The sequence below is a fragment of the Oceanobacter kriegii DSM 6294 genome, from assembly GCF_000422845.1.
Lineage (GTDB): Bacteria > Pseudomonadota > Gammaproteobacteria > Pseudomonadales > Oceanobacteraceae > Oceanobacter > Oceanobacter kriegii.
Genome location: NZ_KE383933.1, coordinates 123,271 through 216,083, shown reverse-complemented (window position 1 = coordinate 216,083; position 92,813 = coordinate 123,271). Strand labels below are relative to the sequence as shown.

The window sequence follows — 92,813 nt, the reverse complement described above, 5'->3', positions numbered from 1 at the left end:
GACCGTGGCAGTGAATATGGCGCTGAGGCAGTGCAAAAATTGCTTGGGAGTCACGGAATGATTGCGAGCATGAACCGACCGGGAAAGTGTACTGACAATGGCGCTATGGAGTCTTTCTTCCACAGCCTGAAAGCAGAAAAGTTAACCGGCAATATTTGGAAAACATACTCAGGGTTAAAATCGGCGCTCAAACAGTATATTGATCGCTTCTACAACAGAACTCGTCTGCACTCTGGCTTGGGATACATGAGTCCGTTAGAGTACGAGGCGATAAATGGATAACTGCAATGTGTCCGGAAAAGCGGGTGAGGATCAACATTATTCCGCGGCGTTTCAGGTGTGCTATACGATACGCTGGACACCCAAAACACTGCTACCAAATTCCAGTTACTGCTAGCGTTAAACCCAAAGCCTCTCTGCAATCACCCCATGATTTCAGAGAGGCTGCCTTTCAATGATTAACCATTCCAAAATTCTTCAACACATATCCAACGTCATCACCAACCGTTTTTCTCCCTCTGGCACTTGTGGTGAGCGGTGGACGATGCCTTTGCCTTCGTTGTCGATCCAGCGTTCGCCTTTTAGTAAGCAAACGTCGCCGCTGTTGGTTTGAAATATAACGTCGGTGGACGGGTATAAACCACCGGCAAAATCCTGGCTTGGGCCGGGGCCGAGTTTGCTGCGGTCGACGTCGCGGTTATCCAGAAATTCACTGGCGGGGCCGGTGTAGGTGGTGACTAGTCGGCACGGCACCTTGTCGACGTGAAAACGCGGGCACATGGCGCGGTCGAGGGCGGTTAGGCGCAGGCCAACCGCGTCGAGTTCAAACAGACAGGTGTACATATCGACCAGCGCCTGAATATCGCGGTATAGCTCGGGGGCCAGTGGGCCGAGTTCGTTTTGCAAGCGCTCGATGCAGTTATCCACCGTCACTTCGCGCGATAGCTTGAGGGTTGGCTGGCTGCTTAGCAGGGCCGCAACTTCCGCGTGAATGGCACCCGGCAGCGGGCGCTGCCAGATGGCCAGATTCACTGCCGGGTTGTAGATGTCGGCCAGCACGTCGCTGGCCGGACTTGAGCTGATGGACTTTGTGGCTGGCAGATGGGCGTTCATTAATGCAGCAATCCCCTCTGAACCTGGCTGGTTAACTCCCATGTTTATGCTCCCGCTTGCCAGGCTGGAAATGGGTCTTCCAGCGTTTGCCAGAATTCCTTGCCTTGCAGCAGTTCGTCGTCGTTCAGCAGACACTCATCGAGGGCGCTGGTGATCTTTTGCTGATCCAGCCCCTGACCGATAAACACCAGCTCCTGACGCATATCACCGAAGGGTTCTTGCCACATTTCCTTGATGGATTGCAGGTATTCCTCGTCGGTGGGCCAGCGTTCTTGCGGGATGGCTTTCCAGAACATGCCAGCAAAGCCGTAGCGGGCGATGCCGCCTGCCTGACTCCATTGACCGGCAAATTCAGGGCGCGATGCCAGCCAGAAATAGCCTTTTGAGCGGATCAGTTTGCCGTGGCTCTTTGTGTTATGCAGAAAGTCGTAGAAACGCGCCGGATGGAATGGCTTGCGGGCGCGGTAGGCGAAGCTGCCGATGCCGTATTCCTCGGTTTCCGGAATGTGTTCGCCTCGCAGTTCTTTTAGCCAGCCGGGGGCTGCGGCGGCGCGGTCGAAGTCGAAACGGCCGGTATTCAGAATTTCGTTGGCGGCTACGGCACCTTCCTTGATCGGAATGACCTTGGCTTCCGGGTTCAGGGTTTTGAGGATCGACTGCAAGCGTTGCAGGTCTTGAGGCTCGGCCAAATCGGTTTTGCTGATCAGGATGACATCCGAAAACTCGACCTGATCAATCAGCAAGTCAGCGACGCTGCGTTCATCTTCTTCGCCCAGGGATTCGCCGGTTTCCTGAAGGTATTTGGCTTCGTCGTAGTCCTTGAGGAAATTCACGCCGTCGACCACGGTGACCATGGTGTCGAGCTTGGCGACTTGAGACAGCGACTCGCCGTTTTCGTCTTCGAAGGTGAAGGTTTCGGCTACTGGCAATGGCTCTGAAATGCCGGTGGACTCAATCACCAGATAGTCAAAACGGCCTTCACGGGCCAGCCGCGAAACTTCAATCAGCAGGTCTTCACGGAGGGTGCAGCAGATGCAGCCGTTGCTCATTTCAACCAGCTTTTCTTCGGCGCGGTTGAGCTCCACTTCTTGCTGAATGGTCGCGCCGTCGATATTGATTTCGCTCATGTCGTTTACGATCACGGCGATTTTCAGGCCATCGCGGTTATTCAGCAGGTGGCTCAGTACGGTGGTTTTGCCCGCGCCCAAAAAACCGGACAGGACGGTGACAGGGAGGCGGTGTGTTAAAGCATTCATGGCGATGTCCATCAAAAGCGTTCAGGTTCGGGTTGCGGTTCTGATTTTTATTAAATGTTATGACATAACAAAATAATCAAAGGAGCACGCAAAAACAAGCTATGAAAGACGTTCTGGAGTGGTTGGAATACTGAGTTTTGTTTATTGAGACGGTTGAGAGGACGTCGATCAATGAAGGATCAATGAAGGAAGAGGGAGACTGAAGGCAGCGCTGGTGAATTGAAGTGCGCCGCTAAACCCGCGACGCTTTTTCCAGGATTTCAGGCTGGCTGTGGGCCAGTTTGTCGTTCAGGTAGCGCAGGCGGCGGCTGATTTCCCGCAGCATGTTCATCTGAATCAGGGTGAACTGTTCAAGGTCGAACTGGTACAGCTCGTAGAGTGCGGAGGCGGGCAGCTCAAGGGCGTCGCATTCGGTAACGGCTTTGACCGATGCGCCGCGCGGGTTCATATCCACGATGGCCATTTCGCCAAAGCTGTCGCCACACACCAGGCTGCGCAAGGTGCGCATTTCCGAGCCACATTGTTTGGTCACTTCGGCGTAGCCGCGTTCCATGATGAACAACGAGCTGGCGGGGTCGCCTTCGTGGAAGAAGTAGTCGTCGGACTTGAGGTGAATTTGTACACAACGCTGTTCCAGAAACGCAATGGCTTCCGTGGAAAGTGCGCCGAATATCGGCATGTCCTTGAGCAGTTCGATCCGGCTCGGGCTGGTGCAATGACGTTGCTCGCCCTCGACGTTTGACAGCATGCGGGTATCTCGAATGGGTCTAACTGATTATGGTAATACCAGCTACGCCAAAATGGGAATAGTACGAAGGGTTTTGTCAGCCTCTGATAGATAGTCAGTTGATAAGTATCACAAGAAGCATAAAAAGCGTTTTGGCAGAGGGGAAGGAAGCTGCCCTGTGGTGGCCGCAGTGAATAAATCGAGCGCCATTAAAAAAACGGCTAGAAAAAAGCCCGCAGATTCAGAATCGGCAGGCTTTGCAGTTGGTGCTATCCGTTAGCACAGACGCTAGGCGTTAACAGCCCCAAGCGCTATCAGGCACCCAGACGGGCGTATTGCTCGGTCTCATCCTTGCGCTCTGGAATCAGGTCATCCAGTTCTTCTGGCGCTTCGGTCACCTTGTGACGGGAGTTGATGCCCAGACGCTTGAACAGCTCGACGTCCTTGTTGGCCGCCGGGTTTGGCGTGGTCAGCAGGCATTCGCCGTAGAAGATGGAGTTGGCACCGGCAAAGAAACACATGGACTGCATTTCATCGGTCATTTCTTCACGACCGGCACTCAGGCGCACGTGGGATTTCGGCATCAGGATGCGAGCCACGGCAATGGCACGAACGAAGTCGAGCGGATCTACGTCGTCTTCTTTTTCCAGTGGCGTACCAGATACTTTTACCAACTGGTTGATTGGCACAGAGTCCGGGTGCTGTGGCAGGTTGGCCAGCTGGCGCAGCAAGCCTGCGCGGTCACGCTGGCTTTCGCCCATGCCCAGAATACCGCCAGAGCATACTTTCATACCGGCTTTACGCACGTTATCCAGAGTGTCCAGACGGTCGCTGTAGGTACGGGTGGTGATGATCTCGCCGTAGTATTCCGGCGAGGTATCGAGGTTGTGGTTGTAGTAATCCAGACCAGCATCCGCCAGACGTTCGGCTTTGCTGGCGTCGAGCATGCCGAGGGTCATGCAGGTTTCCAGACCCAGCTCTTTGACGCCGCGCACCATGGCTTCAACGTATGGCATGTCTTTTTCACGCGGGGAGCGCCAGGCGGCACCCATGCAGAAACGGTCAGAGCCAGCGGCCTTTGCGGCTTTGGCTTTTTCGATAACGGCCTGAACTTCCATCAGACGTTCTTTTTCAAGGCCGGTGTCGTAACGGGCGCTTTGCGGGCAGTAGGCGCAGTCTTCCGGGCAGGCACCGGTTTTGATCGACAGCAGGGTGCTGACCTGTACCTGATTCGGGTCGAAGTACTGGCGGTGAATGGTCTGCGCTTCAAACAGCAGATCGTTCATTGGCTTGTTCAGCAGTGCCTGTACTTCATCCAGTGTCCAGTCGTGACGAATGTTGCGGTCCAATTGACTGACTGTGCTTGCCGCGCTCGACATGGCAAAACCCCGTTATCCTGATTCTTTGATGCGGAAGATAGTGGCCAGCCTGGCTGCCAAGCGCAATTTGCTCTGGGGATGAATGCTGACTTCTGGTTGTTTCTTGACCAGCTTGATTCCAAAACCTGCTAAATCAGATGAATTTTTGCCCCGATTGAAAACATGGTGGGCAAGCCGTTGATGTTGCTGTGTGCGTCTGTAAGACGGGCGGCCATTGCCAAAGCGTCGGGCGCTGGCAGGCGTAGCCAAAGGCACACAGGCTGGCGAATACCGCCACGGCTGCTAAAACTAAAGAATGGTCACGCTGTTGTGGCCGTTATGATCAGGGTCGCTGGATGAATAATCGTCGTTACAGTCGGGTGCCGTTTTTGCGCCGGGCACAGATAGAAACTCGCGGTCAGACCTTTGAGGTGCAGTGCATGGACCTCAGTCTGCGCGGTGTGCTGCTGGTTCGCCCCGCGGAGGAGCAGTGGTCGCTGGAACAGCACATTCGCTTTACGTTAACGCTGGGCGAGCGCGAGCAAATTGTGATGGACTGTTCTGTGGCGCACATCGACGACGATGTGGTCGGCTGTGCCTGTGATTCGCTGGCGTTGGAAAGCATGATTACCTTACGGCGGGTGCTGGAGTTGAATTCTGCCGACCCATCGCAGATTCAGCGCGAACTGGCTGAATTGATTCGGGAAGAACGTCTGCATCAGGCCTCCTGATACCGTTTGTCGGTCTGGTCGCGCAACAGTGTGTGCGGCCAGATAGCGCCAGGCCGGTTGGGCCGGAACTGACTCACGGGTATATTAAGGGCTTCATCATCACAGAGACGCCCTATGTTCACGCCCAAACTGGATGACGCTCCCTTTTCTTATGGTGTTGGTAAAGCCGTGTGTGTAGGCCGCAACTACGCCGCCCATGCCGCCGAGTTAAACAACCCGATTCCTGAGCAACCTCTGCTATTTATCAAACCCGCCGATGCCGTTGTGCCTTTGCAGGACACGGTGGAGATTCCGTCGGATCAGGGGGCTGTGCATTACGAACTGGAAATCGCCCTGTTGATTGGCGAGCGCATCAGAAAGGCTACGCCGGAGCAGGCGCTGGCGGCGGTCGCCGGTGTCGGCGTGGCGCTGGATCTGACCTTGCGTGAGGTGCAGTCGGGTCTGAAAGCCAAGGCCCATCCGTGGGAACGCGCCAAGGCCTTCGACGGCAGTTGTCCGGTGTCCGATTTTGTCGCCGCCAGCCGGGTACAGGACTGGGCGAATCTGGGGCTGTCGTTGGATATTAACGAGCAGTCGCGTCAGGACGGCAACAGCGCCAATATGCTGTTTCCGATTCCGCAACTGCTGGCAGAAATGAGTCACTGCTTCAGCCTGAACCCGGGCGATATCGTGCTGACAGGCACCCCGGAAGGGGTTGGCCAATTGCAGGACGGTGACCGTTTGAAGGCTTGCCTGAATCGGGACTGGGTGGTCAGCCAGGCCACTGTGAAAACGCTTTGAGGAGACACCATGTCGTCATGTGATGCCCCGGGATTGATCTCGCTGGCAGATGCCCTGCAACGGATTCTGGCCGATATTGAGCCGGTAAACGACACGCTCGACGTGCCCCTGTACCAGGCCGATGGCAAGGTGCTGGCGCAACGTATCGAAAGCCCCATCGACCTGCCTCCGGCGGACAACTCCGCCATGGACGGCTATGCGGTGCGGGTTGAAGACCTGACCGAATTTGATCGTCTGACGGTGAATCAGCGTATTCTGGCGGGCGATGCCACAACCCAACCGCTGAACGCCGGTGAATGCGCACGGATTATGACCGGCGCCATGATCCCGCCAGGTGCCAACACGGTCATCATGCAGGAAGACGCAGAAGTGGCCGACGACGGCAGTGTGCGTTTTATTGCCGCGGTGAATGAAGGTGCCAACGTTCGTCGTCAGGGAGAGGAAATCGCCAGCGGTGAAACCGTACTCGACGAAGGCCGCTTGCTGCGCGCTGCTGACATCGGCTTGCTGGCCAGTCTGGGCGTGGCAACGGTTACGGTAAAACGGCCGTTAAAAGTAGCCGTGATGGCTACCGGTAGCGAACTGGTGCCACCGGGACAGCCGCTGCAAAGTGGTCAGATTTACGAATCCAACAGTCAGGTGCTGTGTGCGCTGCTGCATCGCATGGGTTGCGACGTGATCCCGATGGGGATTATTCCGGATGATCCACAGGCGCTGCGGGATGCCTACCAGCAAGCGGATACCCAGGCCGACCTGGTGATCGCTTCTGGTGGTGTATCGGTGGGCGAAGCTGATTTCAGCAAACAGATTCTGGATGAAATGGGCGAAGTAGGCCTTTGGAAACTGGCCCTGAAACCGGGCAAACCCTTTGCGTTCGGACGCTTGCCCAACAGCCTGTTCACCGGCTTGCCGGGTAACCCGGTTTCAACCGTGGTGACCTTCGACCAGCTGGTGGTGCCGGTCTTGCGTCAGTTGGCCGGTGTCAGCGGCGATCGTGGCCGGGTGCAGCTGAAAGCACGCATTACCCGCTCGATGAAACGCCGCCCGGGACGATTGGAATTCCAACGCGCTGTGGTGGCCACCAATGACGACGGCCATCTGGAAGTGACGCCGTTGGGACGTCAGGGCTCGGCCTTGTTAAGCACCATGTCGCGGGCCAATGCCTATTTGGTGGTCGACGCTGATGTTGCCGGGTTTGAAGAAGGCGATATGGTGAAAGTCGAGCTGTTTGATGGCCTGCTGAGCTGATCAGCGCGCTTGTATTCAATTAGGTCCGACAAAGGCGCGAAGCGGCTGCCATCGGACATGTTTGGGGCGTCGCATTGTCGGATGGCGCAAGCTTATCCGACCTACAGGACAGTTGTAGGAGGTAGCTTGCTGCCGATGGCTTATGTTTATCGAGAGCAAGCTCTCTCCCACAATATTGGTCAGACCCCAGACCCCAGACACAAAAAAAGCGGATGGCAAAACCATCCGCTTTTTTATTGGCCGCTGGGCAGCCATCAGGCCACCCGACGTTAACCGGTAGCTTACGCGATGTTGGCGTTAGCGAATTCCCAGTTAACCAGTGCCCAGAAACCTTTCAGGTAGTCTGGACGTACGTTGCGGTAGTCGATGTAGTAGGCGTGTTCCCACAGGTCAACGGTCAGTACTGGCGTCAGGCCTTCTTCAGTCAGCGGAGTGCCGGCGTTGGAGGTGTTAACGATGTCCAGGGAACCGTCGGCTTTCTTAACCAGCCAGGTCCAGGAAGAACCGAAGTTGTTCACAGCCATGTCGTTGAACTTGGCCTGGAACTCTTCGAAAGAACCGAAGGAAGCGTTGATGGCGTCAGCAATAGCGCCAGTTGGAGCGCCGCCACCGTTTGGAGACAGGCTGTTCCAGAAGAAGGTGTGGTTCCAGATTTGAGCAGCGTTGTTGAATACGCCACCGGAAGAAGACTTGATGATGTCTTCCAGGGACTTGCCTTCAAATTCGGTACCAGGAACCAGGCCGTTCAGCTTGGTTACGTAGGTGTTGTGGTGCTTACCGTGGTGGAATTCCAGAGTTTCCTGGGACATGTGTGGTTCCAGGGCATTTTTCTCGTACGGCAGTGCTGGCAGTTCAAAAGCCATGTGACGTCTCCATTTATCAAGCTAGTGGTTGTCGGCCTTTTATGAGGGCCGTTGCGTTATTTTTCAAGAGATCGTAGCAGTCGCCGCAAGCGGATGATGTCGTCTCTTGTTTTATCTCATTGAATCATAACACCGGCTGTGGTTTCGCTGCGATAGTCATGCGCTATGGTCAGAAACTGAGTGTCGCTGATGGAACAGTGTGACGGCACAGGCGGAAGTCGGGTAACAGGACAGGGAACGCAAAAGCAAACCGGGAATCTGAAACAGACGTTGTCCGGTGTGCAGAGTTTTTCAGAGGGTCCCTGAGTATTTCAGGCGCTTGTCTGTATACTCGACCGGATAAGCAGTTGATTTATCCCAACCGGTATTTCCATGGACAATGCAAAAGACCCGATCGTTCCGAACATGACGCCTTCCCAGGACGACATTGAAATCCGTCAGCGTCAAATGAAGTCCCGTCGCTCCGCGTCTGCCCCCAAAGCTCCCAAGCAGCCCAACAACAAACCGACGGCCGAGGCCAGCACAGGTTCCGGTGGCGGCAAGGGCATGGCGGTCGTCGCAACGCTGGTGGCGCTACTGGCGGTCGGCGGTTGTGGTTATCTGTATCTGCAAAGCCAGCAACTGCAACAGCAACTGACCGATGCCAATGCGGTGTTGGCCGAGCAGAAGAAAAGCATCGATACCCTGAATGAGCGACTGTCGACCACCGGCGAGAGCGCCAGTCTGTCGCTGGATGCCCTCAAGGTGCTGATCAAGGAGCACGACTCCGAGATCCGCAAGCTGTGGGATGTGTCGAACAAGCGTAACAAGAAGAACATCGCTGCCAACACTACCGGTGTGGCCAACAACAAGAACGCCATTGCAGCGGTGAAAAAAGACACCACAACACTGGAAAGCGGTCTGAAAACCCAGCAAACCGCATTGGCCGACCAGAAACTGGTGTTGGATCAGCAGCAGCTGGATGTGTCGGCCCTGACCGACCGGGTGTCGTCCACCGAAGCCTCGGTGCTGTCGTTGCCGGAATCTGAACTGCGCATCGCCCAGAACACCGAATCGCTGGAAATGAACAGCAAGGCGATGGCAACCATGAAGAAACAGCTGGCCAGCAAGGATCAGGAGATCGATTCCCTGACCAAGCGCCTGAAAATGCTCGAAGAGCGGGTTAACACGCTGTATGCACCGGCGAGCGCAACTGCGACGCCATAAAGGCTGAATGAATGCGTGCCTCGTGCAGCGCTTTTAACCCCTTCCGAACCCGTCAGCGGCCGTCCAATTCAGGCCGCTGATTGGCTTTGCCTACCAAAGCCCTACACGCAATACATTTCCGCCGTCGTGCCCTTGGGGTACAATCCTGCTCCGTTCGCGTCAGCCTCAGACTGACGCAGTTCCCTTGGTCGGATTCAACCGGTCCGGCCCCGGGGCATAAGAATTCCATGCTGTTGAACAATAAAACGTCGAACAGCCGCGAAAAAAGCCGCTTGCTGGCATACAAAGAGCACAGAGAGAGAACTCGCCATGACAACCGTGATCAAGCAAGAAGATCTGATCGAGAGCGTTGCTGACGCCCTGCAGTACATTTCCTACTACCACCCGAAAGACTTCATTGACGCGGTACACGAAGCTTACCAGCGCGAAGAATCCAAGGCGGCCAAGGACGCCATGGCGCAGATTCTGATCAACTCCCGCATGTGTGCCATGGGCAAGCGCCCACTGTGTCAGGACACCGGTATCGTGACCGTATTCCTGACCATTGGTATGGACGTGAAGTTCGAAGGCGATATGTCCGTTGAAGACATGGCTAACGAAGGCGTTCGTCGTGCTTACCTGCACCCGGACAACGTGCTGCGTGCTTCTGTGTTGGCTGATCCGGATGGCAAGCGTGCCAACACCAAGGACAACACCCCAGCCGTTATTCACATGAAACTGGTTCCGGGTAACACCGTTGACGTTCATGTGGCAGCCAAGGGTGGTGGTTCTGAAGCCAAGTCCAAGTTCGCCATGCTGAACCCGTCTGACGACGTGGTTGAGTGGGTACTGAAGCAGATCCCTACCATGGGTGCTGGCTGGTGTCCGCCGGGCATGCTGGGTATTGGTATCGGTGGTACTGCCGAGAAAGCCATGCAGATTGCCAAGGAAGCCCTGCTGGACCCAATCAACATCCACGAATTGCAGGAAAAAGGTGCGGAAACCCGTTCCGAAGAACTGCGTCTGGAGCTGTACGAGAAAGTGAACAAGCTGGGCATTGGTGCTCAGGGTTTGGGTGGTCTGACCACCGTGCTGGACGTGAAGGTTGCGGATTACCCGACTCATGCCGCTAACAAGCCGGTTGCCATCATCCCGAACTGTGCTGCGACCCGTCACACTCACTTTGTACTGGACGGTTCTGGCCCAGCCAAGCTGGAAGCGCCGAGCCTGGAAGACTGGCCGGAAATCAGCTGGGAAGTGGGCGATAGCGTACGTCGCGTGAACCTGGATACCGTAACTCCGGAAGACGTTAAAGACTGGAAAACCGGCGAAACCATCCTGCTGTCCGGCAAGATGCTGACTGGCCGTGACGCCGCTCACAAGCGCATCGTCGATATGCTGGCCAAGGGCGAAGAGCTGCCTGTGGATCTGAAAGGTCGCTTTATCTACTACGTAGGCCCGGTTGATCCGGTACGTGACGAAGTCGTTGGCCCTGCTGGCCCAACCACTGCGACCCGTATGGACAAGTTCACCCGCACCGTGATCGAAGAAACCGGCCTGCTGGGCATGATCGGTAAATCCGAGCGTGGTCCTGCGGCGATCGAAGCCATTAAAGACAACGAAGCCGTTTACCTGATGGCTGTGGGTGGTGCTGCTTACCTGGTATCCCAGGCCATTAAAGACTCCAAGGTTCTGGCCTTTGCCGACCTGGGTATGGAAGCCATCTACGAGTTCGACGTGGTTGATATGCCGGTAACCGTTGCGGTAGACACCAAAGGTGAATCCGTACACATCACTGGCCCAATCGAGTGGTCTGCCCGTATTGCGGCGAAAGAAGTGAAGTAAGGGATTGAATCGTCAGCGGTTGGCCAGTGGCTAACCGGCTGGTCTATCCTGAAACCGGTGCTGGTAACAGTACCGGTTTTTTTATGGCTGCTGTTTGGACGTGTGTTTTCTGGCTTGTTGTTTTATGGCCATTTAAAAACGACCTGTGCCAAATACTTGAATAATCGAGCAATGATGATTCTCATTCAAACGGGGCTGATTGAACGAAAGGTCAGCTTTGAAAATGGCAGGAACGCCGTGGCTTCAAGGGTTGGTGGGGTGAGCTGGTGATAAATGACTCACAATCGGCATAAATGGTTGAATAGTCCAGTATTTACAAAACTTGACAGTGGTCATCAGTCTGACTTTTTTACGCCACATAAGATAACTCAACCTGTCACTTTTGACGTCTAAGGTCGCGCTCTCCAAAAAAAACCATACTTCTGATGAGAGAGAGTGATATGGAATTCAAGAAAAACCAACTGCTGCAAGCCATGCTGGTTGCAGCGCTGGCAACCGGTCTGGCCGCTTGTGGTTCAGACGGTGATGACGGTGCCCAAGGCGCTCAGGGTGAACAAGGCCAGGCCGGTAACGATGGTTCTGATGGTCAGGACCTGACGGCCAAAGACACCACCACCGCAACCTACGGTACCGAGCTGACCTTTGTGGGCGTGCCTGCACCACAAACCGACGCCGACAAGCGCGCGATTTTCGCATCCAACGCGACTATTAATGGCGAAACCTTCGGTGGCTCTTTCAACCTGCTGGCGCGCTCCGGAACCGATTACAACGGCGTGACCTTCGGTCAGCTGGTGGATGAAAACGGCACCGTACTGCAAGAAGAAGACGGCAGCATTCGTGTTACCGACTCCAACGAACACACCTCCTTGCTGCCTGTAGGCGACAAGCTGTTCTCTGTATCGCAGATGGAATCCCGTCCGGGTGCCATGTTCCTGATGGAACTGAACCAGAACGAAACCAACGGCGAACTGACCGTCAAGAACATGAGCCAGATCGACCAGTCCAGCGTTAACGGCGGTTGGGTTCACTGCGCGGCTTCTGTAACCCCATGGACCACCCACCTGGCTTCCGAAGAATACGAGCCAGATGCTCGTGAGCTGGTCACCGCAACCGACGCAGCGGCTGACAGCTACTCGGCTGGCATGCTGGATTACTACACCGTCGAGAACCAGTGGAACCCGTACTACTACGGCTGGAACATCGAAATCGAAGTGAACGAAGACAGCTCCACCGAACTGACCAAGCACTACGCCATGGCGCGTCTGGCGTTCGAACTGTCGTACGTGATGCCAGATTCCAAAACCGTTTACATGACCGACGATGGGACCAACGTGGGTCTGTACATGTTTGTGGCTGACGAAGCGGGCGACCTCAGCGCCGGTACCACCTATGTGGCCAAGTTCGACCAGCAGTCGGCAGAAGGTCTGGGTGAATTCAACCTGAGCTGGATCAGCCTGGGTCACGCCACTAACGACGACGTTAAAACCTACGTCGACAATGGCACCACCTTTGCTGATATCTTCGATGCGGTTGATCCGGTTGAAGGCGTTTGTGCCGATGGTTACACCTCCATCAGCGCCAATGGCGTTGGCCAGGAATGTCTGGCGGTGAAAGAGGGCATGGAAGTCGCGGCTTCCCGTCTGGAAACCCGTCGCTACGCAGCCATGCTGGGCGGTACCACCGAACTGCGTAAGGAAGAAGGTATCACCTTCGACGAGACTCGCGGCAAGCTGTATCTGGCCATTTCTGAAGTAGCCCGTGGCATGGAAGACTTTGCCAAGAACGGCTCCGCTTCCAACTCCTACGACCTGGGCGGCAACAACGACATCCGTCTGGCCAGCCACAATTCCTGTGGCGGTGTTTACCAGCTGGACGTGGCTGCTAATGCCGACATGGGTTCCGACTACGTTGCCAGCAACATGAGCGGTCTGATTGCCGGTCGCCCGGTCAGTGCAGACGACCCACAGGTTGACGGTTTTGAAGTCAGTGTTAACGCCTGTCACATCGACGGCATTGCCTCTCCGGACAACGTCACCTACATGTCTGGCTACGACTACCTGATCGTGGGTGAAGACACCGGCTCCGGCCACCAGAACGACGTGATCTGGGCTTACGACTTCGACTCTGAAGAGCTGACCCGTATCCAGACCACCCCGTACGGTTCTGAAACCACCTCTCCGTACTGGTACCCGAACATCAACGGCTGGTCCTACATGATGTCTGTGGTACAGCACCCTTACGGTGAATCCGATACCGACAAGGACACCGGCGCAGGCGAAGCACGTGCCTACACCGGCTACATCGGTCCTTTCCCTGGCATTGCTGCCGAGTAAGTCCGAAGGAAGCACGACCACCGGCAGTCTTTGCCGGTGGTTTTCCCTCATCGAATTACCCAGCTCAGACAGAGAAGAGTAGCCGGAATGACAACACACAAGACCCTTTGGACCGCAGTGGCGGCAGCGAGTCTGATCGCCTCTGCCCATCACAGCCTGGCGGCCACCAACATTGCCAGTACCGCCCCCACAGACACCGCTTCAGCGCACTCGGTGCCAGCAGTGGGCAGCTTTGCCGCAGACATCAGCGATAACACCTTTGCCTATATTCCACCGCAATGTTTCACCGACCCGGTGGATACAGACGGTTCGGTAAAGAACCCGTGCTACGCCTGTCACACCATGAGCAAAACCCCGAATTTCTTTAACGATATTGATGTTCAGCTGGCCTACGCCTTCCCGGAAAACGCCACCACCAACCGCTGGTTGAACATGTTCGCCGACCGCTCGGAGTTCATCGAAAAAACCTCCGATGCCTCGATGCTGAACTACGTTCGGGAAGACAACTACTTTGACGAAAAAGGCCGTATTCAACTGGCCGAGACCTTGGCCAAGCCGCCCCAGCAGTGGGACCGCAACAGCAATGGCCAATGGGATGGTTACACCCCGGATGTGTGGTTCAACTTCGACAGTGAAGGCTTCGACCGCACACCTGCAGGGGATTACAGCGGCTGGCGGGTGTTTGCCTATTACCCGTTCGAAGGCACCTTTTTCCCCACCAACGGCTCCACGGATGATGTGATGATCCGTTTGGCACCGGCGTTCCAGCAAACCGAAGAGGGCAAATTCGACCTGACCACCTACAAGGTGAACCTCGCCATCGTCGAAGCCATGGTGAAGGCAGAAAGCATTGCCATCAGCGCCGTCGACGAAAACCGCTTTGGGGTCGATCTCGACAAGGACGGCAAACTGGGTGAGGCCCGTCAGGTAACCTACGACTGGGCACCGCTGGAAAAACGCTTTATGAGCTACGTTGGCCTTGCTCGCCAGCAACTGCAACAAGGCGACGTTCACCTTGCCAAGGGCCTGTACCCGGAAGGCACTGAGTTTGTGCATTCGGTGCGTTACCTCGATGTCCAGGACGGCCAGGTCACCATGGCCAAACGCATGAAAGAACTGCGTTACAGCCAGAAGCAATCCTGGCGCAACTACTACAAGCTGCGTCAGATCGTGAACAAGGAAATCAAGGAGCGCCACGACTTCCCGGATCGTCAGAAAACCGTATTTGGCAATATGGAAGAAGGCATGGTGGCGCAGTACGGCTGGCGTTATCAGGGCTTTATTGAAGACGCCGAGGGCGCACTGCGACCTCAAAACTACGAAGAAACCCTGTTCTGCATGGGCTGTCACGGCAACATTGGCGCCCAGACCGACACCACCTTGTCGTTTGCCCGTAAGTTCGGTGCCGACAGCCACAAACAAGGCTGGTATCACTGGATGGAGAAAAGCCTGCAAGGGGTTGCCGACCCGAAACGGGAAGACGGCACTGGCCAATACGCCTACTACTTGCAGAACAACCCGACCGGCAACGAATACCGCACCAACATGGAGGTCTACAACAAGTTCTTCAATCAGGACGGTAGCCCCAAGGAAGCGGCGTTTGCCAAACTGGAAAACGACATCAGCTATTTGCTGATGCCAAGCCCGCAACGGGCCATGCAGTTGAACAAGGCCTACAAGGCGGTGGTTGAAGAGCAGAGCTTCAAGCTTGGCCGCGACGCCATTCTTGACCCACATAACAACGTTCACGACGCGGTTGAAATGGATCAGGAAACCGGTATCCAGCAGGATCTGACCCGCTATTAAACCCTCGCAGGAACAAACTCCCGGCGGCTGAGTGTTTTGGTTGCCGGGTTTAGAGAAGCCTGTTTTAAAACGCCGCCGGAAGCATTTCCGGCGGCGTTTTTGTTTTCAGGGGCAGAGGATGGCAGGAAGAAAACAGAAAAAGTAATTACATAACAATAACTTGCGTGATCGGATAAAAGTTCGCAGATGTAAAGTGGAACAGATCGTTGCATTAAAAACCCCAATTCAGCAATAAAGCGGGTTTAACTATCAAATGATAATAGTTGTCATCTTTTTGCAAGGTCGATGTCATTGAAGTGAACCGGAACTGTCATTTTTGCTGACTAGCGTGCCCTCGTTACCAAAAAAGAGGCGCCTCCGGGCACCCCACTAAAATCACGAGGGACTCCTATGAAACTGCTCCGCGCAAAGTTGTCGCTGGCCATCGCTCTGTCGATGTCGGCGGCCGCCCATGCCGCTGTTGTCAGCACCGACCAAAGCGAAAACGCCTGGTACGCTGACGCCCAAACCCGCCTGCAAGCCAAAATCAGCGCTGCCAACGCCGCCGCTGGCACATCGGCCAAAAACGTTATCCTGTTTGTTGGCGATGGCATGGGCATTTCCACGCTGACGGCTTCCCGTATTCTGCAAGGCCAGCGAGAGGGCAACCCGGGCGAGGAAGGCTATCTGTCGTTCGAGGAATTTCCGCACACCGCACTGGTAAAAACCTACAACGTCGATGCGCAAACGCCGGATTCCGCAGGCACCATGACGGCGATGATGTCCGGTCTGAAGACCGACGTGGGCGTGATTGGCGTGGACGAAGACATTGTTCGCAGCGACTGCTCAACCGTGGCCGGTAACGAAGTGGTCACCGCGCTGGAGCTGGCCGAAATCAAGGGCTTGTCGACTGGCGTGGTATCTACCGCCCGTATCACACACGCAACCCCGGCAGCGACCTATGCGCACGCCGCCGACCGCAACTGGGAAGATTATTCCGACATGCCGGAAGCCGCCCAGGGCACTTGCGAGGACATCGCCTCCCAGCTGGTGAATCTGGAAGCCAATCTGGAAGCTCGTTACGAAGGCGTTGACGTAGACGGCATTGAAGTCGCCTTTGGCGGCGGTCGTCGTCACTTCCTGCCAAAAGAAGCGGCCTACAACTCCGCCGATGCTGTCAGCACCATCGAAGGTGACCGCACCGACGGCCGCGACCTGACCGCTGAATGGCAAGCCCAATACCCGAACGGCAACTACATCATCGACCAGGCCGGTTTTGATGCGCTGGATACCGACAGTGCCGAACGTGTGTTAGGTCTGTTCAACGAATCCCACATGCAATACGAAGCTGACCGTGGCAACGACATTGCCGGTGAGCCATCGATTGCCGAGATGACCAGCAAAGCCATTGAGGTGCTGGACAACAACGACAAGGGTTTCTTCCTGATGGTGGAATCCGGCCGTATTGACCACGCCCACCACGCGGGCAACGCCGCCGGTGCTCTGAACGAAACCATCGCCTTTGCCGAAGCCGTGCAAGCCGCTGTTGATGCCACCGACCCAAGCGAAACCCTGATTCTGGTGACTGCTGACCACAGCCACGTATTCACCATTGCCGGTTATCCAAAGCGTGGTAACCCGATTCTGGGCAAAGTGGTTTCCGTGGGTTCTGAAGAAGCCGCCAGCGCTGCCGACGGCATGCCGTACACCACGGTTGGCTACATGAACGGTTTGGGCTACCAGGACCTGGGTGCAGAAACCAACTCCGACGCCATCTACAGCTACGACGCCAATGCCGGTCGTATGGATATCTCTGCGGTAGACACCACCACTGCCGGTTACCACCAGGAAGCACTGATTCCACTGGGCTCGGAAACCCATGCCGGTGAAGACATCACCCTGCACGCCAAAGGTCCGGGTAGCCAGCTGGCTCGCGGTGAAGTTGAGCAGAGCGTGGTATTCCACATCATCAGCCGTGCGCTGGGTCTGGTAAGCGAATAAGGAGATCGGAACAATGACATTCAACAAGCTTTTCCTGGCCGTAATGGCTGGCTCCGTGCTGATGACCGGTTGCGGCTCCGACGGTGATAACGGCACCGCAGGCAGCAATGGCACTGACGGTAGCAATGGCGCTGATGGCAGCAACAGCCTGATCGTGCAAACTGCGCTGGAGGCTGGCGACAGCAACTGCAGCAATGGCGGTGTGCAAATCGACTCTGGCCTCGACAGCAATGCCGATGGCGTCCTGTCTGACGCCGAAATCACCGCCACCCAATACGTCTGTAATGCTGGCCGTGGCGACCTGACCAACGGCGAATTGGCCACCACACTGACTAACGACTGGTACATTCAGTCGGCTGCCAAGCTGGATTCTACCGAAGCCGCGTTGGCCGCCATTCAGAACGCCCGCGGCGCTGCCAAAAACGTGATCCTGTTTGTCGGCGATGGCATGGGCATGTCGACCATCACAGCCTCGCGCATTCTGGAAGGTCAGAACCAAGGCGGCCTGGGTGAAGAAAACACCTTGAGCTTTGGTGCTTTCCCGTTCACCGGTTTGTCCAAAACCTACAACGTGGACGCCCAGACCCCTGACTCGGCGGGCACCATGACTGCCATGATGTCCGGTGTGAAAACCGATGTTGGCGTTATTGGTGTGGACGAAGACATTGTCCGTGGCGACTGTTCCACCGTTGCGGGTAACGAGTTGGTTACCGCATTGGAACTGGCCGAGCTGGCAGGCAAGTCGACCGGCATTATTTCCACCGCCCGTATTACCCACGCCACACCGGCAGCCACCTATGCCAAGTCGGCAGACCGCAACTGGGAAGACTATTCCGACCAGCCAGCGGATGCCCAGGGCGTGTGTGAAGACATCGCTTCCCAGCTGGTGAATTTTGAAGCCAACCTCGAAAGCCGCTTCAGCGGTTACGACGTTGATGGCATCGAAGTGGTCTTTGGCGGTGGCCGTCGTCACTTCCTGCGCAAGGACGCTGCCGACAACACCGTTGACGCCGTATCCAGCACCGAAGGTGACCGTACCGATGGTCGCAACCTGGTGAATGAATGGGCCACGGCCTACAGCAACGGTGTCGTGACCTTTGGTACTGAGGCAACCGCCGCTGCGGGCAATACCCCGGCGGGCACCGACTTTGATGCCATTGATACCGAAACCACCGAACGGGTGTTGGGTTTGTTCAACGAATCCCACATGCAGTACGAGGCCGACCGTGGCAACGACCTGCTGGGCGAGCCATCCCTGAGTGACATGACCAACAAGGCGATTGGCATTCTGGACAACAACGACGACGGCTTCTTCCTGATGGTGGAATCCGGTCGTATCGACCACGCTCACCATGCTGGCAACGCCTTTGGCGCCTTGAACGACACCATCGAGCTGTCTAACGCCGTTCAGGCCGCGGTTGACGCCACGGACGCCGAAGACACCCTGATCATCGTAACGGCTGACCACGGCCATGTGTTCACCATTGCCGGTTATCCAAAACGCGGTAACCCGATTCTGGGCAAAGTGGTTGCTGTGGGTTCTGACGAAGCATCCACAGCGTCCGACGGACTGCCGTACACCACCGTGGGTTACATGAACGGCATTGGCTTTATGGATCTGGGTGACGAGACCGACTCCGACCAGAGCTACTCCAATACCGGTACATCAGGCCGCGTGGACCTGACCGAGGTCGACACCACCGCGCCGGGTTTCCATCAGGAAGCTCTGGTTCCGCTCAGCTCTGAAACCCACTCCGGTGAAGACGTTGGCATCTACGCCAGCGGTCCGGGTGCTCACCTGGTGTCTGGCACCAACGAGCAAAGCATCATCTTCCACGTGATGGAACATGCTGCCGATCTGACCGGTCTGGCGGACGCCGTCGCCGCTGACTGATCGAGCCCCAACAGCGTTCTGCGTCGCCGCATGTTAAGGCTGCGCAGACCGCTGCGTTATGAGCTGTTTGCTGGCTGATGTTATGGCCATCGAGAATCTGGAGAACCACATGAACAACACTATCACCAAACGCCTGACCGCATTGATGGCACTGACGGCGGCGGCATCGTCTGGCTGGGCTGCCAGCGCTGAGCAGTGCGCGGCCAACGCCCAGGAACTGGGTGCCCGTTATCAGATCGTGACGGAAGTTCACCACGACGAACACGACGGAAGACACGTGCATGACGAGCAGCATGAGCACGATGTTATTTCACGCACCAATGTGCTGGAACTCTGGCGTCATCAGGGACTGGTCGCGCATGTACACCCGCAGGATCAGGTGGCTGAAATCTGGAACCGCGTCAGTGACGGTCGGGTGCGTCCAATTCGATACTTCGACAACGATCAGCGGGCCATTGAATACGCGCCGGAAGACGTGAACCGTGGCAAAGGCGATCACGACTGGCAAGGCAAAAACCAGCTGTTCACCGATGCCTACCTGGCCAATCTGACGCTTGTTAGTGAGCAGGGCAGTGGTTGCGAACGCACCATCACCTACCAGCAGAACGACGCTTCAGGCTCAACCACGCTGGTGTGGATGCCTGCGATGAACCTGCCAAAATCTTTCGAAAACCAGTCCGGCCAACGCACCACGCGCTGGCAGCTGACCTCGATGCAGCACGATCATGCTGATATCGAACAGGTGTTTGATGTTCGTGAGGGGTATTTGTCGACGGATTACGCCGACATTGGCGATAACGAAACCGACCCGTTTTTCCGCAAGCTGATCAACCTCGGCTTTGTGAGCCACGGATCATCCGGTTTCTACAACGCCGAAGGTGAAGACATTGGCGGCGGCCACGGCCACCACCATTAAGGTTGTGCCGCAAGTAACGGCGGTAAAAGCGATATAAAGCGAAAGCACAGCGCGGTCGGCCGCCGCGGCTGTGCTTATCAGAGTCCTTGTTAGCGCGTTTATTCAGGCGCTGATTCGGCCGCTGCTTCAATCCGATAGCACGGCACGTAGTTGCCGGTGATCTTCATCCGACCATGGGCAACCATGCTGCTCAACAGCTGATCCATTTCCTGCATGATTTGCGGGTCACCGTTCAGCAGGTAAGGCCCTTTCTGTTTCACCCGTTCAATCCCCTCAGCCTTGACGTTACCGGCGACAATGCCGGAAAACGCCCGGCGCAGGTCCGCGGCCAGTTCGTGCTTGGGTGCAGACAATGACAGGTTCAGCGCCGCCATGGACTCATGGGTAGGGTCGAACGGCTGCTGGAAATCAGCGTCGATGTGCAACGACCAGTTGTAGAAGTAGGCATCGTCACCCTGCTGGCGATGGGCTTTAACGCGGGCCACACCGGCTTTCATGGTTTTGGCGACCCGAGCCGGATCATCAATGATGAGCTCATAACGGCGACAGGCGTCGTTGCCAAGCGTCATGCCAATAAAGCGGTCGATGGCGCGCAGGTAATCTTCGGTTTCCTTCGGGCCGGTAATCACCACCGGGTACGGAATGTCCTGGTTGTCCGGGTGGGACAGAATGCCGAGCAGGTACAGCAGCTCTTCGGCAGTGCCCGGGCCACCCGGGAAAATCACAATGCCGTGGGCCATGCGCACGAAGGCTTCCAGACGTTTTTCAATATCGGGCAGGATCACCAGCTCGTTAACGATCGGGTTGGGGGCTTCGGTGGCAATGATGCCGGGCTCGGTAATACCCACATAACGGCCGTCCTGTTTGTGCTGCTTGGCATGGCCAATCATGGCGCCTTTCATTGGGCCTTTCATCGCGCCCGGGCCGCAACCGGTGCCAACGTCCAGACCGCGCAAGCCCAGTTGGTAACCAACTTCCTTGGTGTATTCGTATTCGTTGCGGGGAATCGAGTGACCACCCCAGCACACCACCAGATTGGGCAGTCGTTCAGGTTTCAGCACATCGGCATTGCGCAGCAAATGGAAAATGGCGTTGGTAATGTCGTCGCTGTTGTCCAGATTGAAGCGGTGCGCCTTGATGATGGAGTCGCGGGCGTAGAGCACATCGCGCAGCACCGAGAACAGCTGCTCGCGCACTCCGCGAATGATTTCGTCGTCGACAAACGCGCTGGCAGGTGGGTTGACCAGTTTCAGTACCAGGCCGCGATCTTCCTGTTCAAACTGAACATCAAACTGCTGGTATTCCTTTTCAATTTCAACATAGCTGTCTTGCATGCTGCCGGCGCTCAGCACCGCATAGCAGCAACGGCGTACCAGATCGTGGGCTTCGCTGCTGACATCACGCAGTTGCTGAATTTCGTAGCGGGACAGTACCCGCATGTGGGTTTTCGGGTGAATCAGTTCGTATTGCTTCATAAAACATCCTCTCTGTTGCAGCCGTCAGGCCCTGTCCATGTCCGTCGGACGATGTAAAACCCGCAATTCCATACCAAGTGCTGACATGGCCGGGCGATGACGGTGTTACGTGAACCGCACTCCAATGCTTTCAGTTTAGTGGACCCTTGGAGGGATCACACGATCAATGTAACGGGTGTAAGAGCGGTTTGTCTCTTTGACGTCAGGTTGTCAGATCAAGTTCGATTTGTCCGGCAACCGCACGCAGTAAATCGGATCGGCAAATAATGCCAGCCAGTTGTTCGTCGTGAACGACGGGCAAACAGCCCCAGCCATGTTCAACCATCAGTTCAATCACCCCACTCAGCGGTGTGTCCGGTTCCACACAATAGACCGGGCGACTGGCCAGTGGCAGCACCGGAGTTTGCTCAAGCTCTGCAGCCGTCAGGCTAACGGCGCTGTCGAGCAAATCTCGCATGGACAACAACGCCTGAATCCGCTGATCACTCAGCAGTGGCAGGTAACGGAATCGGTGCTGGCTGAACAGCTGCCAGGCTTGCAGAAGTGTGGCGTCTACCGCCAGTGATACCACGCCGCTGGTCATGATGTCGGCGGCGGTGAGTGTCATCGGTTTGGGCAGGGCATCTTCAACATGCTGGTATTGCTCGATGCCAGCGTTATGGCCCGGGGATGGTTGGGAAACAGAGCGGGGCAGGTGGTCCTGTGGCTGCTCGGTTTGTGACGTGTGGGCCTGTGAAGCGTGGGTCTGTAGATCGTGGGCCTGATCATCTGGCAACGAAAATTCAGCGTGTTCTCCCAACGCGCCCGTATGACTGGCGGCCTGCGCCCGGCTGATGCGACGTCTGGGGCTGTGCTCGGGTGTCGCAATCCGCTGCCCCATATCAAAAACGATCAAACTCATCTGAGTCACCCTGCATCTCTGATTTGCCAACTGCTGTTATGCCACAGGCGTTGCATCTGCGGAACAATCTGCTGATGTGGCGGCCGTGCCCGGCAGGCTTCATATGGTGGTTTTTGTACTACCCTGTGTAATGGCGTGTGAAGGAAATCACAGTTCTCTGGACAGAAAATCAACGTGTGTCGAGCAGGCCGATGTTTTGTTAACAAAATGTAACAAAAGCAGCGCAGTAATCGGTGGGTTTCATACTTTCAGGGGATTAGGATGCAACCTTATGCAGATTATATTTCTTTCAATGCTGCGAATATGGACGCTTCAAACCTATTAACAGCAAAAATAACAACAAACAGACAGGTAGCATTATGGTGAACAAGAAGATTCTTGGACTGGCAATTGCGGCTGCCAGCCTGGGACTGGCTGGTTGTAATATCAGCAGCACCAGCGGTAACAGTGACGTAAACCAAGCCCCGATTGACACTGGTGCAGCAGACGCAACGCCAAGTCAGGTCGCTTCCATTTTCTCCGCTGGTAACAGCGACGTTCCCGTTAACAGCGACCTGTTGTTTGCTCAAGCGTCGGCAACCGACGGTACGGCTGAAACAGACGACACCACGCCGCCTGTCACCACCGCCATCAGCAAGTTGACGGGTTTCTCTACTACGGCTTCTTTCTACTTGCCGTTTAACGGTGCCCTGGACGCGGATTCTGTGGTGGCTGGTCAGACGGTTTTCCTGATCGAGCTGAAAAGCAATGAAGACGACAGCAGCATCGACTCGCTTGACGTCAGCACCATTGTTGCCGCCAACCCGACCAACCCGTTTGCAGAAGGCGCCGATCAGCTGACCGCAGCAGACTACGCTGCCAGTTATGTTGAGCTGGAAGACGGTTCTCACGCCATTCAGGTGACGCCACTAAAGCCGCTGGATGAAAAAACCAAGTACATCGTTGCGGTAACCAGTGGTGTGACCGATACCGCTGGTGTTTCTGTTGCGCCTTCGGCGGAATACGATTTGTTGGCCGGTGATCTGGAATTGCCTTCCGATGCTCTGGCACCGGTGCGTACCGCTATTCAGGCCTGGGAAGGTCTGGCAGGTGCTTTCCTGACCGCCGCCAGTGGTGGTGCTCTGAGCCAAGACAACGTGATCTTCACTCAGGCCTTTACCACAGACGGCAGCCTGGGGTCGCTGAAGTCTTACGCGGCCCCGGCATTGTTTGTGGCGGATAATCTGTCATTGGCTGCAGCGGAAGCTCTGACCGATCAATTTGCCGGCGGTCAGCTCGAAGACATTGTGGCTCGTTCAGTTGCTGTCCGGGGTGCGGGCGGAGATCCAACCAATCCAGCGCAGCTTGCAGCCGTGGACGATACCACCATTGCCTATGTGAAATCGCTGGACGCTTATCCCGGCTACGTATACGGAGCCATTGCTTCTGCCGATATCGGCAGTTTGTTGGGTTCTGATGCAGAAATTTCGTTGGAGGACCTCAGCTATGCGCCGGCTCCTCGCGATGTCGGCCTGGTTGATGGTGCAACGGTTGATGGTGTGATCTATCAGGCGTTGGGTGCGACTACCGGGGCTTCTCCAGCCACGCTGGGTACGGGCACCAGTACCACAACCCGTTATTACCAAGGCAAGATTGCGCTGCCAAACTTCCTCGACTTGCCTGAGTTGACCACCGAATACACCGCCACTGGTATTTCTGCGGCAATGGCGGCGGATGCCGATTGGTCAGCCAATGCCAATGTCGGCGCTGTGCTGGACTCTGCTTTGGGTAACGCAGCAGGCACCACGCCACCGACGGACGCCGATGGCTCTACCAACGTCACCTGGCGTTATCCGTTCCCGGCCGCTTCTGAAGAAAGCAGCGGCATGAACCAGGCACCACTGTTGGTGACGGTGCCGGATAGCACAGCGTGTGGTGGCGCTACCGAAGTGCCAGTGGTGATCTACGTTCACGGCATTACAGGCAGCCGCGCTAACAGCGTTGCGTATTCTGCCGCGTTGGCAGACCAGTGTGTGGCCACGGTCGCCATTGACTTGCCGGTTCACGGTATTGCGCCGATCACGTCAGATTCCAACGGTAACACAGTCGATAACAGCACCATCCGTTTCAGCATGGATGCCAGTCAGGCTTCCTACACCGGCTCTCCATGGGCGGCAGCGATTGCGCTTTCCGGCGGTGCTTCTGCGGCCACCGGTGCGGCCGAGCGCCACGGCAACATCTGGCAGGACAGCAACGGTATCCGTTGGGAAATGGACTTTGATGGCACGGTTGAAACGGAAGGTACGGACGGTGACGTTGCCGCTGGCACGTCGGGTTCTACCTTTATTAACCTGTCCAACTTTACCCGTACGCGCGACAACGTGCGTCAGGCCGTGGCTGATCTGCTGAATGTGAACGCCAGCCTTGGCAACATCAGCGATGCGGTTGCAGCCCAGCCTACCGGCGTTGGCTTCGATCTGGATCGCGTTTACCTGGCGGGTCACTCCCTGGGTGCGATTGTCGCAACGACTTATGCTGCGGTGAACAACGACGCTGCTGTTTTGGCGGCCAACGACAACCTGTCTGAATTGCAGGGTGTGATTCTGGCCAACGGTGGTGCCCACCTGACCAAGCTGCTGGATAACTCACCGGCCTTTGGTCCGACCATTTCCGGCGCGTTGGCCGCATCCGGTATTGCCGTAGGTACGTCCAACTACGAAAAATACATGTATGTCTTCCAGTCTGCGGTGGATGTGATCGACCCGGCCAACGCGGCAGCAACATTGGCGGCCACCGATACTCCAGTGCTGCTGTTCAACATGGTGGGTGGTAATGCACTGCCAACGGATGCATCCGGTATTTCCCTGCCAGATGGCTTCAAACTGGCTGGCATGTTCCCGGCGGATCATACGGTGCCGAACTTCGACTACTTCTACGACAATGACACCAACCCTTATGCGGCCTATGCACCTGCTTTGGGTCTGACCAGTGGTCTGGCAGGCTACCGTGCGCCGATGGCGGGTACCGATGGTCTGGCCGCGTTGCTGGGTCTGGAAACCGTTGATGCCTCGACAGACACCACCAGCTTGTCGACGCCGCTGCGTGCCCAAACCCGCTTTGCCACTGGCACTCATGCAACCTTTGCCAACGCGGACAGCCTGACGGCCTTTGCCGAAATGGTTACCGAGTCGGTTCTGATGATTAACGGTGCCTTTGGTACGGTTAATACTTCAGTACTTGAATCCAACTAAGCCTTTGCGGAGAAGAACAATATGAAAAGCAAAGCGATGAATATCGTCTTCAAAAAAGCCCCGCTGGCGTTGGCTGTAACGGCGGTGACCATGGCATCCGCTAACGCCCTGGAATTTGAACTGGCCGGTGCCGATGTGCGCATCGACAACACCATCAGTGCGGGTGTTGGCTGGCGTACCCAAGACCCGGGTGCTTACCAGATCATGCCTGCCAACGGCACGGCGACGGGTAACGGCGGCTCCGGCTCCTCGTACAACTACGATGATGGAACCCTGAACTACAACAAGGGCGACATGTACACCCGCACCATCAAGTGGAGCGGTGACCTCGACATCAGTTACGAAAACTACGGCGGTTTCTTCCGTGCCCGTGCTTTCTATGACGATGCCATCATGAACGGCGATCCGCAGTTCAAGGAATACAGTGACGAGACCAAAGACGCTGCGGGCAGCGGTTGGGATTTGCTGGACGCCTACGTCTGGGCCGATTTCGAAATTGGTTACACCCCGGTGCTGGTACGTGCCGGTCGTCAGGTTCTGAGCTGGGGTGAAAGCACCTTTATTCAGGGCGGTGTGAACAGCATTAACCCGGTTGATGCTTCGGCATTCCGTAAGCCGGGTGCCGAGCTGAAAGAAGCACTGCTGCCGGTCAACATGCTGTACACCTCCGTAGGCCTGACGCCAGATCTGTCGTTTGAAGCCTTCTATCAACTGCAGTGGGAAAAGACCCGTACCGACGCTTGCGGAACCTTCTTCTCTACCGCTGACTTTGTTGCCGACGGCTGTGGCCCGGTAATCCTGGCCGGTGTTGCTGACGAGCGTGACATCATTGAATTCCGTGATAACGAAATTGCCAATGGTGTTGCCATGACCGACCGGGTTGCTCCGGTTGCCGAACGCATGAAAGACGATACACCGGATAACCAGGGCCAGTACGGTCTGGCCTTCCGCTGGTATTCCGAAGCACTGGGTGACACCGAATTCGGTGCCTACTACATGAACATTCACAGCCGTCTGCCGTACATCAACGGTGTGGTGGTGAATTACGAAGAACATGCGGCTTACAACGCCAATGCGACCTATCAGAGCAAATACCCGATGTATCAGATTTCCTATCCGGAAGATCTGAAGATCATGGGGCTGAGCTTTGCCACGGCAACCGAAAGCGGTGCATCGGTTTCCGGTGAACTGAGCTACAAGCCGGATATGCCGTTGCAGTGGAACGCGTTCGAGCTGCTGCTGGCAGGTAACGCGGCGCCATACAGCCGTATGTACCAGCGTCGTCTGGAAGAAGTGGGTGGCGATCCAACTGCACTGAGCGGTGAGCTGGCCAAAGGCTACGATGAGTACGATATGTGGCAGTTCCAGACCACTTACATCACCATCTTCGACCGCGTGTTCGGTGCAGACCGTATGGCGCTGGTGGGTGAGGCCGGTGTGGCTTACATTCCAGACCTGCCATCCACCGACGACGCCCGTTATGGCCGTTCCGGTGCCTGGGGTATCGGTAACAACGACGGCGTGTTCGGCGACACCAACTACTGTACTGCGGATACCACACCAACCGGTGCTGATAATTCCGGCCAAAACGCCCATTTGGCGAACTGTACCGACGATGGTTATGTCACAAAGTGGTCCGGTGGTATTCGCCTGCGTGCGGCACTGGATTACAACAACGCCTTTGCAGGGGTGAACATCACACCGATTCTGTCACTGGCCTACGACAAGGGTAATGGTCCTGAGCCGGGCGCTCAGTTCATTAACAACCGTCTGACCACCGGCGGTACCTTGCGCTTTGTATACATGAACCAGACGTCCATCGACCTGAGCTACACCAACTATACTGGTGGCGAATACAACCAGATGAAAGATCGCGACAATATCACCCTGTCTGCGAAGTACTCTTTCTGATTGGCTCAGGCGACCTAGTGAGGATATAAGAATGTTGAAAACATCGATTCGAACCCTGAGTGGCGCCTTGCTGCTGTCCCTGATGGGGACCGCAGCGCATGCAGCCGTATCGACCGCTGAAGCTGCCAAGCTGGGCGGTGAATTGACCCCGGTGGGCGCGCAGAAAGCCGCTGCTGGCGATATTCCGGCCTGGAACGGTGGTCTGCAAACCCCGCCAGCAGGCTATAAAGAAGGCGGCAAGCTGGTGGACCCGTTTGCCGACGAAACACCGCTGTTTGTGATCACTGCTGAAAACTACATGCAGTACGCCGACAAGCTGTCCGAAGGCCAAAAGGCGATGTTCAAGAAGTACCCGGATACCTACCGTATGCCGGTGTACCCAACCCATCGTACTGCGGCGTACCCGCAGGCCATCTACGATGCCAGCATTGAAAACGCCAGCAAAACCGAGCTGGTAGACGGCGGTAACGGCCTCAAGAACTACGTGATGGGCACGCCATTCCCGATTCCACAAAATGGTCTCGAAGCCATCTGGAACCATATCGTTCGTTACCGTGGTGGTAGCGTTGAGCGTACTGTGGGTCAGGTAACACCGCAGGCCAACGGCGACTACACGCTGGTGCAGTTCGGTGAGGAATTTACCTTCCGTGAAGAACTGACCGACTACGAGCCGGGCAAAGACGACAACGTGCTGTTCTACTTCAAGCAGGATGTACTGTCGCCAGCGCGTCTGGCCGGTAACGTACTGCTGGTGCACGAAACCCTGGATCAGGTGAAAGAACCGCGTAAGGCGTGGATCTACAACGCCGGCTCTCGTAAGGTTCGTCGCGCACCGACCATTGCCTACGATTCTCCGGGAACGGCCTCCGACGGTATGCGTACCTCGGATAACTTCGACCTCTACAACGGTGCACCTGATCGCTACGACTGGAAACTGGTGGGCAAGCAGGAAATGTACATTCCGTACAACGCCTACAAGCTGGAATCCGGCGACCTGAAGTACGATGACATCGTCAAGGCAGGTCACATCAATCAGGATCATGCCCGCTATGAACTGCACCGGGTATGGAAAGTGGAAGCCACTCTGAAAGACGGCAACCGCCATATTTACGCCAAGCGTACCTTCTACCTGGATGAAGATACCTGGCAAGCCGGCATCATCGACCATTACGACGGTCGTGGTGTGTTGTGGCGTGTGGCTGAAGGTCACGAGGTGAGCTACTACCAGGCCAACGTGCCGTGGACCGGTCTTGAAGTGCTGTACGATCTGACCTCTGGTCGTTACCTGGCGCTGGGTCTGGATAACGAGGAAGACGGTACCTACAAGTTTGGTATCGAGCGTTCTTCCCGTGACTACACCACCTCGGCATTGCGTCGCTCAGGTCGTCGTTAACAGGCGTTGTCTAAAACGCCGTTGAAAGTCGACGTTAAACGTCGACTTTCAGACACAAAAAAACCGGCTAACTTGCCGGTTTTTTTGTGTCCGGATTTTGCACCTTGCAGGGCTGTCGAATAAGACGGGCCAGCAAGACGTCAGCCAGGAATAGGCTTGGCTGGCTGTTACAGGTGGACCAGCAAGCTCGCCAGATACTGGTTGGAAGCATCCTTGTTAACAAACTCCCCACGCACTTCCAGACGGTCGCTGATGTCGTAGCCAACACCAAAGCCGGTCAGCAGGCCATCGTCATCACCAAAGTCGAGGCCGACGCGGCCAATCAGTGACAGGTTGGGATCGACTTCCGGCAGTTCTTTTTCACCCACCATGGCGACCCAGACACCGGTGATGTCTTCGTTGGTGTTGTCGAAGTCATCGGTTTGGCTGAAGCCCAGCTCCACCTTGGTCGACAGACCACCGGAATACTGCCCCAGCTGGTAGCCACCAAAACCCTGAATACCCGTTGCATCAATGCTGTCGCCGCCATCAAACGGGGAGTCGATGGTGTTGTAGCTGAAGCTGCCGCCCAGATACAAACGGTCGGTGTGGTCATCGGCCAGGGCGGTAGCAGATGCCGCTGTCATGGCGGCGGCGATCAGGGTCTTATTCAACGTGGATGCCATAAATGACGAGTCCTGTATTACTGAATGTCCTTATGTGTCAGCCAAACAGGGCCAAAGGTTCCTCATAAAGTGCCGCAACCTGTTCACGCAGGGTCAGCAAATGCTCTGACCAGAAGCGGTGTCCTTCAAACCACGGGAAGGCAATCGGGAAGGCCGGGTCGTCCCAACGCTGGCTCAACCAGGCCGCGTATTTCATTACCCGCAAGGTGCGCAGGGCTTCGACCAGACGCAGCTCGTGGTAGGGGAATGGACGGAACATTTCATAGCCCTGACGAATGGCCTCCAGCTGTTCCAGTTGCTCTTCGCGAGAGCCGCTCAGTAGCATCCAGATGTCTTGCATCGCAGGCCCTTGCAGGCAGTCGTCGAAGTCGACCAGCCACAGTTGCTCGTCGCGCAGCAGCAGGTTGCCGGTGTGCAAATCGCCGTGCAGGCGAATGGAGCGGAAATCGCAGCCATCAAACTGCTGTTGCACCAGCGTTTGCAGTTGTGGCCAGAGGCTTTCGTACACCGCGCGGTAGTCTTCCGGCATCATGCCGGAGTTCAGCACGGTTTCCGCAGCCCAACGAATATCGTCAGCTCCGGCAATGCGAGGGCGATGCTGAAACTCCTGCCAGCCACCGACCTGATGAATACGCGCCAGCCAGCGGCCCAGTAGCTCCAGATCTTGTTTGGATGACAGTTCCGGCGCATGGCCACCACGGCGGGGAAACAGGGTGAACATAAATTCCTTGTGATCAAACAGGCTGCGCTCGTCGAACGTCAGCGGTGCGACCACGGGAATGTCCTCTTGCTGCAACTCCAGCATGAACTGATGCTCTTCCAGAATGCTCTCGCGCGACCAACGGCCGGGGCGGTAAAACTTCGCAATCACCGGGTTATCGTCTTCGATGCCGACCTGGTACACCCTATTTTCGTAACTGTTGAGGGGAAATACGCGAGCGTCGGTGTAGAGGCCCAATGCCTCCACGGCGTCCATAACGTCTTCCTGGGACAATCGGGAATAAGGGTGGCTATCTGTGGTCATGAGGTTCTCCGCAATAATGGCCGGATTATGCCTGACAAGCACGCGGCTGGCTTGCTTTGATCATTCCCGGCGTGTGCGCACAAACCAACCGGGAGGTGGGGTTCGGGCCAGCGTCCAGACGCCGACAATGGCAGCGCCCTGTTGCTTCAGCAGTTGCGCCAGCCCATCGGCCGTGGCACCGGTGGTCATCACATCGTCGACGATCATGACATGCTGGCCTGCCAGGGGCTGGCTGCTGGCGGATTCGACGTTGGTCAGGCGGTAACTGCTGCGGATGTTGCCGAGTCGTTCGACGCGATTCAGGCCTCGTTGGCCATGGCCAGGGAGTCGTTCCAAACGCTGCTTGTCGACGGTCAGTTGGTGAACCCGGGCGAGCTCGTCGGCCAGCACTCCGGCCGGGTCAAAGCCACGCTGCCAGCGACGCCAGCGGTTGGAAGGCACCGGAATCAGGCGATCAACAGCCCTTAACTGTGCTGGTGGGTAACGGGCCATCCAGCGTGCCAGCTTTAGCATCCATTGGCTGTTGTGCTTGTCCTTGGCTTGCTGAACCCAGTGCATGACGGGACCGGCGTAGAGCGCGGTGTGATGGCTGTAATCAAACGCAGGAGACTGTTGTTGGCAGGGACGGCAGCGCCAGAAGCCGTTCAATGGTGTCGCTTGTTGCAGGTTGATTTCGCCGCACTGGCTGCAGCTGGATTGCGCTGCCGGTGCGGCTTGCAACAACCAGCGTTCGCAGTCGTTGCAGATAAATCCGGCACAGCCTTGCAGCGACGATAAACAGATTTCGCACAGTGCGAAGGCATTCAAACTCGGTGGGTTACTACCGCCGCTGCTGTTGGCAGCCGGATTCAACTGGCCGTTGGACTGAAAAACGGTCGCTCGTGTTTGTTGCCAGCGCTGTCTGACGCTGTTTAAAAAACTTGAGGGGGCCATAAGTACATCCTTGTACAAATCTGACTGACTATCTGAACTCAGCTTACATTTTGTACAGGGCTGTTACCAAACTCTGTGGTTGTTTTTTGAACAAAGCGTAGTGTTGATTCAGAACACATGCATTTATTCACCCGTTCAACACAGGAGCACGCCATGAATATTGGTTCTACCAGCGGCTCGGTAATGACCAACGGCTATTCCCAGGCCAGCCAGGCATTTGGCCAGGCCGACAACAAGCTGACGGTCGCCGCGCAACAAGTGGCAGATTCGACGACGCAGAGGCCCGTTGACGAAACCTCATCCATTTCCGAAGCGGTTGTGGACATGCAAGAGGGAAAGCAACTGGTGGGCGCAGCCGGGAAGCTAATCGAAGCTCAGAATACTCAGCTGGGCAGTTTGCTGGATACCCAAGCCTGACGTCTCCTGACGAGACGACCGACTCCGCCCGGGATCAAGAATCCCTGCAGAAAATGCTGGAGGAGCTCCAGCAACAACAACGTGTGGATCAGTATCGCCAACAGCGCGAAGATGAACTGAGGGAAGCGGCCGACCTGTCGTCGGCTTCCTTAAGCAGTTCCTCTGGCGCTGCCTTCGCGGCTGAATCCGGCACGGCAACTCTGCTGCCTGCAAATACCACTTCCGGTATTGCGGGTGCAGGTGCTGACGCGTTGTCATCACCTTCGGTGGTTGGTCTTGGCTCGGCCAGCATGAATTTAGATGCTGACATAGACATGGACACCGACACACAGTCCGCGGCTCCCGAGCTGCCCTTGAGCCAAATGGAACAAGCGGCAATGGACGGTCGGGTTTTTATCGTTGATGCGGCCGAAGCCTTTGGACTGAACAGCGATGCTGCGAATGACGCCGCCAATGATGCTATCGCCGAGGCCCGTTCAAGTGACGAAGGCCAATCTGATTCCAGAGCGGAACAAGAACGAGCAGAGCAACAAGACAAACCAACCGCAGCTGAACGCTTTGCCGAAACCAACGCCCGGCTGCGTCAGGCCACCGAAACCCTGTTGCAGGTAAGCCAGCTGGGCGGCCCTGTGAACATCGAAGCCTTGCTCGACGAACACGTGTAAGACACATCTGCCACTGTCATCGTCCCTGATGATCCTCTGAAGCATCCCGACACAATTTTGCTACGCAATATTTCTCGCCGCCGCGTGCCCGGGTGGATATTCTGATTCAAACACTTGTCTGACTTTCGCACAGCAAACGCTTGACTTCGCCATGAAGCGAACGTATGTTTCAAACACTTGTTTGAAATTATCAAATGGTTAAGATGGTCTTCTGCTAACGACCATCAGATATAAAAACAAACAGCTACACTGATAACTGAATTTGAGTCGGAACTCCCAAACCGGCCAAACAACGAGTAAGGCGACGAGGTAAACGAGATGCCAGATTACAAAGCTCCCCTGCGTGAAATTAAATTCGTAATGGATGAACTGCTGGATATGCCGTCGCACTACGCCAGCATTCCAGCCTATGCGGAAACCGCAACGCCGGAAATGGTTGATGCCATCATTGCTGAAGGTGCCCGTTTTTGTGAGCAGGAGTTGGCGCCACTGAACCGTGTTGGCGACACCGAAGGTTGTGTGCGTAATGAAGAAGACGGCTCGGTGAAAACCCCGACAGGCTTCAAGGAAGCCTACGCCAAATTCGTTGAAGGCGGTTGGCCTTCGCTGGCCCACGAAGAAGAGTGGGGCGGTCAGGGCCTGCCGGAGTCCCTCGGTATTGTTATTTCCGAAATGGTTGGTTCTTCCAACTGGTCATGGGGCATGTACCCGGGTCTGTCTCACGGTGCGATGAACACCATCGACCTGCACGGCACCCAGGAACAGAAAGAAACCTACCTGACCAAACTGGTATCCGGTGAGTGGACCGGCACCATGTGTCTGACCGAGCCGCACTGTGGCTCCGACCTGGGTATTCTGAAAACCAAGGCTGAGCCAAACGCCGACGGCAGCTACAGCATTACCGGTACCAAAATCTTTATTTCCGCGGGTGAACACGACATGGCCGAGAACATCGTCCATATCGTACTGGCGCGTCTGCCGGGTGCTCCGGAAGGCACCAAGGGTATTTCCCTGTTCATCGTACCAAAGCAGCTGCCAAACGAAGATGGCACGCCGGGCGACCGTAACGCCGTGAGCTGTGGCTCGCTGGAACACAAGATGGGTATCCACGGTAACGCCACCTGTGTGATGAACTTCGACGGTGCCAAAGGCTGGCTGATTGGCCCTGAGAACAAGGGTCTGAACTGCATGTTCACCTTTATGAACACCGCTCGTATCGGTACAGCACTGCAAGGTTCCTCTGCGATGGAAGCTTCCTTCCAGGGCGCACTGGCTTACGCCAAAGAACGTCTGGCCATGCGTTCCCTGACTGGTCCGAAAGCACCGGAAAAAGCCGCTGACCCGATCATCGTTCACCCGGACGTACGTCGTATGCTGCTGACCCAGAAAGCGCTGAACGAGGCCAGCCGTGCGCTGGTGTACTTCGCTTCCCAGCAGAACGACATCGTCAAGAAAGCAGAAACCGAAGACGAGCGTAAAGAAGCTGAAGAACTGCTGAGCTTCCTGACGCCAATTGCCAAAGCCTTCCTGACCGAAGCGGGCTGCGAAGCCACCAACCTGGGTATGCAGGTATACGGCGGTCACGGCTTTATTGCCGAGTGGGGTATGGAACAGCTGGTGCGTGATACTCGTATCGCCACCATCTACGAAGGCACCACCGGTATTCAGGCCCTTGACCTGTTGGGTCGTAAGGTGCTGATGACCCAGGGCGCCAGCCTGCGTCGTTTCACCAAGATCGTTCACAAGTTCTGCAAAGCAGGTGGTTCCAGCAAGCAGGTGACCAAGCTGCAAAAAGCACTGGCAGAAGTGAACAAAGAGTGGGGCGACCTGACCATGAAAATTGGTATGGGCGCGATGAAAAACCGCGACGAAGTGGGTGCCGCTGCAGTGGATTACCTGATGTACTCCGGTTACATCGTACTGGGTTACTTCTGGGCACGTATGGCCGAAGTCGCGCAGCAGAAACTGGATGCGGGTACCACGGAAGAAGCCTACTACAAGGCCAAGCTGCAAACGGCTCAGTTCTACTTCGACCGTATCCTGCCGCGCACCAAGGCCCATGCGGTTGCCATGACCGCCGGCTCTGCCAGCCTGATGTCCCTGCAAGAAGACGACTTTGCTTTCCTGTAAGCAGGTCTTCCTGTAAGGCATCGCAGCTTTTATTTATGTGCTACATCAAAGCCGCTCACCCGAGCGGCTTTTTTGTGGCTGCCTGTCCGAGTGACTCATGCTAAACAGATACTTGCTACGGCGTCCGATGGCAGCCGCTTCGCGTCTTTATCGAACCTACAAAACTCCACCGTTACGTAGGTCGGATAAGCTTGCGCCATCCGACAAAACCATTGCAACGAGGCCCATCCGATGGCAGCCGCTGCGCGTCTTCATAGGACCTACAATACTCAACCGTTATGCATGTCGGATAAGCTTGCGCCATCCGACAAAACGGCTGGGCACAAAAAAGCCAGCGCAAGGCTGGCTTTCAAGTTGGTGAGTTAACGCGCCTGTTCAGGCGGTGTGGGCGGTTGGCCCGGAGCGGCGCTTGCTGTCGACGCGACGCTCGTGGATTTTGCGAATCTTGCGCTGGGCCTTGTCGAAGGCATTGCGCACGGCAAAATACATATCCTCATGCTCTGGGCTGTCGTGACTGTCGTGGGTAATTGCCACGGTCTCGCCGGGTAAACCGACTTCCAGAGATACATGCGCCAATCGGCCTTTGTAACTGTGGTTGTGTGGCATGGCGACGACGGCGCGAATGCCGGTGATGTCGTCATAGGTGGAGGTGAGTTTGTCGGCTTTTTCGCGAATGGTGTTCTCAATCGCATCTGAATGTTCGATGTCACGAAAACTGATTGCCAGACCTTTCATAAACGCTCCTTAGTAACAAGCATAAGGCGATGCCGGATATTCGGCGGTGGGTGACGGCGTGTTGACCTGTCGCCCGCGGTTTATTTGCTGGCATACGAATGGCCGGGCCTTGTTGACGATGGCCTCAGTCTTTACCGCATGCCCTGTTCGGATTGCGTCCTCCTCTTTGGTAGCCAAAGTTGTAGAGTGTAAAAACCTTAAAAATCATAGGCTTGATAGCTAAATTCTGTTTTTGCCAAAGCCTGATTTTGTGATCATTCGGAAGTCGGTTTGTTCCGTGACTTCACCTTCAGATTACATCAAGTTGTCATCACGTCAATCGTCTGGTTGTCATATTTGTGTGAATAAACGAGCCAAATTGATGTGGGTTTGTGGCTCAGCCAAATGAAATGTGGCTTTGTTCATAAGTCTGTTGACTAGAGTGTTTCAAGCTACGGCGCGGGTTGGATGCGTGTTAGTCTGGCGGTTCATTGACAGGAATTCAGGTCATGCAGGTATATCCAGTCAAGGTCGTTTTTTTTGATCTCGACGACTCTTTGATCAACAAGGATGCTAACAGCCTCTGGATCAAGTGGCGGGTTCGCCGCGAACGCTGGGCGCTGGTTGAAGCCACGCTGGCTCTGGCGTCGTTGTACCGTGCCTACAAGAAAGGCCGGGTGACCCACTGGCGCTTGTCGCACTATTACAAAACCCGCGCTCGCGGCATGGCTCTGACCGATTACCAACAGCGGGTGGACGAGTTTTTTCTGGAGCGCGGCCATCTGCATATCTATCCCCAGGCGGCTTCCTTGCTGTATGGCTACCAGCGTCAAGGTATTGAGCCTGTGATGATTACCGGTGCCGACGAGTACGTTGCCCGGGCCTACGCCGACGCGCTGGGCATTCAACACGTCATCAGTAACTGTTTGCGGGTGGTGGATAACAAAATCACCGGTTTGCAGCGACCGCTGTGTTATGGCAATGGCAAGGTGGGGCTGGCGCGAGCGTTTCTGCGCGAGCGCGGCCTTCGCTTCAGTGATGCTGCCTTCTACACGGATAGCCATGCTGATTTGCCGTTACTGGAACGGGTTGGCCAGCCGGTGGTGCTGAATCCTAACAAGCGGCTGCGTGAGGCCGCGGAGCTGAACGGTTGGCCATCGCTGGACTGGCGTAACTGAACCGCCTTTTGTTGGGCTGGCCGCTGTGCCAGAAACGGCTTGCTTGCTGGCTTGCCGTGCTTCGGTCATCTGTTATGATGCAGGTCTTGTCAAAATAATTATCCGGGAGCTCGTGGTGTTTTACCCACTCAACTGCCCTCTGCAAAAAGGTCAACTGCTCGTCCGTCGATGGTGGTAAACGCATCGCCTATCTGCCCGCGTGGGCATCTCTAATTGCGTTTACAATTTCTATCAGGTTCCTACCCATATGACACTGCAAGAATTTAACTCACTGGTTGAGCAGGGCTATAACCGTATTCCTGTTGCACGCCAGGTGTTGGCTGATATCGACACGCCTCTGAGCACTTACCTGAAACTGGCCAATGCGCCGTATTCCTACCTGTTTGAGTCTGTCCAGGGCGGCGAAAAGTGGGGCCGTTATTCGATCATTGGCTTGCCTGCCCGCGAAGTGATCAAGGTCTCAGGCCATCGTGTGACGCGCCTTGAAAACGGCCAAATCGTCAGCGAGCTGGACGTAAAAGACCCGCTGGAATACGTCTCCGAATTGCAGCAAAGCTACAAGGTGCCCGACCTCGAAGGTCTGCCACGTTTCCAGGGCGGTCTGGTGGGCTACTTTGGTTACGACACCGTGCGTTACATCGAGCCGCGCTTGATGAAAACCTGCCCGCCGGATGAAATCGGCACGCCGGACATCCTGCTGATGGTGTCTGAAGAAGTGGTGGTGTTCGATAACCTCAGCGGCAAGCTCAACCTGATTGTGCTGGCCGACCCACAGCAGGACGACGCGTACAACAAGGCCCAGCAACGTCTGGAGCAGCTGCGCGAAACCCTGCGGACGCCATATTCCGGCCCAATTGGTCAGCCTTTGGCGGAATCCCGTACCGTGGCTGAAGAAGATTTCCAGTCGGTGTACGGCGCGGATGAGTTCAAGTCGGCGGTGGAATCGGTCAAGGAATACGTGCTGTCCGGCGATATCATGCAGTGTGTGCTGTCGCAGCGCATGCAGGTGCCATTCAGTGGTGATCCGGTCAATATCTACCGTGCCCTGCGCACCCTGAATCCGTCTCCTTACATGTACTGCCTGCACCTCGATGACTTCCACGTGGTGGGTTCTTCGCCGGAAATTCTGGCGCGTCTGGAAGACGGCGAAGTCACCGTGCGTCCGATTGCCGGTACCCGCAAGCGTGGCGATACCCCGGAAAAAGACAAGGCGCTGGAAGAAGAGCTGCTGGCCGATCCGAAAGAAATCGCCGAACACCTGATGCTGATTGACCTTGGCCGTAACGACGTCGGCCGGGTGGCGCAAACCGGCGAGGTGAACCTCACCGAACAGATGGTGGTCGAGCGTTACAGCCACGTGATGCACATTGTGTCCAACGTCACGGGTCAGGTGAAAGAAGGTATTACTGCCATGGATGTACTGCGTGCAGTGCATCCTGCCGGTACCTTGAGCGGTGCTCCAAAAATCCGCGCGATGGAAATCATCGACGAGTTTGAACACACCAAGCGTGGCGTTTACGGCGGTGCCGTGGGTTACCTGAGCTGGAACGGCAATATGGATACTGCCATCGCCATTCGTACTGCGGTGATCAAGGACGGTGTGTTGAACATTCAGGCCGGTGCCGGTCTGGTGGCCGATTCGGTGCCTGAGATGGAATGGCAGGAAACCCTGAACAAGGGTCGTGCGATGTTCAGAGCCGTGGCTCTGGCCGAAGCCGGACTGGATCAGTGATCCGTCAGTTTTCCGAATAGCCGTTCAACCGAATTTTAGCGCGGCCGCACAGGCTGGCCGCGATGGAGCACAACATGCTGGTAATGATTGATAACTACGACTCTTTTACCTACAACGTCGTACAGTATTTTGCGGAACTGGGTGCCGATGTGCGGGTGTTTCGCAATGACGAAATCACCATTGAAGATATCGAAGCCATGAACCCGGACCATCTGGTGATTTCACCGGGGCCATGCACGCCGAACGAAGCCGGTATCTCGATGGAGGCCATTCGTTACTTCGCCGGCAAATTGCCGATTCTGGGCATCTGTCTGGGCCACCAGTCCATTGGTCAGGTGTTTGGCGGTGACATCGTTCGCGCCGGGCAAGTGATGCACGGCAAGCTGTCGGCCATTCACCACAGCGACAAGGGCGTGTTTGCCGGGCTGACCAATCCGTATCAGGCCACCCGTTACCATTCGCTGGTGATCGACAAGGACACCATTCCGGACTGTCTGGAAATTACCGCCTGGACGGAAAACGAAGACGGCTCGATGGAAGAAATCATGGGCGTACGTCACAAGGAACTGCCGATTGAAGGTGTGCAGTTCCACCCGGAATCAATTCTTACCCAACACGGCCACGATTTGCTGAATAACTTTCTGCAAATGCGACTGGATTGAACAGGAGACCAAAATGGAAATTCGTGAAGCCTTGTCCAAAGTGGTCGAGCGTGAAAACCTGACCACCGAAGAAATGATCGAGGTGATGAACCAGATCATGACCGGCCAGGCCGATCCTGCCCAGGTGGGCGGCTTTCTGGTTGCCCTGCGCATGAAAGGCGAAACCATCGACGAAATCGTCGGTGCCGTGAAAGTCATGCGCGAACTGGCCAGTGGAGTTGAAGTACACCCGCTGCACGCCGTCGACATCGTCGGTACTGGCGGTGACGGTGCTAACATGTTCAACGTCTCCACCGCGTCTTCCTTTGTGGTGGCGGCGGCCGGTGGCAAGGTGGCCAAACACGGTAACCGTGGTGTGTCTTCCAAATCCGGCAGTGCCGATTTGCTGGAAGCAGCGGGTGTGAACCTGCAACTGAACAGCGAACAGGTTGCCCGTTGCATCGAAGAGCTGGGTGTCGGCTTTATGTTTGCGCCAATGCACCACAGCGCCATGAAGCACGCCATTGGTGTGCGCAAGTCGCTGGGCATGCGCACCGTGTTCAACATTCTTGGCCCAATGACCAACCCGGCAGGTGTGCCGAATCAGGTGATTGGTGTGTACTCAAAAGACCTGATCAAGCCGATTGCGGAAACCCTGCAACGTCTGAACGCTGGCCATGTGCTGGTGGTGCATTCCGACGAAGGACTGGATGAAATCAGCCTCGCGGGTCCAACCCACGCCTGCGAACTCTACATGGGCGAGCTGCGTGAGCTGACCATCACCCCGGAAGACCTCGGCATTGAGCGTCAGAGCCTGGAAGGTCTGAGTGTTGATGGCGCCGAGCAAAGCCTGGAGCTGATCCGTGACGCACTCGGCAAACGCAAAACCCCGGCGGGTGAAAAAGCCGCCGACATGCTGGCGCTGAACGCCGGTGCGGCGATCTACGTTGCCGGTTTGGCGATGAACCTGAAAGACGGTGTCAGCATGGCGCAGGACGCGATTTATTCGGGTCTGGCACTGGAAAAAATGAAAGAACTGGCGAGCTTCTCTGAATACCTCGCTGAAGACGCGCAAAGCTGATAGCCAGCAAGGTAACTGACAGTGAACAACGATACGCCAACCATTCTGAAAAAAATCCTGCTGACCAAGCAGGAAGAAATTGCTTTGCGCAGCAAAAGCCTGCCATTGAACGAGCTGAAGGCTCAGGCGCTGGATATGGACCCGGACGCGCTGCGTGGTTTTCACGCGGCGATGAAAGCCAAGGTCGACGCTGGCTTGCCAGCGGTGATTGCTGAAATCAAAAAAGCCTCGCCATCAAAAGGCGTGATCCGCGAGAACTTTGTCCCGGGTCAAATCGCCGAGTCTTATGAGAAAGGCGGTGCGGCCTGTTTGTCGGTGCTGACCGATGCCGAGTACTTTCAGGGCCATGAGGACTACCTGAAAGAAGCCCGTGCAGCCTGCTCTCTGCCGGTAATCCGCAAGGATTTTCTGGTCGACCCTTATCAGATTTACGAAGCCCGTCAGATCGGTGCTGACTGTGTGCTGCTTATTGTATCGGCGTTGTCCGACATGCAGTTGCAAGATCTTGAAGGCCTGGCGCTGGAGCTGGGTCTGGATGTGCTGGTCGAAGTGCACGACGCCAAGGAAATGGAGTCCGCACTGAAGCTGCAAACGCCATTGCTGGGCATTAACAACCGCAACCTGCATACCTTCGACGTGACCCTGCAAACCACCTACGGCTTGCTGGATATGGTGCCTCAGGGCAAATTGCTGGTCACTGAAAGCGGTATCTTTGGCCGCGACGAAGTGGCTGAAATGCGTCAGCACAACGTTCACGGTTTCCTGGTGGGTGAAGCCTTTATGCGTGCTGAAGAGCCGGGCGAAGAGTTGCAGAAGCTGTTCTTCTGAATGGATTGAAAGAGCCGTTTGAAAAGCGGCCCTGAAGCCCGGTCCGAAAACGAAAAAAGCGCTGACATGTCAGCGCTTTTTTGTATCTGCTCGATGAGCATCGGCGGTATGAAGGCAGGGATTAACGAGTGCCGTAAACCACCATGGTTTTGCCTTTCACAGACACCAGTCCACCGTCTTCCAGATCTTTCAGAACCCGGCCAACCATTTCGCGGGAACAACCCACAATGCGGCCAATTTCCTGACGGGTAATCTTGATCTGCATACCGTCCGGGTGGGTCATGGCATCCGGCTGCTTGCTCAGCTCCAGCAAAGTGCGGGCGACGCGGCCAGTCACGTCCATAAACACCAGGTCACCGGCTTTGCGGGTGGTGTGGCTCAGGCGATTGGCCATTTGACGGAACAGCTTGAACATCAGTGACGGGTTCAGTTTGACCATTTCCTCGAACTTGGCATAGCTGATTTCAGCCACTTCACATTCGGTTTTGGCTTTCACCCAGGCGGTGCGTGGTGACTGTTCTTCTTCAAACAGGCCCATTTCACCGAAGAAATCCCCCGGGTTCAGGTAGGCCATGATCATATCGCGGCCGTCTTCATCTTCGATGATGACACTGACCGATCCTTTGACCAGGTAATAAAGAGTGTTGCTTTCCTCGCCAGCGTAAATCAGCGTACTACGTGCAGGGTAACGACGACGGTGACATTGGCTCAGGAAGTCTTCCAGGTAAGGGTCCTTTTGCGGCGGTTTAACCAGGCTCATATCGGGCTTCCAATCCATTTGCGAAATGATGAAACAATCAAGCTTAAGAAGCGCTTCAGTATCTCACTCTATCGCTCGTTCTGTTAGCGATTTTGCTTCAGGCGGTGACGCCTGTCACAAACAATCGGTGCAGTTTGTTAAGTAGCAGCTTGAAACCATATCTGTAACTGTGGCTGCGATTCAAGCGCCTGTTCCGACTGCGTCAGTCATGACCGGTTCCCTGTCATTGCCAAAACAGCACAATTTTTTGCAATCACCATGGCCCAAAAAGCCGGGCCGCAGCCACGTTGGAGAGGGACCTTTGTTTTAACTGACTTCCTTCTATGTGATACCCTCCGCAACCTTGAATCGCCATGCGTTGTGGCGATGGTGACTGGTCGGGAAGGACATATGAAAGCAGAAATCAAATGGGTAGATGGTGCCATGTTCCTGGGCGAATCCGGCAGCGGTCATTCCGTTGTCATGGATGGACCGGAAGATCACGGCGGTCGCAACATGGGCGTACGTCCGATGGAAATGTTGCTGCTGGGTCTGGGCGGCTGCACCAGCTTTGATGTGATGAGTATTCTGACCAAGCAACGTCAGCAGGTGACCGACTGTGTGGCCTCCATCGAAGCAGAACGCGCTGACAGCGTACCGTCGGTATTCACCAAAATTCATGTTCACTTCAAGGTGAAAGGCAAGGACCTGAAAGCCGCTAGCGTCGAGCGTGCGGTGAAGCTGTCGGCCGAAAAATACTGCTCAGCGTCCATCATGCTGGAGCAAGCGGGCGTGGAAATTACCCACAGCCATGAAGTGATCGAAGACTGACAGATCGACGACATCTGATCGACACAAGTTGCCGGGGCTGCCTGGCAACCGTTTGAAACCTGACTCCACCGCTTTGCGGGGTAATTGAGGACACTCTATTGAACAACAAGTTGCGCCTTCACGGCTTCAACAACCTGACCAAATCCCTGAGCTTCAACATCTACGATATTTGCTATACGCAAAACGAGAAAGAACGTCAGGAGTACATCAAATACATCGACGAATTATATAATGCAGACCGTCTGACCCAGATTCTTGGGGATGTAGTGGATATTATCGGTGCCAACATTCTGAATGTGGCCCGTCAGGATTATGAACCGGAAGGCGCAAGCGTAACGATTCTGATCGCAGAACACGAAGTACCACCCAGCGAAGACCTGATGGAAGAAAAGCCAGGCCCGCTGCGTGATTCTGTGGTGGGACACCTGGACAAGAGCCACGTTACGGTTCACACCTACCCTGAAAGCCACCCACACGGCGGTATCAGTACGTTCCGTGCCGATATCGACGTGTCGACCTGTGGTCTGATTTCACCGCTGAAAGCGCTGAACTACCTGATTCACTCGTTCGACTCCGATATCGTGACCGTCGATTACCGCGTGCGTGGTTTTACCCGCGATGTGGACGGCGTGAAGCACTACATTGATCACGACATCAACTCGATCCAGAACTACCTGACCGAAGATACCCAGAACGCCTATCAGATGATCGACGTGAACGTGTATCAGGAAAACACCTTCCACACCAAGATGCTGTTGAAGGACTTCGAGCTGGACAACTACCTGTTTGGCGAAGCGGCACAAAACCTGTCAGCCGAAGAGCGTACGGAAATTGAAGGCAAGCTGCGTCGTGAGATGCTGGAAATCTTCTACTCCCGCAACATGCCAGAGTAAGTGCTTCCAGGTAAGTGAGTAGGTAAGTAATTAAAGAACGGCAGCCTTTGGGCTGTCGTTTTTGTTTCTGGCCTGGGTTTCGGTAGGGCTGGCAAATTAATACTGCCAGCCGCCATTAAGGCTCCAGTGCCAGCCGGGGTTGGCGTCAACGGTGAAATTGGCTTCGTCAGACTGGTAACGCTCACCGCGCTGATAGGTAAACTTCAACGCGCTGTACCAACCGCGTTCCTGGCCCCAGTGCAAGTGCCCCTGAAAGCGGCCGGTGCGGGAGGTATGAATGCTGACTTCGCCGTCGTCACCGTTGGCAATTTGCCGTGACTGCCCCTGATGTTGCCAGCTGACGCCAGCGTTCAGGCGACGGTTAAACCAGTGCGATAACGACAGCTTCCATTGGCTGTCGGGAGTCTGGCTGATACGGGAGCGGTTGCTGCCATTGATCTCGCTGTCGTGCTGGACTTCGGTCTTGAACAGGCTGCCTGATAGCGCCAGCGTAAAGGGCACACCGAACACTTCCGGGCGGCTTTCATAGCTGGCCGAAATCGCTCGTATTACCGTCGGTTGGTCACTGTTATTGGGCGTGATGGTGGTCATGTCGGTGTTGTTTTGGCTGCTGCGTTCAAACTCGTAGTACAGCGCTCGACTGATCAAACGCTGACTGACTGCGAGGGTAAAACCATAGTGGTGAGCGGGTTGGTCTGGCTGAAAGCGGCGGCGGTACTCAATGCGGCTTTGGGTGGTGATTTCGTCGTCCAGATCCGGATTGCCGAGCCAGGTGGTGCTGCCCGAGCCACGCACCTGATGCTCAATGCGGTCGACCGCCGGAATCGGCTTGACGGATTGGCCGATCGACAGGGCAATGCTCTCGCGATCATCCAGTTGATATTCCAGCGTGCTGTTCGGCAGCCAGGCGGTGCCGGTGGCAATGTCGCTGTCGCTGCCACTCTGGTTTTGCTGTTTCAGCTCGTAGCTGTCGACACGCAAGCCAACCGTCAGGCGGGTATCCGGGGTGACCTGCCAGTGGTCGGCCAGATGGCCTGATAGGCGGTTTTCCAGCAGTGACAAGGATTGCACCTGACTGTCCGGTTGTTGCGGGTTGGACAGTCGTGACGACATCTTGCGAATCAGCCAGGAAGCACTGCCGGACCAGCGGTGCTCATCCCAGGTTTCACGAATACGCCATTCCAGTTTGTATCTGTGCTGGCGATTGCTGTCGTCAAAAAAGTCGGAGTTCACGTCTTCGGTAGTTTGCTGGCCCGACAGCATCAGCCGACTTTTGATGGTGTCCCAGTTGATGCTGGTTTGCAGATTCCACAGCAGCATGGCGTTGTGACTGTCGTAGTCACTGGCACCGAGGTCTGGCTCGTGGACGTTGAACCGCAGTGACAGCGGCAGGGCGTTTTGCTGAAACTGACGGCGGCCCTGCAAGTACAGCAGGTTGGCTGCCCAGCTGGCGCGGGCGTTGCGCATGCCCCGATAACCGGCGCGCAGAAACAGGTCCTGTTGTTCCCGTTGCTGTTGCCAGCGGCGACGGCTGTTATCGGTAAAGTAACCACTGACGGTGTCGCTGAGCTGGGTTTTTGAGGCCGATAGTTGCCAGTGTTCGTCGGCACCGCGGGCCAGATGCAGGGAGCCACTGTGATTGCTGCGCTGGTCGCTGGTGGCCGGTAACCAACCCACGTCCAGTTGCTGGCGTTGAGATTGTTTCAGAATGACGTTGATGGTGGCCGCAGCGCCGCCGCCAAAGTCGCTGTCGTAACCTGGGTTACGACGTACTTCAATGGCTTGTACTTCGCTGGAGGGAATGCGGTCGAGCAGCCGATGCAGGCTGTTGGCGCTGGACTGCACCGTGATGCCGTTAATCTCAACTTGTTGGTAATCGGAATTCAGGCCGTCGATCAGCAGGTCGTCGGTGGCCAGTGCTGTTTTGACCCGTCCGGCGCCGGCAATGCGAGTCAGCATGTCCATGGCGGTATCAGGGTGGCTGGTTTCAAACCAGCTGGCCTGATACAGGCGCTCGGCAGCCTGTGCCGCTGTGCTGCCAAAGATAATCAGCAGCAGTGCGGTAAGCCGAGGTAGCCGAGAGCAGGTGAGCCCACTTGAACGGAAGGCGGCAGTGGTCGGCGTAACATCCATAGGGCCTTCCTTAAACAGCGGAGCCAGATAGTGGTAATGAAGCTAATTAGCGGCGATGAGTTGGGTCAGCGGCGCAGACGAATAACCTTGAAACCACGGCCGCTGGCCATTTCCTCTATTTGGGAAAAGTGCCCCTTGGCCAACTCTTCGTAAGGCAGGTGACGGTTGGCCACCAACCAGACTTCGCCGTTCACGGTCAGGTGATCACGGGCCTGACGGAACAGGGTTTCAACAATGGTGTAATCCGTTTCCTTGCCGCTGTGGAACGGCGGATTGGATAAAATATAGTTGAAACGACCGCTGATGTCGGCCAAGCCGTCGCTTGGCACGATGCTCACTTCCAGTCCCTTGCGGGCGCTGTTCAGTGCCGCGCTGCGTAGTGCCATGGCGTCGACGTCCGACAGGGTCATGGTGGTTTTGTCGTTCACGGTGGTCAAACCGATGATGCCGCTGCCACAGCCAAGATCCAGTGCATTGCCATGCAGTGGTGGCAGGGTTTCCAGCAACAATTCGGTGCCAGCGTCGAGGCTGCCCTGGCTGAAGACGCCGGGCAACGACAGGAAAGAATCGTCTTTATAGGGGGTCGGTTTGGCCAGTCGCAACCAGTTGAAGCTGCCTTCCTGTGGTTTCAGCAGGGCTGACCACAGCGAACAGCGACGGGCGCTGTCCTGTTTTTCGCAGTCGGCCAGTGATTTCAATGCGTTGTTGATGCTCTTGCCGCCGGCGTCATTGGCACCAACGATCCAGAGTTCAGGCAGGTAGCGGTGGTCCGGTGTTTTGGCCAGTTGCTCAACCAGAGCTTGTGCCAATACCTTGGATTTTGGCCACAGCAGAATCACCCGTTCGGTGTTGTCCGGCAGCTCGTTGTCCGGTACCCCAAAGCTGACTTTGTCCTCGCCCAGTTGGCGTTTGGCATTCTGGTAGGTGGTCCAGTTCCAGCTTTGCAGGCTGACACCGGTGTCGCGAGCCAGTTGCACCCAGTCCGGGTCGAGGTTGGCTTCAGCGCTGATGACCAGCGTGCGGTCGGTGTGTAAATCTTCGTGGCGGCACAGTAGTTGATACGGGGCCTGGCTCATGCCGTCATTCCTTCAATAATATCGCGAACCGTGAGGGCCGCATTTTGTAAATCGTCCGACATCAGCGGAATCAAACCGGCCTCTTTCAGGCGCGGGTGGGCGTCCATGGCAGCGCCAATCACAAACACCGGCATGCCAGTTTCGATGGCGACCTTACGGTATTGCTGCACGTGGTTGCTGTCAGGCATGCGTTCAACCTGCAGCACCATCACCGGCCACTGCTTGCATTCCTTGATCAGCTGAATGATTTGCTCGGCGGTGGTGAGGTGGGACAAATGGGTAATGCCCAGACCAAATTGACGCACCAGCAAGGCCACAAACAGCAGATCGATTTCCGAATCGCGGGTGCAGTTGGCGATCAATACCCGGGTATCTGCGGGTTGGCTGTTATCCGACAGACGCCACGCCAGTCGCGAATACAGAAACGACTCGTACAGGCTGATGCGGGCAGGGCCAAGAGAATGGGTGGACTGCTCGCGCAGTTGCTGGGCAAAGGGGATAAACAGAAACCGCAGCGCCATTTCGACCGGGAAGAACTGGCACACTTCGTCGAAGGTTTTCGCCAGTGCTCGCTCATCAAACTGTTGGCAGGCGTTGGCCAGTTGCTCACGGTACACCTGCCACTGCGATGGCTTGCTGACGCCAGTGCCGGAGTCGGGCAGGGTTTCGCCGTTGGCGACCATGGCCTGAGCCTGGGAAATAGGAATACCGCGGTTCAGCAAAGAGACAATCTGCTTGATCAGCTTGATGTCCTGCTCGGTGTAGAGGCGGTGGCCTTTGGCGGTGCGTTTGGGTTCGATCAATCCATAGCGACGCTCCCAAGCGCGCAGTGTGATTGCATTGATGCCGGTTTCGGATGCTACGACGCGGATCGGGTAATAAGCCGCAGTCGACTCGGAACTACTGCCAGTCATGATAGGGCGCTCGTGCTTGGCAAGCGGGACAGGTGCTTGCGGACGTGGAAAAGATCAAACAAGGTAAACAACCAATATACAAGGTTGTACAGATTCTATTCGTTGCTACCGCTAATGTAAAAACCCGCCGCGACTTTGGCGCGTCAATACTTGACCCGACGCGCCATGCTGATTACTTTTCCAGCATCATACGCGGAGATATTTCATGTTTGACCAGCCAACAGACCCGCAGGGCCCGATCAACCTCGATCTGCTTAAAAAAGCCGTCGACGCTTCCAACGATGGCATTGTCATTGCGGAACAGGAAGGTGAAGACAACATCCTGATCTATGTGAACAAGGCATTTGAGCGGCTTACCGGCTACAGCGCGGATGAAATTCTCTATCAGGACTGCCGTTTCCTGCAGGCCGGTGATCGTGAGCAGCAGGGTATTGAAGAGATTCGTCAGGCCATCAAGGAAGGCAAATCGGCGCGGGTGACCCTGCGCAATTACCGCAAGGATGGCTCGATGTTCTGGAACGAATTGAGTTTGTCACCTGTGTACAGCGAAGATGAACAGTTGATGTATTACATTGGTGTACAAAAAGATGTATCGGAATTTGTCGAGCTGAAACGTCAGTTCGAGGCGCTGCAGGCCAAGCAAAACTGACCGCTACAAAGCTGACAGCCACAAAAAAGCCGGGGTAACCCGGCTTTTTTGTGCGTGCTGTTTGAACAACCGTCGCTTAGCCCTTGTAGGCAGCGGCAGATTCTTCGATCAGCTTGCGAGCGTCGTCGGCATTGCCCCAGTCGCGGACTTTAACCCACTTGCCAGCTTCCAGATCCTTGTAGTTCTCGAAGAAGTGAGCAATCTGGTCACGCAGCAGTTGAGGAACATCGTTGATGTCCTGAACGTCGTCGTAGATCTTGGTCAGCTTGGTGTGAGGAACGGCCAGCAGCTTGACGTCTTCGCCACCCTCGTCTTCCATATTAAGAACACCGACTGGACGAGCACGGATCACGGAGCCCGGCTGTACTGGGTAAGGAGTCACAACCAGCACGTCCAGAGGGTCGCCATCACCCGCCAGAGTATCGTTGATGTAGCCGTAGTTGGCTGGGTAGAACATCGGGGTTGCCATAAAACGGTCAACCATCAGGCAGTCCATGTCCTTGTCAATTTCGTACTTGATCGGCGCATGGTTAGCAGGAATTTCAATTACCACGTAAACGTCGTTTGGAAGGTCTTTGCCTGCGGACACTGAGTTGTAGCTCATGTTGTTTTCCCTTGGTCAGTGTTTGGTTTGGGCCGGATTATAGCCGCCTGATACTTGTTCTGTCAGGCCTACATCAGTATAAAGCCGTTAGTAGAACCCGTTGACACTCTTGACAGAGGGCAGCGGGAAAAAGAGCAGCGAATTACAAAACAACCTATGAAATTTTTGGCGAGTTCAATTTTGCTTTGCGCCAGTCTGGCGGGAGCAAATCAGGTTATAGCTGATGAACTGGACGAGATGCTGCTCACGGACGAGTTAGGTGAAGAAGGAATTTTCGAGGATCACGAATTGCCGGTGGTACTGACCGCCACGCGATTACGTCAACCTCGGGCAGAAGTACCAGCCAGTGTAACCATTATTGAGGCACAACAGATCGAGGCGTGGGGTGTCCGTACCCTGCCGGATTTGATGCGGTTTGTGCCTGGCATGTTCATTGGTCATGGCGATGACGAAAACAACGCGTCGGTGGCGTATCACGCAGGGGCTCCCAGCGTGTCGCGGCGCTTGCAGGTGCTGGTGGATGGTCGCTCGGTTTACCGGGCAGCGATTGCCTCGGTGACCTGGAACGACATCCCGGTGGCGTTGGAAGACATTCAGCGTATCGAAGTGACCCGCGGCCCCAGTTCAGCAACCTATGGCTCGAACTCCTTCCAGGGCGTGATCAACATCATCACCAAACACCCGGGCGATTCTCTGGGAACCCAGTTGCGTTATCGCAATGGCAACAACGGTGTCGATGATGGCTATCTGAGTCATTCCTGGCTTGCCGGTGGCGCCGCCTGGCGGGTGACTGGGCAAGTATCCGCCAGCGATGGCTTCGACGGTTCTGACCGCAACAGCCACAGTGACCAGTACCGCGATGGCGTGCGCCATGGCTTTATGTCGCTGGCGCGTAACCAGACCTTCGACAGCGGTTGGGTTCTGCAGACCCAGGCGTCCTACAAGGCCGGTCACACCGATATTCGTCAGAACGACCTCTATACCTCAGCCCCGGATGTGGATTCCCGTCAGGGCATGGTGCTGGCGAAGTTGTCGAAAGACTTTGACGTCGACCATTCCGCCTATGTGCGTGGCTACTGGCAGCGCGAAGTGCGGGAGAGTTCGGCAACGGTGAATCCGTATACGCTGATGATCGATCCGGCGCTGTTCGATTTGTACCGTTACAACAACACTCTGGCGGACGGTTTTGTGTATGAACTGCAAAACCTGATTGGCGAAGTCTATGCCGGTACGGTGGCGGCTTCCGACGCGCAAAGTGAGCTGATGCAGCGCTTGATGGGTTATGGTCTGGACACAACAGGCATGGGCTACATTGGCCAGATTCTGGCCAATACCGGTGGTGACTTGTCACTACTGACCCAGCGCACTGAAGGCACCATTGAGAACACCAGCCGTGACGAGCGTTTTGATATCGAAATTCAGGACACCCGCCGCTGGACCGAGTCCCTGCGGACCGTGATGGGCCTGAACCTGCGCCGCGATCAGGTGTATTCCCGCACCTACTTTGACGGCACGGTGAAAAACGATACCTATCGCTTGTTCGGTAATCTGGAATACTGGCTGCTGGACGACCTGCTGCTGAACGCTGGTGGCACCTGGGAGAAGGAAGACGCCAACGACAGCGTGTTCTCACCGCGTATCGGCCTGAATTACCTGATTACCCCGCAGCAGAGTGTGCGTCTGATTCATTCGCGCGCGACCCGCTCGCCGGACCTGCTGGAACAGAACCCGAACTTCCAGATTGACGTTACCGGGTTGAACGACAATTACCTCTATGCCGATGAAGGAACCTTCTATCTGCATCAATGGCCGGGCGCACGGGATCTTGATCACGAACGCATCACCAGCCTGGAATTGGGGTATTATGGTCGCTTCAATGAGCCGGGCATCGAACTGGATGTGAAGATTTTCCGCGAGCATATGGAGAATTTGATCACAGATCCGATCAATATCCAGACGCTGGAGTTGAACGCCAACACCCACATGGACATCGAAGGTGTTGAGATGCAACTCAATTGGGAAGCGACGGCGAAAGACTGGTTGTGGTTAACGGCTGCCTACATCAATGTGGATGTGGAAGGCGAGGACACCATTGAGCCGGATGGCGATGTATACCGCTCTTACCTGACGGATACCCGCCTGAGTGCCCAGAACAGCCTGGTTGCAAGCTGGAGTCACCGTGAAGAAAACTGGAGCCTGACCGGTTCCTACTTCTGGTATGACGCTTACAACCAGTATGCCAAGAGCAAGGACAACAGCTATCGTCGTGCCGAAGTGAACTTCAAGGTGTTTGATCGGATTGGTAAATACCAACCGTCACTCGGGTTCTTCGTGCATCATGTGATTGATAGCAACCCGCTGATCTACAGTAATCAGAGGTACAATACCAGTAACCTGTTCTACGTTCAGGCTGGTATCAATTTCTAACAGGAAGACAGATTGCATGGATGCAAGGTGTTTCAGTGACGAAAACAGGAGGAGTTGGACCACAGCGCTGCTGAGCCTGGCGTTGCTGTTGGTATTCAACGTCTCCTGCGCCCTTGAACTGGCATTTGTCAGCCACAAGAAGGCCGATTCTGTATCCCGTCTGGCGGCCAATACCGCCGAGCTGGCCAACGCCCAGGCAACGGTGGTGTTGACCAGCAGCCCTCGCTTTGAAGACCGTGTGCAGCAAGCCGATGTGGTGGTGCTGGTCGGCCAGCAAGCACTGACGGCCCGTGACCGTATTCCGGCCAATATCCCGACTCTGGCGGTGCTGATACCGGCTCAGCAAGTCCCTGCACTGGCACTGCAAAGCGCCATCTATCTGGAACCCCCATTTTCACGTCAAATCGCACTGGCGCAGTCCCTGATCGGTGATGATCAGCCGTTGGGCGTACTGGCGACCAATCAGCAGTCGCTGCTGACATTGTGCGACTGCGAAGACAGTCTGGACAGCAAGCGTCTTCAGGCCTATTACCTCGACGACTACGACAGTCTGAATCGTGCTTTGGTCGACCTGTTGCAAAGCAGTCAGGCGCTGATCGGTATTTACGATACGACCCTCTACAGCGCTGCCAATATCAAGAACATCCTGATTACCGCCTATCGCCAGAGTCGCCCTCTGATTGGCCCTTCGAGCGCCTATATCCGGGCCGGTGCGCTGGCGTCGACCTACAGTGACCTTGGCGACACCGCCCGCCGGTTGGCTGAGCTGGTAACGGCCGGGCAACAGGGCGATTGGCCTGCGGCGGGATACAACCCGTATTTCAAGGTGCGTTATAACGAGCAGGTTGCTCGCTCGTTGAACCTGATTCTGCCGGATGCAGAGCAGCTGGCCGAGACCCTGCGGCAACAGGAGCAACCATGATTTCGGTGCGCCGTTGGCCGATCCGGATGCGTGTGCTGTTGGTAGGCACCGTACCTGTGTTGGTGGCGGCGTTGCTGATTACCAGTTATCACATGTTCAAGCGCTGGGAAGAAATGCAGCGCGAAACCCGGGTGCTGACGGAAATCGCACTGGAAAACCTCGCCGCCTCGGCGGAATACCCGCTGTTCTCTGGCAATTACGCCATGTTGGAGCCTGTGGTCGGCAGTGTATTGAAGCAGCCGGCGATTGCCTCGGTTGAGATTCGTAACCTCGACGACGAGCGGGTGTTCTATCGCCAGATTGACCGTTATGCCGAAATCCCTCTCGCTGATATGCGCTTTGTTGAGCAACCGATCACCCAGGAAATCCCGGCGTTTGATGCCTTTAACGACATGGGTGAAGGCGACATGCTGCTGGAAACCATTGGTCGGGTGCGGCTGGAAATTACCGATACGTTCAACCTTCAGCGCCAGGACGCCATTCTGATTCAGTCGCTGATGACAGGCATTGGGGTGATTCTGGTATCCATGATGGTCGCCGGTGCAATCTCCACCACCATGATTCCACCGCTGGAAAAACTGACGTCGTTTATTCGCTTGCTGGCCAATGGCAAGACCGACGGCAGCATTGATGTTGATAACGGTGCAGAAATTGGTGAGCTGCAACTCAGTGCCAACCGTTTGGCGGAGTCGTTGGAAAGCGCCCGCCAAAACCAGAGTCGCTACACCGCCCAGCTGCGTTCGGAAAAGCTCAAGACCGAACAGGCGCTGCGAGCCAAAAGTGAATTTTTGTCCATGATCAGCCACGAAGTGAGAACCCCGCTGAATGGCATTAGCGGGGCCTTGCAGCTGATTCGCCAGGACGTATCACAGTCCGAATTCGACGAGTATCGAAGCATGGCAGCGAAGTCGCTGGCGGGTTTGTCGCAAATTCTGGAAGACATCCTGATCGTCGTTGATACCGACAAAATCAATATGCCGATTGCGTTCGAAGCGCATTGTTTGCCGCAAGAGCTTGATCAGCTGATGGAAGAGTTTCGCCACAAAGCGATGGAGAAAGAGCTCTCTTTTGTGGTCGAATTTGACCCGCAACTGTGTCAGCAATCGCTGCTGATGGACCCCTCCCTGATTCGTCAGGCGCTGCGGCACCTGATTGATAATGCCGTTAAATTCACTGACGACGGCTATGTGCTGATCAAGTTTTCGTTGTACCCGCAGTTGGAGCATCACTGGCTGGTGGTGGATATCATCGACAGCGGCATTGGTATTCCTGCCGATCAACGCCATAAGGTAACCCAGGCGTTTGCCCAGGTATCGTCGTCGTTCAACCGCCAGTACGACGGTATGGGGCTGGGGCTGACCATTTCCCATCATATTTGCCATGTACTGGGGGGCGGCATTCAGTTGAATGACAACCACGGTCAGGGCACTCACGTGGTGGTGAATCTGCCGCTTAAACTGGCAGGAGAACAAGAGACCGAGCATTCAGGCCATGCATCTGAGCAGCGTGGGCGGATTCTGGTGGTGGAAGACAATCAGGTGAACCTGAAGGTGGCTCAGAAGATGCTGAATCGGGTCTGCCCCGATGCCGACATCACCATTGCCGAAAGTGGTGAGCGTTGCTTGCAGTTGATCGAAGCGCACACCTTTGATCTGATCCTGATGGATTGCCAAATGCCGGGCCTGGATGGCTTTGAAACCACCGAAGCGTTACGTCAACGGGGAATCAGCTGTCCGATTATTGCCTGTACCGCCAACAGTTCCGATGAAGTTAGGCAGCGCTGTCTGGCGGTGGGGATGGACGACTTCATCAGCAAACCGGTGTCGCTGGCGCAAATGCAAAAGATGGTGTCTCGCTGGAATGCCTGTGGCGAGCAGGAAATCGTCTCCTGACGGAAAACAGGTCGTCTGAAACGCAAAAAGCCAGCATCAGTGCCCGGATGCTGGCTTTTTTGTACTGAATTTACCGTCCTGAATCAGGCGTGGTATTTCTCAGCGGCAGCGACTTCGTTGGCCGAACCCATCACCACGGAAACCCGCTGGTGAATGCCTTCCGGCTGAATGTCCATGATGGATTCAAACGCCGTGCTGCATTTGCCGCCAGCCTGTTCCATCAGCATGCTCATCGGGTTGGCTTCGTACATCAGACGCAGCTTGCCCGGCTTGGACGGATCGCGGTTGTCGAATGGGTACATGAAAATACCGCCTCGGGTCAGGATGCGGTGAATCTCAGCCACCATCGCTGCAACCCAGCGCATGTTGTAGCGTTTGCCCAGTGGGCCTTCTTCGCCTTGCAGCAGATCCGCCACGTAGTTTTGCATGCTCTCCAGCCAGAAGCGCTGGTTGGACATGTTGATGGCGAATTCCTTGGTGTCCGGAGATACCTGGATGTTCTCTTTCATCAGCAGGTATTCGCCCTGACGGCTATCCAGCGTGAACGAATAAACGCCGTTACCGGTCGTCAGCATCATGATGGTGGATGGGCCATACAGCACGTAACCGGCCGCCACTTGTTCACGGCCGCATTGCAGGTAGGCTTGCTCGTCGCCACCGGATTTGTCGGCTGGTGCTTTCAGAATGGAGAAAATGGTGCCAACCGACACGTTGATGTCGATGTTGGAAGAGCCATCCAACGGGTCGAACAGCACCAGGAACTTGCCGTTGTCGTTGCAGGCAACCGGGTCCGGTTCTTCTTCGCTGGCGATGCCTTTCACGCTTGGCATGGCGGCGAGGGCGTCTTTCAGCAAATCGTTGGCGATGACGTCCAGCTTCTTCTGGCATTCGCCCTGAACATTTTCCTGTTCGGCGCTGCCCAGAATGCCCGCCAGATCACCCAGCGTCAGCTGATGTGCAATGTCCTTGCAGGTGACACCCAGTTGATCAATAACATCAACCAGCTCCATGTCGTTACAGTGCTGCTGTAAAAAGCTCCTTAGTCTAAGCATTATGTGCTCGCCCTCGATTTGGTCAGATTCGGTAAGTGGGACCCTTTGAATAACTCCGCACAGCTTTGCACGAGTCCTGCAGTTTGCCATTGGCTCTCTACAATCCCGCGGCGGATATCGCGAAATGGCTTTTTCAAGTCAGGGCGCGCCCTACGGGGATGGCAGGGCCTTGCTGACTCTGTGTCGCTGATTTTTGACTTGACCCGCCAGGCCTGCAAATCAGCTTCGTGATTCAGCGTCGCCCTGTCATCCAAAGCCAGCACCGAGTTATTCAGAGGGTCCCGGGGCCGGATAGTACCGGATTGGGGGGCGGATTTCAGTGGAATTGTTGCGTGACAGTCTGCATGACAGGGGTAGGGTTCGCAGGTTATAGGCGATAAACTATCCGCTTTGGGGCGTTAACAGCCCAGCGATGAGACGGAATATGAAGCTACATTTTCTTGGTATTTGCGGCACGTTTATGGGCTCGCTGGCACAGCTGGCCAAGGCTCTGGGGCATCAGGTGTCGGGCAGTGACCAAGGGGTTTACCCGCCAATGAGCGACCAGCTGAGTGCGGCCGGAATTGAACTGATCAGCGGCTTTGATCCCGCTGACATTCCTGCCGATGTCGAGCTGGTGGTGATTGGCAATGCCATGTCCCGCGGCAACCCGTCGGTGGAGTATGTGCTGGAGCGCAATCTGCCTTATTGCTCAGGGCCGCAGTGGCTGCGCGACCATGTGCTGGGTGAACGCTGGGTGTGCGCGGTTGCCGGTACTCATGGAAAAACCTCGACCTCTTCCATGCTGGCCTGGATTCTCGATTACGCCGGTATGGCACCGGGATTCCTGATTGGCGGTGTACCGGGTAACTTTGATGTGTCGGCACGACTTGGCGAGACGCCATTTTTTGTGATCGAAGCGGACGAGTACGACACTGCCTTCTTCGACAAGCGTTCCAAGTTCGTTCATTACAAACCGCGTACGCTGGTGCTCAACAATCTTGAATTTGACCACGCTGATATCTTCGCCGATCTGGCCGCCATCGAAACCCAGTTTCATCATCTGGTGCGACTGGTTCCGGCATCCGGCAAGATCATTTACCCGCAATCAGAAACCGCACTGACGCGCGTATTGGAGCGTGGCTGCTGGTCCGACAGCGAAGCCTTTGGCGATAGCAGCCAGCTACATGGCAAGCCGCTGCAAGCCGATGGCAGTGCCTTTGAGCTGTGTTTGGGGAGCGAGACCAAAGCAACGGTGAATTGGGGCCTTACCGGACAGCACAACATCAACAACGCCTGTGCAGCGGTCTTGGCGGCGCACCATGTTGGCGTATCGATTTCGACGGCGGCCGAAGCGCTGGCGCAATTCCGTTTGCCGAAGCGACGCATGGAAGCCCTGCATCGGGATGCCTGCCAGATCGAAGTGTTTGATGACTTCGCCCATCACCCGACCGCAATTGAAACCACGTTGGCCGGCGCGCGCGCGGGGCTGGCCGAGGGGCAGCGTTTGATCGCCGTGCTGGAGCCGCGCTCTAACACCATGAAAATGGGCGTCCACAAGGATTCGCTGGTGGCCTCTGCGGCCGCGGCGGATCAAACCCTGTGGCTGGAAGCACCGAATCTGGGTTGGACCATCGAGCCGCAGCTGGACGACTCTGGCCGCTGCTACCACGATGCTGAAACGATCTATCAGGCGTTACAGGCGCTGGTTCACCCGGGTGATCGGGTGGTGTTTATGTCGAACGGCGGCTTTAGCGGTTTGCCTCATCGCTTTGCTGATTGGGTAAATGGCAACTGGGTAAACGAAGGAGCACAGCGGTGATGACAACCCCCAACCCGGCAGAACGTATTTGTGTGGCGGTGACCGGTGCTTCAGGTACACCCTATGCGCTGCGCCTGATTGAAGTGCTGGTGGCCGCAGGGCGTCCGGTGGATGTGATTTTCTCCAAAGCGGCCTTGCTGGTGACCGCCACCGAAACCGATCTGACCTTGCCGGGCAAACCCCAAGGGCAGCTACTGGCTCTGCAGCAGTACCTCAAGCTCGAAGCCGACTCCACTATGATTCGGGTGTTTGGCCGCGACGACTGGATGGCTCCCTGGGCATCCGGTTCTGGCCAGCCAGGGCCGCTGGTCATTTGTCCGTGCAGCACCGGTACTCTCTCGGCGATTGCGGTGGGTGCCAGCGACAACCTGATCGAACGGGCGGCCGATGTGGCTCTGAAGGAAGATCGCAAGATGATTCTGGTGCCGCGCGAAAGTCCGTATTCGGAAATTCACCTGAATAACATGCTATCGCTCAAACGCATGGGCGCGGTCATTATTCCGGCCAGTCCGGGGTTTTATAATCGGCCACAGTCCTTGCAGGACATCATCGATTTTGTGGTGGCGCGCATTCTTAACCAGCTGGGTGTACCGCAATCATTAATGCCCAAATGGGGCGAACCGGATTCAACAGGAGAGCAGCAGGGTGAGTGATCAATCAAGCAAGCAGCCAGAACGCCCGGATACCGCGCGTGCCACGGGCATCGGTTTTATTGCCGGTGTGGTGATCGCAGTGCTGGCAATGGAATATTACGGCTTCGTCAATCACCCGTCCAAAGCCGACAAGGCACTGATCGATGAATTCCAGCTGTTGTCGCTGGACCCGGGCTACAACGTCAAGGTATCGCCGAAAAGCTCCGGTAAGGAATCGTTCTGTGTCGATGGCTACCTGTTGCTGCGACCGACCAACGGCGTTGCGGTGGCGGGCATTCTGGTGGATGGCAAGAACCGCCCGGTTGAATGTGAGATTGGCTTCGTCCCGTCAGATACCAATCGGCTGCCACAAAACTGAGCTACGTGGCTCACAATTGGCAAAGAAAAGGCAGCCTTGCTGGAGAACATCCGGATTGCTGCCTAAACTGATTTCATCAGTGAATTTACCGGTTGTGGTTCATATGTCCCTCAAATGCGTTTTTTGTAAGCAGCCCGTGTTTGGCGTCGGTGGTGTCACCGTTCCGTCGATGGGCCCTGCACATAAAAATTGCTATGAAGCCTACCGAACCATGCGCCGTACCTTCCGCTCCATCGACATCACCGAACTGACGGACAACGAACTCTCCGATCTCAAGGACCTGGTGTTGGCCGAAGAAAATGACCGACGGCGAAAATCGGCCCCGGATAACGACGACGACATCGAGCTGTTCTGATCGCCTTATCACTATCGGATATTGCAGCGCGATGCCGTAAACTAGGCGTTTTCGATTGTGGAAGCCCGCTATGGTTCTTGCAGCAGGATCATCCGATCTGATTAACACCGTCTGGGACGATCAACTGGCATCTGGCACCGACGTGACTGCGGCGGAGCTGGTGAATGGTACGGTTCTGGTGATTGGCCGTGATGCCATTGCCCTGTACCGCCAGAAAGACCAGCTCTCTGATGCTCTGGGTAACGGCCTGATTCGCCTGCAACCTTTCCCGGAAGGACTGCGCATTGAAGGCGACTTTCCGTTGATACGCGAAACCCGGGCAGGCTATGTTGGACTGGCGGACGAACAGGTATTGCTGATTGGCCTTAATGATGTTCGTATGTTTGCCAACAAAGCCGATGCGTTACGCAACGCCAACGAACAGCTTCGCATGTCGCTGCAACACTGATCACCTGACGAGACTTTTTCTGTGAATTCGTTTTACAGCTATGTAATTGGTGCCGACCGTCCGATTGGCCAACACCTGATCAAGGCGCTGGCAGCGGAGAATTACCTCTACAAGGGACTGGCGATTGAGAGCCAGGAGCGGGTCACCCTGCAATCCAGCGGTCAGCCGTTCTTCATTATCACCCCTTCACTGTTTGCTGCCGCCGACCTCAATGAGCTGGAAAACTGGCTGGAACTGGCTGAAGACAACGACGCCGCGGTGGTGTTTGTATCCTCTACGGCGGTGTACCCCTACGAGAAAGACGGTCGTATCAGCGAAGCAACCGAGGTGTTCAGCGAGCAGGCGATTGCCAAAGGTTTGCTGGCTGCCGAAGCCCGGGTACGACAGACCCGTCGGCATCTGATCCTGCGCGTTGGCCAGCAGTTTTCAGTCAGCAGCGGCGACTTTGCCCACGCCTTGCTGACGCAGTTACGCCAGGATCAGTCGTTGTCGCTGGACGATCAACTGCCATTCAGCCCAACCCCGGAAGACGACATTGCCAGTGTGCTGTTGGCGATGCTGAAGCAGGCGGATTGCTCGGACGATTTGTGGGGCACCTATCACTTCAATGGTGTTGAGCCAGTGACGTCGTACGCTTTTGCTGAGGCGCTGCTGTCTGAAGCCAGCCAGTATGAGGACTTCACCGAAGTGCGTCTGGAAATTGTTGCAGAAGAGGGTGTTCGACCGGCCTTGATGACGGCCAACAGTGAGGTAGAGCAGCTGTTTCACACCTTTGGCATCAAGAAAAAGCCTTGGCGTACCGGCCTCAGCCGTTTGGTGCGAGGGTATTTCAGGGCCGCTGATTAATCGGTGCAAATCAAATCGGTACTGCTCAGTGCAGATCGGTACTGCGGCAAATAGCAGACATAAAAAAACGAGCTCAAGGCTCGTTTTTTTATGTCTGGTGCTGAATCAGGCTTTCAGATTCAAAGCACCGGATTCCTGATACAGGGTCATCAGCTTGTCAGTGATCACAGAGCGAATGCTCTCACGATCCAGTGATGACATGGCACGCAGCTCTTTCAGGCGCAAACGATGCAGATGCAAGCATGGCAGCTGTTCGTTGAACTCACGCAAGTCACCTTTCATCAGTACCGGCAGGAACGGATCTTCGCTGTTGGAACGGCGCAGAATCTGACGGATACCTTCCTGGAAAGGAATTGGCACCGAACGAACGTTCTTGTCACGGTGAGAGATGATCAGGTACAAGCCACTTTTACCGATCAGGTTGCCCGGAATAACGTGCAAACCGGTTGATTGAACAGCCTCTGGTGACAGGTGGCTGAACGTATCATGAAACGCGTAGGGATCTGGCAGGATCACCAGCTGACGGTTGGCTTCTTCCGGGAAGAATACGCTGTAGTTGGTGTACAACTGGCGTACGGAAGCCGAGAAAACACAAAAGTGGTTTTCGAACTGTTTGACGAAATTAACGGCACGCTTGTGCTGGTGGATCTTCTGAAGATCCCAGACCAGGTCTGCGTTACGTTGCTGTTTTACAGAGTACATCCCGATTACCTTCCCAGTGATAGGTTCCCCTGCAGGAGTATGGATATTCTTGCTGGTTATCTCTATTTAACCTTATGAACTTTACTCCATTATGAACGGAGTGCAAACAAAGATACCGCATATCCTTACAAATCTGTAAGGGTTCAGACCAGAGACAATAAACTTTCTGTTCCGTTCAGTGTGTCACAATCGTTTTTATCCAATTGTGAGCTATTACTCAATAAGAGCCAAAGGAATGGCCTGAATGGGAGGAACGATACAGTTGTGTCCCGGTGATCAGAACCGTCAGTTCGCCCAGTAATAACCAAGGGTCGCCGCCCATTCCCTTGGCTGCCGCATCGACTTTTTCGGCCATCATCATGGCTTCATGAAGTTGCTGTCGGGTCAGTCGGGAGATGGCCGATTTGTAGCCATTTTGCTGTCGTGGCCAGATACGGGACTGCTTGAACGCTTCACTGAGCTGCTGACCGGTTTTACCGTGCAAGGCGAGTAATTGTCTCAGTTTATGCACTAATGCGCCGAGAATGGACAAGGCGTCCACGCCTTCCGATTTCAGGTGCGACAGCATCCGGCTGGCGTCCTTGATGTTGCCGACCATGCAGGCATCGGCGTAACCAAAAGCGTCAAAGCGGGAGTTGTCACCAAGTATGCCGGACAGCATTTCTTCGGTGACTACCTGAACGCCGCTGATGCGCAGCTTTTCGATTTCCTGAACCGCTGCCAGCAAGTTGCCTTCGGTATGATGAGCCAGCATGGCGACGGCGGCCGGATCGGCTTGCAGACCTGCCTGTTGCAGCCGGTTTTTCAGCCAGCCGGGGTATTGGTTGCGCTCGATCGGCCAGATTTGCACCACCACTCCGTCTTTTTCGATGGCTTTGAACCAGGCGGTGTTCTGGGTTTTGCTGTCGAGGCGAGGGCACATCACCAACACCAGGTTGTCCGGGTTGTTGGATTTGGCCAGGGATTTGAGGGTTTCGCCCTTGTCGGAGGGCTTGCCATTGGGAATCCGCACTTCCAGCAAACGCTGGCTGGCAAACAACGACATGGCTTCGGCTTCATCGCGTAGCTGGTTCCAGTCGAAACCGGCTTCAGCGTGAAACAGCTGGCGTTCGTCAAAGCCCGCCGTACGGGCTTTGGCCCGAATCCGGTCACAGGCTTCCATCACCAACAGCGGCTCGTCGCCAGTCACCAGATAGATACCGGCCAGCGATTTACCCAGCTGGCCATCGAGTTGGTCGAGGCGCAGTTTCATATCAGTTGTCGACGCTTTGCAGACGCAGGATCAACAGGTTGAACAGCTTGTCGACCAGTTCGCGGGTGCGGGCTTCTTTTTCCAACTGGGTGGCGGCAACACGCGTCACGTCGTTGTCGTACCACACCTGGGTGGTGATGCTGATGGGCGTCACGTCGCCATGTTGGGAGACCAGTTGTCCTGTCAGTTGGCCCACCAGTTCGTACTCGGCCACTTCACCGGCACTGTTGATGGTTTGGGTACGCTGACGGATGTTGAGCTTGTCGAGGTTTAACAAGGCCTGGCTGTCGGCAGGGGTGTCTTTAACGATCCAGCCGCCTTCATTGAGCCGGTAGCTCAGTTGCAGCTGGTTGGCGTCGGAAAGACTGCTGTTCAGGGTCAGTACCTTGTAGGCCGCCGGAGGCTGGTGTTGCCCCCGCAGCTGCCAGCCACAGCTGCTGAGCACGGTGGCAAGGCACAGTGTCAGCAGCAGGGCGGTGGCATTTTTCAAACGTGATGTCAGAAAGCTCACGGAATATCCCGATCAGTTGGCCACGATGTTGACCAGTTTGCCCGGTACCACGATGACCTTGCGAACGGTCTTGCCTTCGATCTGGCGTTGTACCGCTTCGTCGGACATGGCCATGGCTTCCAGCTCATCCTTGCCGGCAGAGGCCGGGGCTTCCAGCTTGGCGCGCAGCTTGCCGTTGACCTGAACGATCAGCTGAATGCTGTCGGCCACCAGTGCGGACTCATCCACAGCAGGCCATGCAGCGTCGACCACCAGGCCTTCGTTACCGAACTCGGTCCACAGTTGCTGGGTCATGTGCGGAGCCATTGGGCTCAGCATACGGACGATGGCATCCAGAGCTTCGGCTGCCACAGAGCGGCTGCTGTCGACGGTCAGGTCGAGCTTGGTCAGGGTCTTCATCAACTCCATGATGGCAGCGATGCCGGTATTGAAGTTGTAGCGACGACCAATGTCATCAGATGCCTTGGCGATGGTTTCGTGCAGTTTGCGACGGGCGTCCTTGTCGGCTTTTGGCAGCTGGTCGGCAGCAACAGATACCGCTTCGTGCTGCTTCAGCTCGAACGCCAGACGCCATACACGCTGCAGGAAGCGCTGCACGCCCTGCACGCCGGAGTCAGCCCATTCCAGGGTTTGCTCTGGTGGCGCTGCGAACATGGTGTACACACGCACGGTGTCGGCACCGTACTGTTGGATGGCTTCCTGCGGATCGACGCCGTTGTTCTTCGACTTCGACATCTTGCTCATGCCAGCGTAGCTCAGCTCCAGACCGTCGGTCTTGCGCTTGGCAGAGGCCATGCCGCCCTTGTCGTTACGCTCAACGTCGACTTCGGTTGGGTTAACCCACTCTTTGCCGCCGTTTTCATTGGTGTAGTAGAAGGCGTCAGCCAGCACCATGCCCTGACACAGCAGGGATTTGAATGGCTCGTCGCTTTCCACCAGACCGGCATCACGCAGCAGTTTGTGGAAGAAGCGGGAATACAGCAGGTGCAGAATCGCGTGTTCGATACCACCGATGTACTGGTCTACCGGCAGCCAGTAGTTGGCTTCGGTTGGGTCCAGCATCTGGTCGGCTTTTGGCGAGCAGTAACGAGCGAAGTACCAGGAAGACTCCATAAAGGTGTCGAAGGTATCGGTTTCGCGGAACGCGCTTTCACCGTTCAGGGTGATGTTTTCAAAATCCGGGTTGTTCTTGATTGGTGAGTTCACACCGTCCATCACAACGTCGGTTGGCAGCTCAACCGGCAGCATGTCCGCTGGGGTTGGAACCATCTTGTCATCGGCGGTGCGGATCACCGGAATCGGTGCGCCCCAGTAACGCTGGCGGCTTACGCCCCAGTCGCGCAGGCGGTAGTTCACCTTGATTTCGCCTTTGCCGAGCTCGGCCAGTTTGGCGGCAACGGCATCAAAGGCGGCTTCAAATTCCAGGCCGTCGAATTCACCGGAATTCACCAGCTTGCCTTTTTCGGTGTAGGCCGCTGCGGTCAGGTCGATCTCTTCACCCGCTGCTGGCTCAATCACCTGCTGGATATCAATGCCGTACTGCTGGGCGAATTCCCAGTCACGCTGGTCGTGGGCTGGAACCGCCATCACGGCGCCGGTGCCAAATTCCATCAGTACGAAGTTGGCTACCCAAACATCCACTTCCTTGCCATTCAGTGGGTGAATGGCTTTGAAGCCGGTCTTCAGGCCTTTCTTTTCCTTGGTGGCAACGTCCGCTTCGGCGGTACCGGACTTCTGGCACTCTTCAATGAAGGCGGCCAGTTCCGGGTTGTTGGCGGCGGCTTCCTTGGCCAGCGGGTGACCAGCAGCCACAGCGACGTAGCTCACGCCCATCAGGGTGTCAGGACGGGTGGTGTACACTTCCAGCTGGTCGTCACGACCGGCCAGATCAAACTTGAACTGCACGCCACGGGATTTGCCAATCCAGTTGCGCTGCATGGTTTTTACCTGCTCAGGCCAGCCATCCAGCTGATCCAGATCGTTCAGCAGCTCTTCGGCGTAAGCGGTGATGCGGATAAACCACTGCGGGATTTCCTTGCGCTCAACCGGGGTATCACAACGCCAGCAGCAGCCTTCGATCACCTGTTCGTTGGCCAGTACGGTCTGGTCGTGTGGACACCAGTTCACCGCGGAGACTTTCTTGTAAGCCAGATCCTTGTCGATCAGCTTGGTGAAGAACCACTGTTCCCAACGGTAGTAGTCCGGATCGCAGGTGGCGATTTCACGGTCCCAGTCGTAACCGAAGCCCAGCGATTTCAGCTGGTTCTTCATGTAGGCAATGTTCTCTTTGGTCCACTTCGCCGGTGCGGTCTTGTTCTTGATCGCAGCGTTTTCAGCAGGCAGGCCAAACGCGTCCCAGCCCATAGGCTGCATCACGTTCTTGCCTTGCATGCGCTGGTAGCGGGAGATCACGTCACCGATGGTGTAGTTACGTACGTGACCCATGTGTAGTCGGCCGCTTGGGTACGGGAACATCGACAGGCAGTAGAACTTCTCTTTGTTGCTGTCGACAACGGCTTTAAACACCTGGTTTTCGTCCCACTGTTGCTGGACAGCAGGCTCAATTTCATGGGGTACGTAGGTTTCTTGCATCATGTCGGCTTGTAAACAATCAGTGCGTGAATAAAAGAAGGCGGACAGTCTACCCGATCACTTTCAAAGGCGACACTCGAATCCGGTAAATACTCTGTGTTGCGGGCCTTCAGGGCGAAGGCGGTCGTGTCTTGGTGGGGCGCTGGCCGGGCGATTACGGGACATCATGACAATTGGTCTGACGAATTTTGATACAGGTCATTCAGTGTTCAACTAATGGCTGTGGAGGGCGGGTTTTCTCTTGGTCGGTGGCGGCTGTGTCGTTAAGTTAGCCGTCCGGATAAAGGAGTTTGATGATCAATGAAGAACCGCCGTGCGATCTTTCTGTTTACTGGTTTGTTGGTAAGTATTTTCAGCGCCCGGGTCGTCGCAGATGAGACGGTCGACGAGCTGATTCGTGACATGATCCATATTGAACAAAACGAGCAAGCCCATCAGGCTGCGATCGTGCAAGGGGAAGAGCGCGGCATCCTGTGTTTTTCCTGTCACGGTCGGGACGGCAACAGCAAACGTGATTACATTCCCAATCTGGCCAGCCAGAACGCCGCCTACCTGTTTACCCAGTTTGAGCATTTTGCCAACGGTATTCGCAAGGATTACGTGATGAGCAAACTGGCCAAGCAATTGACCGACAAGGAGCGGGTGGCGATTGCACTGTATTTTGCCGACAAGGAAGTGAAGCCCCGCCAGCAACCGGTTGCACCGTCTGATCAGGGTAAGCAGCTGTACGATTCCATGTGTTTCGCCTGCCATGGGCAGTCTGCCCACGGCTCCCGCGAATACCCGCGCATTGCCGGTCAGCCCTACGAATACCTGGAAACCACGCTGCTGAATTTCCTCTCCAAAAACCCGGAGCGTGCGCAATCACCGATGGTCGCGGTGGTGCAGAACCTGACCGAGCAACAACTGAAAGATGTCGCCTCTTACGTTGCGCATATGCCTTGATAAAACCCGATAGTGGTTCTGACTGAGTCTGTAATAAGGGTTAGGCTGAGGCTGTTCCAAAGGCTGTGATAAAGGAATAGCCGAGAGGACAGAGCAGAGAGGGAAAAGTGTCCCAAACCATCCCTCTTTGTTAACGTATGCCTTTAATGTGTGCCTTTTGTTAGAGCCTGTCTTTGCTCCATGACCACTTCACCTGATCATCTCCCCATTGTCTGGATCACCAGCTACGGCCTGCGCGGCAGCGTTGCACCTCTGACCCACGCCAACGACATGATTCTGGAAGCCGATGAGCGGATCTTGCCGGATGGCAGCGTCGTGCGGGCTTTACAACCGGAAACGCTGGCCTTGCAGTTGATGCAGGCTCGGCGGTTGGGATACACCCAGGTTCGGGTGGCACTGATGCACAGCGATGCGTATCCGGCTCATCGTGATTGGCTGATGGCGCTGACCCGGCAAATGGGCTTTGACGTTGTTGAACCGGTGTCGCTGGCTACTGCGGACTTGTCCGGAAGCCTACCTGAGTTGCGGTTTGGCGTTGGCTTCCATGACGACGACCGAGGGTTTGAACGTCTTGCTTGCGAGGGGATTGAGTGCGAGGGGCTTGAACCCTTGGAGCAGCGGTTTCCTGTCACGGTAGAGCGGTTGCGGTTATCGCCACAAGCGTCGGCGCGGGAGTGGATGTTCAAAGCACGGCAGTCGTGTGAAATCAGGCTACCCGCCGAGCTGATTGAACGCTGGCAGGATGGTCGCAGCCGGGTGGTAGTATTTCGCGGCTGTACCCCTCAAGGGGAGCCTTTGAGCATGGCACCCTTGTTGGATGTTAAGCATGGGATTTCACTGGACGCTGACGACAGTTTGCTGATTCAGGGGTGGGACTGACGGCTAATACTGAAAGCCCAAGCGCAACTGTCGGGAATATTCGACTCTGTGGTATTCTCAGAATCAATCCGGAATGTGTGCGGGGGCGGTCGCTTGAAACACCGGGCATCATCCCCATATTCCACAAGAATCGATTAATGCCTTGCTAAAAGAGAGACATCACCATGGAAATTATGGACGTCATCAAAGACCAGATTGAGAACAACACCATCCTGCTGTACATGAAAGGTTCTCCTAACCAGCCTATGTGTGGTTTCTCTGCTCGCACTGTGCAGGCGGTGATGGAATGTGGTCAGAAGTTCGCGTACGTTGACGTGCTGTCCAACCCGGAAATTCGTACCAATTTGCCGGTATATGCAAACTGGCCTACGTTCCCGCAGCTGTGGGTAAACGGTGAGCTGGTTGGCGGTTGTGACATCGTGACCGAGATGTTCGAAAAGGGTGAACTGAAAACCCTGCTGGAAGAAGCTGCTCCAGAAGCCTGATCGCTGATTCAGGGAACCACCGGCTGCGGTGGTTTCCGATTCTAACCTGTTGATCCTGTCCTTTTAACTCTGCCTTTCTCCTATTCCTTTTCTGTCGTTCCACTCATTCCTTTTCTGTCGTTCCACTCCCGGTTTGCTCCACAACCTTGTATGGCGTGGTCAGCGTTTGGGCTTTACCTCATCGAACCAAACAATCACCAGAACGAACAAAATTACCCATAACTGCCATTCATCTTCTGCACGACATGACACGCGCCAGTGGCTGTGGTGATACTCTTGGCGAACAATAATAACGTCAGGCACGGCAGCCATGTACGCATCACCCTCCGATCAAGAACCGCTCGCCTCTGCGACGGGCGCATTGAATTTGCCCGCTCGTCATCGCCCCGCCAATGCGCCACGGGTGCCGCTTCAGCGTGCCGAACCGGACGCGAATATCGCAACGTCTGCTGCTCTGGTGTGGGTTCAGGCCCCTGCTGGATTTGGTAAATCGGAATGGCTGCGGCGCTATTATCAGGTCCGTCAGAGCAGTGGCCGTAAGGTGGTCTGGATCAATTGTGAGTTTGGCGATTCTGACAACGAGCTGCTGCCGCTGTTAATGCACCTGGACGGCTCCGAGCAGGCGCTGCAACTGGCGCAACAAGCTCGCCAAAGCTGGCAGCCTCGTTCAGGCACCCTTGGATTATTGGGCTGCTGGACGGCGTTATTGCAACAAGCCTCGGACAGTGCCCGTAAGCCGCTGGAATACTGTCTTTGTCTCGACGACGCCCATCTGATGGACGTCAGCGGATGGCGGTTGCTGTGTGAACTGATTCGATTGCAACCTGCGGCATTGTCGTTGGTGGTGGCTTCACGGGCGTTGCCAACATCGGCGACGGCAATTTTGATGGCTGAAGACGTTACCCATATTGGTATTCAGCAGCTGCGCTGGAGTCGGGAGGATACCGAGCATTGGCTGCAAGGGCAGCAGCTGGCGTTGGACAGCGACGATCAACGACTGCTGGATCAACGGTTTCACGGCTGGCCCGCCGCGATTGCTATCTGGACGGCGTGTTTACGTGCCTCGGGGAATCTGGCCACGGTGTCGGTCGGGCTGGCCAATTTTGAATTGCAGGATTACTGGCTGACCGACACTCTGGCAGGCATCAGTCGCGAAGAACGCCGCTTGTTACAACAGGCGGCGGTGCTGGGGCCGGTGTGCGAAGGGCTATTGTCGCATGTTAACGGCTACGCCTGTCGGGACCTGATGCAATCCATGGTGCGCAGCGGTTTTCTGGTGGCGCAGGAGCGGGTCAATTGGGCCGAACTGGAACCGGCCTTTGTCGAGGTGGCGGCTGCCGCTGTGACCGAACGGGATCAGGAGATCTGGCATCAGCGGGCTTTTGAGTGGTATGACAAACACCAGCAGCCTGTGCAGGCGCTGGAGCATGGTCAGCGTTCGGCCATTCACGGTGGCTTGGCGGTGTGGGTGGAAACCCGTGCTGAAGCCTTGCTGGCCAGTCTGGATATTGCCGGGCTGGTGGACTGGTGTGATCGCGCTGGTGAGATCGTTCTGCGTCAATCACCACGCTTGATGCAGCTGGCCTGTTGGGCCTGGATGCTGACCTACCGACTGCGCCGGGCTGAGTCGTTGCTACGCCACCTGGCTCAGGGGCAGCAGCTGGAACCCGCCGAGCTGAAATCCCTGCAAGGCTATATGGCGCGGCTGAAAGGCAATAGCAAATCGGCCAGCAGCCTTTGCTTCGAAGCGCTGCAAGAGTTACCCCCGGAGCGCTACAGCGTGCGCTTTTTGATGGCCAGCACACTGACGTATCAGGCGTTGGCTGAAACCGACCTCGACGCTGCGCGGGCCTGCAATCGCACCGCCGTCAGTATTTCCCGCCAGTATGGCAGCCTGACGCTGGAAGCCCTGGCGCTGTTTGATCAGGCCCGTATTGAACTGCATCGCGGCCATTTCCCGTTCAGCAAAAGCCTGGTGGATGGCGGCATTCAACGTTTGCAAAGCCTGCCCGAACACCTGTCAGCGATGCCGATGGGGCGCTTGCTGTTGTACAAGGCGTTTTTGCAGTGGGTGACAGGGGAAGACCCCAAGCACTTGCTGACCCTGTTGGAGCAAGGCATCAGCCACTGCTGCAAATCCGGTGACGTGCTGGTGACTTACGGTTACGGCCTGCAAGCGATGGAGCTGGCAGCCCACGGCCAGGCCAGCAAGGCGCTGGACTGTCTGGACGATGCCGAGCGGCTGATGCAACGCTGGGGAGTTGATACCGAGGTATACCTCTGGCTGATGCTGGTGAAGGCCAATGTGTGGATCTTTCAGGGCAAATATCACCGTGCTGAAGAAGGCATTGAACAAGTGCTGGGCAGTCGTCATCTGTCGCATGTGCAGCGGCCGGAGATTTTCCCGATGCTGCCGGATTTTGTTGCTGCGACCCGAGCCCGTTTGTATTTGCTGTGCGGTCGTTACGACGACTGCCTGACCGAAGTCGATGAGTGGCTGCGCTGCAATTCCAGCCCGCTGATCAAGCTGTTGATTCAAATGATGCGGGCCGCAGCCCTGCGCGGTAAAAACCAGATTGCCGAAAGCCAGCACATGTTTAATCAGCTGGGCCATCACATGCGTCATGAGGGCATCGGTATGAGCTTCCGTGCCTGGTTGCCGGAGTTGTACAACTCGACTGCCTCATCGGAAACTCCGGCCAGTGTCACGGTGCGGGTGCAGCTGAGTGACCGTGAACACGATGTGTTGCGCAAGATCGCCGAGGGGGCTTCGAATCAGGAAATTGCCGCCCAGTTGTTTATCTCGATTCATACGGTCAAAAGCCATGCCCGCAAAATCAATATGAAGCTGGGGGTCAAGAACCGCACCCAGGCGATCCGCAAGGCAAAAGAGTTGCTACTGTTGTAACTATCAGTATTTGCCCAGGAAAAATAGAACAATTTTGCTCGTATTTTGAACAGCGACCAGATTGGCAAGTTGTAAAGCTATCGTCTAAACCTAAGGGAGAGTTACCAACACCAAAATGGACGTGACGCATGAGGACACCCTACAGCGCCCTGATTCTGGCCTCCCATTCTCTGGAGCAAGTAGAAACTGCCCTGAACGGTGGTTATCAGGTCGAATATTGCGACGCAGCAGAAGCCGCCTTACAGCATCGTGAGCTGGCCCAGGTCAGGATGATACTGATCGATATTGCCAGTTTTGGTGCCGTGGGCAGCGTTGAAGCCTGCAAACACATCAAGGAAGCCGAGCAGGGGGCTGATATTCCAGTGGTCCTGATGGGCGCGGGTGCCAGCCTGGATTCCCGTATGGATGCCTATGAAGCCGGTTGTGATGACTATGTAACCGACACCGACATGCAGGAGCTGCGGGCGCGTGTTGACCGGGTAATGTTCAACAAGGTTGCCAGCGACCAGCTGAAAGTGCAGCTCAAACAAGCCAACGAAATGGCGTTTATCGCCATGTCTGATACCTCCGATCTGGGGGTTAACATCCAGTTTCTGCTGGACGTGAATAATTGCGACAACCTGGATGAACTGGGCATGAGGCTGTTTCAGGCGTTGAAAAACTACGGCCTGAATTGCAGCCTGCAAATGCGTGGTCGCTACGCGGTCAAGAACATGGAAGCCAACGGCATGGCCAAGGAGCTGGAATCGGCACTGCTGATGGAATGTCGTGATCAGGGTCGTTACGTCGACTTTGGCAAGCGTTCCATCATGAACTACGGCAAGGTGTCGCTGTTGGTGAAAAACATGCCAATGAACGATTCAAAAAAGTACGGCGCCATCAAGGACAACGTGTTCTCGCTGTTGCAGGGGGCTCATGCGCGCATCGAAGCGCTGGACAACATCTACACCATGCAGCTGGAAAGCAAGGTGGTGATGCAGTTAGCGGAGTCCATGCGCGGGCTAATGCGCACGGTAGATGATTCGTACCAGCACGTTATGCAAGACATTGCCAGCGTGGTGGAAACCATGGCGGCCGGGGTAGAGCACACGGTGCAGTTTTTGGGGATGGACGAGTATCAGGAAAAATCGATTCAGGAGATTATGGAAACCGGTATCTCTGAAACCACCCGGGTGTTTAACCAGGGCGTTCGGATCGATAACGGCTTGACCCAGTTGCTGGAAAAAATCGACTCGGCCATGTCGAGTGAGCACGGTGATACCCGCGAATTGAACCAACTGCTGGAGTTGCTGGAAGAAACCACCGGCAAGTCGATGGCTTAAGACACTGGACATACTCGCTTAACAAAAAGCCCGCGCTACTGACGTAACGCGGGCTTTTCTTTTTGTTGGGCCTGTTGTTAGTCAGTACTTCAGTTCAGTACTGTTGCTTCGCTCACTTCGTCGCTTGGCAGGTCCACTTCCCATGGTGGGTTTGGACGAATGTTATCAATCACGAACTCAACAAAGCTGCGCACCTTGGCGGACAGGTGACGGTTGCTTGGGTACAGCGCGTGAATCGGGCTGGCTTCAAACGGGTAGTCGGCCAGTACCGGTACCAGTTCACCGGCCTGAATGGCTGGGGCAGCAATCAGGGCTGGCAGCGGTGTCACGCCGGAACCAGACAGCGCCAGTGCGTACAGTGACGCAAAGTCGTTGGCTTGCAGTTTCGGTTTCACCGGAATGTTGATCTCTTCGCCACTCGGGCCTTCCATGTTCCACTGCAACCAGCGCGAAGCGGTGATCAGACGGTGGTTCGACAGGTCGTCAGGGTGGTGCGGCGTACCAAAGCGACGCAGGTATTCCGGGCTTGCACACATCACGGCACGGACGTCGCCCAGGTAGCGACCAATCAGGGAAGAGTCCTCCAGCTGGCCAATACGGAAGGCAATGTCGATGCCTTCCTGCACCAGATCCAGCATCTGGTCAGACAGCACCAGGTCGATGTTCAGCTGTGGATGCAAATCCATGAATTCTGAAATCAGGCTCGACAGTACTGTGGAGCCAAACAGCACCGGTGCGGTGATGCGCAGGGTACCGGTTGGCGTGGTTTGCATCTGGGTGACGGCAATGTTGGCTTCCTCAATTTCGCTGAGGATGCGAGAACAGTGGCCGTAATAGGCGTTGCCGGTATCGGTCAGGCGCAAGGAACGGGTTGTACGTTGAATCAGGCGCACACCCAGACGCTCTTCCAGCTGGGTGATTTTGCGACTGACGGTCGACTTTGGCAGACCCAGATTGCGCGCGGCACCGGTGAAGCTACCAGCTTCGACAACATGAACGAAAATGGCCATTTCGTTCAGGTCAAATTCCTCTCTTTTTCCGATCTGCATGTGGGTCTCCCGCTGAGCAGTGAGTCGAATGTCGCTACTGACAGCTTTTACCGTTTAGTCAGGCTAAGCAGTGCAACAATCGCTAAAACAGGTGGCATTCAGTATTTAACTAATTTGCCATAATAACTGGAACAATAGAAGTGAAATTGTAGCTATTGTTCTGATAGGTATCTTCGAATTTATCTATATATCGCTGATTAGTGCAGTAAATCCTGACTGAGTGGCCGAAAATTTCCGATTGGTGACATGAATGCGTCAATCGAAAGAGTGCGGCTACAGCTCGATTTTTACACCCAAAGAAACAATGGTGGGCAAGTCGGTGACGTCTTCCCGCTCGCTGTAATCGGCATTTTTGTAGTCATAGTCGATCACGTTATCGCGGCCGTAGAGATTCAGAATTTCTCCGTACAGCGTCATTTCCCAACCCTCGAACAGGTACAGCCGATCCATACGAACGTCGAGGCTGTGATAGGCGGGCAAGCGCTCGGAATTGATGTCGCCGTAGATCGGGTTGTACAGCTCGGGGTTGTCGCTGTCCTGCTCGGCCCCCAGCAATGGGGTGACCAGCTGGCCGCTCTGATAGCGCCATTTCAGGCCCAGCGTGGTGCGGTCGCTGAGTTCGTAGCCAATGACGCTATTAATGACCACCGGCTGGTCGTAGGCGTAGCGAAAGTCTTCGCCGGTAATGTCGTTGGTGCGTTCTGTATGAGACCAGGCCAATGAGGCCCAGCCGTACCATTGATCGGTCAGATCCTTGTTGATAAACAACTCCACGCCCCAGGCCTTGCCGTGGGCATCGTTGCTGTAGCGGGGCAGTTCGCTGTATTGCTGGCTGCTGAGATCGGGGTAGTTGTCCGCTGACTGGCGAGCGATCACCAGCCGATCCATGGTTTTGTAATAGGTTTCCAGCTTGACCAGCAGGTCGTCACGCCATTCGTGCTCCAGCCCCAGCACCCAATGGTTGGCGGTGGGCAGTTTCAGGTCGGGGTTGCCGAAATCCTCAGCGTACTGGCCAAAGTTGTCCGGGAAGTCGTGGTATTGGCCGTAACCGCTGGTGAGGTTCCAGAACGGCGCAAAGCGCCAGCGGCTTTGCAATTTGGGTTCGATAAACCACTCTTCGGTGTAGTCCTCAACGGACACCAGTACGCCCGGGGTCAGCTCCCAGTCCTCGTTCACCTGCCAGCGGTCGGCGAGGCTGAGGTCCAGACTGTTGACCACTTCATCAAAGCGACTGTCGATGGTTTCGGTGCCGTCCACCAGTCGGCAGTCCGGTTGAAACTCATCGCAAGGGGGACCGGCGTAGCGGCCGCTGCCGCCGATATGCGCCTGGCCAAACTCCAGCCCCCAGCTGAGTTCGTGGTCGAGGTTCACAAATTGGCTGAACTGGCTTTTGACGGTGTAGTCGTTCACCTTCACATCAATGCGGTTGCTATTGCCAATGCTGAATTGCAGCTTCTGCTCCAGTTGGGCCAGGCCCAGTTTTTGTTGCAGTCCGGAGGGGTAAATCTTTTCCCACAGCAAGGCCTGGCTGTTGAAGTACTGCTCAAAGCCAATGCCGCCATCCAGACCGGGGTCTTGCTGCACCTGGTCGGAGTCTTCGTCGAACAGCAAGCCGGCTTTGTCGCGAGCGCCTATGACGTTGAAGGTGATGGATTCGGTGGTGCTGACGGCGTACTCGTACTTGCCCTGATAGTCGTAGTATTCCGGCACGGTGGTGAATTCGAATTCCTCATCGTCGAGCAGGTTTTCGATGTAGTACTGGAACAGGCTCTGGCGGGCAGACAGGTAAAAGCCCTGATTGTCGCCGGTGGGTTGCTCGAAAAAGATCCCGGCTTTCAGCAAGCTGAAGTCGATTACGGCCTGACGGTTACCAAAATCCGGGCGGCGCGACTGAGCATCAATGACGGCACCGGTGGAGCCGTTATACGCCGGGCCAAAGGCCGCTGGCAGCAGGGCAAAATCGCCAATCACGTTGTCGCTGAGGATACTGGAGGCATCGGTGTGGAAGATATAACCCACCGGAAAGAAGTCGATGTAAAAAGCGTTGTCGTCCGGCGATGAGCCACGTACCGCCGGTTCGGAGCTTTGCGCTGAGCTGAACACTACGCCGGGCAAGCTGCCGATGGCTCGTAATGGGTCGTTACCGGCACCGGGGACTTTCAGCAGTCGTTCGGTTTTTACCGTGGTCAGTGGTTCCTTGATGCCTAACACTTCGACCACTTCGGCATCCTGATAGATGAGGTCCGGGTCTGCGTTAGTGTTGGCAATGTCGGCGGAATCGGTGTTGGCGAACGCCGATACAGGCAGCATACCGACGGCAAGCATCGCCAGTGCCCAAACAGGCTGGGCTTTGGTTGGCCGGCGCTTGATCGTTCGAGATGTCGCAGGCCCAGATGATTTGGCAGGCCGAAGTGTATAAGCGAGTAGGGTCATCCTTGAGCTTCCGTGTTCGCTGAATCGTCAGGGTTCGCAGTCTGGCAATTCTGTCGGGGCATTTCAAACCGCCATTGGATCATGATTCGCCCCCGGCCTGCTGTGCTGTCCGTCGAATGACGACAACGTGGGTCAATGCCATCAGCATGGCCCACTGCAGGCCAATCACCAGCAGGCCCAACGTGGTCAGCGTGGCTTGTTGAAGTTGGGCTCCGGTGTAGTAACTGAGCGGAGCCAACAGCCCACCCGCCACGATCAGGGCATTGCGTCGCAATACCAGCCAGTGCAGTGAATGTAGCAGGGTGGTGGCAAACGCGCCCCACAACAGCCACAGCCAATACGGCAGCAATGGCCCTTGATGATTGGCCAGTTGCAGCTGACCCGAGCCAATCAGCAGAGTATCGAGCACGGCACCCGCTAACAGATAGGCGGTAATCAACTGCCATTCGCCGGGCTGCAACAGGGTGCGATGCCACAACACCAACAGCGGCGTGACGGCCAAGGCCCAGAGGTTACCGCCGAGAATGCAGGCAAACCAAACCAGCTGAAACATGGCGATGTTGAGTATCAGCTGGTGGCTGCGTTTTAACCGAAGCGGCTGCTTGTTCATGGCCGGGCCTCTGTGTTTTTTATTGTTCTGTGTTGTCTTTTATTCCCGAGCAGATTTCAGGACGCCCGGGAGAGCCCGTTGGCCTTGTTTTCGTCCGCTGCGGTGTGGGTTGTGCTCGCATCTTCTGACGCTTCGGCCGTTACGGTGGCTTCGATGGTTTCCGTCACAGCAGTCGTTGCCTCTGAGCTAATAGCTTGTGTGAACGATGGCGTAATGGCGGGTGCCTGCAAACTGCCCAGCAGCATGTCGCGCTGGTTGTCCGGCTTGGCGAATACCATCTGCACGGTGCTGATCACGCGCTCATCGAACCCCCCTTCGCAGTAGCTGAAGTAGAAGTCCCACAGTCGATAGAAGGTATCGTCGTAACCTTGTTGGCGCAGGGCGTCGCGGTTGGCCAGAAAGTCGGCTCGCCAGCGGCGCAGGGTTTCGGCGTAGTGGGTGCCGATGTCTTCCAGGTGCACGGTTTTCAGGTCACCAGCGGTCACCATGGCGTTCTGGATTGCCGTAACGGATGGCAGGAAGCCGCCGGGGAAAATATAACGCTTGATGAAGTCGACGCTGTTTTTGGCTTTTTCGTAGCGCCAGTCGTCGATGGTGATGGCCTGAATCACGGCAATGCCATCGGGCTTAAGCAGCTTGCTGATGGTCTGGAAGTAGGTGTTCAGGTACTGGTGGCCAACGGCTTCGATCATTTCCACCGATACCAGCTTGTCGAAGGTGCCTTGCAGCTGGCGGTAGTCTTCTTTCAACAAGGTGATGCGATCCTGCAAGCCTTCTTGCTCGACCCGTTGTTGCGCCAGCTTGTACTGCTCTTCCGAAATGGTGGTGGTGGTTACCCGACAGCCGTAGTGCTTGGCGGCATGAATCGCCATGCTGCCCCAGCCGGTGCCGATTTCAATCAGGTGATCATCGGGGGTCAGTTGCAGCTTCTGGCACAGGCGGTCGAGCTTGAATAGGGAGGCCTCTTCAAGGCTGGCCTCGCGGTTTGGAAAAATGGCGCTGGAGTACATCAGCGTCGGGTCAAGGAACAGCTTGAACATCTCATTGCCGAGATCGTAGTGAGCGGCAATGTTGCGGCGGGAGCCTTTTTCGGTATTGCGCTGGAAGTGGTTCCACAGCTTCAGCGCCCATTTACCGGCGTTGGCCCAGCCACTGTCGATGGTGTCGAGTACGTCCTTGTTGCGGCACAGGATTCGAATCAGCGCAGGCAGGTCGTCGACACTGAAATCGCCGGTCATATAGGCGTCGCCAGCGCCAACGCTGCCGTACAGGGCGATGGTGCGCCAGGCTTCGGAGTCGTGCAGTGTGACCGTGGCGTGCAGGTCGCTGCTGGCATCGCCAAAGGTCAGCGTCTGGCCTTGCTCCCGAATGGTCAGGTGGGCTCGGCGCAGCTGGCCCAGGCGGGTGCACAGCGCGTTGCGGCAGAGGCGGTCAATCCAGGCGATGTCGGTGGACGAGGTCGTCAGGCTTTTCATTATCGTGCTCCTGTGGAAGACGGCTGGGCTGCCTCGGCAGCGTCTGAAGTCGATTCGGTTGCCGTTGGGCGATCGCTGATAGCGTTCGGGTTGTTGTTTTTATGGCGGTTGTCTGGCGGGTTGCTGTTTTCGGTACTGTTCTTGGTATTGTTCTTGGTATTGTTCTTGGTAATGGGCTCGCTGCTTGGCTGACTGCTGCGCAGCTGCTCAGCATGATCCTGCTCTGGCTCGTTGTGCGGATGCGGCACATACGGGTTGCCTTTCAACCACAGTTTGGCGGCGTTCCAGTAGATTCCCAGTCCCACCTGCACCGTCATCATGGGGTAGCGCCACAGAATGCGACTCATGGCGGCCCGGCTGATCGGCTGGCGCTGCAATTTCATGGTGGCGTCCATGACCCTTTCGCCGTCCTGCATCACGTCCATCTGGCTTGCCAGACGGCTGCCGGTTTGCGCTTCGGGGGGATTCAGGGTCCAGCGGTACTGCATGTCCAGGCTGTTGAACGGCGATACATGGAAGGACTTGCTGAACTGATACTGGTAGCGGTTTTTACCAATCAGGCGCTGCGGTTTGATGGCTCTGGGTGGATGAGGTTGGCGTTGAGCATCATCTGCTGGCATCAACAGGTTGTAGTGAAAGCGTTGTTTCCAGGGCGTGTTGGTCACTTCGCCCAGAGTGCCGACACAGCGGCCATTGGCGTCATAACCAAAGTAGAGCGTCAGCGGATTGATGATGAAACCGTAGTAACGCAAGTTGGTGAGCATTTCGATGCGTTCGACGGCAAGGCCAAACTCCTGCTCGAAAGTGCGCAGCAAACTGCGCTTGAGGGCGCGGGCATCGCCATGCTGGCCGTAATAGTCGGCGGCATCAAAACGGGCTGGGGTGAAGCAAGCCGGGAGAAAGCGGGCTTTCCAACCGGACGCAGGCTGACTGCGCCAGAGCGGGTGCTGTTGCATGACTTCGTCGATTTCATCGAGGTCCAGCAGCATCATAAACACCTTGTGATGGAGATCGTTGGGCTTGCCCTTGAAGCGCCGATGCCGCACCCAGCCTTCATAAATGGCGCTGTTGCCCTCGAAGCCCTGACCGCTGAAGCGCGACATCAGAAGGTGACTCCCAATGCCTTGCACACTCGCAGGGCCGAATTCACACCGTCTTCGTGGAAGCCATTAAACCAGTAGGCACCGGCGAAGTGGGTGTGGTTAGCGCCGCTGATTTCATGATGGCGTTGCTGCGCGGCCATGCCCTCGAGGGTGAACACCGGGTGGGCGTAATTGAACTTGCGGATGATCTTGTCCGGATCAATGGCGTCGGTTTTGTTCAGCGTGACACAAAACTCTTCCGGCGCGGCCTGATAATTCTGCAAGCGGTTCATGTGATAGGTCACCGCGACCGTGCTGCGCTGTTCGCTGTCGATGTGGTAGTTCCAGCTGGCCCAGGCTTTCTGGCGCTTCGGCAGCATGTTGACGTCGGTGTGCAGCACCACGTCGTTATCCTGATACGGAATCGCCCCCAAAATAGCTCGCTCGGCGTCTGTTGGCTGTGCCAGCAGTTGCAGGGCCTGGTCGCTGTGGCAGGCCAGAATCACCTGATCAAAGCGGTGGCGTTGGCCGTTAATCACCAGTTCGACGCCGTCGCTGTCGCGTTCGATGCGTTCAATGGCGGCGTTGGTGTGAATCTGGCTTGACGGCAGGTCTTCCAGAATACGGCCTACATAGGCGCGCGAGCCGCCGGAGATTACCCGCCACTGCGGCCGGTCGTTGACGCTTAACAAGCCGTGGTTGTTGAAGAAGCGCAAAAAGAAATACACCGGGAAGTCCATCATCATGGCTTCACTGGCCGACCAGATCGCAGCGCCCATCGGAATGATGTAGTAACGGCGGAAGTAGTCGCCGTAGCCGTGTTCGGTCAGGTACTCACCTAGCGTCTGTTTGGGGTCGAGGGATTCGGCATCCAGCTGGGCGCGGGTTTCCTTGTTGAAGCGCAAGATGTCTTTCACCATGCGCCAGAACGACGGATTAAAAATGTTCGAGCGCTTGGCTAGCAGGCTGTCGAGGTTGGCACCGTTGTACTCCATGCCGGTTTGCGCACACGACACGCTGAAGCTCATGTCAGAGGCTTCGGTTTGAACACCAAGGGTGTCCATCAGCTTGATGAAGTTCGGATACGTCCAGTCGTTGTAAACAATAAAACCGGTGTTGACCGGCCACACCTGGCCATCCAGCTCGACGTCGGTGGTTTGGGTGTGGCCACCAAAATAGTCGTTGGCTTCAAACAGGTGGACGTCGTAACGCTCCCGCAGCAGCCAGGCACTGGTCAGACCGGAAATCCCGGCACCAACAACGGCAATGGACGGTTTATCGCTCATCAGAGGCTTCCTTTACAGAATTGGTTGACGTCTTGCGGCTGATGGCCAAGCGGGCGCAGGCAGGAAGTGCTGCCAGCCATTGCATCAGCCTGGTAAAGCGTTTCGGAAAATGGATGTCCCACGGCCGCCCTTGCAGCCCCTTGACGATGGCAACGGCGGCCTCATCGGCGCTGATGCGCATGGGCATCGGGAAATCGTTGCGGTCGGTGAGTGGGGTTTTGACAAAGCCCGGTGACACCACCGATACATCGATCTGCTCAGAGGCCAGATCGGCCCGCATGGATTCCAGCAAGTAGCGCATGCCGGCCTTGCTGGCTCCGTAAGCTTGCGCTCTTGGCAAGGCCAGATAGGTCACGCTGCTGGCAACGCCAACCAGATAACCACGTTGGCTGTTTCGGAGCAGCGGCAAGGCCACTTCGATGCTGTGTACGGTGCCCATCAGGTTGGTGTCCAGCACTCGCTGGAACAGGGCAGAATCAAACGCCTGAACGTCGACGTATTCGCAAGTGCCTGCGTTAATGATGACGGTGTCGATGCGGCCAAAGCCGTCTTCTATGTAGCGGGCCGCTTGCTGCATGGAGGCCAGATCAGTGACGTCGGCGACGATCGATGAAATACGCTGGTACTTGCAGCTCAGTTGGTCCAGTTTGTCTTCGTTGCGGGCGCTGATCACCAGTTGCAAGCAACGGTCGGCGAGCTGGTGGACCAGTGCTTCGCCGATGCCGGAGCTGGCACCAATCAACCAGATGACTTGCTGTTCCAGTGGCGGCTTGGCCGCTTTGCGAGTCATGCCATACGCTCCCGCACTTTGCGCAGTGCCCAGCCGATCAGCGGTAAATGGTTGTAGAGCATGTCGGCACCGTCGAACAGGTCGCGGTGATGAATCACCTTGCCATCCTGCCAGTGCAGTTCGGTACAGCCTTCAACGTGGATTTGCTTGCCGGAGGCTATAGCCGGGTGACTGAACGTCATGGTCCAGCGCAGCATGTCGGCACTTTCGTCACAGTCACAGTCACAGTCACAGTCACAGTCACAGTCATCGCTGCTGCCGGGCCAGAATTGACCGTATTCAAACACGATGGCATTGACCGACTGATACAGCGCACTGAAGTACTGTTGAATCTGCTGCAGGCCTTCGACACGGTGAAAAGGATCATGGAACACCGCATCCGGGTGGTACAGCTGTGCCAGCAGGCCGCTGTTGACCGAGTCGGCATCCAGTTGGTCGTAGGTGCCGGTGATCAGGGCGTGTCGGTCTGCGGGTGATAGCGGCTTGGCAGTCATTGCAGCGTTCCTTGGTTATCAACCTTGGTTATCGGCCTTATTTATAGGTATAGGCCTTGTTCAGGCTGGGGTTGCGTCTTTCAGCGCCTTGAAGGCGTTGAGGGCGCGTTGACGACCGTATTTGTGGTCAACCACCGGCTGTGGGTAGCCACAAGTCTGGCGTTCAAAGGCACTGGGGTTATGGCGATATTTGCCCGCCAGTTTGGCCAGTTCCGGCACGTAACGGGCGATGAACTCACCGTCGGCGTCAAATTTTTCCGACTGCGCAATGGGATTGAAAATACGGAAGTAGGGCGCTCCGTCGGCACCGGTAGACGCACTCCATTGCCAGCCGCCGTTGTTGGATGCCAGGTCGGCGTCCATCAGGTGCTGGTTGAAAAATGCTTCGCCGCGTCGCCAGTCGATCAACAGGTGCTTTGTCAGGAACATGGCGGTGATCATTCGCAGGCGGTTGTGCATCCAACCGGTTTGCACCAGTTGGCGCTGGGCGGCGTCGACAATCGGGTAACCGGTGCGGCCTTCGCACCAGGCCTGAAAGTCTTCTTCGCTGTTGCGCCAGCACACACCTTCGTATTCCGGCTTGAACGACTTGTGCTTGCACAGCTGCGGAAAGGCGACCATCAAATGGCGGTAGAAATCACGCCAGGTCAGCTCGTTGATCCAGCTGTCGAGCCCTTTGTTGCCACCAATCAGGCGCCCTTCGTTGGCTTGTACCGCGGTGTGAATGCACTGCCGCGCTGAAATCAGGCCAATCGATAGTGCCGGTGACAGGGCGCTGGTGCCGGGCTTGGCGGGCAGGTCGCGCTGCTGGTCGTAGTCCGGGCCGTGTTCATCCACGAAGCGTTGCAGTTGCTCGTGCAATTCGGTTTCGCAGTGGCTCCAGCGATCATCGGTTTCGATGGACAGTTGCAGCTCCAGCGTTCGCAAGCGCGATGGCAATTGTTGCATGCGCTGGTCGGCCAATGCCTGTTGTTCGGCCGACGGTTGTGGCAATCCCAAAGGCGTTGTCAGCAGTTGCTCGGCTTTTGGCAACCAGGCCTTGCGGAATGGACTGTAGACCTTGAACGGCTGTTCGGATTTGGTCAGCACGTCGCCCGGTGGCACCAGACACTGGTCATGGTAGCGGCTGATTTCAACACCCTGATCCCTGGCCCAACGGCACAGGTTGATGTCGCGCTTGCGTTCATTCACTTCGTATTCGTTGTTGAACAACAAACGCGAAACACCCAGTTCACTGATCAGGGTTTGCAGCAAGGATTCGCTGTTGTCGAAGGTGTCTGCTTCCAGCACCAGCAGCGGAATACCGAGTGCGCGCAGGTTGTTTTGCAAGGCGGCGACGGCGTTTTCCATCCAGCGGACCTTGCGTTTGCCAAGACCGTGCTGCTGCCATTGGCTGGCGGTGTGACAGTACACCGCGATTACCGGACGCCCTTGGGCACAGGCGTGGAACAAGGCCGGATTGTCGTAGCAGCGCAGGTCGGTGCGAAACCACACCAGATTCAGATCAGAGTTCATCCAGACGGCCTCCACAGCCGAGAATGTAGGTGTGTATTTGCTGGTTCACCGGGCTGGTCAGGGTCTTGATGTGAGGTCGGCCGCCGCTGTGTAGCGGGGCGGTGCCTGACAGCCAGTGTGGCAGTTCGGTGTTGTCCAGGTGACGCTGCCAGGCGCTGTCCTCGGTTTTATCGTGGGGCAAAAAATGCACCCAGACGGCAGCGGCATTGAGGGACTCGGCCGCAATCGACAGCTCGGCGGGGGTCAGGTGCGGCCCCAGATATTCAACCTTGAGCCCGGCTGCACCGATGGAGCAGGCGCGGATCAATACATCGAGTTCACCATCCGGATGGTTGGTGGCCAATAACAGCACCGGGTCGGCGGTATGTTGTTGTTGCTGGGCCATCAGGCAGGTAAGCCGCTGATGCAACAAGAACGTCAGGGTTTTCAGCAGCATCGGATGACTTGGCTGACCACGCAGGGAGTCGATCAGGGGCAGCAGGCAATGCTGGTAATAGACCGCGAATGGGTAGTTGGAAAAGGCATGGCTCCAGAGGTCGAACAAGCGGCGCGGATTCAACGACCGCAGCGCGGCCAGCAGTTGCTGCTGTTCCTGTTTCCATTCATCCAGCGCGGCGCTGTTGTCTTGCTGCTGGTCGATTTCGGCTTCGGACATTAGCAGTTCGACGTGACGAATCGGATAGCCCTGTTCGAGCCAGTGCAGGATGTGGTTTACCCGTTGAATATGGTCCTTGGTGTAGTAGCGATGACCCTTCGGCGTGCGCAGTGGCTTGATGATGCCGTAACGACGCTCCCATGCCCGCAAGGTGGCCGGATTAACACCGGTCATGCGAGCAAAGTCCCGAATCGGGTAGCTGCCTTCCGGAATAACGCTGCTCACAGGCTGTTCCTCAATCCCAGTTCGTATGGATGCGGATTCAGGTACACCTGCTGACGCGCATAGGCGTTGGCTTCCTCGTGGTGGTTGAGGTGATGCTTCAACAGCGTCAGCGGTACGATTAACGGCACAATGCCGGTGCGGTATTGCTCGATAATGCCAGTCAGCTCTTGTTTGTCTTGCGCAGTGACCAGGTTTTTCAGGTAGCCCTGCAAGTGCATCAGGGTATTGGTGTGCATCTTGCGACTGGCTGGCTTGGCCAGGGCCGTCATCAGTTGCTCGAAGTATTCATCGGCGATGTGCTCAAGGGTGTCGCGGGTCAGGTTGGCCAGCAGCTGCCCCATGCTTTTGTAATGCACCAGGCTGTGGGCCATCACCAGATACTTGTAGCGGCTGTGAAAATCGATCAGTGACGCAGGAGTCAGACCTTGCTGACGGAAGCTGGTCCATTCGTGGTAGGTGTACACCCGCACCATGAAGTTTTCCCGCAGAGCGTCGTCGTTGAGGCGGCCTGCTTCTTCAACCGGCAGCAGTGGATGACGGGCAATAAACTCGCGGGCAAAAATGCCGCTGGTAGTACCTTCCGGATGACCGTTGGCCAGGTATCGCTTGACGCCATACACCCCGCAGCTGGGGCTTTTTTGCATAAAAATGAAGCCGCACAAGTCATTCATTTCTGAGGCTTTCTGCTCGGCGTAGTCAATCAGCTGTTCGGTAACATCGAGGCTGGCGTCGTCAGAACCGACGGCACGGATGTTGCTGTCGTCGGCGTTCTCGCTCATCAGACGAATGGCCTGGCGAGGTGTGCTCATGCCAATGCCCACTTCCGGGCAAACACCAACAAATTCAAAGTACTTTGACAGCACGTCGGTGCAAAAACGGGAACGCTTGTGGCCACCGTTAAAACGTACGGGCTGTCCCATCAGGCAGGCGCTGATACCGATCTTGATGTTGGACTCTATGGATTCCTTCATCGCTGTATAACCTTTAGGTGTGCTTTGTATAGGTTTTAGTGTGGTCCTTGATGCGGTTGTTGGTCAAGCCTTTCTTGTACAAAAAATACAATTTTGTATAAGTAGTGGTTTCTTTGTCCAAGTTTAGTTCTTTAGCGACGAATTGCGCACAAGATAGGAAATGGTTTTCCGGGGATTGGGCTCTAATTGGGCTAAGGAGCTGGAGAGCCGAGCTAGTAGGAGCAGGCTTGCCTGCGATGGTGGACAAGCTATTGGGGTAGGTAGAAGCCAAAAAGCCCCTGCGCGAAGCAGCGCCGAGGCTCTGGTCTTTCTTGTTTGTTCGTTTGATCTGGTTCGGCTGAATACTAAGCTTTCGCCTCTTTATCCTTCCTTCCTTCCTTCCTTCCTTTCTTTCTTTCTTTAGCCTTCGCTATTTTCCTGTAAGGAACGCAGCACAACGTTGCTGATGGCGCCAGCCACTTCAGGCTCCAGACCAACAGGCTGCTTCAGGGTCATGCGCACCATGTGTTCTTTCGACAGGGCGTCCAGCTGCATTGGCACATCCTTGCGCAGGTGTCTGCCAGCAGCGAAGAACAGCGGCAGCACTTCAATCACGCCGTAACCTTCATCCGATAATTGGGCGGTGACGCTTTCCAGTGATGGTTCGGCCAACTCCATGTAAGCCAACTCAATGCGGGCGGTAGCACCCACAGACTGGCGAATGCTGCTGGTCAGTTGCTCAAACGGCTTGAGCCAGTTGGCGTCACTGCTGCCGTGGGCCAGCAGTACGGTGGCCTGACGCAGGTTCGGTGAGGGCATGGTCATCTCCTGATTCATAATGAGGCTTCCAGCGTGTCCTGTTGGGGAAGGGGTTGCCCGCTGAGTCGACGCGCTGCCAGATTGCCGCTTAACCAGGCGCCCTCGATGTTGGGCGCTTGCAGCCAGTCGCCGCAAAGGGCGACGCTGTCATCATTGGACACCACAGTGCCGGGTTGTTCCACTACATTTGGTATCGAGAACAGCCAGCGGTGCAGCCAGATTTCGGCGTGTGGCTGGGGTGGCAACTGCAAGGCTTGCCAGAAGGCGTTTTGCAAGGTCTCCATCAGGCCGTGGCGCTCGCCATTGCAGTGGTCTTTACTCCAGTGATGATTGGCCTGAATCACCCAGCTTTCTCCGGCGTCGCGGCCGGGTTTACTGTTGTTGCGGCTGATCCAGCCGATGGGGCCGTCTTTAACGAAGGCAGCATCGATATCAGTCGCCAGCGGTTGATTAAACGACAGCAGCAGCGTCCAGCACGGATTCATATCCACATGGGTGGCCTCGCGCAGGCTGGCCAGGTCGTCGGCGGTTTTCAGCAAGGCGTTGGCTTGTTCCGGCGGAATCGCCACGATCAGTTTGTCAAAGGGGCCAAACTCACGGTTGTCGTCACTGAACAGGTGCCAGCCAGCCGGACGTTTTAGCAGCCGCACAATGCGGCTTTCGGTTTCAAAAGCACTGGCACAACGCAGCATATAGCGGCTCAGGCCGGTCATTCGCGGGGTGGCGACGTAGCGTTTGACGGTGTCGGGGGAAGGACTGGCCTGATTGTTGGCAATTTGCCAGATGCTGGCCTGCCACTCGCTGATGATGCCGTCCTGTTGCCATTGCTCCAGCTGCTGTTGAAACGCTTCGGTATGGGCGCGGAAAAACTGCGCGCCCATGTCCCAGCTGGCAGCGCCGACTTTTTTGGTGGCCATGCGGCCACCACTGCCACGGCTTTTGTCGAAAACGGTGACCTTGTGGCCCTGGGATGCGAGTTGATTCAGGGCGGACAATCCGGCCATGCCGGCGCCAATAATTGCGTAATGTGCCACTGGGCGTCTCCAACAGGATGTTTGTACAAGTTTTTGCATTCTAGCATTGCGAATTATCTTGTATAGGTATTGTATATATAAATGTCACAAACGGGTTCGCTGGAGGTTGTATGAGCAAACGTATTCTGATTACCGGAGGGAGCGGGTTTATTGGTTCCCGACTGGTGTCGCAATGGTTGGCTGACGGCCATCAGGTGTCTGTGTATACCCGCCGCCCGGACGCCGTGCGCCAACGTTGGCCGCAACTGGAGCAGGCAGCCTCTCGGTTTGATGATTTTCATGGCCCGTTTGACTGGTTGGTGAACCTGGCCGGTGAGGGCATTGCCGACCAGCGCTGGTCGGAAGCTCGTAAACAGGTACTGCGTAACAGCCGCATTGAGCTGACAGATACCCTGGCCCAGTGGGCCATCAATACCGGTCAACGCTTTGAGGTGGTTCTGAGTGGATCGGCGATCGGCATCTACGGGGCGCTGGAAGGCACCGCCGAACAGCAGCAAGTGGATGAGCAAAGTCCGTACGGCAGTGATTTTTCCGCCAACTTGTGCGCCGAATGGGAGCAAGCCGCTGCTCCTTTGAAACCTCTGACCCAACGGCTGGTGTTGTTGCGTACGGGCGTGGTGCTTGGCCCCGGCGGCGGCATGTTGAAGCGGCTGTGGCTGCCGTTTTTACTGGGTCTTGGAGGGCGAATTGGCTCTGGTGAACAGTACTTGTCGTGGATTCATATGGATGACTATCTGGGGGCCATCGACTTCTTGCTGCATCAGCCAGTGGAAGGGGCAGTCAACATGACCTCGCCCTATGCTCAAACCAATGCGCAGTTCAGCCGCACACTGGCGGCAACGTTGAAACGTCCTGCGCTGCTGCCTGTGCCCGGTTGTCCATTGAAACTGGCGTTAGGTGAGATGTCGGACTTGCTGTTGAAGGGGCAGAAAGTGCAGCCCGTGGTGTTGCAACAGCAGGGTTTTGAGTTCCACTTTCCACAGCTGGCTGACGCCCTGGGGGACATTCGCAACCATTGGTGATCTGTCTGTAGTACTGAGTAGGGGGCTTAAGCAGGCGTTGCTGGGCAGGAGGAAAGTTGGCCGATGGATCAGGTCAAAAACCTGACGACCGGAAACTTGACGCCCCGGTGACCTGTCTAACCTGCGTGAAGGCGCTGTTTGTCATCGAAAACGTACTGAAAACTGACGCTCGCAAAAGAACTGTAGCTTTCTGTTATTGGTGATGGCAGACCGTCCCGCTCTCAACTAGAACTTGATGTACAAGTTGTTGAATTGACTGCAGGAAATACCAATGAGTATAAGTCGCCAAGCCCTTGATCATTATTTGTACGAGTTCGACCAGGGATATCGGGTGAGCTATGTAAGCTTCAGCCGTGCCAGTGACCTGACGGATGCTCAATTGGTACTGACGCTTGAACGCGGAAACGAACGCAAGACCTTTGCCTTCTCGCAACCGCTGTTCAATGACATCGACAAGAATCTGGTGGCGTGCCGAAGCCTGTACATCGCCACCATCAAGAGTTCGCCGTTGTCGCCCAACCGCGTAGAGGTTGGTGACAGTGAAGGAAATTTTGTGTACTTCACCGCACGAACCGTGAAGAACATTACCCCGACCGCCTGACTCAGGAAGACGATCGGCAGTCACCCGACGCTGCAGCACCCAACTTGCAGTCGAAGCAGTACCCCATAAGCGGCCAGACGGCCGCTTTTTTTATGCGTTTATTATCCGGTTTTAGCCGCTGGGTACAGGCCCGGAAACGGTGCATGTTACCCCTCTCCATTTTCCTGACTTTCATGTCTAATCTGTCCCCATTAGGATAGGGCCGAAAATCGGGCCTTCTATAACAACAACTCCCCATCCGGCCCTTGTACAACCGTGCTTGAGGAACAATCGTGACGGATACTGTGTTTGAACTGGCCGCCTATGGCGTGCTGGTGTTGTTGGCTATTCTGGCCATCGGTTCATTGGCGGTGATCGGCTGGATCATCTGGGCGTATTTCATCGACGTGCGGCAAACCCGCCACACAGTGCGTCGAAACTTTCCGGTGATCGGCCGCTTCCGATACTTCTTTGAACACATGGGGGAGTTCTTCCGGCAGTACTTCTTTGCCATGGACCGCGAGGAAATGCCGTTTAACCGCGCTGAGCGCAGCTGGGTGTATCGCGCTGCCAAAAACGAAAGCACCACCATTGCCTTTGGTTCTACCCGCCGTCTGGATGTGCCTGGCACTGTGATCTTTGTAAACAGCCCGTTTCCGGCGCTGAAGCAGGATTTTGCCGAATCCGGCGCTATCACCATCGGTGAACATTGCCGTATGCCGTATACCACATCGTCGCTGGTGAATATTTCCGGCATGAGCTTTGGTGCCCTGTCGCAACCTGCGGTTACCGCTTTGTCTCGCGGTGCGGGCAAAGCCGGCTGCTGGATGAACACCGGCGAAGGGGGCTTGTCGCCTTATCATCTGGAAGGTGGCTGCGACATCGTTTTCCAGATTGGTACGGCCAAATACGGCGTACGGGATGAAACCGGCAAGTTGGACGACGCCAAGCTCAAGGCAGTGGCCGAGCACGAGCAGGTGAAGATGATTGAGATCAAACTCAGTCAGGGTGCCAAACCGGGCAAGGGCGGGATTCTGCCTGCGGCCAAGGTCAATGAAGAAATTGCCCGTATTCGCCACATTCCCCTGCATCAGGATTCCATCAGCCCCAACGGCCACCCGGAAATTCGCTCGGTAGACGACCTGCTGGACATGGTTGAACACGTGCGGGCAGTGACCGGCAAACCGACCGGTTTCAAGGCTGTGCTGGGCGATATCGACTGGATTCGGGATCTCTGCAAGGCGATCCAGCAGCGTGGTCTGCAAAGCGCGCCGGACTTCATCACTCTTGACGGCGCAGAAGGCGGCACCGGTGCCGCACCACAGTCATTGATGGACTACATGGGGCTGCCGCTGAATCAGTCGCTGCCGATGCTGGTGGATATGCTGGACGAGTACCAGCTGCGCCCTCGTATTCGGGTGATTGCCTCCGGCAAGTTGCTGACGCCGGACCGGGTTGCCTGGGCCTTGTGTGTGGGAGCGGATTTCGTCGTCAGCGCCCGTGGTTTTATGTTTGCACTGGGCTGTATTCAGGCGCTGCAATGCAACAAGAACACTTGTCCGACCGGCATTACCACCCATGATCCACACCTGCAAGCGGGTTTGGTACCGGCCGACAAGGCTTCCCGGGTACAGCACTTTGTTGAAACTCTGGTGCAGGAAGTGGGCGTGATTGCACACTCCTGTGGGGTTGATGAGCCACGGGCCCTGAAGCGTGAACACGCCCGTATTATTCAGCCTGATGGCACCAGTACGCGTATTTCTGATTTGTACAATGCCTCGCGCAAGCGCATGGCCGCCGAGGTGAATGACTGAGGCTGTTTTCCCAATGCGGTTTGGCTGAGTTGTTTCAGCCCAACCGCTTTAACAAAAGCGTCTGAGCTAGAACCCCTGAGCCAAAACGTCTGAGCCAGAACTTCTGACGTGAGCCGGTTTAACGGATGATGTCAGGCACTCTTGCTAAAGGTCGACGCGACATGTGTGATATCACGCCATGTATCAATAAGTCGGTGCTTACCAAAGCGCAAGCGTCGGCCTTGTGGCGCGTATTGGCGGATTTTTCGGTTTAAATCAGGATCATTGTTTTCGCCATTTTCTTGCTTTCCCTGTTTTCTGAACTAGGTTTCAAAGAGTAGTTAAACCACAGGAACAGGTGTCTCTCATGCCCCCAAAGTGTCTTATTGCGGATGACAGTCTTTACGCCAGAATGGTGGTCAAAGACGTTGTACGTCGGATTTATCCAGCCGCCGAATTCCATGAAGCCAGCTCGGGCGAACAGACGCTGAGCGTGGCGGAAGGAACCGGCTACGAATTTGACTGGTATCTTCTGGATGTGAACATGACGCCGCCGGACGGCGTTGAAACCAGCAAGATGCTGATGGAACGCGGGGTGCCAGCCAATAAAATTGCACTGGTCACCGGCAACCGTTCCTTCAACCTGATGGACGAAGCCAACCTGCTTGGCGTTCAGTACATCAACAAGGCCATCAGTCCGGAAGACGTAGACCCATTCATGGAACGACTGCGGGCGTTTTTCAGTAGGGGTTGAGCATGGCCATTGACGCTGAAGCGCAGGCGATCAGCCTGGATCTGTTGGCAGAATCTCTCAATCTTGGCCTTGGCCAGGTGATTGAAGAATTGTCGGAAATTTCGAACAGCAAGATTGAGCTGCACGTGCCGGAAGTGAACATGCTTCCCAAAACCGAAGCGCTCTCCTTCACGTCGGCTTTACGAGACGCTGGCAAAGCCATTTTCGTACAACAACAATTTTCTGGCGAAATCAGCGGCGAAGCGCTGCTGTTTTTCAGCGAAGAAGAAAGCCTCAACTTGCTTAACGGCTTGTTGCAAGACAATGAGCAGGCGTTGATTGAATTTGCTGCCACGGAAGAGGAAATGATGCTCGACCTCACTAATGTGGCGGTGTGCGGCGTAATTTATGCGCTCTCTAATCTGCTGGGAATTCGGCTTAATACCGAACTGCCACGCTGTGAATACGGACATTTTGACGACATCAGCGGCAGCACCCAGCTGCTCGACAATGCCGAAGACATGATTCTGTTCCTGACCATCAGTTTTACCGTGGTGAAGAAAAATTCCCGCGCCCAGCTGATGTTTTTCCAGCCCAAGGACACGCTCGAAAAACTCTACGACCGTATCCAGAAGCGCCTTTCATTCGGCTGAATTGGAGGCGCCAACATGGACAGACTCTATCGCCATATTGTGGAGCTGGTTGATACCGGCATCGTGGTTCTGGATGGTCAGGGCTGCATCGTCACCTGGAACCAGTGGATGGAACGTCACTCGGGCTTACAGGAAGCCAGGGTGCAAGGCCAGAAACTGCTGGATCTGTTTCCCGAGCTCAGTAACAGCCGTATCGACCGCGCCATCTACAAGGCGCTGGAGCTTAACTGCCCGTCGGTGCTGTCGGCCAAACTATTGAACGTGTCTTTTCCTTTGTACCGTGAGCCGCTGAGCACCGCCAAACAGCCGGAGCGGCTGGTGCAATCCATCCAGATCAAACCGTTTTATACCGACGAAGACGGCCAATACTGTGTGATCTCGGTATTTGATATCAGCTCATCCGACATGCGCGAGCGCGCCCTGCGTACGCAGTCGGTGGTCTTGACCGAGCTGGTGGTCAGCTTGCAGGAAAAGGAACACGAGCTGACGGCGCTGTTTGAAAACACCCAAAACGGCATCCTGATTTTTGATCGCAAAGGCCTGATTCACAGTGCCAATCGGGCCGCGGTGCAGATGTTTGCGCCAATTCCGCTGGAACCCGGCAGCGACCAGCAGGAACTGTTTGAACTGGCGGCCCCTGAGGCCATGCTGGCGGAATCCGCCGGCGCAGGTCAGTTGGAAGGTCAACACCTTTACGACTTTTTTGAAGAATTGAGCGCCAGCCAGTTTGGCTCGGATAAAAGCGATGCGGAAATTCAGGCTCTGATACCGGCTTCCGGCGAAGAGCGGGAAATGAACTGTGTTCGTAATGACGACAGCGAGTTTCCGGTCAGCGTCTCGGCCAATGCCATTCCAATGGCTGAGGACGACAGTCGCTTCTTTATTTTTGTGCGTGACATTACCGAAAAAAAACGGGCGGAAGCGCAGCTCAATCGAATGGCACGGGTAGACGGCCTGACCGGCCTGTATAACCGTTTTTCGTTCACCGAAATCCTCACCAGCACCCTCAAGGCCCACCAGCGTAGTGGCAATAGCCTGTCGGTGTTTTTTATCGACCTCGATCGATTCAAGGGCGTTAACGATAACTATGGCCACGATGCCGGTGATGACTTGTTGCGGCAGGTGGCGGAGCGCCTGCGCGGCTGTTGCCGTAATTCCGATACTATTTCCCGCTGGGCAGGCGACGAGTTTGTGATTCTGTTGCCCGAACAGAACCACAGTCGCTCGTCGATCACCGTGGCAGAAAAGATTCTCGATGCCATCTCACAACCGTTCGAAGTGTTTAACATGCCGGTGTTTGTTAATTGCAGCATTGGTATTGCCCAGTTTCCGGACGATGCCTGCGATGCCGACAAGTTGATCTTTTGCGCCGACCAGGCGATGTATCAGGCCAAAGCCGATGGCAAAGGGGTGTTCCGGTTCTTTACCCCGGAAATGAACCAACGCACGTTAGCGCGGCTGAAAACTGAGAGTGAGCTGCGGGTCGCGCTGGCAGAAAACCAGTTCGAGCTGTATTACCAACCACAAATTGAAGTCGCCACGGGCAAGTTGCTCGGGGTGGAGGCCCTGCTGCGTTGGCGTCATCCGGAACGCGGCATTATTTACCCGGATGAATTCATCAGCGTGGCAGAAGACTGCGGGCTGATTTGTCAGATGGGCGAGTGGGTGATGATGCAAGCCTTCGAAACCGCCTCGCGCTGGTACAAGCGCGAGGGAGACCCGCTGTCGATGTCGATCAACCTGTCGCCAAAGCAGTTTATGGACGATGGACTGGTGTACAGCGTCAGGCGCTTGCTCAACTCGGTGGGTTTTCCGGCCGAGCGCATTGTGCTGGAAATTACCGAAGGGCACCTGATGAACACCCAGGGCGAAAACCTGCAATTGCTGCGTGAGCTGAAATTGCTGGGGGTCAAAATTGCCATCGACGATTTTGGTATGGGCTATTCGTCACTGGCGTATTTACGCAATCTGCCGGTCGACATCATCAAGATCGATCGCCACTTCCTGCAGGATGCCAGCAACAATGCCGCCGATGCTCGCATCGTGTCTGCCATTATCGATCTTGGCCATGCGCTTGGCCTGGAAGTGGTGGCAGAAGGTATCGAACACCTGTCCCAGATGGAATTGCTGAAAATGAAGGGCTGTGACCATGCTCAGGGATTCTACATTGGCAAGCCGATGAGTCTGGACGATCTGATGCTCTGGTATACGGTTGACCGTGAGGCCACGGCGGCGCATTGAGTTATTCAGAAGGCCCTTGGATAGCTCCTGAGCGGGTTATATTCGCCCGAAAAGATATAAATGTATTTGTCAGTAATCAACCATAAATCGCACCTTTATGGTGCGTTTTTAATTGATATGTAACATTTTATTTCAAGAAATTCCGCGTTTTGAAAAATATCCCTGTTGCCGATCAAATTTGAGAGAAAATGACGCCTGTGCTTGCTTGAATTAGCAATGATACTGGTGTCTT

General features: G+C 55.8%; 80 protein-coding genes. 45 read left to right on the top strand and 35 right to left on the bottom strand.

Features of this window, described 5'->3' with window-relative positions:
• The coding region (locus G516_RS0118795; RefSeq protein WP_028294958.1) for an integrase core domain-containing protein at positions 1-282 on the top strand (282 nt) is incomplete at its 5' end.
• 195 nt (positions 283-477) lie between these two features.
• Here the strand turns inward: G516_RS0118795 and G516_RS0118790 are convergent.
• The 4 genes from G516_RS0118790 to bioB form a co-directional block, all read right to left on the bottom strand.
• On the bottom strand, positions 478-1,155 hold the full coding sequence (locus G516_RS0118790) for a DUF1826 domain-containing protein (protein ID WP_036537457.1): 678 nt from the start codon (positions 1,153-1,155) through the stop codon (positions 478-480).
• A 2-nt stretch (positions 1,156-1,157) separates the two neighbouring features.
• On the bottom strand, positions 1,158-2,369 hold the full coding sequence (zigA, locus tag G516_RS0118785) for a zinc metallochaperone GTPase ZigA (protein ID WP_028294956.1): 1,212 nt from the start codon (positions 2,367-2,369) through the stop codon (positions 1,158-1,160).
• A 232-nt stretch (positions 2,370-2,601) separates the two neighbouring features.
• The gene (locus tag G516_RS23325; protein WP_051219614.1) at positions 2,602-3,117 is read right to left on the bottom strand and encodes a Crp/Fnr family transcriptional regulator; all 516 of its coding nucleotides are present in this window, start codon (positions 3,115-3,117) and stop codon (positions 2,602-2,604) included.
• Between the two features lie 293 nt (positions 3,118-3,410).
• Positions 3,411-4,475 carry a biotin synthase BioB gene (gene bioB, locus G516_RS23320; protein WP_036537454.1) on the bottom strand — a complete coding sequence of 355 codons (1,065 nt, stop codon included), beginning with the start codon at positions 4,473-4,475 and terminating at the stop codon, positions 3,411-3,413.
• A gap of 335 nt (positions 4,476-4,810) precedes the next feature.
• On the opposite strand from bioB, the gene G516_RS0118770 reads away from it, so the two are divergent.
• The 3 genes from G516_RS0118770 to moeA all read left to right on the top strand — a co-directional run bounded on the left by G516_RS0118770 (position 4,811) and on the right by moeA (position 7,213).
• Entirely contained in the window at positions 4,811-5,185 is a 375-nt protein-coding gene (locus G516_RS0118770) for a PilZ domain-containing protein (RefSeq protein ID WP_028294955.1), read from the top strand.
• Between the two features lie 114 nt (positions 5,186-5,299).
• Positions 5,300-5,965, top strand: a complete 666-nt coding sequence (locus tag G516_RS0118765; protein WP_028294954.1) for a fumarylacetoacetate hydrolase family protein — start codon at positions 5,300-5,302, stop codon at positions 5,963-5,965.
• Between the two features lie 9 nt (positions 5,966-5,974).
• Positions 5,975-7,213, top strand: coding sequence for a molybdopterin molybdotransferase MoeA (gene moeA, locus G516_RS0118760; protein WP_028294953.1), 1,239 nt, complete (start codon positions 5,975-5,977; stop codon positions 7,211-7,213).
• A gap of 281 nt (positions 7,214-7,494) precedes the next feature.
• On the opposite strand, the gene G516_RS0118755 is transcribed toward moeA, so the two are convergent.
• A complete protein-coding gene (locus G516_RS0118755) occupies positions 7,495-8,076 on the bottom strand; it encodes a superoxide dismutase (RefSeq protein WP_028294952.1) in 582 nt (193 codons plus the stop codon).
• 372 nt (positions 8,077-8,448) lie between these two features.
• Between G516_RS0118755 and G516_RS0118750 the strand changes: the two genes are divergently transcribed.
• The 4 genes from G516_RS0118750 to G516_RS23315 all read left to right on the top strand — a co-directional run bounded on the left by G516_RS0118750 (position 8,449) and on the right by G516_RS23315 (position 15,245).
• On the top strand, positions 8,449-9,282 hold the full coding sequence (locus tag G516_RS0118750; protein WP_028294951.1) for a hypothetical protein: 834 nt from the start codon (positions 8,449-8,451) through the stop codon (positions 9,280-9,282).
• Between the two features lie 309 nt (positions 9,283-9,591).
• Positions 9,592-11,106, top strand: coding sequence for a fumarate hydratase (locus G516_RS0118745; protein WP_028294950.1), 1,515 nt, complete (start codon positions 9,592-9,594; stop codon positions 11,104-11,106).
• 440 nt (positions 11,107-11,546) lie between these two features.
• A complete protein-coding gene (locus tag G516_RS0118740) occupies positions 11,547-13,439 on the top strand; it encodes an alkaline phosphatase PhoX (RefSeq protein WP_245582699.1) in 1,893 nt (630 codons plus the stop codon).
• 87 nt (positions 13,440-13,526) lie between these two features.
• A complete protein-coding gene (locus G516_RS23315; RefSeq protein WP_156879108.1) occupies positions 13,527-15,245 on the top strand; it encodes a hypothetical protein in 1,719 nt (572 codons plus the stop codon).
• Here G516_RS23315 and G516_RS24820 read toward each other — a convergent pair.
• Positions 15,242-15,457 (bottom strand): hypothetical protein, encoded by a 216-nt coding sequence (locus tag G516_RS24820; protein ID WP_156879107.1) that lies wholly within the window; start codon positions 15,455-15,457, stop codon positions 15,242-15,244. The two genes, G516_RS23315 and G516_RS24820, sit on opposite strands and share 4 nt — an antisense overlap.
• A 178-nt stretch (positions 15,458-15,635) precedes the next feature.
• Here G516_RS24820 and G516_RS0118730 point away from each other — a divergent pair, with 178 nt between their 5' ends.
• The 3 genes from G516_RS0118730 (at position 15,636) to G516_RS23310 (ending at position 20,035) form a co-directional block, all read left to right on the top strand.
• Positions 15,636-17,225 (top strand): alkaline phosphatase, encoded by a 1,590-nt coding sequence (locus tag G516_RS0118730; RefSeq protein WP_028294948.1) that lies wholly within the window; start codon positions 15,636-15,638, stop codon positions 17,223-17,225.
• 13 nt (positions 17,226-17,238) lie between these two features.
• Positions 17,239-19,119, top strand: a complete 1,881-nt coding sequence (locus tag G516_RS0118725; RefSeq protein ID WP_036537448.1) for an alkaline phosphatase — start codon at positions 17,239-17,241, stop codon at positions 19,117-19,119.
• A gap of 109 nt (positions 19,120-19,228) precedes the next feature.
• Positions 19,229-20,035, top strand: coding sequence for a hypothetical protein (locus G516_RS23310; RefSeq protein ID WP_156879106.1), 807 nt, complete (start codon positions 19,229-19,231; stop codon positions 20,033-20,035).
• A gap of 98 nt (positions 20,036-20,133) precedes the next feature.
• Here G516_RS23310 and ppnN read toward each other — a convergent pair whose 3' ends face one another.
• Both ppnN and G516_RS0118710 read right to left on the bottom strand, forming a co-directional pair.
• Positions 20,134-21,510, bottom strand: coding sequence for a nucleotide 5'-monophosphate nucleosidase PpnN (ppnN, locus tag G516_RS0118715; protein ID WP_084645227.1), 1,377 nt, complete (start codon positions 21,508-21,510; stop codon positions 20,134-20,136).
• Positions 21,511-21,712: 202 nt separating this feature from the next.
• On the bottom strand, positions 21,713-22,411 hold the full coding sequence (locus G516_RS0118710; RefSeq protein ID WP_028294945.1) for a CBS domain-containing protein: 699 nt from the start codon (positions 22,409-22,411) through the stop codon (positions 21,713-21,715).
• Between the two features lie 359 nt (positions 22,412-22,770).
• Between G516_RS0118710 and G516_RS0118705 the strand changes: the two genes are divergently transcribed.
• The 3 genes from G516_RS0118705 to G516_RS0118695 are packed head-to-tail and all read left to right on the top strand — an operon-like array spanning position 22,771 to position 28,945.
• Positions 22,771-25,641 carry a hypothetical protein gene (locus G516_RS0118705; RefSeq protein WP_028294944.1) on the top strand — a complete coding sequence of 957 codons (2,871 nt, stop codon included), beginning with the start codon at positions 22,771-22,773 and terminating at the stop codon, positions 25,639-25,641.
• A gap of 21 nt (positions 25,642-25,662) precedes the next feature.
• Entirely contained in the window at positions 25,663-27,552 is a 1,890-nt protein-coding gene (locus G516_RS0118700) for a DUF1302 domain-containing protein (RefSeq protein WP_028294943.1), read from the top strand.
• A 31-nt stretch (positions 27,553-27,583) separates the two neighbouring features.
• On the top strand, positions 27,584-28,945 hold the full coding sequence (locus tag G516_RS0118695; RefSeq protein ID WP_028294942.1) for a DUF1329 domain-containing protein: 1,362 nt from the start codon (positions 27,584-27,586) through the stop codon (positions 28,943-28,945).
• 167 nt (positions 28,946-29,112) lie between these two features.
• Here the strand turns inward: G516_RS0118695 and G516_RS0118690 are convergent, their stop codons facing one another.
• The 3 genes from G516_RS0118690 to G516_RS24175 are packed head-to-tail and all read right to left on the bottom strand — an operon-like array spanning position 29,113 to position 31,567.
• Entirely contained in the window at positions 29,113-29,610 is a 498-nt protein-coding gene (locus tag G516_RS0118690; RefSeq protein ID WP_028294941.1) for an outer membrane beta-barrel protein, read from the bottom strand.
• Between the two features lie 37 nt (positions 29,611-29,647).
• The gene (locus G516_RS0118685; RefSeq protein ID WP_028294940.1) at positions 29,648-30,634 is read right to left on the bottom strand and encodes a serine/threonine protein kinase; all 987 of its coding nucleotides are present in this window, start codon (positions 30,632-30,634) and stop codon (positions 29,648-29,650) included.
• A 60-nt stretch (positions 30,635-30,694) separates the two neighbouring features.
• The gene (locus G516_RS24175) at positions 30,695-31,567 is read right to left on the bottom strand and encodes a ComF family protein (protein ID WP_051219611.1); all 873 of its coding nucleotides are present in this window, start codon (positions 31,565-31,567) and stop codon (positions 30,695-30,697) included.
• Between the two features lie 153 nt (positions 31,568-31,720).
• Here G516_RS24175 and G516_RS0118675 point away from each other — a divergent pair, with 153 nt between their 5' ends.
• The 3 genes from G516_RS0118675 (at position 31,721) to G516_RS0118665 (ending at position 34,779) form a co-directional block, all read left to right on the top strand.
• Positions 31,721-31,984: a hypothetical protein gene (locus tag G516_RS0118675; protein WP_028294939.1), complete on the top strand. Its 264-nt coding sequence runs from the start codon at positions 31,721-31,723 to the stop codon at positions 31,982-31,984.
• Positions 31,985-32,037: 53 nt separating this feature from the next.
• Positions 32,038-32,649, top strand: coding sequence for a hypothetical protein (locus G516_RS0118670; protein ID WP_028294938.1), 612 nt, complete (start codon positions 32,038-32,040; stop codon positions 32,647-32,649).
• 318 nt (positions 32,650-32,967) lie between these two features.
• Positions 32,968-34,779 carry an acyl-CoA dehydrogenase C-terminal domain-containing protein gene (locus tag G516_RS0118665; protein WP_028294937.1) on the top strand — a complete coding sequence of 604 codons (1,812 nt, stop codon included), beginning with the start codon at positions 32,968-32,970 and terminating at the stop codon, positions 34,777-34,779.
• 375 nt (positions 34,780-35,154) lie between these two features.
• Here G516_RS0118665 and G516_RS23300 read toward each other — a convergent pair whose 3' ends face one another.
• Positions 35,155-35,514 carry an HPF/RaiA family ribosome-associated protein gene (locus G516_RS23300; protein ID WP_036537444.1) on the bottom strand — a complete coding sequence of 120 codons (360 nt, stop codon included), beginning with the start codon at positions 35,512-35,514 and terminating at the stop codon, positions 35,155-35,157.
• A gap of 488 nt (positions 35,515-36,002) precedes the next feature.
• Here G516_RS23300 and G516_RS0118655 point away from each other — a divergent pair, with 488 nt between their 5' ends.
• From G516_RS0118655 to trpC, 5 genes are all read left to right on the top strand, one after another.
• The gene (locus G516_RS0118655; protein WP_028294936.1) at positions 36,003-36,671 is read left to right on the top strand and encodes an HAD family hydrolase; all 669 of its coding nucleotides are present in this window, start codon (positions 36,003-36,005) and stop codon (positions 36,669-36,671) included.
• Positions 36,672-36,918: 247 nt separating this feature from the next.
• A complete protein-coding gene (gene trpE / locus G516_RS0118650; protein WP_028294935.1) occupies positions 36,919-38,403 on the top strand; it encodes an anthranilate synthase component I in 1,485 nt (494 codons plus the stop codon).
• A 74-nt stretch (positions 38,404-38,477) separates the two neighbouring features.
• On the top strand, positions 38,478-39,065 hold the full coding sequence (locus tag G516_RS0118645) for an anthranilate synthase component II (RefSeq protein ID WP_028294934.1): 588 nt from the start codon (positions 38,478-38,480) through the stop codon (positions 39,063-39,065).
• A gap of 13 nt (positions 39,066-39,078) precedes the next feature.
• Positions 39,079-40,125 (top strand): anthranilate phosphoribosyltransferase, encoded by a 1,047-nt coding sequence (trpD, locus tag G516_RS0118640; RefSeq protein ID WP_028294933.1) that lies wholly within the window; start codon positions 39,079-39,081, stop codon positions 40,123-40,125.
• Positions 40,126-40,146: 21 nt separating this feature from the next.
• Positions 40,147-40,953, top strand: a complete 807-nt coding sequence (trpC, locus tag G516_RS0118635) for an indole-3-glycerol phosphate synthase TrpC (protein WP_028294932.1) — start codon at positions 40,147-40,149, stop codon at positions 40,951-40,953.
• A gap of 121 nt (positions 40,954-41,074) precedes the next feature.
• Here the strand turns inward: trpC and crp are convergent, their stop codons facing one another.
• Entirely contained in the window at positions 41,075-41,713 is a 639-nt protein-coding gene (gene crp, locus G516_RS0118630; RefSeq protein WP_036537441.1) for a cAMP-activated global transcriptional regulator CRP, read from the bottom strand.
• Between the two features lie 390 nt (positions 41,714-42,103).
• Here crp and G516_RS0118625 point away from each other — a divergent pair, with 390 nt between their 5' ends.
• Both G516_RS0118625 and speD read left to right on the top strand, forming a co-directional pair.
• Positions 42,104-42,523: an OsmC family protein gene (locus G516_RS0118625; protein ID WP_028294930.1), complete on the top strand. Its 420-nt coding sequence runs from the start codon at positions 42,104-42,106 to the stop codon at positions 42,521-42,523.
• A 98-nt stretch (positions 42,524-42,621) separates the two neighbouring features.
• Entirely contained in the window at positions 42,622-43,416 is a 795-nt protein-coding gene (speD, locus tag G516_RS0118620; RefSeq protein WP_028294929.1) for an adenosylmethionine decarboxylase, read from the top strand.
• Positions 43,417-43,512: 96 nt separating this feature from the next.
• Here speD and G516_RS0118615 read toward each other — a convergent pair whose 3' ends face one another.
• The 3 genes from G516_RS0118615 to G516_RS0118605 form a co-directional block, all read right to left on the bottom strand.
• Positions 43,513-45,549 (bottom strand): TonB-dependent receptor plug domain-containing protein, encoded by a 2,037-nt coding sequence (locus G516_RS0118615; protein ID WP_028294928.1) that lies wholly within the window; start codon positions 45,547-45,549, stop codon positions 43,513-43,515.
• Between the two features lie 65 nt (positions 45,550-45,614).
• Positions 45,615-46,625 carry a class I SAM-dependent methyltransferase gene (locus tag G516_RS23295; RefSeq protein WP_051219610.1) on the bottom strand — a complete coding sequence of 337 codons (1,011 nt, stop codon included), beginning with the start codon at positions 46,623-46,625 and terminating at the stop codon, positions 45,615-45,617.
• Positions 46,622-47,539 (bottom strand): MerR family transcriptional regulator, encoded by a 918-nt coding sequence (locus tag G516_RS0118605; protein WP_028294927.1) that lies wholly within the window; start codon positions 47,537-47,539, stop codon positions 46,622-46,624. Before G516_RS0118605 ends, G516_RS23295 begins: the two co-directional genes overlap by 4 nt.
• A 205-nt stretch (positions 47,540-47,744) precedes the next feature.
• Between G516_RS0118605 and G516_RS0118600 the strand changes: the two genes are divergently transcribed.
• On the top strand, positions 47,745-48,188 hold the full coding sequence (locus tag G516_RS0118600; protein WP_028294926.1) for a PAS sensor domain-containing protein: 444 nt from the start codon (positions 47,745-47,747) through the stop codon (positions 48,186-48,188).
• A gap of 76 nt (positions 48,189-48,264) precedes the next feature.
• Here the strand turns inward: G516_RS0118600 and ppa are convergent, their stop codons facing one another.
• Complete coding sequence (ppa, locus tag G516_RS0118595) at positions 48,265-48,792, bottom strand: inorganic diphosphatase (protein WP_028294925.1); 528 nt, start codon at positions 48,790-48,792, stop codon at positions 48,265-48,267.
• Between the two features lie 237 nt (positions 48,793-49,029).
• Between ppa and G516_RS0118590 the strand changes: the two genes are divergently transcribed.
• From G516_RS0118590 to G516_RS0118580, 3 genes are read left to right on the top strand one after another with little or no spacing between them, the layout of a single operon-like run.
• Entirely contained in the window at positions 49,030-51,219 is a 2,190-nt protein-coding gene (locus G516_RS0118590) for a TonB-dependent receptor plug domain-containing protein (RefSeq protein WP_028294924.1), read from the top strand.
• 16 nt (positions 51,220-51,235) lie between these two features.
• On the top strand, positions 51,236-52,141 hold the full coding sequence (locus tag G516_RS0118585) for a hypothetical protein (protein WP_156879105.1): 906 nt from the start codon (positions 51,236-51,238) through the stop codon (positions 52,139-52,141).
• A complete protein-coding gene (locus G516_RS0118580) occupies positions 52,138-54,033 on the top strand; it encodes a response regulator (protein ID WP_028294922.1) in 1,896 nt (631 codons plus the stop codon). The genes G516_RS0118585 and G516_RS0118580 overlap by 4 nt, the downstream gene beginning before the upstream one ends.
• Before the next feature lie 83 nt (positions 54,034-54,116).
• On the opposite strand, the gene G516_RS0118575 is transcribed toward G516_RS0118580, so the two are convergent.
• A complete protein-coding gene (locus G516_RS0118575) occupies positions 54,117-55,085 on the bottom strand; it encodes a class 1 fructose-bisphosphatase (RefSeq protein WP_028294921.1) in 969 nt (322 codons plus the stop codon).
• A gap of 424 nt (positions 55,086-55,509) precedes the next feature.
• Between G516_RS0118575 and mpl the strand changes: the two genes are divergently transcribed.
• The 6 genes from mpl (at position 55,510) to G516_RS24170 (ending at position 59,546) form a co-directional block, all read left to right on the top strand.
• Positions 55,510-56,886 carry a UDP-N-acetylmuramate:L-alanyl-gamma-D-glutamyl-meso-diaminopimelate ligase gene (gene mpl, locus G516_RS0118570; protein ID WP_028294920.1) on the top strand — a complete coding sequence of 459 codons (1,377 nt, stop codon included), beginning with the start codon at positions 55,510-55,512 and terminating at the stop codon, positions 56,884-56,886.
• Complete coding sequence (locus tag G516_RS0118565; protein WP_028294919.1) at positions 56,886-57,539, top strand: flavin prenyltransferase UbiX; 654 nt, start codon at positions 56,886-56,888, stop codon at positions 57,537-57,539. The genes mpl and G516_RS0118565 overlap by 1 nt, the downstream gene beginning before the upstream one ends.
• A complete protein-coding gene (locus tag G516_RS0118560; protein ID WP_028294918.1) occupies positions 57,532-57,897 on the top strand; it encodes a hypothetical protein in 366 nt (121 codons plus the stop codon). Before G516_RS0118565 ends, G516_RS0118560 begins: the two co-directional genes overlap by 8 nt.
• A gap of 211 nt (positions 57,898-58,108) precedes the next feature.
• Complete coding sequence (locus tag G516_RS25130) at positions 58,109-58,252, top strand: hypothetical protein (protein WP_245582698.1); 144 nt, start codon at positions 58,109-58,111, stop codon at positions 58,250-58,252.
• Between the two features lie 70 nt (positions 58,253-58,322).
• Entirely contained in the window at positions 58,323-58,700 is a 378-nt protein-coding gene (locus G516_RS0118550) for a hypothetical protein (RefSeq protein WP_028294916.1), read from the top strand.
• Positions 58,701-58,721: 21 nt separating this feature from the next.
• On the top strand, positions 58,722-59,546 hold the full coding sequence (locus G516_RS24170) for a sugar nucleotide-binding protein (RefSeq protein ID WP_051219609.1): 825 nt from the start codon (positions 58,722-58,724) through the stop codon (positions 59,544-59,546).
• A gap of 105 nt (positions 59,547-59,651) precedes the next feature.
• Here the strand turns inward: G516_RS24170 and G516_RS0118540 are convergent, their stop codons facing one another.
• From G516_RS0118540 to leuS, 4 genes are all read right to left on the bottom strand, one after another.
• Positions 59,652-60,248: a hypothetical protein gene (locus G516_RS0118540; RefSeq protein WP_028294915.1), complete on the bottom strand. Its 597-nt coding sequence runs from the start codon at positions 60,246-60,248 to the stop codon at positions 59,652-59,654.
• Between the two features lie 217 nt (positions 60,249-60,465).
• Positions 60,466-61,500, bottom strand: a complete 1,035-nt coding sequence (holA, locus tag G516_RS0118535) for a DNA polymerase III subunit delta (protein WP_028294914.1) — start codon at positions 61,498-61,500, stop codon at positions 60,466-60,468.
• 1 nt (position 61,501) lies between these two features.
• Positions 61,502-62,011, bottom strand: coding sequence for an LPS-assembly lipoprotein LptE (locus G516_RS0118530; RefSeq protein WP_084645225.1), 510 nt, complete (start codon positions 62,009-62,011; stop codon positions 61,502-61,504).
• Positions 62,012-62,023: 12 nt separating this feature from the next.
• Complete coding sequence (gene leuS / locus G516_RS0118525) at positions 62,024-64,603, bottom strand: leucine--tRNA ligase (protein ID WP_028294912.1); 2,580 nt, start codon at positions 64,601-64,603, stop codon at positions 62,024-62,026.
• 300 nt (positions 64,604-64,903) lie between these two features.
• On the opposite strand from leuS, the gene G516_RS0118520 reads away from it, so the two are divergent.
• The 5 genes from G516_RS0118520 to G516_RS23285 all read left to right on the top strand — a co-directional run bounded on the left by G516_RS0118520 (position 64,904) and on the right by G516_RS23285 (position 71,142).
• On the top strand, positions 64,904-65,548 hold the full coding sequence (locus G516_RS0118520; RefSeq protein ID WP_051219608.1) for a c-type cytochrome: 645 nt from the start codon (positions 64,904-64,906) through the stop codon (positions 65,546-65,548).
• Between the two features lie 180 nt (positions 65,549-65,728).
• Positions 65,729-66,427 (top strand): hypothetical protein, encoded by a 699-nt coding sequence (locus G516_RS0118515; RefSeq protein WP_028294910.1) that lies wholly within the window; start codon positions 65,729-65,731, stop codon positions 66,425-66,427.
• A 164-nt stretch (positions 66,428-66,591) separates the two neighbouring features.
• A complete protein-coding gene (gene grxD, locus G516_RS0118510) occupies positions 66,592-66,912 on the top strand; it encodes a Grx4 family monothiol glutaredoxin (RefSeq protein ID WP_028294909.1) in 321 nt (106 codons plus the stop codon).
• A gap of 310 nt (positions 66,913-67,222) precedes the next feature.
• Positions 67,223-69,820 carry a LuxR C-terminal-related transcriptional regulator gene (locus G516_RS0118500; protein ID WP_028294908.1) on the top strand — a complete coding sequence of 866 codons (2,598 nt, stop codon included), beginning with the start codon at positions 67,223-67,225 and terminating at the stop codon, positions 69,818-69,820.
• A 128-nt stretch (positions 69,821-69,948) separates the two neighbouring features.
• Entirely contained in the window at positions 69,949-71,142 is a 1,194-nt protein-coding gene (locus G516_RS23285) for a response regulator (protein ID WP_051219607.1), read from the top strand.
• 89 nt (positions 71,143-71,231) lie between these two features.
• Here the strand turns inward: G516_RS23285 and G516_RS0118490 are convergent, their stop codons facing one another.
• From G516_RS0118490 to G516_RS23270, 13 genes are all read right to left on the bottom strand, one after another.
• Entirely contained in the window at positions 71,232-72,191 is a 960-nt protein-coding gene (locus G516_RS0118490; RefSeq protein WP_028294907.1) for a LysR family transcriptional regulator, read from the bottom strand.
• Positions 72,192-72,464: 273 nt separating this feature from the next.
• Entirely contained in the window at positions 72,465-74,516 is a 2,052-nt protein-coding gene (locus G516_RS0118485) for a TonB-dependent receptor plug domain-containing protein (protein ID WP_028294906.1), read from the bottom strand.
• A 187-nt stretch (positions 74,517-74,703) separates the two neighbouring features.
• Positions 74,704-75,234 carry a DUF2878 domain-containing protein gene (locus tag G516_RS0118480; RefSeq protein ID WP_051219606.1) on the bottom strand — a complete coding sequence of 177 codons (531 nt, stop codon included), beginning with the start codon at positions 75,232-75,234 and terminating at the stop codon, positions 74,704-74,706.
• Positions 75,235-75,290: 56 nt separating this feature from the next.
• On the bottom strand, positions 75,291-76,709 hold the full coding sequence (locus G516_RS23280) for an SAM-dependent methyltransferase (RefSeq protein ID WP_084645224.1): 1,419 nt from the start codon (positions 76,707-76,709) through the stop codon (positions 75,291-75,293).
• Positions 76,709-77,812 carry a DUF1365 domain-containing protein gene (locus tag G516_RS0118470; RefSeq protein WP_028294904.1) on the bottom strand — a complete coding sequence of 368 codons (1,104 nt, stop codon included), beginning with the start codon at positions 77,810-77,812 and terminating at the stop codon, positions 76,709-76,711. Before G516_RS0118470 ends, G516_RS23280 begins: the two co-directional genes overlap by 1 nt.
• Positions 77,812-79,077 carry an NAD(P)/FAD-dependent oxidoreductase gene (locus tag G516_RS0118465; RefSeq protein ID WP_211225147.1) on the bottom strand — a complete coding sequence of 422 codons (1,266 nt, stop codon included), beginning with the start codon at positions 79,075-79,077 and terminating at the stop codon, positions 77,812-77,814. The genes G516_RS0118470 and G516_RS0118465 overlap by 1 nt, the downstream gene beginning before the upstream one ends.
• Positions 79,067-79,867 (bottom strand): SDR family NAD(P)-dependent oxidoreductase, encoded by an 801-nt coding sequence (locus G516_RS0118460; RefSeq protein WP_036537436.1) that lies wholly within the window; start codon positions 79,865-79,867, stop codon positions 79,067-79,069. The genes G516_RS0118465 and G516_RS0118460 overlap by 11 nt, the downstream gene beginning before the upstream one ends.
• Entirely contained in the window at positions 79,864-80,361 is a 498-nt protein-coding gene (locus G516_RS0118455) for a nuclear transport factor 2 family protein (RefSeq protein WP_051219605.1), read from the bottom strand. The genes G516_RS0118460 and G516_RS0118455 overlap by 4 nt, the downstream gene beginning before the upstream one ends.
• 60 nt (positions 80,362-80,421) lie before the next feature.
• Entirely contained in the window at positions 80,422-81,876 is a 1,455-nt protein-coding gene (phrB, locus tag G516_RS0118450) for a deoxyribodipyrimidine photo-lyase (protein WP_028294900.1), read from the bottom strand.
• Positions 81,866-82,756, bottom strand: a complete 891-nt coding sequence (locus G516_RS24165) for a MerR family transcriptional regulator (protein WP_051219604.1) — start codon at positions 82,754-82,756, stop codon at positions 81,866-81,868. The genes phrB and G516_RS24165 overlap by 11 nt, the downstream gene beginning before the upstream one ends.
• A complete protein-coding gene (locus G516_RS0118440; RefSeq protein ID WP_028294899.1) occupies positions 82,753-83,727 on the bottom strand; it encodes a YbgA family protein in 975 nt (324 codons plus the stop codon). The genes G516_RS24165 and G516_RS0118440 overlap by 4 nt, the downstream gene beginning before the upstream one ends.
• Positions 83,728-84,126: 399 nt before the next feature.
• Complete coding sequence (locus G516_RS0118435; RefSeq protein WP_036537489.1) at positions 84,127-84,525, bottom strand: sirohydrochlorin chelatase; 399 nt, start codon at positions 84,523-84,525, stop codon at positions 84,127-84,129.
• A gap of 14 nt (positions 84,526-84,539) precedes the next feature.
• Positions 84,540-85,559: an NAD(P)/FAD-dependent oxidoreductase gene (locus G516_RS23270; protein WP_051219603.1), complete on the bottom strand. Its 1,020-nt coding sequence runs from the start codon at positions 85,557-85,559 to the stop codon at positions 84,540-84,542.
• 110 nt (positions 85,560-85,669) lie between these two features.
• Between G516_RS23270 and G516_RS0118425 the strand changes: the two genes are divergently transcribed.
• The 6 genes from G516_RS0118425 (at position 85,670) to G516_RS24160 (ending at position 92,581) form a co-directional block, all read left to right on the top strand.
• Positions 85,670-86,581 carry a TIGR01777 family oxidoreductase gene (locus tag G516_RS0118425; RefSeq protein WP_028294897.1) on the top strand — a complete coding sequence of 304 codons (912 nt, stop codon included), beginning with the start codon at positions 85,670-85,672 and terminating at the stop codon, positions 86,579-86,581.
• 271 nt (positions 86,582-86,852) lie between these two features.
• Positions 86,853-87,182, top strand: coding sequence for a hypothetical protein (locus G516_RS0118420; protein ID WP_028294896.1), 330 nt, complete (start codon positions 86,853-86,855; stop codon positions 87,180-87,182).
• A 272-nt stretch (positions 87,183-87,454) separates the two neighbouring features.
• On the top strand, positions 87,455-88,975 hold the full coding sequence (locus tag G516_RS0118415) for an FMN-binding glutamate synthase family protein (RefSeq protein ID WP_028294895.1): 1,521 nt from the start codon (positions 87,455-87,457) through the stop codon (positions 88,973-88,975).
• 346 nt (positions 88,976-89,321) lie between these two features.
• Complete coding sequence (locus G516_RS0118410; protein ID WP_036537433.1) at positions 89,322-89,708, top strand: response regulator transcription factor; 387 nt, start codon at positions 89,322-89,324, stop codon at positions 89,706-89,708.
• Between the two features lie 2 nt (positions 89,709-89,710).
• Entirely contained in the window at positions 89,711-90,340 is a 630-nt protein-coding gene (locus tag G516_RS0118405; protein WP_028294893.1) for a hypothetical protein, read from the top strand.
• A gap of 15 nt (positions 90,341-90,355) precedes the next feature.
• The gene (locus G516_RS24160) at positions 90,356-92,581 is read left to right on the top strand and encodes a sensor domain-containing protein (RefSeq protein WP_051219602.1); all 2,226 of its coding nucleotides are present in this window, start codon (positions 90,356-90,358) and stop codon (positions 92,579-92,581) included.
• The last annotated feature ends 232 nt before the right edge of the window (positions 92,582-92,813 follow it).

Excerpts from the sequence above, each read along its gene's own strand:
- G516_RS0118540 (WP_028294915.1), bottom strand. The coding sequence starts at position 60,248 with ATGTACTCTGTAAAACAGCAACGTAACGCAGACCTGGTCTGGGATCTT.
- G516_RS23325 (WP_051219614.1), bottom strand. The coding sequence starts at position 3,117 with ATGCTGTCAAACGTCGAGGGCGAGCAACGTCATTGCACCAGCCCGAGC.
- G516_RS0118750 (WP_028294951.1), top strand. The coding sequence starts at position 8,449 with ATGGACAATGCAAAAGACCCGATCGTTCCGAACATGACGCCTTCCCAG.
- grxD (WP_028294909.1), top strand. The coding sequence starts at position 66,592 with ATGGAAATTATGGACGTCATCAAAGACCAGATTGAGAACAACACCATC.
- zigA (WP_028294956.1), bottom strand. The coding sequence starts at position 2,369 with ATGAATGCTTTAACACACCGCCTCCCTGTCACCGTCCTGTCCGGTTTT.
- G516_RS23285 (WP_051219607.1), top strand. The coding sequence starts at position 69,949 with ATGAGGACACCCTACAGCGCCCTGATTCTGGCCTCCCATTCTCTGGAG.
- G516_RS0118690 (WP_028294941.1), bottom strand. The coding sequence starts at position 29,610 with ATGGCATCCACGTTGAATAAGACCCTGATCGCCGCCGCCATGACAGCG.
- G516_RS0118675 (WP_028294939.1), top strand. The coding sequence starts at position 31,721 with ATGAATATTGGTTCTACCAGCGGCTCGGTAATGACCAACGGCTATTCC.
- G516_RS0118490 (WP_028294907.1), bottom strand. The coding sequence starts at position 72,191 with ATGCAGATCGGAAAAAGAGAGGAATTTGACCTGAACGAAATGGCCATT.
- G516_RS0118625 (WP_028294930.1), top strand. The coding sequence starts at position 42,104 with ATGAAAGCAGAAATCAAATGGGTAGATGGTGCCATGTTCCTGGGCGAA.
- mpl (WP_028294920.1), top strand. The coding sequence starts at position 55,510 with ATGAAGCTACATTTTCTTGGTATTTGCGGCACGTTTATGGGCTCGCTG.
- crp (WP_036537441.1), bottom strand. The coding sequence starts at position 41,713 with ATGAGCCTGGTTAAACCGCCGCAAAAGGACCCTTACCTGGAAGACTTC.
- G516_RS0118790 (WP_036537457.1), bottom strand. The coding sequence starts at position 1,155 with ATGGGAGTTAACCAGCCAGGTTCAGAGGGGATTGCTGCATTAATGAAC.
- G516_RS0118470 (WP_028294904.1), bottom strand. The coding sequence starts at position 77,812 with ATGTCGCGCTTCAGCGGTCAGGGCTTCGAGGGCAACAGCGCCATTTAT.
- G516_RS23295 (WP_051219610.1), bottom strand. The coding sequence starts at position 46,625 with ATGAGCCAGGCCCCGTATCAACTACTGTGCCGCCACGAAGATTTACAC.
- G516_RS0118740 (WP_245582699.1), top strand. The coding sequence starts at position 11,547 with ATGGAATTCAAGAAAAACCAACTGCTGCAAGCCATGCTGGTTGCAGCG.
- G516_RS0118770 (WP_028294955.1), top strand. The coding sequence starts at position 4,811 with ATGAATAATCGTCGTTACAGTCGGGTGCCGTTTTTGCGCCGGGCACAG.
- G516_RS0118745 (WP_028294950.1), top strand. The coding sequence starts at position 9,592 with ATGACAACCGTGATCAAGCAAGAAGATCTGATCGAGAGCGTTGCTGAC.
- phrB (WP_028294900.1), bottom strand. The coding sequence starts at position 81,876 with ATGAACTCTGATCTGAATCTGGTGTGGTTTCGCACCGACCTGCGCTGC.
- G516_RS0118725 (WP_036537448.1), top strand. The coding sequence starts at position 17,239 with ATGACATTCAACAAGCTTTTCCTGGCCGTAATGGCTGGCTCCGTGCTG.
- G516_RS0118410 (WP_036537433.1), top strand. The coding sequence starts at position 89,322 with ATGCCCCCAAAGTGTCTTATTGCGGATGACAGTCTTTACGCCAGAATG.
- G516_RS0118590 (WP_028294924.1), top strand. The coding sequence starts at position 49,030 with ATGCTGCTCACGGACGAGTTAGGTGAAGAAGGAATTTTCGAGGATCAC.
- G516_RS0118710 (WP_028294945.1), bottom strand. The coding sequence starts at position 22,411 with ATGAGTTTGATCGTTTTTGATATGGGGCAGCGGATTGCGACACCCGAG.
- G516_RS0118665 (WP_028294937.1), top strand. The coding sequence starts at position 32,968 with ATGCCAGATTACAAAGCTCCCCTGCGTGAAATTAAATTCGTAATGGAT.
- leuS (WP_028294912.1), bottom strand. The coding sequence starts at position 64,603 with ATGCAAGAAACCTACGTACCCCATGAAATTGAGCCTGCTGTCCAGCAA.
- G516_RS0118655 (WP_028294936.1), top strand. The coding sequence starts at position 36,003 with ATGCAGGTATATCCAGTCAAGGTCGTTTTTTTTGATCTCGACGACTCT.
- G516_RS0118755 (WP_028294952.1), bottom strand. The coding sequence starts at position 8,076 with ATGGCTTTTGAACTGCCAGCACTGCCGTACGAGAAAAATGCCCTGGAA.
- trpE (WP_028294935.1), top strand. The coding sequence starts at position 36,919 with ATGACACTGCAAGAATTTAACTCACTGGTTGAGCAGGGCTATAACCGT.
- G516_RS24160 (WP_051219602.1), top strand. The coding sequence starts at position 90,356 with ATGGACAGACTCTATCGCCATATTGTGGAGCTGGTTGATACCGGCATC.
- G516_RS0118645 (WP_028294934.1), top strand. The coding sequence starts at position 38,478 with ATGCTGGTAATGATTGATAACTACGACTCTTTTACCTACAACGTCGTA.
- G516_RS0118425 (WP_028294897.1), top strand. The coding sequence starts at position 85,670 with ATGAGCAAACGTATTCTGATTACCGGAGGGAGCGGGTTTATTGGTTCC.
- G516_RS24175 (WP_051219611.1), bottom strand. The coding sequence starts at position 31,567 with ATGGCCCCCTCAAGTTTTTTAAACAGCGTCAGACAGCGCTGGCAACAA.
- G516_RS0118730 (WP_028294948.1), top strand. The coding sequence starts at position 15,636 with ATGAAACTGCTCCGCGCAAAGTTGTCGCTGGCCATCGCTCTGTCGATG.
- G516_RS0118605 (WP_028294927.1), bottom strand. The coding sequence starts at position 47,539 with ATGACTGGCAGTAGTTCCGAGTCGACTGCGGCTTATTACCCGATCCGC.
- G516_RS0118685 (WP_028294940.1), bottom strand. The coding sequence starts at position 30,634 with ATGACCACAGATAGCCACCCTTATTCCCGATTGTCCCAGGAAGACGTT.
- G516_RS0118615 (WP_028294928.1), bottom strand. The coding sequence starts at position 45,549 with ATGGATGTTACGCCGACCACTGCCGCCTTCCGTTCAAGTGGGCTCACC.
- G516_RS0118705 (WP_028294944.1), top strand. The coding sequence starts at position 22,771 with ATGGTGAACAAGAAGATTCTTGGACTGGCAATTGCGGCTGCCAGCCTG.
- G516_RS0118580 (WP_028294922.1), top strand. The coding sequence starts at position 52,138 with ATGATTTCGGTGCGCCGTTGGCCGATCCGGATGCGTGTGCTGTTGGTA.
- G516_RS0118465 (WP_211225147.1), bottom strand. The coding sequence starts at position 79,077 with ATGAGCGATAAACCGTCCATTGCCGTTGTTGGTGCCGGGATTTCCGGT.
- G516_RS0118405 (WP_028294893.1), top strand. The coding sequence starts at position 89,711 with ATGGCCATTGACGCTGAAGCGCAGGCGATCAGCCTGGATCTGTTGGCA.
- G516_RS0118585 (WP_156879105.1), top strand. The coding sequence starts at position 51,236 with ATGGATGCAAGGTGTTTCAGTGACGAAAACAGGAGGAGTTGGACCACA.
- G516_RS23280 (WP_084645224.1), bottom strand. The coding sequence starts at position 76,709 with ATGAAAAGCCTGACGACCTCGTCCACCGACATCGCCTGGATTGACCGC.
- G516_RS23310 (WP_156879106.1), top strand. The coding sequence starts at position 19,229 with ATGAACAACACTATCACCAAACGCCTGACCGCATTGATGGCACTGACG.
- G516_RS0118460 (WP_036537436.1), bottom strand. The coding sequence starts at position 79,867 with ATGACTCGCAAAGCGGCCAAGCCGCCACTGGAACAGCAAGTCATCTGG.
- G516_RS0118550 (WP_028294916.1), top strand. The coding sequence starts at position 58,323 with ATGGTTCTTGCAGCAGGATCATCCGATCTGATTAACACCGTCTGGGAC.
- G516_RS0118500 (WP_028294908.1), top strand. The coding sequence starts at position 67,223 with ATGTACGCATCACCCTCCGATCAAGAACCGCTCGCCTCTGCGACGGGC.
- G516_RS0118520 (WP_051219608.1), top strand. The coding sequence starts at position 64,904 with ATGAAGAACCGCCGTGCGATCTTTCTGTTTACTGGTTTGTTGGTAAGT.
- G516_RS0118435 (WP_036537489.1), bottom strand. The coding sequence starts at position 84,525 with ATGCCCTCACCGAACCTGCGTCAGGCCACCGTACTGCTGGCCCACGGC.
- G516_RS0118480 (WP_051219606.1), bottom strand. The coding sequence starts at position 75,234 with ATGAACAAGCAGCCGCTTCGGTTAAAACGCAGCCACCAGCTGATACTC.
- G516_RS0118765 (WP_028294954.1), top strand. The coding sequence starts at position 5,300 with ATGTTCACGCCCAAACTGGATGACGCTCCCTTTTCTTATGGTGTTGGT.
- G516_RS0118575 (WP_028294921.1), bottom strand. The coding sequence starts at position 55,085 with ATGCTTAGACTAAGGAGCTTTTTACAGCAGCACTGTAACGACATGGAG.
- ppnN (WP_084645227.1), bottom strand. The coding sequence starts at position 21,510 with ATGAAGCAATACGAACTGATTCACCCGAAAACCCACATGCGGGTACTG.
- G516_RS0118440 (WP_028294899.1), bottom strand. The coding sequence starts at position 83,727 with ATGAAGGAATCCATAGAGTCCAACATCAAGATCGGTATCAGCGCCTGC.
- G516_RS24820 (WP_156879107.1), bottom strand. The coding sequence starts at position 15,457 with ATGCAACGATCTGTTCCACTTTACATCTGCGAACTTTTATCCGATCAC.
- G516_RS0118455 (WP_051219605.1), bottom strand. The coding sequence starts at position 80,361 with ATGACTGCCAAGCCGCTATCACCCGCAGACCGACACGCCCTGATCACC.
- G516_RS25130 (WP_245582698.1), top strand. The coding sequence starts at position 58,109 with ATGCGCCGTACCTTCCGCTCCATCGACATCACCGAACTGACGGACAAC.
- trpD (WP_028294933.1), top strand. The coding sequence starts at position 39,079 with ATGGAAATTCGTGAAGCCTTGTCCAAAGTGGTCGAGCGTGAAAACCTG.
- G516_RS0118670 (WP_028294938.1), top strand. The coding sequence starts at position 32,038 with ATGCTGGAGGAGCTCCAGCAACAACAACGTGTGGATCAGTATCGCCAA.
- bioB (WP_036537454.1), bottom strand. The coding sequence starts at position 4,475 with ATGTCGAGCGCGGCAAGCACAGTCAGTCAATTGGACCGCAACATTCGT.
- G516_RS0118565 (WP_028294919.1), top strand. The coding sequence starts at position 56,886 with ATGACAACCCCCAACCCGGCAGAACGTATTTGTGTGGCGGTGACCGGT.
- G516_RS0118485 (WP_028294906.1), bottom strand. The coding sequence starts at position 74,516 with ATGCTTGCCGTCGGTATGCTGCCTGTATCGGCGTTCGCCAACACCGAT.
- G516_RS0118695 (WP_028294942.1), top strand. The coding sequence starts at position 27,584 with ATGTTGAAAACATCGATTCGAACCCTGAGTGGCGCCTTGCTGCTGTCC.
- G516_RS0118700 (WP_028294943.1), top strand. The coding sequence starts at position 25,663 with ATGAAAAGCAAAGCGATGAATATCGTCTTCAAAAAAGCCCCGCTGGCG.
- G516_RS0118420 (WP_028294896.1), top strand. The coding sequence starts at position 86,853 with ATGAGTATAAGTCGCCAAGCCCTTGATCATTATTTGTACGAGTTCGAC.
- G516_RS23300 (WP_036537444.1), bottom strand. The coding sequence starts at position 35,514 with ATGAAAGGTCTGGCAATCAGTTTTCGTGACATCGAACATTCAGATGCG.
- moeA (WP_028294953.1), top strand. The coding sequence starts at position 5,975 with ATGTCGTCATGTGATGCCCCGGGATTGATCTCGCTGGCAGATGCCCTG.
- G516_RS0118515 (WP_028294910.1), top strand. The coding sequence starts at position 65,729 with ATGACCACTTCACCTGATCATCTCCCCATTGTCTGGATCACCAGCTAC.
- G516_RS23315 (WP_156879108.1), top strand. The coding sequence starts at position 13,527 with ATGACAACACACAAGACCCTTTGGACCGCAGTGGCGGCAGCGAGTCTG.
- G516_RS0118600 (WP_028294926.1), top strand. The coding sequence starts at position 47,745 with ATGTTTGACCAGCCAACAGACCCGCAGGGCCCGATCAACCTCGATCTG.
- ppa (WP_028294925.1), bottom strand. The coding sequence starts at position 48,792 with ATGAGCTACAACTCAGTGTCCGCAGGCAAAGACCTTCCAAACGACGTT.
- holA (WP_028294914.1), bottom strand. The coding sequence starts at position 61,500 with ATGAAACTGCGCCTCGACCAACTCGATGGCCAGCTGGGTAAATCGCTG.